General features: G+C 57.7%; 100 protein-coding genes and 4 pseudogenes (1 of these 104 only partly in view). 32 read left to right on the plus strand and 72 right to left on the minus strand.

What is annotated here, in order from left to right; all coding sequences use genetic code 11:
* Positions 1–122: 122 nt before the first annotated feature.
* Positions 123–503 carry a RidA family protein gene (locus KVG85_RS05815; protein WP_024013136.1) on the minus strand — a complete coding sequence of 127 codons (381 nt, stop codon included), beginning with the start codon at positions 501–503 and terminating at the stop codon, positions 123–125.
* 72 nt (positions 504–575) lie between these two features.
* Positions 576–1,187 (minus strand): glutathione transferase GstA, encoded by a 612-nt coding sequence (gstA, locus tag KVG85_RS05820; protein WP_217863238.1) that lies wholly within the window; start codon positions 1,185–1,187, stop codon positions 576–578.
* Between the two features lie 108 nt (positions 1,188–1,295).
* On the opposite strand from gstA, the gene KVG85_RS05825 reads away from it, so the two are divergent.
* Together KVG85_RS05825 and KVG85_RS05830 are read left to right on the plus strand one after the other, a co-directional pair.
* Positions 1,296–2,189, plus strand: coding sequence for a transcriptional regulator GcvA (locus KVG85_RS05825; RefSeq protein WP_217863239.1), 894 nt, complete (start codon positions 1,296–1,298; stop codon positions 2,187–2,189).
* Positions 2,190–2,312: 123 nt separating this feature from the next.
* A complete protein-coding gene (locus KVG85_RS05830; RefSeq protein WP_016774943.1) occupies positions 2,313–2,726 on the plus strand; it encodes a cupin domain-containing protein in 414 nt (137 codons plus the stop codon).
* 12 nt (positions 2,727–2,738) lie between these two features.
* Here the strand turns inward: KVG85_RS05830 and KVG85_RS05835 are convergent, their stop codons facing one another.
* The 5 genes from KVG85_RS05835 to KVG85_RS05855 all read right to left on the minus strand — a co-directional run bounded on the left by KVG85_RS05835 (position 2,739) and on the right by KVG85_RS05855 (position 5,099).
* Positions 2,739–2,990: a hypothetical protein gene (locus KVG85_RS05835; protein ID WP_071172612.1), complete on the minus strand. Its 252-nt coding sequence runs from the start codon at positions 2,988–2,990 to the stop codon at positions 2,739–2,741.
* Positions 2,987–3,244, minus strand: a complete 258-nt coding sequence (locus KVG85_RS05840; RefSeq protein WP_016774941.1) for a DUF6555 family protein — start codon at positions 3,242–3,244, stop codon at positions 2,987–2,989. Before KVG85_RS05840 ends, KVG85_RS05835 begins: the two co-directional genes overlap by 4 nt.
* A 209-nt stretch (positions 3,245–3,453) precedes the next feature.
* Positions 3,454–4,005: an ATP-dependent Clp protease proteolytic subunit gene (locus KVG85_RS05845; RefSeq protein ID WP_217863240.1), complete on the minus strand. Its 552-nt coding sequence runs from the start codon at positions 4,003–4,005 to the stop codon at positions 3,454–3,456.
* A 97-nt stretch (positions 4,006–4,102) separates the two neighbouring features.
* On the minus strand, positions 4,103–4,453 hold the full coding sequence (locus tag KVG85_RS05850; protein ID WP_217864937.1) for a con-10 family general stress protein: 351 nt from the start codon (positions 4,451–4,453) through the stop codon (positions 4,103–4,105).
* A gap of 469 nt (positions 4,454–4,922) precedes the next feature.
* Complete coding sequence (locus tag KVG85_RS05855) at positions 4,923–5,099, minus strand: con-10 family general stress protein (protein WP_016774938.1); 177 nt, start codon at positions 5,097–5,099, stop codon at positions 4,923–4,925.
* Positions 5,100–5,427: 328 nt separating this feature from the next.
* Here KVG85_RS05855 and KVG85_RS05860 point away from each other — a divergent pair, with 328 nt between their 5' ends.
* Positions 5,428–5,595, plus strand: coding sequence for a con-10 family general stress protein (locus KVG85_RS05860; RefSeq protein WP_110645428.1), 168 nt, complete (start codon positions 5,428–5,430; stop codon positions 5,593–5,595).
* A gap of 67 nt (positions 5,596–5,662) precedes the next feature.
* Here KVG85_RS05860 and KVG85_RS05865 read toward each other — a convergent pair whose 3' ends face one another.
* The 7 genes from KVG85_RS05865 to KVG85_RS05895 form a co-directional block, all read right to left on the minus strand.
* The gene (locus KVG85_RS05865; protein ID WP_016774936.1) at positions 5,663–5,893 is read right to left on the minus strand and encodes a hypothetical protein; all 231 of its coding nucleotides are present in this window, start codon (positions 5,891–5,893) and stop codon (positions 5,663–5,665) included.
* Positions 5,894–6,047: 154 nt separating this feature from the next.
* Complete coding sequence (locus KVG85_RS05870) at positions 6,048–7,085, minus strand: DNA topoisomerase IB (protein ID WP_217863241.1); 1,038 nt, start codon at positions 7,083–7,085, stop codon at positions 6,048–6,050.
* A 71-nt stretch (positions 7,086–7,156) separates the two neighbouring features.
* A complete protein-coding gene (modC, locus tag KVG85_RS05875; protein ID WP_217863242.1) occupies positions 7,157–8,236 on the minus strand; it encodes a molybdenum ABC transporter ATP-binding protein in 1,080 nt (359 codons plus the stop codon).
* 3 nt (positions 8,237–8,239) lie between these two features.
* Positions 8,240–8,920, minus strand: coding sequence for a molybdate ABC transporter permease subunit (gene modB / locus KVG85_RS05880; protein ID WP_122611386.1), 681 nt, complete (start codon positions 8,918–8,920; stop codon positions 8,240–8,242).
* The gene (modA, locus tag KVG85_RS05885; protein WP_225926748.1) at positions 8,921–9,625 is read right to left on the minus strand and encodes a molybdate ABC transporter substrate-binding protein; all 705 of its coding nucleotides are present in this window, start codon (positions 9,623–9,625) and stop codon (positions 8,921–8,923) included. It lies immediately after the preceding gene.
* Between the two features lie 196 nt (positions 9,626–9,821).
* Entirely contained in the window at positions 9,822–10,886 is a 1,065-nt protein-coding gene (locus tag KVG85_RS05890; RefSeq protein WP_217863244.1) for an NAD(P)H-dependent flavin oxidoreductase, read from the minus strand.
* A gap of 105 nt (positions 10,887–10,991) precedes the next feature.
* The gene (locus KVG85_RS05895; RefSeq protein ID WP_217863245.1) at positions 10,992–13,436 is read right to left on the minus strand and encodes an autotransporter; all 2,445 of its coding nucleotides are present in this window, start codon (positions 13,434–13,436) and stop codon (positions 10,992–10,994) included.
* Between the two features lie 186 nt (positions 13,437–13,622).
* On the opposite strand from KVG85_RS05895, the gene acuI reads away from it, so the two are divergent.
* On the plus strand, positions 13,623–14,606 hold the full coding sequence (gene acuI, locus KVG85_RS05900) for an acrylyl-CoA reductase (NADPH) (protein ID WP_122692475.1): 984 nt from the start codon (positions 13,623–13,625) through the stop codon (positions 14,604–14,606).
* Here acuI and ada read toward each other — a convergent pair.
* The 4 genes from ada to KVG85_RS05920 form a co-directional block, all read right to left on the minus strand.
* Positions 14,596–15,657, minus strand: a complete 1,062-nt coding sequence (gene ada, locus KVG85_RS05905; RefSeq protein WP_122506791.1) for a bifunctional DNA-binding transcriptional regulator/O6-methylguanine-DNA methyltransferase Ada — start codon at positions 15,655–15,657, stop codon at positions 14,596–14,598. The genes acuI and ada overlap by 11 nt on opposite strands.
* Before the next feature lie 80 nt (positions 15,658–15,737).
* Complete coding sequence (gene alkB / locus KVG85_RS05910) at positions 15,738–16,409, minus strand: DNA oxidative demethylase AlkB (protein ID WP_122506792.1); 672 nt, start codon at positions 16,407–16,409, stop codon at positions 15,738–15,740.
* Positions 16,410–16,416: 7 nt separating this feature from the next.
* The gene (locus KVG85_RS05915) at positions 16,417–16,587 is read right to left on the minus strand and encodes a hypothetical protein (RefSeq protein WP_016774926.1); all 171 of its coding nucleotides are present in this window, start codon (positions 16,585–16,587) and stop codon (positions 16,417–16,419) included.
* Between the two features lie 28 nt (positions 16,588–16,615).
* Positions 16,616–16,918, minus strand: a complete 303-nt coding sequence (locus KVG85_RS05920) for a DUF1883 domain-containing protein (protein WP_007912251.1) — start codon at positions 16,916–16,918, stop codon at positions 16,616–16,618.
* 211 nt (positions 16,919–17,129) lie between these two features.
* Between KVG85_RS05920 and KVG85_RS05925 the strand changes: the two genes are divergently transcribed.
* Positions 17,130–17,486 carry a hypothetical protein gene (locus tag KVG85_RS05925; protein ID WP_016774925.1) on the plus strand — a complete coding sequence of 119 codons (357 nt, stop codon included), beginning with the start codon at positions 17,130–17,132 and terminating at the stop codon, positions 17,484–17,486.
* Positions 17,487–17,558: 72 nt separating this feature from the next.
* The gene (locus KVG85_RS05930) at positions 17,559–17,789 is read left to right on the plus strand and encodes a hypothetical protein (RefSeq protein WP_016774924.1); all 231 of its coding nucleotides are present in this window, start codon (positions 17,559–17,561) and stop codon (positions 17,787–17,789) included.
* A gap of 3 nt (positions 17,790–17,792) precedes the next feature.
* Here the strand turns inward: KVG85_RS05930 and KVG85_RS05935 are convergent, their stop codons facing one another.
* Both KVG85_RS05935 and KVG85_RS05940 read right to left on the minus strand, forming a co-directional pair.
* Complete coding sequence (locus tag KVG85_RS05935; protein ID WP_071172599.1) at positions 17,793–18,080, minus strand: hypothetical protein; 288 nt, start codon at positions 18,078–18,080, stop codon at positions 17,793–17,795.
* A 140-nt stretch (positions 18,081–18,220) separates the two neighbouring features.
* Entirely contained in the window at positions 18,221–18,406 is a 186-nt protein-coding gene (locus tag KVG85_RS05940) for a hypothetical protein (RefSeq protein WP_016774922.1), read from the minus strand.
* A gap of 258 nt (positions 18,407–18,664) precedes the next feature.
* Between KVG85_RS05940 and galU the strand changes: the two genes are divergently transcribed.
* Both galU and gorA read left to right on the plus strand, forming a co-directional pair.
* Positions 18,665–19,504, plus strand: a complete 840-nt coding sequence (gene galU, locus KVG85_RS05945; protein ID WP_024013124.1) for a UTP--glucose-1-phosphate uridylyltransferase GalU — start codon at positions 18,665–18,667, stop codon at positions 19,502–19,504.
* 129 nt (positions 19,505–19,633) lie between these two features.
* A complete protein-coding gene (gorA, locus tag KVG85_RS05950; protein ID WP_217863246.1) occupies positions 19,634–20,992 on the plus strand; it encodes a glutathione-disulfide reductase in 1,359 nt (452 codons plus the stop codon).
* Here the strand turns inward: gorA and KVG85_RS05955 are convergent.
* Complete coding sequence (locus tag KVG85_RS05955; protein WP_217863247.1) at positions 20,989–22,005, minus strand: DNA-binding protein; 1,017 nt, start codon at positions 22,003–22,005, stop codon at positions 20,989–20,991. The genes gorA and KVG85_RS05955 overlap by 4 nt on opposite strands.
* A 177-nt stretch (positions 22,006–22,182) precedes the next feature.
* Between KVG85_RS05955 and KVG85_RS05960 the strand changes: the two genes are divergently transcribed.
* From KVG85_RS05960 to ahpF, 3 genes are all read left to right on the plus strand, one after another.
* A complete protein-coding gene (locus KVG85_RS05960) occupies positions 22,183–23,121 on the plus strand; it encodes a site-specific integrase (RefSeq protein ID WP_016774917.1) in 939 nt (312 codons plus the stop codon).
* Between the two features lie 137 nt (positions 23,122–23,258).
* Complete coding sequence (gene ahpC / locus KVG85_RS05965; RefSeq protein ID WP_016774916.1) at positions 23,259–23,822, plus strand: alkyl hydroperoxide reductase subunit C; 564 nt, start codon at positions 23,259–23,261, stop codon at positions 23,820–23,822.
* A 124-nt stretch (positions 23,823–23,946) separates the two neighbouring features.
* Positions 23,947–25,509: an alkyl hydroperoxide reductase subunit F gene (gene ahpF / locus KVG85_RS05970; protein WP_217863248.1), complete on the plus strand. Its 1,563-nt coding sequence runs from the start codon at positions 23,947–23,949 to the stop codon at positions 25,507–25,509.
* A gap of 252 nt (positions 25,510–25,761) precedes the next feature.
* Here the strand turns inward: ahpF and gloA are convergent, their stop codons facing one another.
* Entirely contained in the window at positions 25,762–26,283 is a 522-nt protein-coding gene (gene gloA, locus KVG85_RS05975) for a lactoylglutathione lyase (protein WP_217863249.1), read from the minus strand.
* Positions 26,284–26,420: 137 nt separating this feature from the next.
* Here gloA and KVG85_RS05980 point away from each other — a divergent pair, with 137 nt between their 5' ends.
* Positions 26,421–26,939 (plus strand): DUF4946 domain-containing protein, encoded by a 519-nt coding sequence (locus KVG85_RS05980; RefSeq protein WP_217863250.1) that lies wholly within the window; start codon positions 26,421–26,423, stop codon positions 26,937–26,939.
* 215 nt (positions 26,940–27,154) lie between these two features.
* On the opposite strand, the gene KVG85_RS05985 is transcribed toward KVG85_RS05980, so the two are convergent.
* A complete protein-coding gene (locus KVG85_RS05985; protein WP_217863251.1) occupies positions 27,155–27,520 on the minus strand; it encodes a histone-like nucleoid-structuring protein, MvaT/MvaU family in 366 nt (121 codons plus the stop codon).
* Positions 27,521–27,747: 227 nt separating this feature from the next.
* On the minus strand, positions 27,748–29,283 hold the full coding sequence (locus KVG85_RS05990; protein ID WP_217863252.1) for an EAL domain-containing protein: 1,536 nt from the start codon (positions 29,281–29,283) through the stop codon (positions 27,748–27,750).
* A gap of 351 nt (positions 29,284–29,634) precedes the next feature.
* Between KVG85_RS05990 and hppD the strand changes: the two genes are divergently transcribed.
* Positions 29,635–30,711, plus strand: a complete 1,077-nt coding sequence (gene hppD / locus KVG85_RS05995) for a 4-hydroxyphenylpyruvate dioxygenase (protein WP_217863253.1) — start codon at positions 29,635–29,637, stop codon at positions 30,709–30,711.
* 138 nt (positions 30,712–30,849) lie between these two features.
* Here hppD and rarD read toward each other — a convergent pair whose 3' ends face one another.
* From rarD to KVG85_RS06010, 4 genes and pseudogenes are all read right to left on the minus strand, one after another.
* Positions 30,850–31,731, minus strand: coding sequence for an EamA family transporter RarD (rarD, locus tag KVG85_RS06000; protein WP_217863254.1), 882 nt, complete (start codon positions 31,729–31,731; stop codon positions 30,850–30,852).
* A gap of 165 nt (positions 31,732–31,896) precedes the next feature.
* Complete coding sequence (locus KVG85_RS06005; protein WP_217863255.1) at positions 31,897–34,020, minus strand: acyltransferase family protein; 2,124 nt, start codon at positions 34,018–34,020, stop codon at positions 31,897–31,899.
* Between the two features lie 229 nt (positions 34,021–34,249).
* A pseudogene (locus KVG85_RS25920) lies at positions 34,250–34,377 on the minus strand (aldo/keto reductase); the annotation flags it as partial.
* 125 nt (positions 34,378–34,502) lie between these two features.
* The gene (locus tag KVG85_RS06010) at positions 34,503–35,813 is read right to left on the minus strand and encodes an MFS transporter (RefSeq protein ID WP_217863256.1); all 1,311 of its coding nucleotides are present in this window, start codon (positions 35,811–35,813) and stop codon (positions 34,503–34,505) included.
* Between the two features lie 171 nt (positions 35,814–35,984).
* Here KVG85_RS06010 and KVG85_RS06015 point away from each other — a divergent pair, with 171 nt between their 5' ends.
* The 4 genes from KVG85_RS06015 to KVG85_RS06030 all read left to right on the plus strand — a co-directional run bounded on the left by KVG85_RS06015 (position 35,985) and on the right by KVG85_RS06030 (position 41,543).
* The gene (locus tag KVG85_RS06015) at positions 35,985–37,103 is read left to right on the plus strand and encodes a sugar diacid recognition domain-containing protein (RefSeq protein WP_217863257.1); all 1,119 of its coding nucleotides are present in this window, start codon (positions 35,985–35,987) and stop codon (positions 37,101–37,103) included.
* A 215-nt stretch (positions 37,104–37,318) separates the two neighbouring features.
* Positions 37,319–38,458, plus strand: a complete 1,140-nt coding sequence (locus KVG85_RS06020) for a glycerate kinase (protein WP_217863258.1) — start codon at positions 37,319–37,321, stop codon at positions 38,456–38,458.
* A 230-nt stretch (positions 38,459–38,688) separates the two neighbouring features.
* Positions 38,689–40,314 (plus strand): methyl-accepting chemotaxis protein, encoded by a 1,626-nt coding sequence (locus tag KVG85_RS06025; protein WP_217863259.1) that lies wholly within the window; start codon positions 38,689–38,691, stop codon positions 40,312–40,314.
* Positions 40,315–40,355: 41 nt separating this feature from the next.
* Positions 40,356–41,543 carry a pyridoxal phosphate-dependent aminotransferase gene (locus tag KVG85_RS06030; RefSeq protein WP_217863260.1) on the plus strand — a complete coding sequence of 396 codons (1,188 nt, stop codon included), beginning with the start codon at positions 40,356–40,358 and terminating at the stop codon, positions 41,541–41,543.
* Between the two features lie 167 nt (positions 41,544–41,710).
* On the opposite strand, the gene KVG85_RS06035 is transcribed toward KVG85_RS06030, so the two are convergent.
* The 5 genes from KVG85_RS06035 to KVG85_RS06055 form a co-directional block, all read right to left on the minus strand.
* The gene (locus tag KVG85_RS06035; RefSeq protein WP_217863261.1) at positions 41,711–42,679 is read right to left on the minus strand and encodes a 2-hydroxyacid dehydrogenase; all 969 of its coding nucleotides are present in this window, start codon (positions 42,677–42,679) and stop codon (positions 41,711–41,713) included.
* Between the two features lie 13 nt (positions 42,680–42,692).
* Positions 42,693–43,991 (minus strand): MFS transporter, encoded by a 1,299-nt coding sequence (locus KVG85_RS06040; protein ID WP_217863262.1) that lies wholly within the window; start codon positions 43,989–43,991, stop codon positions 42,693–42,695.
* Between the two features lie 56 nt (positions 43,992–44,047).
* Positions 44,048–45,067, minus strand: coding sequence for a sugar kinase (locus KVG85_RS06045; RefSeq protein WP_217863263.1), 1,020 nt, complete (start codon positions 45,065–45,067; stop codon positions 44,048–44,050).
* Positions 45,060–45,842, minus strand: a complete 783-nt coding sequence (locus KVG85_RS06050; protein WP_217863264.1) for a sugar phosphate isomerase/epimerase family protein — start codon at positions 45,840–45,842, stop codon at positions 45,060–45,062. Before KVG85_RS06050 ends, KVG85_RS06045 begins: the two co-directional genes overlap by 8 nt.
* 151 nt (positions 45,843–45,993) lie before the next feature.
* Positions 45,994–47,022: a LacI family DNA-binding transcriptional regulator gene (locus tag KVG85_RS06055; protein WP_302471443.1), complete on the minus strand. Its 1,029-nt coding sequence runs from the start codon at positions 47,020–47,022 to the stop codon at positions 45,994–45,996.
* 237 nt (positions 47,023–47,259) lie between these two features.
* On the opposite strand from KVG85_RS06055, the gene KVG85_RS06060 reads away from it, so the two are divergent.
* From KVG85_RS06060 to KVG85_RS06070, 3 genes are all read left to right on the plus strand, one after another.
* Positions 47,260–48,105: a hypothetical protein gene (locus KVG85_RS06060; protein WP_217863265.1), complete on the plus strand. Its 846-nt coding sequence runs from the start codon at positions 47,260–47,262 to the stop codon at positions 48,103–48,105.
* A gap of 105 nt (positions 48,106–48,210) precedes the next feature.
* Positions 48,211–50,295, plus strand: a complete 2,085-nt coding sequence (locus KVG85_RS06065; protein WP_217863266.1) for a hypothetical protein — start codon at positions 48,211–48,213, stop codon at positions 50,293–50,295.
* A gap of 249 nt (positions 50,296–50,544) precedes the next feature.
* On the plus strand, positions 50,545–52,983 hold the full coding sequence (locus tag KVG85_RS06070; protein ID WP_217863267.1) for an autotransporter outer membrane beta-barrel domain-containing protein: 2,439 nt from the start codon (positions 50,545–50,547) through the stop codon (positions 52,981–52,983).
* A 50-nt stretch (positions 52,984–53,033) separates the two neighbouring features.
* Here KVG85_RS06070 and KVG85_RS06075 read toward each other — a convergent pair whose 3' ends face one another.
* The 4 genes from KVG85_RS06075 to KVG85_RS06090 all read right to left on the minus strand — a co-directional run bounded on the left by KVG85_RS06075 (position 53,034) and on the right by KVG85_RS06090 (position 58,764).
* Positions 53,034–53,543 (minus strand): hypothetical protein, encoded by a 510-nt coding sequence (locus KVG85_RS06075; RefSeq protein WP_122506813.1) that lies wholly within the window; start codon positions 53,541–53,543, stop codon positions 53,034–53,036.
* 167 nt (positions 53,544–53,710) lie between these two features.
* Positions 53,711–54,352, minus strand: coding sequence for a DUF1345 domain-containing protein (locus KVG85_RS06080; RefSeq protein ID WP_073476620.1), 642 nt, complete (start codon positions 54,350–54,352; stop codon positions 53,711–53,713).
* Positions 54,353–54,498: 146 nt separating this feature from the next.
* Positions 54,499–57,591, minus strand: a complete 3,093-nt coding sequence (locus KVG85_RS06085) for a multidrug efflux RND transporter permease subunit (RefSeq protein ID WP_217863268.1) — start codon at positions 57,589–57,591, stop codon at positions 54,499–54,501.
* Between the two features lie 15 nt (positions 57,592–57,606).
* Positions 57,607–58,764, minus strand: coding sequence for an efflux RND transporter periplasmic adaptor subunit (locus KVG85_RS06090; RefSeq protein ID WP_217863269.1), 1,158 nt, complete (start codon positions 58,762–58,764; stop codon positions 57,607–57,609).
* A gap of 253 nt (positions 58,765–59,017) precedes the next feature.
* Between KVG85_RS06090 and KVG85_RS06095 the strand changes: the two genes are divergently transcribed.
* Positions 59,018–59,719: a response regulator gene (locus tag KVG85_RS06095; protein WP_016774890.1), complete on the plus strand. Its 702-nt coding sequence runs from the start codon at positions 59,018–59,020 to the stop codon at positions 59,717–59,719.
* 4 nt (positions 59,720–59,723) lie between these two features.
* The gene (locus KVG85_RS06100) at positions 59,724–61,025 is read left to right on the plus strand and encodes an ATP-binding protein (RefSeq protein WP_217863270.1); all 1,302 of its coding nucleotides are present in this window, start codon (positions 59,724–59,726) and stop codon (positions 61,023–61,025) included.
* A 15-nt stretch (positions 61,026–61,040) separates the two neighbouring features.
* On the opposite strand, the gene KVG85_RS06105 is transcribed toward KVG85_RS06100, so the two are convergent.
* Together KVG85_RS06105 and KVG85_RS06110 are read right to left on the minus strand one after the other, a co-directional pair.
* Positions 61,041–61,217 (minus strand): hypothetical protein, encoded by a 177-nt coding sequence (locus KVG85_RS06105; RefSeq protein ID WP_217863271.1) that lies wholly within the window; start codon positions 61,215–61,217, stop codon positions 61,041–61,043.
* A gap of 68 nt (positions 61,218–61,285) precedes the next feature.
* The gene (locus tag KVG85_RS06110; protein WP_217864939.1) at positions 61,286–61,642 is read right to left on the minus strand and encodes a DUF2834 domain-containing protein; all 357 of its coding nucleotides are present in this window, start codon (positions 61,640–61,642) and stop codon (positions 61,286–61,288) included.
* A gap of 250 nt (positions 61,643–61,892) precedes the next feature.
* Between KVG85_RS06110 and ilvA the strand changes: the two are divergent.
* Positions 61,893–62,882: pseudogene (gene ilvA, locus KVG85_RS06115) on the plus strand (threonine ammonia-lyase, biosynthetic); the annotation flags it as partial.
* A gap of 36 nt (positions 62,883–62,918) precedes the next feature.
* Here ilvA and eco read toward each other — a convergent pair.
* Complete coding sequence (gene eco / locus KVG85_RS06120; RefSeq protein ID WP_217863273.1) at positions 62,919–63,404, minus strand: serine protease inhibitor ecotin; 486 nt, start codon at positions 63,402–63,404, stop codon at positions 62,919–62,921.
* Between the two features lie 370 nt (positions 63,405–63,774).
* Between eco and KVG85_RS06125 the strand changes: the two genes are divergently transcribed.
* On the plus strand, positions 63,775–64,044 hold the full coding sequence (locus KVG85_RS06125; protein ID WP_016774885.1) for a DUF1652 domain-containing protein: 270 nt from the start codon (positions 63,775–63,777) through the stop codon (positions 64,042–64,044).
* Here the strand turns inward: KVG85_RS06125 and KVG85_RS06130 are convergent.
* The 27 genes and pseudogenes from KVG85_RS06130 to KVG85_RS06255 form a co-directional block, all read right to left on the minus strand.
* Positions 64,041–64,439 carry a hypothetical protein gene (locus KVG85_RS06130; protein ID WP_217863274.1) on the minus strand — a complete coding sequence of 133 codons (399 nt, stop codon included), beginning with the start codon at positions 64,437–64,439 and terminating at the stop codon, positions 64,041–64,043. The two genes, KVG85_RS06125 and KVG85_RS06130, sit on opposite strands and share 4 nt — an antisense overlap.
* A 90-nt stretch (positions 64,440–64,529) precedes the next feature.
* On the minus strand, positions 64,530–64,799 hold the full coding sequence (locus tag KVG85_RS06135; RefSeq protein WP_217863275.1) for a DUF2790 domain-containing protein: 270 nt from the start codon (positions 64,797–64,799) through the stop codon (positions 64,530–64,532).
* Positions 64,800–65,090: 291 nt separating this feature from the next.
* The gene (locus tag KVG85_RS06140; protein WP_217864940.1) at positions 65,091–66,059 is read right to left on the minus strand and encodes a tetratricopeptide repeat protein; all 969 of its coding nucleotides are present in this window, start codon (positions 66,057–66,059) and stop codon (positions 65,091–65,093) included.
* 171 nt (positions 66,060–66,230) lie between these two features.
* Entirely contained in the window at positions 66,231–67,304 is a 1,074-nt protein-coding gene (locus KVG85_RS06145; RefSeq protein ID WP_225926636.1) for a tetratricopeptide repeat protein, read from the minus strand.
* Between the two features lie 272 nt (positions 67,305–67,576).
* A pseudogene (locus KVG85_RS25925) lies at positions 67,577–67,801 on the minus strand (bacteriophage T4 gp5 trimerization domain-containing protein); the annotation flags it as partial.
* Between the two features lie 149 nt (positions 67,802–67,950).
* On the minus strand, positions 67,951–68,703 hold the full coding sequence (locus KVG85_RS06150; RefSeq protein ID WP_217863276.1) for a hypothetical protein: 753 nt from the start codon (positions 68,701–68,703) through the stop codon (positions 67,951–67,953).
* Positions 68,704–68,750: 47 nt separating this feature from the next.
* Positions 68,751–69,770 (minus strand): hypothetical protein, encoded by a 1,020-nt coding sequence (locus tag KVG85_RS06155; RefSeq protein WP_217863277.1) that lies wholly within the window; start codon positions 69,768–69,770, stop codon positions 68,751–68,753.
* Positions 69,767–70,243, minus strand: a complete 477-nt coding sequence (locus KVG85_RS06160; RefSeq protein WP_217863278.1) for a DUF3304 domain-containing protein — start codon at positions 70,241–70,243, stop codon at positions 69,767–69,769. Before KVG85_RS06160 ends, KVG85_RS06155 begins: the two co-directional genes overlap by 4 nt.
* A gap of 51 nt (positions 70,244–70,294) precedes the next feature.
* Complete coding sequence (locus KVG85_RS06165) at positions 70,295–71,134, minus strand: DUF4123 domain-containing protein (protein WP_217863279.1); 840 nt, start codon at positions 71,132–71,134, stop codon at positions 70,295–70,297.
* Positions 71,134–72,921 (minus strand): annotated as a pseudogene (locus tag KVG85_RS06170) (type VI secretion system Vgr family protein); the annotation flags it as partial. The pseudogene KVG85_RS06170 and the gene KVG85_RS06165, both read right to left, overlap by 1 nt.
* A gap of 20 nt (positions 72,922–72,941) precedes the next feature.
* Positions 72,942–73,907 (minus strand): tetratricopeptide repeat protein, encoded by a 966-nt coding sequence (locus KVG85_RS06175; protein WP_217863280.1) that lies wholly within the window; start codon positions 73,905–73,907, stop codon positions 72,942–72,944.
* Positions 73,904–76,993, minus strand: a complete 3,090-nt coding sequence (locus tag KVG85_RS06180) for a hypothetical protein (protein ID WP_217863281.1) — start codon at positions 76,991–76,993, stop codon at positions 73,904–73,906. Before KVG85_RS06180 ends, KVG85_RS06175 begins: the two co-directional genes overlap by 4 nt.
* A 5-nt stretch (positions 76,994–76,998) precedes the next feature.
* A complete protein-coding gene (locus tag KVG85_RS06185) occupies positions 76,999–77,841 on the minus strand; it encodes a DUF4123 domain-containing protein (RefSeq protein ID WP_217863282.1) in 843 nt (280 codons plus the stop codon).
* Entirely contained in the window at positions 77,832–79,901 is a 2,070-nt protein-coding gene (locus tag KVG85_RS06190; RefSeq protein WP_217863283.1) for a type VI secretion system Vgr family protein, read from the minus strand. The genes KVG85_RS06185 and KVG85_RS06190 overlap by 10 nt, the downstream gene beginning before the upstream one ends.
* 275 nt (positions 79,902–80,176) lie before the next feature.
* Positions 80,177–80,797, minus strand: coding sequence for a transglycosylase SLT domain-containing protein (locus KVG85_RS06195; protein ID WP_217863284.1), 621 nt, complete (start codon positions 80,795–80,797; stop codon positions 80,177–80,179).
* Between the two features lie 44 nt (positions 80,798–80,841).
* The gene (locus tag KVG85_RS06200; protein ID WP_217864941.1) at positions 80,842–81,780 is read right to left on the minus strand and encodes a carbohydrate kinase family protein; all 939 of its coding nucleotides are present in this window, start codon (positions 81,778–81,780) and stop codon (positions 80,842–80,844) included.
* A 13-nt stretch (positions 81,781–81,793) separates the two neighbouring features.
* Positions 81,794–83,290, minus strand: coding sequence for a xylulokinase (gene xylB / locus KVG85_RS06205; protein ID WP_217863285.1), 1,497 nt, complete (start codon positions 83,288–83,290; stop codon positions 81,794–81,796).
* 204 nt (positions 83,291–83,494) lie between these two features.
* A complete protein-coding gene (locus KVG85_RS06210) occupies positions 83,495–84,967 on the minus strand; it encodes a mannitol dehydrogenase family protein (protein ID WP_217863286.1) in 1,473 nt (490 codons plus the stop codon).
* Between the two features lie 15 nt (positions 84,968–84,982).
* Complete coding sequence (locus KVG85_RS06215) at positions 84,983–86,086, minus strand: ABC transporter ATP-binding protein (RefSeq protein WP_217863287.1); 1,104 nt, start codon at positions 86,084–86,086, stop codon at positions 84,983–84,985.
* A gap of 130 nt (positions 86,087–86,216) precedes the next feature.
* On the minus strand, positions 86,217–87,047 hold the full coding sequence (locus KVG85_RS06220) for a carbohydrate ABC transporter permease (protein ID WP_217863288.1): 831 nt from the start codon (positions 87,045–87,047) through the stop codon (positions 86,217–86,219).
* Positions 87,048–87,055: 8 nt separating this feature from the next.
* Positions 87,056–87,982, minus strand: coding sequence for a carbohydrate ABC transporter permease (locus tag KVG85_RS06225; RefSeq protein ID WP_041480415.1), 927 nt, complete (start codon positions 87,980–87,982; stop codon positions 87,056–87,058).
* A gap of 156 nt (positions 87,983–88,138) precedes the next feature.
* Positions 88,139–89,449, minus strand: coding sequence for an ABC transporter substrate-binding protein (locus KVG85_RS06230; protein ID WP_217863289.1), 1,311 nt, complete (start codon positions 89,447–89,449; stop codon positions 88,139–88,141).
* 342 nt (positions 89,450–89,791) lie between these two features.
* Complete coding sequence (locus KVG85_RS06235) at positions 89,792–90,697, minus strand: AraC family transcriptional regulator (RefSeq protein WP_217863290.1); 906 nt, start codon at positions 90,695–90,697, stop codon at positions 89,792–89,794.
* 88 nt (positions 90,698–90,785) lie between these two features.
* A complete protein-coding gene (locus KVG85_RS06240; RefSeq protein WP_217863291.1) occupies positions 90,786–91,649 on the minus strand; it encodes a PI-PLC domain-containing protein in 864 nt (287 codons plus the stop codon).
* 113 nt (positions 91,650–91,762) lie between these two features.
* On the minus strand, positions 91,763–93,061 hold the full coding sequence (locus KVG85_RS06245; RefSeq protein ID WP_217863292.1) for a glycosyltransferase: 1,299 nt from the start codon (positions 93,059–93,061) through the stop codon (positions 91,763–91,765).
* Between the two features lie 96 nt (positions 93,062–93,157).
* Positions 93,158–96,646, minus strand: coding sequence for a M35 family metalloendopeptidase (locus KVG85_RS06250; protein ID WP_225926637.1), 3,489 nt, complete (start codon positions 96,644–96,646; stop codon positions 93,158–93,160).
* A 607-nt stretch (positions 96,647–97,253) separates the two neighbouring features.
* Positions 97,254–97,613 (minus strand): response regulator, encoded by a 360-nt coding sequence (locus tag KVG85_RS06255; RefSeq protein WP_217863294.1) that lies wholly within the window; start codon positions 97,611–97,613, stop codon positions 97,254–97,256.
* A 265-nt stretch (positions 97,614–97,878) separates the two neighbouring features.
* On the opposite strand from KVG85_RS06255, the gene KVG85_RS06260 reads away from it, so the two are divergent.
* The 5 genes from KVG85_RS06260 to KVG85_RS06280 are packed head-to-tail and all read left to right on the plus strand — an operon-like array spanning position 97,879 to position 104,405.
* Positions 97,879–101,352, plus strand: coding sequence for a response regulator (locus KVG85_RS06260; RefSeq protein WP_217863295.1), 3,474 nt, complete (start codon positions 97,879–97,881; stop codon positions 101,350–101,352).
* Entirely contained in the window at positions 101,352–102,185 is an 834-nt protein-coding gene (locus KVG85_RS06265) for a CheR family methyltransferase (protein WP_016774863.1), read from the plus strand. Before KVG85_RS06260 ends, KVG85_RS06265 begins: the two co-directional genes overlap by 1 nt.
* Complete coding sequence (locus tag KVG85_RS06270; RefSeq protein WP_206422098.1) at positions 102,182–102,775, plus strand: chemotaxis protein CheB; 594 nt, start codon at positions 102,182–102,184, stop codon at positions 102,773–102,775. Before KVG85_RS06265 ends, KVG85_RS06270 begins: the two co-directional genes overlap by 4 nt.
* Positions 102,769–103,983 (plus strand): hybrid sensor histidine kinase/response regulator, encoded by a 1,215-nt coding sequence (locus tag KVG85_RS06275; RefSeq protein WP_217863296.1) that lies wholly within the window; start codon positions 102,769–102,771, stop codon positions 103,981–103,983. Before KVG85_RS06270 ends, KVG85_RS06275 begins: the two co-directional genes overlap by 7 nt.
* A gap of 44 nt (positions 103,984–104,027) precedes the next feature.
* Positions 104,028–104,405 (plus strand): response regulator, encoded by a 378-nt coding sequence (locus tag KVG85_RS06280; protein WP_217863297.1) that lies wholly within the window; start codon positions 104,028–104,030, stop codon positions 104,403–104,405.
* Positions 104,406–104,448: 43 nt separating this feature from the next.
* On the opposite strand, the gene KVG85_RS06285 is transcribed toward KVG85_RS06280, so the two are convergent.
* From KVG85_RS06285 to KVG85_RS06295, 3 genes are all read right to left on the minus strand, one after another.
* The gene (locus KVG85_RS06285) at positions 104,449–106,119 is read right to left on the minus strand and encodes an ATP-binding protein (protein ID WP_130909876.1); all 1,671 of its coding nucleotides are present in this window, start codon (positions 106,117–106,119) and stop codon (positions 104,449–104,451) included.
* Positions 106,116–107,618 carry an ATPase domain-containing protein gene (locus KVG85_RS06290; protein WP_024013082.1) on the minus strand — a complete coding sequence of 501 codons (1,503 nt, stop codon included), beginning with the start codon at positions 107,616–107,618 and terminating at the stop codon, positions 106,116–106,118. The genes KVG85_RS06285 and KVG85_RS06290 overlap by 4 nt, the downstream gene beginning before the upstream one ends.
* Positions 107,619–107,751: 133 nt before the next feature.
* On the minus strand, positions 107,752–108,807 hold the full coding sequence (locus KVG85_RS06295) for a tetratricopeptide repeat protein (protein WP_217863298.1): 1,056 nt from the start codon (positions 108,805–108,807) through the stop codon (positions 107,752–107,754).
* 170 nt (positions 108,808–108,977) lie between these two features.
* On the opposite strand from KVG85_RS06295, the gene KVG85_RS06300 reads away from it, so the two are divergent.
* Genes KVG85_RS06300 through KVG85_RS06310 form a run of 3 tightly spaced genes read left to right on the plus strand, consistent with a single transcriptional unit; the run spans position 108,978 to position 112,258 of the window.
* Positions 108,978–111,113: an FUSC family protein gene (locus KVG85_RS06300; protein ID WP_217863299.1), complete on the plus strand. Its 2,136-nt coding sequence runs from the start codon at positions 108,978–108,980 to the stop codon at positions 111,111–111,113.
* Positions 111,103–111,303 (plus strand): DUF1656 domain-containing protein, encoded by a 201-nt coding sequence (locus KVG85_RS06305; protein WP_016774855.1) that lies wholly within the window; start codon positions 111,103–111,105, stop codon positions 111,301–111,303. Before KVG85_RS06300 ends, KVG85_RS06305 begins: the two co-directional genes overlap by 11 nt.
* Before the next feature lie 25 nt (positions 111,304–111,328).
* On the plus strand, positions 111,329–112,258 hold the full coding sequence (locus KVG85_RS06310) for an HlyD family secretion protein (RefSeq protein ID WP_374190759.1): 930 nt from the start codon (positions 111,329–111,331) through the stop codon (positions 112,256–112,258).
* A 201-nt stretch (positions 112,259–112,459) separates the two neighbouring features.
* On the opposite strand, the gene KVG85_RS06315 is transcribed toward KVG85_RS06310, so the two are convergent.
* The gene (locus KVG85_RS06315) at positions 112,460–113,881 is read right to left on the minus strand and encodes an efflux transporter outer membrane subunit (protein ID WP_217863300.1); all 1,422 of its coding nucleotides are present in this window, start codon (positions 113,879–113,881) and stop codon (positions 112,460–112,462) included.
* Positions 113,878–115,343: the end of an efflux RND transporter permease subunit gene (locus KVG85_RS06320; RefSeq protein WP_024013078.1), read on the minus strand. 1,726 nt of this gene lie beyond the right edge of the window; only the last 1,466 of its 3,192 coding nucleotides appear in the window; its start codon lies beyond the right edge, outside the window; the stop codon is at positions 113,878–113,880. Before KVG85_RS06320 ends, KVG85_RS06315 begins: the two co-directional genes overlap by 4 nt.

Raw genomic sequence — 115,343 nt, forward strand, 5'->3', positions numbered from 1 at the left:
TCGCGAGCAGGCTCGCTCCCACAGGGTTAGCTCCGGGCCGGAATACATCCACTGTGGCAGCGAGCCTGCTCGCGAAAGCGGTGTGTCATCCGAAAATCATTGAGTGACATCCGCAAATTCGATCAGCCCTTGGCGGCCATCGCCGTCACTTCCACACGCATCCCTTCAACCGCCAGCGAGGCCACGCCTACCGCCGCCCGCACCGGCCAAGGCTTGGCGAAATAGCGTTTGTACACTTCATTGAAAGCCCCGCGATCCCCCATGTCGGTCAGGTAAATGGTCAGGTGCAGCACCCGGTCCATTGAACTGCCGGCACGTTCCAGTGCGACTTTCAGCGCTTGCAGGGTGCACTCGCTTTGCTCAGTGATGCCGCCGAGTTCCAGGCTGCCATCGGCGCGGGTTGGAATCTGTGTGGAAACCATGATGCCGCCGAAGGTGGCAACGTCGGAAGAAATCGAATCAGTGTCGGGATCCGGCGTGAAAATGATGTCTTGATTGGCCATGGGCATCTCTTGTTTGAGTGAATGAAGATTGCGGCAGTTTACAGATTCCCTTCGGCCATGGCCCGCACGGGTTCAGACTGGCAAAGTCGCTTCTTCTGCGGCAATTGCCGCAAGCACACTGGGTCGCGCGCCGATGCGTTGCATATAGGTGGCCAGAGCTGGCCATTCGCTGATGTCGATGCTGAACGTCGGTAGCCAGTTCAGGACCGTGAACAGGTAGGCATCGGCAACGCCGAAGCCGCCCGTCAGATAGTCCCGATCCGTCAGGGTGCCCTCAAGGTAATCCAGCCGTTTGAACAGTTTTTGCCGAAAAATCGCTTTGACCGGTTCGGGGATTTCTACGCTGAACAATGGCGCGCTGGCGGCATGAATCTCTGAGCTGATGAAGTTCAGGTGTTCCTGCAAATGTGCGCGCTGCCACGTTCCTGCGGCAGGTGCCAAGTCGTTCCCGGGGACTTGATCTGCAAGAAACTGCAGGATCGCCGGGCCTTCAGTGAGCACTTCGCCGTTATCCAGTTGCAGCGCGGCCACGTAGCCTTTCGGATTGATCTCGCGGAAGTCACGGCCGTCAGCGGTGCGCTTGGTCTGGTTGTTGACGCGGATCATTTGGAACGGCAAGCCGAGTTCGCGCAGGACGATATGCGGGGAGAGCGAACAGGTCATCGGTGCAAAGTACAGTTTCATGGCATGTCCCTTGAAAGTGGAGGCGCCACGATCCCCTGCGGGCAAAACTTCCGCAAAGGTCATTTGCAGTGCTAGCGTATGACAAACTCTCATGCGCTCCTTAGCCTTATGACTACCAGACTTCCTTCCCTCAACGGCCTGCGCGCGTTTGAAGCGGCGGCTCGGCATATGAGCTTTACCACCGCTGCGACCGAGTTGAACGTCACGCAGACAGCAATCAGTCACCAAATCAGGCGCCTCGAAGCCGAGTTGGGCGTGGCATTGTTCCTGCGCCTCAAGGATGGCCTGGCGCTTAGCGAAGACGGGCAGGCCTACCTGCCGGGAGTGCGTTCTGCATTTCAAGCGTTGCGCCATTCGACGCAACAATTACTCGAGTCGCGCGGGTCCAGCGTATTGACCATCAGCACGCTGGTCTCGGTTGCGTCGAAATGGCTTTTGCCGCGCCTTCCGGCATTTCAGCAGGCGTTCCCGGACATCGATGTGCGCATCAGCGCCACTACCGATCTGGTGGATTTTCGCCGAGGAGGCATCGACGCGGCGATTCGCTACGGACGGGGCGACTGGAAAGGTTTGCGCGCGGACTTTCTCATGGCCGATGAGGTATTTCCCGTGTGCAGTCCGGAAGTGGCGACGACATTGCACACTCCGGAAAATCTGGCTAGTCACACGCTTGTACAAGTTAGCGGCCTCACCGCCAGCGACTGGCAGGCCTGGCTCAGCGCCGCCGGCCAGCCTGCGCAGTTGGCCGACGGCGCGAAGCTGACCTTCGATCTGGCGATGATGGCGGTGCAGGCGGCAATTGACGGGCAGGGCGTTTGCATCGGTCGTTCGACTTACGTAAACGACGATTTGCGTGCGGGCCGATTGGTTGCACCGTTCGACCTGCGCCTGCAGGATGATCTCGGTTTCTATTTGGTTACACCCCATGAAACCGCTGAATCGCCAAAGATCAGCGCTTTCAGAGAGTGGCTTGTGGCGGTGGCCAGCAACACGTTTGTATAAGCATGTATCAACCCCCAGCCGATACACACGGCAACACCAAACTGCGCCTTCGAGACACATCCGCCCTACATGCCGAGCCCAAAGTAGCCCTCACACCAACACTACGCTCAAGAGGGCATCACCATGTACCGTCCACTGTTTCTGGCTTCTGCCGTTGTCTTCGCCTCCCTGACCGGCTTCGCCCATGCGGCGGATGCGCCGGCAACGAGCTGGCAGAAAGGTCTGAGCCGCACCGATCTGGTTCGTCAGGATCTCGGCGCTGACAATCGCGAAGTGATTCAGGCGCGTATCGATTTCGACGCTGGCGTCACCTCGCCTCGGCATGCGCATCCCGGCGTGGAAGTCGCCTATGTCATCAGCGGCACGTTCGAGTATCAGCTCGAAGGGCGGGCGCCGGTGATACTCAAGGCCGGGGATTCGTTGTTCATTCCGGCAGGCGTCGCGCATGTGGCCAAAAACGTCGGCAACGAGAAAGGCGTCGAACTGGCCACTTACGTTGTCCCGAAAGGCGAGCCCCTGCTTATCCTCAAGCCATGAGGCGCCAGTCCGCTATTTCGAGCGCGGCTTGCTCATCGCGCGCTTGATGCGCATCCAGTCCTGATAGGCCGCCGTTCGTTTGGCGTCGGCCATAGCCTTGGCTTCGCTGAAACGGGCCCAGGCTTCAGGATTGTCCGTGTCGTTCTCGATGATCCTGTAAGCCGCTTCTTCGAGCAGATCGGCCTCGCGGAACATCGCGGCATTCTCCGCCATCTCGTCGTCCCACGAGCGGCCGAAACCGTATTTCAATGTGCGTTCTGTCATTTCACGTGATCCTCCTCCCAGACCAAAGGTACTGATTCTCGCCATTGCACCTCGGTCACGCCAAAGCGTTCCGCCATTGGTTTGGAAAAACGTTTCAACGGAGGTCGGCCGGGGCGGGGGATGGGCGCGATACCCGCGTCACAACTTGCCCATTGCCACGCTTCAGCATTGTTCATGGTTTTTGTGCGAATGACGAATGACCTGGGCTTCCCGTGAAGCAGGTAATCAATCACGTACAAATCCTCTCCGCTCATACATTTCCTCCGGCTGTTAAAAAGAGGGATATCTGGCGAAATGAATAATTCAGAGAAATTGAAACGGGCGTGATGACCGGCTGATTGGGCGATTTGTAAATCTGTACGGCAGATCGATTCTGTACAAATTCGTCTGGAATTTTTGGCTGAACTTGCCGGCTGATAAGACAGGAACGCGCCCGCTACGACGCGTTATCAAGTGGGACGAGTCAGGAGTAGATGCACGAGCAGACAAAGTCCGCGTGAACCTCGGTGTCTTCAATCGCCGTAATAAGGCCTGAATGCATGGCTTCTTCAGGATTGATGATGCGCGGCGCTGCTGTCAGATATTTCTCTGTCTCGAGCGCATTTCTTCCGTTGCTCGTACGCTCGGCGACAATCTGGGCGTAGAGATGCAAGTCGTAATCCAGGCTCATGGCGTATTCCGACATGCGCGAGTGATCGACCGAACCTTGCAGGTGCCAATGAAATGGGTGAAACAGAAACTTGCTGTGGGTACAGGCGGTGCGGCGCTGGCCGGCCAGAAAGACAATGTTGCCCATCGATTCGACTGTTCCCAAATTGTGGGTGTGTACCGGAATAGGCAGGGCCAACAGGAAGTTGTACATCGTGAAACCGTAACTGCATTCGCCGCCCATGGTGGCGATGTTGACGATCAGTCGCGGTGCATCTTCCTTTACGGCGAGCGAGGCTTTATCGATCAATTGGCCGCACGTCGAGGCATTGATCGGGCCGGTGAAGTTGATGACATGAACAGGCATGGCGATTCCCTCGGCTGGTCAGGACTCCTAAGCAATAGCTGTAATTTCTCTTGAATGAAAGTGGGCAGGGGAGCTGTGCTCCCCTGCACTCGACGCATCAACTGTTGCGCCCGCCACCATGGCTGTTTTGACCACCTTTGTGTCCAGCTTCAGAGGCTTTTTCCCGATCGTTGGCAAAGTTGCCGCCGCTGCTCTGGCCGCCCTTGCTGCCAGCTTCGGACGCTCTGTCCCGATCGTTGGCAAAATTGCCACCGCTGTTCTGGCCACCTTTGCTCCCGGCTTCGGAGGCGCGCTCAGGATCATTCTTGAAGTTGCCGCCACTGTTCTGGCCGCCTTTACTGCCGATTTCCTGATAGAACTCTTTATCGTGCGAAGCCGAAGTGGCATCACCACCTTTCTTGCCTGCTTCGTTAGCCGACATGCTGCCTTGTTGTTTATCTTGTGCCATTTCAAACTTCCTCATTTTCTCTATACAGGTACTCGGCGAATCAAGGATGCACACACTACGTGCCGTCGTTGTTCGCGAATGCTCATAAAGTTTACTGATGTCGTTTGCTTTAGTTGGTCTGGCTAGTCTTGTAACTACAAGTTGGACCTTTGCGCTAAGAGGAGCGCTCATAAGTCGGCGTTGTATCCGGTGTCCGGGAGTTTTCAGAATTTACTGCAAGTTCCCGGCGTTCATAACATTCCTGCTGAACACTTTCCCGGTGCCTTGGACTGATTTGCTGTCGTTCGACACAAGGTGACACCGACGGACTGTCCGACCTGGTCACGTGCGAACTGCGCGCTGCTTCGGGATACACTTCCGCTCCCTTGTTTCGTTGCACTTCGCCTCGTGCAAAAGCCGGTACCGTTCTCATGATTACGCTCCATCAGCTGATTTCAAAGGGCAGCGAGGCTGCCCTTGTACCGCTTACTCAGGACTTGCGACCGCCGCCGTGGCTGTTCTGCCCGCCTTTGCGGCCAGCCTCGGATGCTTTTTCACGGTCGTTGGCGAAGTTGCCGCCGGACGACTGACCGCCTTTCTTGCCGGCTTCAGATGCCTTTTCACGATCGTTTGCGAAGTTACCTGGATTTTTATTTCCTGTGGTCATGATAGCTCTCCGATATCAATTAACGTTTCGCTAGTTATGTCCGTTGTCGCACCGGACATCTACTCCGATTACGAGCCGGCGAAAAATGTTTTGAAAATTTTTCGTCAGGCCGATGAACGGTAAGTTTGTGATGAAACTTATACAGGCTGTTGGTTTCTGCGCCGCTTCGTATAACTTTTCAAGTTGCTGGTTGATGTGCAAGAGAGGTTGAAGCTTGTTACCGCTTCGCTTCGGATTTCTGACCATTTGTCGGTGCGAAGTTGAACTGTAATCGGCTGAAACTAGAGTCTGTTAAGTGTATGTATATAATTATTCTGAGGACATTGAGATGACCAATCATCACAAGGATCAACCGTTCGCTGAAGACCCACAGAAAATCAAGGAAGCCGGCAAGAAAGGCGAGAGTCCAGTCAACGTGAAAGTTGATCGGGCCGAGAAGGCACGCGTCGGCGGGCAGCACAGCCATGGAGGCGGCCGTACGGGCAAGGGCGACTGAGTCGGTCGGAAAAGTACCAATCGGCGTCCTCTCTGCGCCGATGCAGAGAGGACCTCTACGCTGAGGCCTATCTGAACCGTGGCAACGGCCGGTCGATCGGTTTGAGCGTCGAGAGCGTATCGCGAATCAGCGGCGCATCTTTTTCGATGTCGTGCAGCCGGTCGCGAATGCGCAAAGCCGTCGGATGCCCGCCCTGATGATCGACCCAGTCGGCAATCTCTTTGCAGGCGGCTGCGAGGCGCGCCTGGCGGGCGTCGAGCAGGGTGAGGAGGGTGGTGATGGACTCTTTTTCGGACATGGAACACCTCCGTTCGCTGAAACGGCTGAGTTGCAACAAAAAGTCCGCGTGGCGCGAACCTTCAGATCAACTATAGAAGACCTGTGTGATCGTGCAAAAAATACCCAGTTCAACTCGTCGGCGAAACCCGTGTAGGAGTGCGTTACGCTGGAGATCAAGACGCCTCGCTTACCTCACACATGCGTTCGAGAAACATGGCCAAAGCCACTTCCTCGGCGCGCAGGCCTTTGCGCACTCGCGGGCGGGGCAGTTCGGCGAGGGCGCCGAGCATGAAATGTTCGACCACGGCGGGGTGGATGTAGCACTTGCGGCAAACCGCCGGCGTGTTGCCCAGCTGTTTGGCGACGTTCTTCACGGCTTCGACCACATGGCGCTTGGCTTCGGTTTCCGACTCATGCTGCAACTCGCGCAGCACCGATAATGCCAGGGCGCTGCCCGCCCAGGTGCGGTAATCCTTGGCGGTGAAGGCCGCGCCGGTGAGCTTTTGCAGATAAGCATTTACATCGGAAGAAGTGACGGTGTGCCGTTCGCCATTTTCATCAAGATACTGAAACAGATTCTGCCCGGGAATTTCCAGGCAGCGCTTGATGATTCGCGCCAGGCGGCGATCCTTGACGGTGATCTGATGCTCGATGCCGCTCTTGCCACGGAACTGGAACAGGATCGCGCTGCCGTTGACCTCGACATGCCGACTGCGCAACGTGGTCAAACCGTAAGAGCGATTGTCCCGTGCGTATTGGGTATTGCCGACGCGGATCAGCGTGGCGTCGAGCAAGGTAATCACCGTGGCCATGACTTTGTCGCGGCTGAAGCCCGGCTCATCGAGCAGTGCCTCGAGCTTGCGCCGCAGTTTGGGCAGGGCCAGGCCGAACTCGCGTAGACGTGAATATTTGTCGGCGTCGCGCACTTCGCGCCAGCGTGCGTGATAACGGTACTGTTTACGCCCGCGCGCATCGCGGCCGGTGGCCTGCAAATGGCCGCACGGGTCGGCGCAGATCCATACATCGGTGTAGGCCGGTGGTACCGCGAGAGCATTGATGCGTTTGATTTCGTCTGGGTCGGTGATGCGCTCGCCCGACGGTTCGAAATAGACGAACTTGCCGCGCAGTTTTTTCCGGGTGATACCAGGCTGAGTGTCATCGACGTAATGCAGATCGGCGGGCAGAGCATCTGTCAGCACGGTATCGGGCATGGCGGTTTCCTTCGGTCATACGGCAGTCTGTAACTAATTGACCGCAGGCGCTGGCCGTCGTGCCGAATGTTTTACGCGAGCACCGCCACTGCCTTGATATGTGCCCACAGCCGCTGGCCCGGATGCACGCTCAGTTGATCACGCGAGAAGCGGGTGATCCGCGCCAGCAGCGGCGTGCCGCCGGCATCGAGGCGGATCATTACATGGGCACTGTTGTCAGCAGCCTGTTCGCTGATCACCGTAACGGGCAGACGATTGAGAATGCTGCTGGCTGCGTCATTGTTCAGCGCCAGGCTGATGTCGCGCGCGTGCACCTTGCAGCGCAGGGCCTGGCCCACGGCCATCGGCGCATGAGTGACGCGAATGTTCATTTCAGTGGCGGGCAGTTGCAGGCTGAGCAATTGATAGGTGGCGTCGTAGGCGCTGACCTGGCCTTCGATGATGACCCCGGCGTCATCACCCATTGCCAAGGGCAGATCCAGGCGTGCGAGGGTCTCGCCGATCGGGCCGCTGGCGAGGGCTTTGCCATCACGGAGCAATACCAAATGATCGGCCAGACGCGCGACTTCGTCCTGGGCATGGCTAACGTACAGCAGCGGAATATCCAGTTCGTCGTGCAGGCGTTGCAGGTACGGCAAGATTTCGCTTTTGCGCCGGCTGTCGAGAGCCGCCAGTGGTTCGTCCATCAGCAACAGTTTCGGGCTGGTCAGCAGAGCGCGGGCGATGCCGACGCGCTGCCGCTCGCCGCCGGACAGATGCTGCGGATGGCGCTCGAGCAAATGGCCGATGCCGAGCAGTTCGGTCGCTTGGTTCATATCGACCCGGCGTTGCGACTTGGCGATGCGTTTGAGACCAAACTCCAGATTGGCCAGCACCGACAGATGCGGGAACAGGCTGGCTTCCTGAAACACATAGCCAAGCGCACGTTTATGCGGCGGGACGAAGATGCCCTTGGCACTGTCCTGCCAGACCTCGTCGTTGATCTGCACAAAACCCTGCTCGGCGCGCTCCAGCCCGGCGATGCAGCGCAGGCAAGTGGTTTTGCCCGAGCCGGAATCACCAAACAGCGCGGTGACGCCGCGGCCCGGCACTTGCAGATCAACATCCAGTTCGAACCCCGGATAAGTGCGTTTCAGGCGTAAATCAATCATTGATCAGCTCCAGCCTGCGCGGGTCTTGCGGCTGGAATACAGCGCCAGCAACACCAGAAACGAAAACACCAGCATCGCCGCGGACAGCCAGTGCGCCTGGGCATATTCCAGCGCTTCGACATGGTCGTAAATCTGCACCGAGACCACGCGGGTCTTGTCGGGAATGTTGCCGCCGATCATCAGCACCACGCCGAATTCACCCACGGTGTGGGCGAAGCCGAGGATCGCTGCAGTGATGAATCCGGGGCGCGCCAGCGGCAGGATCACGCTGAAGAACGTGTCCCACGGATTGGCGCGCAAGGTCGCGGCGACTTCGAGCGGGCGGGTGCCAATCGCCGAGAAAGCGTTTTGCAGTGGTTGCACCACAAACGGCATGGAGTAGATCACCGAGCCGATGACCAGCCCGGTGAAGCTGAACGTCAACGTGCCCAGCCCCAGCCATTGAGTGAACTGGCCGAGAAAACCGTGCGGCCCCAGCGCCAGTAGCAGGTAAAAGCCGATCACCGTCGGCGGCAGCACCAGCGGCAGGGCGACGATGGCGCCGATCGGCCCGCGCAACCACGACGAGGTGCGCGACAGCCATAACGCGATCGGTGTGCCGATCACCAGCAGGATCACGGTGGTCAGTGACGCCAGTTTCAGGGTCAGCCAGATCGCGGCGAAGTCGGCACTGGTCAGCGACATTTACAGTTCATATCCGAAGGATTTGATCACCGCAGCGGCTTTTGGCCCCTTGAGGTAATCGATCAGGGCCTTGGCAGCAGCGCTGTCCTTGCCTTTGTTCAAAATCACCGCGTCCTGTTTGATCGGATCATGCAGGGTGGCCGGAACAATCCATGCCGAGCCGCTGCTCACCTTGCCGTTCTTGTAGATTTGCGACAGCGCTACAAAGCCCAGTTCGGCGTTGCCGGTGGAGACGAACTGGTAGGCCTGCGTGATGTTCTGGCCTTCGACGATTTTGCTTTTCGTGGCTTCGCTCAACTGGAGTTTTTCCAGCACCTGGGTAGCGGCCAGGCCGTACGGCGCGGCTTTCGGGTTGGCGATGGACAAGTGCTGGTATTGGTTGGTTTTCAGCACTTCACCCTGTGCATCGACATAACCTTCTTTTGCCGACCACAGCGCCAGGGTGCCGATGGCGTAGGTGAAGCGCGACCCTTTGACGGTTTCGCCTTCCTGTTCGAGTTTTGCCGGGGTGCTGTCGTCAGCTGCGAGGAACACTTGGAACGGCGCGCCGTTTTTGATCTGGGTGTAGAACTGGCCGGTGGCGCCGTAAGCGGCGACCAGTTTGTGGCCGGTGTCTTTTTCGAAGTCGGCAGCGATGGCCTGGATTGGCGCGGTGAAGTTGGCGGCGACCGCCACTTGCACTTCATCAGCCTGCGCGGTGCCCATGCTGAATATTGCAAGGAGTGAAGCGAAGCAGGCGGGGGCGAAGCGTGTGGCAGCAAGCGTCATGTAAAGGCTCCGTGATCGGCGGTAATTGCTTTGTTTGGGATAACGCCGATACACGGGCGCAATCGCTGTATACAGAAATATATAGCGATACGCCGCCAAGTGGCGAGGGATTAAATCAGCTCGCCGCGTAAATTCAATGGCGGTTGAGTTTCGCCAGCGCGCCCTCGGCCAGTTGCCGGGTGAGTTCAGCGCTGCCGATGTCCTTGCCCAGCGTCAACGCCTGACCGGCCCAGAGGTTGGCAAAGTCGGCGTCATCCTTGGCCCGCAGCGGCATCAGCGCACCGCCAGCCAAGGGGAAGGCCGGCGCCTGCGCTGACATCGGGCCGAGTTCACGCATCGCCCGATTGACAATGCCCCGTGCCGGGCGTCCGGTAAAAATGTTGGTGATGGCGGTCTGGCTTTCCTTGGCGGTGCGCAGGGCCTTGTGGTGTGAGGCGCTGACTTTGGCTTCCGGCGTGAACAGGTACGCCGTGCCGACTTGCACCGCCGAGGCGCCGAGCATTAACGCCGCTGTAACACCCCGCGCATCGCTGATCGCGCCCGCCGCGATCACCGGCACTTTCACCGCGTCGACCACCTGCGGCACCAGCGCGAAGGTGCCGACCTGGGTGCTCAGATCATCGCTGAGAAACATCCCGCGATGGCCACCGGCCTCATAACCCATGGCGATGATCGCATCGCAGCCGTGTTGCTCCAGCCAGATCGCTTCTTCGACCGTAGTCGCAGACGAAAGGATTTTCGCCCCGGTCGCCTTGACCCGATTAAGCAGGGTTTTATCCGGTAGCCCGAAATGGAAACTCACCACCTCGGGTCGGAACTCTTCGAGCACGGCACACGCTGCTTCGTCGAACGGAGCGCGGTTGGAAACCGGCGTTGGCGCGTCGAAATCGGCACCCAATTCGCGGTAGTAAGGTTCGAGCAGGTTTTTCCAGTCACGTGCCCGCTGTTCATCAGGCGCCGGTGGCTGGTGGCAGAAGAAATTGACGTTGAACGGCTTGGTGGTGTGCTGGCGAATCGTCTTCAACTCATCGCGCAGTTGCTCGCTGCTCAGCATCGCTGCCGGCATTGAACCGAGGCCGCCGGCATTACACACGGCAATCACCATCGAAGAGTTGGTCGCACCGGCCATCGGGCCCTGGATGATCGGCAGTTCGATACCGAGAAGATCAAGGATGCGGGTGTCTGGCCACTGGCTCATAAAGCAATTCTCCGAACGATGAAACGGGCAGGGACGGCAAGCGGTTTTTAACAGCAAACCCGGATGCGGGGCCAGTCTGAAATTCTGAACATTACGTGCAGTTTTTCAGCGTCGGTGCAATCCGCCGCCACCGCCAAACGAACGGTTCATCATTTGTGAAGAATGGTTGAAGTTGTGCGTGCGCTGATTGCCGAGACTGCGTGCGGCGGATTCGCGGTTGAGATTCTGCAATTGCGAATTGTTGTTCGCGGGTCTGGTGCGGTTGGCACCGCTGCCGGCCACGGACTGCCAGCCGTTGTCGGTTTTCTTGTAGACGTTGCCGTCACGCCCGGCATAAACGTGATCACCGACCCGCGCGGCGCCGCCGTTGCGGCCATGGATACCGCCGTATTGCGTGGTGTTGCCGGTATTGGCGTTGTAAACGGCGCCGCGATTGGCACTGACGTGAGTGCCGCTGCGAACGTTGCCGGCAGTAACTCGTTCGCCGGCGATGGCGCCGCCGTTCGGGCCGACTGCCACGCCGCTGCGCCCGGCAGCGTAGTTGCCGGTGTAGGCGTTGTGCACCGCGCCACGTTGCCCGGCGGCGGCAATGCCGGTACGCGAGTTGTACGAGGCGCCAACCTGACCGGCCCAGCGATTGCCGGTCCAGGCGTTGTAGCCGGCGCCATAACGGCTGACCGTCGCGCGATCACCCCACTGATGATAAAGATTGCCGGTGGTTCCAGCCCAGCCACCCGGACCCCAGGCCACCGCGCCGCCGCGATAACCGTAGGCTGCGCCACCCCAGGCCAGCGGCGCCGGGTACAGACGCGGACCCCACGCGTAGCCCCAGCCGTAATTTCCCCACCACGGATAGGCGCCCCAACCCCAGCCCATGGCGACGGTGTTGCCGCCCCAGCTCCAGCCGAATCCAAAGCCGAAGGTCCAGCCAGTCCACGGCGTGTAACGAATCGCGACGCCGAAACCATAGGTCACCGGCGGCCCGTACCAGACACTGCCGACCCACGGCGTATACGGATAACCGGTGCCGTACACCACAACGCCAGTCGCCGGGTCCAGCGTCGAGCCTTGATAGCCTGGCGTATAGCCGACCACCACGGTATCGCCGCTGGATTGGTAAACCTTCACGTACGTGAGGTAGTGCATCGGCGAGCTGGGCGGAATCGAATAAATCACCGCTGGCACTGAAGTGGCCACGATCCACGGCCCGTTCAGCGAGGTGGCGCTGAACCAGATGCCGTTCTCCACCGCCCACCAAGTGTCGTTGTCGACGCGAATAATCGGAGTGGCGCTGTTGACCACGTATTGCAGCGGCGTATTGCTGATCGCTTTGAGCTGCGGCTCACCGTCAAATTGCGGTGTCGTCATCCTCACCGCGCTCTTGTTGATCGCCGACGTCTGCGGGATGGCCGCCGCAATGGCCGCCTCCTGTGCCTGTGGCGTGCCGGCTACCGAGGCCTTGACGTTCTCTTTGGCGCTGTCGTCAGGAATATTGGCAAAGTCGGCCGGCAGTTTGTCTGCCGGGACAAAGGTCCATGGCCCGCTCATGTCGCTGGCGCGGAACCAGCGTCCGGAGATCAGTACGTAACTGTTCTGGTCGCCGATTTCCTTGAAGATGTGCCCGGTGGTGTTGCTCACGTACAACAGGCTGGTGCCCTGAATCGGTTGCCATTGCGCGGCGCCGTCGGTCACCAACAGTTCCGTTGGCGTGGTGGCTATGAAGATTTTCGGCTGCGGCGGCTTGGCCAGGCTGGGAATCTTGTCCTTCGGGTCACTTTGCCCGGTGAGCAGGTCCACCTGGCGACTCTTGATCGCCGCCTGTTTGGCTTTTTCCAGACTGGCCGGTGGTGCAGCGAGGCGCGTGTAATCACCGGCCAATTGATCGGCAACCATCCAGCCGTCAAATACATGCAGGTAGTGTTTGCCTTCGGCGTCCTTGAGCAGAAGTGGGCGCGTGTTGATCACCCGTTGCAGCTCCGTTCCTTCCACCGGCCGATAAGCCGCCTCGCCGTCGATGTATACGAGAATTGCCGGGCTGTCGGAGCTGATGATGGTCGGCGGCGTGTTTTCCAAGGGCGCACTGTCGGCTTTCTGTTCGGCGTTGAGCACACCAACCGCCGCTTCCAGTTGATCGAGGGAGATGGTTTTCTTGCGGCTCTCGGCATCTTTTTTCAGGATGGCGAGCCACGTGTCGGCCTGTTTCGCATCGGCGGGGAAATCGGCTTTGATGATTTTGTACTGATCAAGCGCGACCCAGCGGGTGGTCTTGTCGACGAGGGTGTGAGCGCTGAACTGGACGATGCCGTAGGTGGACTTGCCATCGGCAGCCGTGGCTTCGACCGCCGCGCGGGCATTGAGCGTATAGCCGTCCCAACTGTCGAGCTGCGGTTGATACACCGTCAGCTTGCTCTTGCCGCTGCTGATCACCTGCGGCCATGTCGGCTCGCTTGGCGCCGCGTTCGGCTTTGCCGCTGGGGCGGCTGCCCAGGCAGTGCCAAGTGTCAGCAGGCATAACATCAGCAGCGAGGGTAAAGCGCTCAGGAAAGGCATCGTCAGCTCCATCGACACACCGGTTTGCAAGGCGCAACCGGGAAAACACAACCGTCGAAAAAGCATAGCCGCCTGCCGTGGATTTACCCGGCTGATCGAGCCGTTAGCGCAAAGTCGAGTGTGGCAATGTGTTGCGATGTGCTATTTCAAGGCATGCTTGTTTCAAATCATTTTCGAGAGGCCGTCATGTTCAACGCTATTCTGATCGACAAAGACGACAGCGGTTATCGCGCCAATCTTCAGCAAATCGATGAGCAGCAACTGCCCGAAGGCAATGTCAGCGTGAACGTCGCGTACAGCACCCTGAATTTCAAAGACGGCCTGGCAATCACCGGCAGCAGCCCGGTAGTACGCAAGTTTCCCATGGTGGCGGGGATCGATCTGGCGGGGACTGTCGAGTCCAGTTCGCATGCGGATTTCAAGGCGGGCGATCGGGTGCTGCTCAACGGTTGGGGCGTCGGTGAAAACCACTGGGGCGGGCTGGCGCAAAAGGCTCGGCTCAACGGTGACTGGCTGATTCCACTGCCCGAAGCTTTCACCCCGGCGCAAGCCATGGCCATCGGCACCGCCGGCTACACGGCGATGCTGTGCATTTTGGCGCTGGAGCGCCATGGCGTAACGCCGGATCACGGCGAAGTGCTGGTCACTGGCGCCAACGGCGGGGTCGGCAGCTTTGCCATCGCCTTGCTCAGCAAGTTGGGATACCGCGTGGTGGCATCCACCGGCCGCGTGTCCGAGCATGAATACCTGGAGCAATTGGGCGCTGCCGAAATTATCGATCGAGCCACCTTGTCCGAACCGGGCAAGCCGTTGGCGAAGGAGCGTTGGGCGGCGGTGGTCGATTCGGTCGGCAGCCATACATTGGCCAACGCTTGCGCCAGCACTCGCTCGGAAGGCGTGGTCGCGGCATGCGGGTTGGCGCAAGGCATGGACTTTCCCGCCTCGGTAGCGCCGTTCATTCTGCGCGGCGTGACGCTGGCTGGAATCAACAGCGTGACCCAGCCCAAGGCGCGCCGTATCGAGGCCTGGGGCCGGCTGGCCAAGGATCTGGATATCTCATTACTGCAATTGATCAGTCAGGAAATCAGTTTGAGTGAAGCCCTTGAGGCTGCGCCCAAACTGCTCGCCGGGCAACTGCGGGGCAGGGTGGTGGTCGACGTCAATCGTTGAGTTCGCGCTCAAGCAGTTGGCGTTTGCGCTCGACGCCCCAGCGGTAGCCGGAAAGGTTGCCATCGCTGCGCACCACGCGGTGGCAGGGAATCGCCACCGCCAGGCGGTTGGCCCCGCAGGCCTGGGCCACGGCACGCATCGAAGTCGGCGCGCCAATGCGTTGCGCGATTTCGGCATAACTGGCGGTGCGGCCTGCGGGAATCTCCCGCAGCGCCTGCCAGACGCGCTCCTGAAACGCTGTGCCGCGTATATCCAGCGGCAAGTTCAGGCTTTTCGCCGGTGCTTCGACAAAGCCGACGACGCTGGCGATCACCTGTTCAAATTCGTGGTCGGCGCCGATCAGGTTGGCGTTGCGAAACTGATCCTGCAGGTTGCAGACCAGTTGATGCGGATCGTCGCCGAGCAGAATCGCGCAGATCCCACGTTCGCTTTGCGCCACCAGAATCGCCCCCAGCGAGCATTGGCCAACGGCAAAGCGAATGTCGTTGTTCTGCCCGGCGGCGCGGTAATCGGTGGGCTTCATGCCCAGCAATTGATCGGCTGATTCGTAGAAACGGCTGTTGGAATTGAAACCGGCGTCATACAGCGCGTCGGTCACCGAGCCGCCGTCCGCCAGGCGCGCACGCAGTTTGCGTGAGCGATGCGCCGTGGCGTAAGCCTTGGGCGTCAGGCCGGTCGCGGCTTTGAATACTCGATGAAAATGGAAAGGGCTAAGGCCTGCGCCGGCGGCGAGGCTGTCGAGCGAGGGCAACGTCTCGGACGCTTCGATTTGCCGGCAGGCCGCTGCGATGATCGCCGCGTGCTGCGCGTCATTCTGGTCCTTGCTGGCGCGTTTGCTCGGCCGATATCCGGCAGCTTCGGCCAGTTCGGCAGTGTCGAAAAATTCGACGTTCTGCGGTTTCGGCAAACGCGCAAGGCTGCTCGGTCGGCAATAAACGCCGGTGGTTTTTACTGCGTAGACAAACTGCCCGTCCGCACGCGGATCGCGCGCTACCACGGCGGCCCAGCGTGGATCGTCTTCAGTTCTGATCGTCTTCGAAAGCGTGTCCATGAGAGGGAATCCGTTGACCTGTTTGAGTCAGGTTAACCAGCATCGTAACCCGCGACACTCCGCGCCTTGCGGTCAAACTTTTACTGATCGCCAGCAACGCGGAAGGTGATGTTGATGCGCCGTTCGCCCAAGAGCGGGTGATGGCCGGGTTTGATTGGCAGCACGCCGTGATAGCGCAGACGGTCCACGCCGCCCCAGACCACCATGTCGCCATGCAGCAGCGGGATGCGCCGGGTTTTATCGCTGCGTTCGAAGCCGCCAAACAGAAACATCGCCGGCAACCCCAGCGACAACGAAACGATGGGCGCGGCATAGCCCTTTTCGTCCTTGTCCTGATGCAGCGACATCTTGGCGCCGGGGACGTATTGGTTGATCAGGCAGGAGTCGGCCTGAAAACCCGGGAAGCCTGCGCGTTCCGCCGCCTCGTGGGCCAAATCGGCAAACACCGCCGGCATTGATGGCCACGGCAAGCCGCTGAGTGGATCGACGCTGGAATAGCGGTAACCGCTGCGATCAGTGATCCAGCCCAGCTGCCCGCAACTGCTGGTGCCGACCGACATGCTGAAACCGCCGGGCGTGACCATGTGGCGTAGCGGGGCGGCGACAAGAATCGCTTCAAGTTCGGTCAGCAGTTGCTCGACCTGCGGCAAGGCGAATCCGCGCAGCACCCACGATTGTTCGCCGATCTGCTCGGCGCGGGCTTGCTGTACGGGTTCGTTGTCGGCGAACAGGTCAAACGTGGTCGGTTGCATGATTCGGTTACAGCGCTTTGCTGACCTTGATGTCACTGAGTTCTTCGTCAGCGTGCATTTTCTTCAGCGCCGCTTTCGCTTCTTCGTCAGTGCCGGTTTCCAGTTCAGCGAATTCGAAACGCTGTTCACCGTCCAGTTTGTACTTGATCACGTATTTGGTTTTTTGCGCCACGGTCATGTTTCCCTTTCAGAATAGGCTGTGCGTCTCAGCTCAGTTTAGTGCTGGAGCGACGGATGATCTTGATCGAATGGGTCAGCGTCGGCTTGCGCGTGACGCTGATTGCGCGGCGGTTGACGGTGTCGATGGTGATGTTCCAGAAGCCGGTGCTCGGTGCGGTGATACGCGCCGGGAAAGTGTCGAACGCGCCGCCGTGGTAGGTGTGACGGCCGCCGTTTTTGAAGCTGCGGAAGTTGGCGTCGTTCATCAAACGGATGTTGCACATCTGCGAGCATTGAATGACGACGATGTCGTCTTCGTTGAGGTGCTCGCGCTGGTGAATGAATTTCATGGGCGCCTCCAGAAGGGCTTTTTCTACTAAATCAAAACGATAGCTTGTCGATGGGCGCAGTTTATCAGCCCGCACGGGTTATTATCTGGCCGTCGGGCGTTGCTTTGACAAATTTTGAACAGAACTTCGCCAGGGCAGGCGGGTTAAATGCACAAGGCCCCGGAGAAAAGCGGCATTTGTGCTGTCGGACGGTCTTTAACGGAGGATTGATATGAAGTGGGGTGTGGTGTGTGTGCCGTTGATTCTGGCGATGGCCGGTTGTGCAAATGTTTCCGAAATCAATGAAACGCTGCCAACCATGAGCGTGATCTCCGGCAAAAAGCCCCAGGAGTATGCGCAGTGTCTGACCGACAAGCTCGCTGACAGTCGTGGTGCGTTGCAAGTCCAGCCGCAGAAGGACGGTGTACGAGTCATCGTTCCCGGCAAACTTTCGTCAGGCCCGGCAGCCGTGTTTGATATCGAAGATCGCGCTGGCGGCAGCAGCATCAAGCTGCATGAGCGCATGTCCAACGTGCCGGTTCGCCCTCGCGATGTACAGAAAGCCGCGAACGCCTGTATTTCCGGCTGATAGACTACCGAACATCAGCACCCGATGCCGTCACAGTCCTGCTGTGGCGGCATTTTCATATATGGAGTCGCAATGAAGCGAGAGCACGTGCGGGAGCGCCACGCAGAGGGCCTTATCTCTGCCACCCATGTCATCCAGAACCCGGCAAATCCCGGTGAATGGATCGTGTTTTTCAAGAAGAGTGCAGGGCGCAGCTACTTTTTGGTGGATGACAATGATGAAGTCGAGTCCTTCAATCGGCTCGACGATCTCATCGAGGTCGTCCGTGGCCTCGGGATCAAATTCGCCGAAATCCACATGTAAGGCTTATTTGCAGACGACCACGACGTTGCGCGTCTTGTAGTTGCCAACGTCAACGCCCAGGGTTTTGTCATCTTCCTTGGGCGCCGGTGTGCCATCAGTGCCGACGATGCGATAACCGGTGCCGGCGCAGGATGCATCGGCCTTTTCGTAGCACATGGCCCAGGAGTTGGCTTCGCCGGAACAATCGATGCTCAGGCCCTGTTCGCCATTATTCAGATAGGTTGGCTGCGAAGTGGCACAGCCGCTCAATACCAATACCGCGAGAAGCGGCTGCAGTTTGTTCAGGTTCATGGTTACGTGATCTTCAGGTGGGGGACTGGATGCTCTGACAGCGCCGCGATGAAAAGGTTATAGCGATTGGCCACTTGTTTGCCAACAAGGCACAAAAAAGCCCTGCATGCTGGCAGGGCTTGGCGCAAGTGCGGGCAGGATCAGTCCTGATCTTTACCACGGCGCTTGGAAGAAGCAGGCGTATCGGTGAACACCGAGGCCACATCCGTCGCCATCTGCTCGCTGTCAAAAGGCCCGGCGATATGTTCGCCGTTGGTGGTGGTCAGCGTCCACTTGCCGTCTTTCTTGTCGATCACATACCCGTTGATGATTTTTACCGCAGCCATCTGGTCTTTCTCGTTCGCTGGTTCAAAGGCGCCATGATAGCGGCAAATGCTCGCATTGGGGGCTGATAAGCGTATGGTGATCCAGTTTACCCGGATCTTGAGCTACGCTGAGTTCGCCGCTGAAAAAACCGCAAGGAACTATCCGCGCGAATATTTCTCTATGTTGGCATCGGTTAGCCAGCGCGGGGCATTGTAAGGCGCACGCCGCCTGATTAGACTGCCCCGAAACTCGTACACACAGCCTTTTCAAGGACTTATATGATCAAGAAATGCTTGTTTCCAGCAGCCGGTTACGGCACTCGCTTCCTCCCAGCGACCAAAGCCATGCCTAAAGAAATGCTGCCGGTGGTAAACAAGCCACTGATCCAGTACGGCGTTGAAGAAGCACTGGACGCGGGCCTGACTGAGATTTCCATCGTCACCGGCCGTGGCAAGCGTGCTCTGGAAGACCACTTCGACATCAGTTACGAGCTGGAAAACCAGATCAAGGGCACCGACAAGGAAAAGTACTTGGTCGGCATCCGCAAGCTGTTGGACGAGTGCTCGTTCTCCTACACCCGTCAGACCGAAATGAAAGGTCTGGGCCACGCGATCCTGACTGGCCGCCCACTGATCGGTGACGAACCGTTCGCCGTGGTCCTGGCGGACGACCTGTGCGTCAACATCGATGGCGACGGCGTGCTGACCCAGATGGTCAAGCTGTACAAGCAGTTCCGTTGCTCGATCGTCGCCATTCAGGAAGTCGATCCGCAGGAAACCAACAAGTACGGCGTAATCGCTGGCGAAATGATCCGCGACGACATCTACCGCGTACACAGCATGGTCGAGAAGCCAAAGCCGGAAGACGCGCCGTCGAACCTGGCGATCATCGGTCGCTACATCCTGACCCCGGATATCTTCGACCTGATCGAACAGACCGAGCCAGGCAAGGGCGGTGAAATCCAGATCACCGACGCCCTGATGAAGCAGGCCCAGAACGGCTGCGTCATGGCCTACAAGTTCAAGGGCAAGCGTTTCGACTGCGGTGGTGCTGAAGGCTACATCGACGCGACCAACTTCTGCTTCGAAAACTTCTACAAGACTGGCAAGGCTTACTAATAGCATCTGCCTCGTCTGCAAAAGAAAGCCACCTTCGGGTGGCTTTTTCATTTTCCGCCCTTATATGGATGGCAGTGCTTGCCCAATGGATGTCTGCGGGTATGCTGATGGCCTGCCGAGGAGATAGAAATGGCCTACGATTTTGACCTTTATGTGATTGGTGCCGGTTCCGGCGGTGTGCGGGCTGCGCGGTTTGCCGCAGGCTTCGGGGCGAAAGTGGCGGTGGCCGAAAGCCGTTACCTGGGCGGCACGTGCGTCAACGTCGGCTGCGTGCCGAAAAAGCTGCTGGTCTACGGCGCGCACTTTGCCGAGGACTTCGAGCAGGCGTCCGGTTTCGGCTGGAACCTGGGCGAAGCCAACTTCGACTGGGCCACGCTGATCGCTAACAAGGATCGCGAGATCAATCGCCTCAACGGCATTTATCGCAATCTGCTGGTCAACAGCGGTGTGATCCTGCACGAGGCGCACGCGAAAATCGTCGGGCCGCACGAGGTTGAGGTCAACGGCGAACGCTACACCGCCAAGAATATCCTGATCGCGACTGGCGGCTGGCCGCAGATTCCCGAAATTCCGGGGCACGAGCACGCGATCGGTTCGAACGAGGCGTTCTTCCTCAAAGAGCTGCCCAAGCGTGTGCTGGTGGTTGGCGGCGGTTATATCGCCGTCGAGTTCGCCGGGATTTTCCATGGCCTCGGTGCCAACACCACGCTGTTGTATCGCGGCGATTTGTTCCTGCGTGGTTTCGATGGGTCGGTGCGCAAGCACTTGCAAGAAGAATTGACCAAGCGCGGCCTCGACCTGCAATTCAATGCCGACATCGCACGCATCGACAAACAGGCCGACGGTAGCTTGAAGGCGACACTCAAGGATGGTCGCGTACTCGAAGCCGACTGCGTGTTCTACGCCACCGGCCGGCGTCCGATGCTTGACAATCTGGGTCTGGAAAACACCGATGTGCAACTGGACGACAAGGGCTTCATCAAAGTCGACGACGAGTATCAAACCACCGAGCCGTCGATTCTGGCGCTGGGCGACGTCATTGGTCGCGTGCAACTGACCCCGGTCGCTCTGGCCGAAGGTATGGCTGTGGCGCGGCGTCTGTTCAAGCCGGAGCAATACCGCCCGGTGGACTACAAGATGATCCCGACCGCCGTGTTCAGCCTGCCGAACATCGGCACAGTCGGTTTGAGCGAAGAAGAAGCACGCGAATGCGGCCATGAGGTGGTGATTTTCGAGAGTCGCTTCCGCCCGATGAAGCTGACCCTGACTGACTGTCAGGAGAAAACCCTGATGAAGCTGGTGGTCGACGCCAAGACCGACAAGGTGCTTGGCTGCCACATGGTCGGCCCGGACGCTGGCGAGATCGTGCAAGGTCTGGCGATCGCCTTGAAGGCCGGCGCGACCAAGCGCGACTTCGACGACACCATCGGGGTGCACCCGACGGCCGCCGAAGAGTTCGTCACCATGCGCACGCCGGTCAGCGCTTAAGCATCCTTCGCTTTAGTCGAGTCTGGCGCTGCCGCAACGGTAGCCGCCAGACGCTGGCTGTCCTCAAGGCTCGCCTGGGCCTTGAGCAATTCCTTTTCCAATGACTGATTGAGTTGCGTCTGTTCGTCGACGCTCTGCTTGAACGCCTGGCTTTCCAGCGTCGCCACGCGCAAGCGTTCCTGGAGGAGGGTGCGCTCGCTGTCCATGCGCGTCGCCTGCTCGAGCAATTGATCCTGCCGCTGATTGCTCTGCTTGAGCTGATCCTGCAACAAGTTCAGCTCGCGCTGGGTGCCACGGTTTTCGGTAAGCAGGCGTTCGTTGTCGCGGTGCAACTGCGTGATCTCATCCTGACGCACCAGCGCGCTCTGCTGGGCTTGGCGTAGCTCGGCCTGGATCTGCTGGATTTGCCCTTCGTGACGGGCCTGCTCCTGCTCGCGCTGTTCCTTGGTGGCGTTACGGTAATGCTCCAGCGCATCGCGTGCGTGCAGGTGCTTTTCTTCCAGTGAGCGGATCTGCTCGTCCTTGTCCTGCAAGCGCAATTCAAAATCGGCCAAAGCCTGGTTGAGGCCGGCGTTGCGCGTCTGTTCGGTTTGCAGCATCGAGCGGGTGTTACTCAGCGCTTCGGATTCGCGTTGCAGCGCGGCGCCTTGAATGTCGTGGTCGTGCTCGAGTTTTTCCAGCGCCTGGCGCGTCTGATTCAGCTCGGCTTCCAGTGCTTGGCGTTGCTCCTCGAACTGTTCGCGGGCTTGCTCGATGGGTTCCTGTGCTTGTTCTTTCAGGCGCTGGGCGAGGCGAGAGACGAGGGCGGTCAGCTCGTCATCGATCGGTTCCGCTGACGCTTCGGTCGGCTGCGCGCCGTCATCCAACTCTTTCAGGTAGCGATGGATCGTGGTTTTCGAGCCGGTGTTGCCCATTTCGATGCGTACTGCATCGATGCTCGGGTGTTCGCCGCGAGCCAGAATCGCGGTGCGCGCGATTTGCACCAGCGCTTTGGTTATGCCGCCACGGGCCATGTGAACTCCTACGGTTACGTACTGTGGTACATGCCACTGAATAACGCAGTGTACCATGCTGAGGATATGGGTAAATCCTTGAAATAAAACAGGCGGGATATACTGGTATTACCCAATGTCAGGCGGCAAAATGCGCCTCTGTATGTCTGAACCCGTACGCCAGCGAGAAAACTGCCCATGAGCGACATTGATCGATACCTGCAAGCCGCCACCCGGGACAACACCCGCCGTAGCTATCGCATGGCCATTGAGCATTTCGAGGTGACGTGGGGCGGATTTCTGCCGGCCACCGCCGACAGCGTTGCGCGCTATCTGGTGGAGCACGCCGGAGTTCTGTCGATCAACACGCTGAAATTGCGTCTGTCCGCGCTGGCGCAGTGGCACAACAGTCAGGGCTTTGCCGATCCGACCAAGGCGCCAGTGGTGCGCAAGGTGTTCAAGGGCATTCGCGCCTTGCATCCGGCGCAGGAAAAACAGGCTGAGCCGTTGCAACTGCAGGATTTGCAACGAGTGATCGATTGCTTGGAGCAGGAGGCGCAAACCGCCCGCCAGGATCAGGACCGCCCGACCTTGCTCAAGGCTTATCGGGATCGCGCGCTGATTCTGTTGGGCTTCTGGCGTGGCTTTCGCAGCGACGAGTTGTGCCGCCTGCAGATCGAGCATGTGCAGGCGAGCGCTGGCAAGGGCATCACTTTGTATCTGCCGCGCAGCAAGGGCGACCGGGAAAACCTCGGGCAGACTTATCAGGCCCCGGCGCTGCTCAAGCTATGCCCAGTGCAGGCCTATATCGATTGGATTACAGAGGCTGCGCTGGTACGCGGCGCGGTGTTCCGCAGCATTGATCGCTGGGGCAATCTGAGCGAGGAGGGCTTGCACGCCAACAGCATCATTCCGCTGCTGCGCCAGGCGTTGCAGCGCGCCGGGATTGCCGCCGCCAACTACACCAGCCATTCACTGCGGCGTGGCTTTGCCACATGGGCGCATCAAAGCGGCTGGGACCTTAAATCGCTGATGAGTTACGTCGGCTGGAAGGACATGAAATCCGCCATGCGCTATGTTGAGGTCAGCCCATTCCAGGGAATGGCTCGGATTATGGATAAGCCGGATCAACCGTAGAGATCGTTTTCTTCTATTAATACAGTCAGCTAATAGCGAAAACAAATCAGCAGTATCAGGTTTGCCAATGAGCCTTCCGTCGAGTGAGTGGGTAGGATTCACCCATCAACTTCATAACCCCTGACGGAGAGTCATCGATGCCTATCATCAACAGCCAAGTAAAACCGTTCAAAGCTACCGCGTTCAAAAACGGCGACTTCGTTCAAGTCTCGGATGCTGACTTGAAAGGCAAGTGGTCCGTAGTGTTCTTCTACCCAGCCGACTTCACCTTCGTTTGCCCAACCGAGCTGGAAGACCTGGCCGACAACTACGCTGAGTTCAAGAAGCTGGGCGTGGAAATCTACAGCGTTTCGACCGACACCCACTTTGCTCACGCTGCCTGGCACAACACTTCGCCAGCCATCGGCAAAATCGAATACACCATGATCGGCGACCCGACCCACGTTATCTCGCGCAACTTCGACGTGCTGATCGAAGAAGCTGGTCTGGCTGACCGTGGCACCTTCGTGATCAACCCTGAAGGCCAGATCAAAATCGTTGAACTGAACGATGGCGGCGTTGGCCGTGACGCTTCCGAGCTGCTGCGCAAAATCAAGGCTGCTCAGTACGTCGCTGCACACCCAGGCGAAGTTTGCCCGGCCAAGTGGAAAGAAGGCGAGGCCACTCTGGCTCCGTCGCTGGACCTGGTCGGCAAGATCTAAGTCTGTGACATGCAACGCAGGGCGGCACGCCGCACCTTCTTAAGTTAGCTGCACCGCCCAATAAAAATGCCCGGGCGAGATTCGCTCGGGCTTTTTTTCGCCTCAAATAAAGGAAATCGCCCGTATGTTGGACGCCAATCTTAAAGCCCAGTTGAAATCGTACCTGGAACGGGTCACCCAACCGATCGAGATCGTTGCATCTCTTGACGACGGTGCGAAATCCCGTGAAATGCTGGACCTGCTGAAAGACGTTGCCAGTCTTTCGAGCCAAATTACTCTGATCGACAGCGGTGACGATGCCCGCAAGCCATCGTTCTCGATCAATCGCCCCGGAGCCGACATCAGCCTGCGTTTCGCCGGTATTCCGATGGGGCACGAATTCACCTCGCTGGTGCTGGCCCTGCTGCAAGTCGGTGGCCACCCGTCGAAGGCCAGCGTTGAAGTCATCGAGCAGATCCGCTCGCTCAAAGGCGAGTTCAGCTTCGAGACTTACTTCTCGCTGTCTTGCCAGAACTGTCCGGACGTGGTCCAGGCGCTGAACCTGATGGCCGTGCTCAACCCGAACATCCGCCACGTCGCCATCGACGGCGCGCTGTTCCAGGACGAAGTCAATGATCGCAAGATCATGGCCGTGCCGAGCATCTACCTCAACGGCGAGAACTTCGGCCAGGGCCGTATGGGCCTTGAGGAAATCCTCGCCAAGCTCGACACCGGTGCGATTGAGCGTCAGGCCGAGAAGATCAGCGCCAAAGAGGCCTTTGATGTGCTGGTTGTTGGTGGTGGCCCCGCTGGTGCTTCGGCGGCTATTTATGCCGCACGTAAAGGTATCCGCACCGGTGTCGCGGCTGAGCGTTTCGGCGGTCAGGTGCTCGACACCATGGCCATCGAGAACTTCATTTCCGTGCAGGAAACCGAAGGGCCGAAACTGGCCACGGCGCTGGAAGAACACGTCAAGCAGTACGACGTCGACATCATGAACCTGCAACGTGCCGACAAGTTGATCCCGGGCAAGAATGGCGAGTTGCACGAAGTCCGCTTCGCCAGTGGCGCAACTCTGAAAGCCAAAAGCGTAATCCTGGCGACCGGCGCGCGCTGGCGCGAAATGAACGTCCCCGGCGAGCAGGAATACCGCAACAAGGGCGTGGCTTACTGTCCGCACTGCGACGGCCCGTTGTTCAAAGGCAAGCGCGTGGCGGTGATCGGCGGCGGTAACTCCGGCGTTGAAGCAGCCATCGATCTGGCCGGTATCGTGTCGCACGTAACGTTGCTGGAATTCGACGTACAACTGCGGGCCGATGCCGTGCTGCAACGCAAGCTGCACAGCCTGCCGAACGTCACCGTGATCACCAGTGCGCAAACCACTGAAGTCACCGGCAATGGTGAGAAGGTCAACGGTCTGCGTTACAAGGATCGCACCACAGATGAGCTGCGCACGGTTGAGCTGGAAGGCATCTTCGTGCAGATCGGTCTGCTACCGAACACCGATTGGCTGAAGGGCACCATCGAGCTGTCGCCGCGTGGCGAAATCATTGTCGATAATCGTGGCGAGACTTCGATTCCGGGGATCTTTGCTGCGGGCGACGTGACGACTGTGCCGTACAAGCAGATCGTGATCGCAGTGGGCGAGGGCGCCAAGGCTTCGCTGAGTGCATTCGATCACTTGATCCGGACTTCGGCCCCGGCGTAACTGCCAGGTCGAAAAAGAAAAAACCCATGAGCGATCATGGGTTTTTTATTGCGCGTGGAAAGCCACCCCTCACCCCAGCCCTCTCCCGAGGGAGAGGGAGCCGACCGAGGTGTCTGAAGTCATCCATCGACCTGAGAGAGCCGGTCGATTATGGATTCACCGCCGATCGTTCAAGTCGGCGTAATTCTCCAACATCCCGCAATCAGTCCCCTCTCCCTCTGGGAGAGGGCTAGGGTGAGGGGCTTTCAGCTTTTACAGCGGCGCAGGCTGAATGATTTCAACCCAGTAACCATCCGGATCCTTGATAAATGCCAGGCTCTTCATCCGGCCATCGGTCAGACGCTTCTGGAAATCGCAACCCAGCTCTTCAAAGCGTGCACACGCTGCGACGATGTCCGGCACCGAAATGCAGATGTGGCCAAAGCCACGCGGATCGGTGTTGCCGTCGTGATAGGCGAAATCGGCATCGTTTTCGGTGCCGTGATTGTGGGTCAGTTCGAGAATGCCCGGGATCGACTTCATCCATTCGGTACGCGCGGCGGCGTCGGTCGGGATCTGCGCTTTGTCGACCAGCGCGAGGAAGTACAGGCTGAACTCGGCTTCCGGGAAATCACGCTTCTCGACCAGCGAGAAACCCAGTACGCGGGTGTAGAAATCCAGCGACTTGGTGATGTCCTTCACGCGCAGCATGGTGTGGTTGAACACGAAGTTACGGGTTGCGCTGTCTGGCGTGGCAGTCACGCCGGGAAAAGTGTTCAGTTCGTTGAGGCTCATGGGCCCTCCAATAACAATGGGCGAGTGAATGGGCGCAATGATACGCATGCCGGCCGGCATCGCCAAATGCAAGGCGGGCTTGCCCTGCGCGAAGGCGGGGCTCAGACTTTGCTTTCTATCCATGAGTGCGTCCGGCAATGATCCGACTGTTGAAATCCGTGTTTGTTTTTTTTGCTTTGTCGTCGGCTGTGGTTTTACCCGCGATGGCCGAACCAGGTATCACTTGGCCGATGGGCTGGGAGGTTGAAGCATTGCCGGAAACCGCGCCGCCAGTCTCGCGGCAACGGGCGGTGAAGCTCGACGCCGACGGCAATCAGGTGATGGTGATGGAGTTGACCATGACGCAAGTCGAGGCGGGGCATCAGGTCAATCTGCAAGGCGTGCTGCTGGAGATGCGCAAATCGATTCAGAAGGATTTCTTCCGTAGTGGCTATCAGAGTGTCTGCAACCGGATTCATCCGGCAGCACTCGGTTCGTTGAGCGGGCTGGAGACGACCTGCACGGTCACCGAGAACGGTCGACACGTATTATCACAAACGTTGGTGGCAGCTGTGGAAACAGACAAGGCTTACGTACTTTCATATGCCGGTCAGGCCGACGTTTATAAGGCGAGCGCCGACGATATAGACGCGGCGCGCAACAGCCTGAAATTATAAACGTTCGTACTAACTCGCAGCAGTTCGCTTGCCGGAAAGGATTAAGCACATTGTTTGATCAAGCGCTCGATGTAACATCGCGCAGCAAAATGTTTAGCATGTTGATTCAGAAGCGTTACACAAATTTCCAACTTGTTCGATGAAAATCATTTCATTTGTTAGATATTGTCAATAAAAAAGCCCTGCAACAGGCAGGGCTTTTTGTTGGCGTCAGATTAACCACGCAACCATGAATCAACGGTGGCTGCACCGTACTGTTCTTTCCAGGCCTTCAGGCCGCGATGGTTGCCGCCCTTGGTTTCGATCAGCTCGCCAGTGTGCGGGTTCTGGTAAACCTTGACCACGCGGGCGCGGCGGGTCTTTGGCGCTGCGGAGGTCTGCAGGCCGGACTTTGCCGGGTTAGGATGGAGGATTGCGATGATGTCTTTCAGGCCTTTGCCATAGGTTTTCATCAGTCCCTGGAGCTTTTCTTCGAATTCGATTTCTTTCTTCAGTCCGGCATCGTTCTTCAGCGATTCCAGCTGTTTGAGCTGTTCCTGAAGGGCCTTTTCAGCTGCGCGAAATTCAGCGAGTCTGGACAATATCTTTACTCCAATAGTGTGTTTGGCTGATACCAACCGCAAACAAAGCTATAAGCCAAGAGCCTGGAAGCGACTCGGTGATAATTGGCTCACCTGCCAGTCTGGCTCAGGTTGAAAAAATTGTAGTAGTTAATGCGACAAGAGTAAATCCTGATGTTGTCGCCATGTAACAACAATGACCTTTTGTATCAATTTGGTGCGGTTGTTCGGCGAGCAGTGTCGGCGATTTAATGATGAGTTAATGCTTCGAGGAAATCAGCGCCAGGCATCGGTCTACCGTACAAATAGCCCTGCAAAAAGTTAACGTTATGCTCGGTCAGGTAATCAGCCTGGGCCTGAGTTTCGACACCTTCGGCAACAATGCCCAAGTCCAGTTTGGCCGACAGTTCTATGATGGAGTCGAGAATATGCCTCGATAACGCGTCTACGCCGATCATGGCCACGAAGCTCTGATCGATTTTTAGAAAGTCGACGTTGAAGGTGCGCAGATAACCAAGGCTTGAGTGTCCGGTACCAAAGTCGTCGATCGCGATTTTTACTCCCAGTGCATGCAATTGCTCAAACAGCTGAAGCGTGACGTCGCTCGGCTCGATCAGTTCGCGCTCCGTCAATTCCAGTACCAGTTCGACGCTGCCGGGCGCAAATGCCGCCACGAGGTCACGACAATCTTCGACCAGCTCCAGATCCTGGCAATGGCTGGCGCTGATGTTGATGCCAATATGGAAAGGCTTGGCGAAAGCCGCAGACTGCGGTCCCAGCAGGGCCGCAGTCTGTTGCATCAGCGCGCGGGTCATCGGCACGATCAGGCCTGAGTGCTCGGCAAATGGAATGAACAGATCCGGGCGTACCAGCCCCTCTTTCGGGTGATTCCAGCGCATCAGCACTTCGGCACCCGACCATCGCTTGCTGTCGCCGTGAACCACGGGCTGGAAGTACGGAATGAATTCCCCGGCCTCGAGTGCGCGCATCATTTCGTGGCTGGGCGAGGTCGATCGCTTCTGAACGAAGTGGCCAATGGCACCGGAGATTGCACCGAAGAAAATCAACAGACTGAACAGCGGAGGATATTCAGCCGCCATGTAACGCCGGACTTCGCCCTGGGGGAAACCCGCCGACACTTTGAAACCGTAACGCTCGGATTCCAGCAGGCTGTTCGCGACCGGCGGGGCAGGCAGTGATCCCTGATGGACTTTGCCGTCGGCGGACAGCCAGTTATCGCCCACTTGCAACATCAGTAATGTCTGGCGGCCGATCAGGCGCAGGATGTTGCTCAAGTGATAGCCATCCAGTGTGGTCAGCGCGCCACCACGACCGTCGCTGAGACGGTAGATCAATAATGCCGTATCAGGCGTCACCGGATTGCCGTTCATCAACCACAGTTTGCCTTGATGATAGTCCCCGGCATTAACGGCTTCATGGAACGCCCCGAAGAGTGAGCTGCAGTAGAGATTGTTGTCCCAGACCAGATTGGTCGAGCGCACGAAAGGGCGGCGGGTCACCTGTTCGCGCAGGGCCAGTTTCACCTCTTCGCAATTTTTCCCGGCAAGCGGCAGCAGGACCCGGGCAGCTTCTGCGGTGTTATCGAGCATCAAGTCGAACTGTCGCAACGCTTGTTCGGCCGTTTCTCTGGCACTTTGCTGCAGAGTGCGTTCTGCCTGCATATAGAGAATCACACTGCCCAGCACGATTGGCAGCAGGCTGCTGAGCAAAGTCACAACGTTGCGGGTGCTGCGTTTGCGGCGGGGTCTGCGGGTCAGCGGCATGGACACATCCTGTGGAGTCGAAGTCCGGCCCGATAGACAATTGAGCCAGAGGGGAGAATAGATCGCAGATGGCTCTTGCGCCGTACGAAAAAAAGCGGATTTTATACAGAGGGCAGACAGGTCCCGTTACGCTGTGTAGAATCGATTTACGCATACAATAATAATCGTCTTCTGGCAGCAGAAGCCTCGCCCGCAGGAGCCTTGGGTCGACAATGAAGATATTCGGGTTCCAACTGATCTACGGAGACTTCCTCGCGCGCAGCGTGCGTGGCATCTCCTGTGCGCCTCCCTCTACATCACTTTCCTGACAAATAACCCTGGTTAATTGATAAGAAATGATGAGGCGTCACCATGGCAGATTTATACGAAAACCCAATGGGCCTGATGGGCTTTGAGTTCATCGAGTTCGCAGCGCCGACTCCCGGCACGCTGGAGCCGATCTTCGAGATCATGGGCTTCACCAAAGTCGCGACCCACCGTTCCAAGAACGTGCACCTCTACCGTCAGGGCGCGATCAATCTGATCCTCAATAACGAACCCAACAGCGTCGCCTCGTACTTCGCCGCCGAACACGGCCCGTCCGTTTGCGGCATGGCGTTTCGCGTCAAGGATTCGCAGAAAGCCTATTCCCGCGCACTCGAACTCGGCGCTCAGCCGATCCACATTGAAACCGGTCCGATGGAGCTTAACCTGCCGGCGATCAAAGGCATCGGCGGCGCGCCGCTGTATCTGATCGACCGTTTCGGCGAAGGCAGCTCGATCTACGACATCGACTTCGTGTTTATCGAAGGTGTTGATCGCAACCCGGTTGGCGCTGGCCTGAAGATCATCGATCACCTGACCCACAACGTTTATCGCGGTCGCATGGCCTACTGGGCGAACTTCTACGAGAAGCTGTTCAACTTCCGTGAAATCCGTTACTTCGACATCAAGGGCGAGTACACCGGTCTGACTTCGAAAGCCATGACCGCACCGGATGGCATGATCCGCATCCCGCTCAACGAAGAGTCATCCAAGGGCGCCGGGCAGATCGAAGAGTTCCTGATGCAGTTCAACGGCGAGGGCATCCAGCACGTTGCATTCCTCACCGACGATCTGATCAAGACCTGGGATCAGTTGAAGAAAATCGGCATGCGCTTCATGACCGCGCCGCCGGACACCTACTACGAAATGCTTGAAGGTCGCCTGCCGAATCATGGCGAGCCGGTCGATGAGCTGCAATCACGCGGCATCCTGCTCGACGGTGCCTCTGAGCAGGGCGACAAGCGCCTGCTGCTGCAGATCTTCTCGGAAACCCTGATGGGGCCGGTGTTCTTCGAATTCATCCAGCGCAAGGGTGACGACGGTTTTGGCGAGGGCAACTTCAAGGCCCTGTTCGAATCGATCGAGCGTGACCAGGTGCGTCGTGGTGTGCTGACCACTGAGTAATCCGAAATGAAAAAATCCCGGCCTGCAGAGATGCAGCGCCGGGATATTTTAAGATCAAAAGATCGCAGCCTTCGGCAGCTCCTACATTTGGAATGCATTTTTCCTGTAGGAGCTGCCGAAGGCTGCGATCTTTTGCTTTTAAGAGCGGCGTTGGCGCGTCAAATGTTTGAAGCCTTCGAACACCAGCACCACAACCGCCAGCCAGATCGGGATGTAAGTCAGCCACTCGCCCGACTTGATGCTTTCCCCCAGCAACAACGCCACCGCGAGCAACAACACCGGTTCCACATAACTCAACAAACCAAACAGACTGAACGGCAGCAGGCGACTGGCGATGATGTACACCACCAGTGCGGACGCACTGATCAGACCGAGCAGCGGAATCAGCCACATCAGCCCCGGATACTGATCGAAAACGGCCAGGCCCTGTTCGCCGCCCTGCACAAACCAGTAGGCGACCGGCAGCATCAGGGTCATGTCGACCCAAAGGCCACCGAGGTTGTCGGTTTTCAGGTATTTGCGCAGTACGAAGTACAGCGGATAACCGACCACAACCACCAGCGTCGCCCAGGAAAATCCGCCAACCTGGTACAGCTCGTTCAACACGCCAAGGCTGGCGAAAAACACCGCGATTTTCTGCAGGTAAGACAGGCTCTCGCCATAGGCAATCCGCCCGGTCAGCACCATCGCCAGTGGCAACAGGAAATAACCCAGCGATACATCCAGGCTGTAGTCATTGAGCGGTGCCCACATGAACAGCCACAGCTGAACCCCGAGCAGGGCGGAAGAAATCACCAGTCCGGCAATCAGCTTCGGCCTGGCCGCGATCAATCGGAGCAGCTCCAGCACCCGCCGCCATTCCCCGGAAACCAGCATGAACACGGTCATGCACGGCACGGTCAGGAGCATGCGCCAGCCGAAGATTTCCACGCCGCTCAGAGGTGTCAGCAGCGACGTGTAGTAATACATGACGGCAAACAGCACCGAGGCTGAGACCGATAAAGCGATACCTTTAGACAAACTGTCCTCGCGACGTGATGGTTGAACGGGCCGCGCAGGATACGTGGTTTCTGTGCTGAATATTGAGCGGATGCTCATTATTCGAAACATATCGCGTCCATCCGCTCATGCCAGCCTCGTCAAAAGAGGCTGGCAGATGGAGCATAGATGGCAAATGGACCAGCGTTAAGGGGCGCCGTCTGGACTGCTCTTGAATGGATTGCCGAAGTGCTTGAGGTACAGCTCACCAAATTTGTACGAGGCATAATCGGACACATGACCAATGTCGCGGTACACCGGCACGTCATCGACGCTGGTCATGCAGGTACCGTCCTTGCATTGCACTTTTTTTGGATCAAGGACGATCAGTTGCGGATATTCCGCCTGCAATTGCGCGAACAGTGTGGCCATGAAGGGATCTTCAAGCCCCGACCACGGCACCGCCGCACACAGACGGCTTTGTTCAGCACTGCCGAGCATGCCGCGTAACTTGATCTGTCTGAGCAGACACTCGTTGATTCTGGCGGGCATGGGTAGAGTGTTCATCAGCAAGATCGGCGTGGCGCCTGATTCGACGACGATGTCGAGTGCCTGCCGAACCGCCACCCCGAGGCGTTCCTGCGACAGTGCGAGACTGCGTGGGTCATCGAGTTTGGTGACGATCGCGTCGGTGAGGTAGGCCTCCCAGAACTGCCCGATGATCACATATTGAAAATGGCTGCTTGCGATGAGGTCGTAATAACGCTCAGCGGCGTTATGGCATTTTTCATAGAGCGCATTTCTGGCCTTGTACCAGTCGTACAGATAGATTCCGGGTAACGCCAGGCAGGCTGGATAACCCTGGGCAAGAACCGACAGGCCGGCATCCTTGGCCAACGTCTCGATAAATCCCCAATAGTGATTCGAATAGGAGTCTCCGATCAGCAAAGCTTGCGGCTTGGCTAACGGCGCGCCCATGACGCAATCAGGCTCAACCCTGTCGCTGTTCCCCAGGCAATCCTCACGATTGGTCGGTACGTACGCCTTCAAGGTGCTGAACATGGCGATGGAGTCTTCACCAAAACGGTTCGGCCATCCGTCATGATTTTTGCCGGCGGAGTGAAGCAGTGACAGGCCGATGGCGGGCAGCAGCATCAACAGCAGTAGGGTCTTGCCGAAACCGGCCCGTACTTTGCGAAACCTGTTTTCGATGAGCCCGAAGGACAGGTAGCCCATTACGAACGTGACGGCGAAAAAACCAGTTGTCACTGCGGGCGTCAGGTCGACACCCAGGTAGGCCAGCACCGCCAGAATCGGCCAATGCCACAGATACAACGAGTAGGAAAGGGTGCCAATGAACACCAGCGGTTTGAATGCAAGGACATCCGAGGTGATGCTCACATTACCTATGCCGCGAACCAGCAGCAGGGCCGTGGCGACGCATACCGCGACCGCGTGATAGTTGGGGAATCCGCTGAGGATATCGTCCTGGATCGCACAATAGGCGATCGTGACCAGCGCAACCGCGCAAATGAGCGAAGCGCTGACACGACTCAGGCGAAATCTGTCCGCGCTGAAAATGACGGCGCACGAACCAATCATCAACTCGAAGATGCGCGCGGTAAAAAAGTAATAGTTCAGATCGGGAGCGACTCGCGACAGATACAGCGCCAGCGCGGTGGCGGCAAGGGTCAAGCCCATTACCACGCCGCTCAAGGCCCGTTTCGCCACATAGCGATGCAGTAGCCAGATACCCAACGGTAGCAGCAGGTACCACTGCCATTCGATCGCCAATGACCAAGTGTGCAACAGCGGAAGGCTGGCGGCATCGGGCGTGGCGTAGCCGGAAGTCACCTTGGAGAAATACTGGTTGGAGATCAGTAATGAGGTGTACTTCTCGCTTTTCAGGAAGTCGATGTAGTCATCGGGCAAATACAGCAGCGTGGTGATCAGCAAGGTCACAGCCAACAGCGCGACAACGGCCGGTTGCAAGCGCCAGATGCGACTGCTGTAGAAACCCGTGAAGCTGAACGTGCCGTTGTCCAGCGACTTCATGATGATTGAGGTGGTCAGATACCCGGAAATCACGAAGAAGATATCCACGCCGATAAAGCCGGAGGGAAATAACGTCAGCCCTGCGTGAAATATCAGCACGAGCAGGACAGCGATAGCCCGCAGCCCATCAATGTCTGCGCGGTATTCAAGGCCAGCGCTGTGCGATTTACCGGTAGCCGCTACGGGCGGGGATGTATCGAATGCCTCTTTGTTATCGAAAACATTGAACATCGCGCGCAATGGCTTGCGGGCAAACTCGAGGGGCCGATTGAGCATTGACTATCCTGGCAGACTTTTCGAGCGGGCAACCGTAGGTTTGGCTGCATGAAGCTCGGTTCCATAAAGTGGCCAAGTATATAGGTTTTGTTACAAAAGCCTTGATGGGTTTCGAGCGGCCGTCTTTTTCGGAAGAGGGCGCAGGTTAATGTCAGGATCGAATGTGTTTGCGTCCTTACACAAATGGCTCACATCGTTGTCTCGTCTGCTGCCGTGATCTTCACCGCCTGCGCCGGTGTGTAGGCCTGTTGGCGTACGGCGTCACATCGGGTGCGTACTTGCCGTTGAGAGCCAAGGTACTCCACGGCATCACGCCAAGACCGTACTTTTGCGCGGGGTGATCTGCTCGATCTCGGCCGGCGGTCTAAAATCCTTTTTGCCGGTGGGTGGGGAGTCAATCAAATACCAGAAGCCTCAAAGTCCGAAAGGTGAACCCGAATGAAAAACGGCCCGAAAGGGCCGTTTTGGTCATGCCCGAGAGCTCAAGCCCGCAACGTCCGCGTCATCCGCAACGCCAGCAGACTCCCGCCAACGATCACCGCCGCCAGCAGATACAACGCCGCATCCGTCGAGCCAGTGCTGTCCTTGACCCAACCCACCAGGTACGGGCTGAGGAACCCGGCCATCTGCCCCATCGAGTTGATCAACGCCAGCCCACCAGCCGCCGCGCCTGCGCTCAGCATCGCCGTCGGCACCGGCCAGAACATCGGCAGACCAGTCAGTGCGCCCATGGTCGCGATGGTCAGGCCGAGAATCGCAATCGCCGGATTGGCCGCAAAGTTCACTGCGATCACCAGCCCGATCGCGCCCATCAGCATCGGCACCACCAAGTGCCAGCGGCGCTCCTTGCGCAAGTCCGCCGAGCGGCCGACGACCAGCATGAACACCGCCGCGAGCAGATACGGAATCGCACTCAGCCAGCCGATCACCAGGTTGTCGCTGAAGCCGAGGTTCTTGATGATCGACGGCAGCCAGAAGTTGATCGCGTACACGCCGCTCTGGATGCAGAAATAGATCAGGCCGAAGGCCCAGATCGCAGGATTCTTGAACACCGCAAGCAATGAGTCGGTGGCGGTTTTCGGTTTGTTGGCGAGGTCGTCGGCGTGGTCGGCTTCGAGCACCGAACGTTCGTGGGCGGTCAGCCATTTGGCGTTGGCAAAGCTGTCGCTCAACAGGAAATACGCCAGTGCGCCGAGGAACACGGTCGGAATGCCTTGCAGCAGGAACATCCACTGCCAACCGGCCAGGCCACCTTGGCCGGCGGCGAAGTGGTTAAGGATCCAGCCGGAAAACGGGCTGCCGAGCAGACCGGAGACGGGGATTGCCGACATGAACAGCGCCATGATTCGGCCCCGGCGGAACGTCGGGAACCACTGCGAGAGATACAGCACGACGCCCGGGAAGAAACCCGCCTCAGCCGCACCGGTGAAAAAGCGCAGGGTGTAGAACTCGGTCGGGGTGGTGACGAACAACAGGCAGGTCGACAGCGTGCCCCAGGTGATCATCATCAAGGCAATCCAGCGCCGAGGACCGAAGTGGGTCAGTGCCAGGTTGCTCGGCACGCCGCACAGCACGTAACCGATGAAGAAGATGCCGGCGCCGAGGCCATATACGGTTTCGCTGAATTTCAGTGCGTCGAGCATCTGCAATTTGGCGAAGCCGACGTTGACCCGGTCGAGGTAGTTGAACAGGTAGCAGATGAAAATGAAGGGAATCAAACGCAGGGTGATGCGTTTGTAGACGGCGTTTTTACCGTCGTCGATGGTCTGGGTAGCTGCGGCGCTCTGCGACATAGCGGCTCTCTCTTTATTATGATTTTTTGCGATGCAAAGGGTAACGTTGATCGCCCTGAGAGTCTCGGCCACCTTTGGCCGGATTGTCTTTGTGCCTGAGCACAGGGTTTGCCGCCAGACCCTGTGCGGCTGAACAACCGTCCGTGCCTGAAATGAAGGATTGCCGCCGCTATGTTCGAACTCGATCACGACCTTGCCCAGGACATCGTCGACCGGGCCATGGCCATTTTGCCGTACAACGTCAATGTCATGGACAGTCAGGGCCTGATCCTCGGCAGCGGTGAACCGGAGCGCATCAACACCCGGCATGAAGGTGCGCAACTGGTGCTGGCCAACGGGCGCGTGGTGGAAATCGATGCGCAGACGGCGGTGCACCTCAAAGGCGTGCAACCGGGGATCAACCTGCCGCTGTTGCTCGATCAGCGCTTGATCGGCGTGCTCGGCATTACCGGCGAGCCTGAGCAATTGCGCACTTACGCCGAACTGGTGCGCATGACCGCTGAAATGCTCGTCGGCCAGCGCAATCAGCAGGCCGAGCAGCAATGGCGACGGCAGCGTTGCGATGATCTGCTGGCGCTGCTGTTGAGCGAGGCGGGGGATTCGCCACGTCTGGTCGATGAGGCGCAGCAGCTCGGGCTCAAACCGCAACTGACGCGGGTGCCGTACCTGTTCGAATTGGGTCTGGAACACGGGCCGGGGCAAACCGTCGAGGCATTGAGTGCATGGCTGACCTCGCGTTATCCCGACAGTTGGTGTGTTAGTTCAGCCAAGTCTTCGCTGTTGTGGTGTCGCCCGGCCAGCCAGAACGTCGAGCACGATCGACTGCTGGAAAAACTCGATGGCCTCGGCTGGAAGATTCTGCGCATCGCCGTCGGCGGGCAGGCGGATGGCCTGGCCGGGTTGCGCCGCTGTTATCGACGGGTCGGCGACCTGCTGGCGTATGGTCGTGACGTGCTGCCGAACTCGCGGCTGCTGACGCTCAATCGTTATCGCTTGCCGGTCATGCTGTGGCGTCATCGCAACGACGATGCGCTGGACGAACTGCTCAAGCCGCTGCGCCAGGTCATCGCCAAGGACAGCAACGGCCAGTTGCTGGCGACCCTGCGCAGTTGGTGCGAGCACGACGGGCAGAGCCAGGCCTGCGCCGAGGCGTTGGGCATTCATCGCAACAGCCTGCGCTATCGCATGGAACGGATTGCCGAGTTGAGCGGGGTTGATCCGTTGAAGCTGGACGGGATGCTGGCGTTGTACCTGGGGGTGCAGCTGTTGCCGCAGACTGATCCGAATTGATCGGTGTATTTCGGGGCCCCTTCGCGAGCAGGCTCGCTCCCATAGTGGCATGCATTTCAAATGTGGGAGCGAGCCTGCTCGCGAAGAGGCCGGAACATCCAACGCAAGTCTTTTGTGGAAATGAACAATAAACGCCGACGCCACTTGTGCACCCGACCGGCGTCAAGGCGCAGGCCGACTGGCAGCATGAATGCCACTGCAACCGGAGAATTCCCATGAAGATCGTCATCGCCCCCGACTCGTTCAAGGACAGCCTGAGTGCCCAAGGCGTTGCCGAAGCCATTGCCCTCGGATTGGCGCAGGTCTGGCCGCAGGCGACGCTGATCAAATGCCCGATGGCCGATGGCGGCGAAGGTACGGTCGAGTCGATTCTTGCAGCCTGCGAAGGTGAGTTACGCCGCACCCGCGTGCGCGGTCCACTGGGCGCGCCGGTCGACGCTGCTTGGGGCTGGCTACCGCACAACCACACCGCGATCATCGAAATGGCCGAGGCGAGCGGTCTGCAACTGGTCCCGCCGGGACAGCGCGATGCCTGCATCAGCAGCACGTTTGGCACGGGTGAACTGATTCGTGCAGCGCTGGATGCCGGCGCGCAACGGGTGATTCTGGCGATTGGCGGCAGCGCGACCAATGACGGCGGTGCCGGGGCGATGCAGGCATTGGGTGTGAAGTTGCTGGATGCGCAGAATCAGTCGCTGGTGCCCGGCGGCCTGGCCTTGGCGCAACTGGCGCGACTCGATCTGAGTGGGCTTGATCGACGTCTGGCCGATGTGCGTTTCGACATCGCCGCCGACGTCAATAATCCGCTCTGCGGCCCCCACGGCGCCTCGGCCATTTTCGGCCCGCAGAAGGGCGCATCGCCTGCGCAGGTTGAGCAGCTCGATCAGGCGCTGGGGCACTTCGCCGAGCTTTGCGCGCAAGTATTGGGCAAGGACGTGCGTGATGAACCGGGCAGCGGCGCGGCGGGTGGTCTGGGGTTTGCCGCCAAGGCTTTTCTCGGCGCGCAGTTTCAGGCGGGCGTCGAGGTGGTGGCGGAACTGGTCGGGCTCGCTGACGCGGTCAAAGGTGCGGATCTGGTCTTCACCGGAGAGGGCCGCTTCGATGCGCAAACCCTGCGCGGCAAAACGCCGTTCGGTGTCGCGCGAGTTGCCAAGCAATACGCTGTGCCGGTGATCGTGATTGCCGGGACCTTGGGCGAGGGCTATCAGGAACTCTATCAACACGGCATCGACGCCGCGTTCGCCGTGACCAGCGGACCGATGACTCTGGAACAGGCCTGCGCCGAAGCCCCGCGCCTGCTGCGTGAACGCGCCACCGACATCGCCCGGGTCTGGCAACTCGCCACCCAACGCTGAACCGCTTGCCTTTGGTAGGAGCTGTCGAGTGCAAAGGCAGCGGAGCAGTGTTTCATTGTTGTAACGTCCGAAAAAATATTTACTGCGGACCCGAAACCTTCCTCAAGCCTGGCCGATACAACGGTCAGGCGCACACAAAACCAAAACCCAGTGACGCCGGACTGTCGCCCGCTATGGGCCAGTGCTCACGGCATGGATGCTCGTAGTTTCTTTCTTTCGAGAGTCCGACCATGTCCCTGCGTAATCTGAATATCGCGCCCCGTGCTTTCCTCGGTTTTGCCTTCATCGCCTTGCTGGTGATTGTCCTCGGCGTGTTCGCCGTAAGCCGCATGACGGTCATTCGTCAGGCGTCGGTCGACATGGACACCAACCAGTTGCCCAGCGTGACCCACCTCAGCGTGGTTACGGAAAACGTCCTGCGTATGCGCATCCTCTCGTTCCGCGTGCTGGTCAATCGCGAACCGGCCAGCCTGCAAGAGGCAGAAACCCGCATCGCGGTGCTGGTCGACAAGGTGCGCAAAGCCCAGGCCAGCTACGCTGCGTTGCCGGCAGGCCCTGAAGAGCGCGCGGTCTTCCAGACGTTTTCGACGACGCTCGATAATTACCTGCAAGCGCAGAATCAGATGATTGAGCTATCGCGCAAGGGCGATCTGGAAGCGATGCGCGCGTTGATCAACACGCGCATCAAGGAAGGCACCGATCAGATGGGCGAGCAGCTCAACAAGCTGATCGGCATGAATACCGCCGGGGCCAGGGCGGCGGCCACCAAGGCCGGTGAAAACTATGACAGCGCCATCACCGGGATCATCGTCGTCGCGGTGATCGCAGCGCTGGCCACCGTGTTGCTGGCCTGGTTGCTGACCCGTAGCATCGTCACGCCGCTCAACCGCGCGGTGCTTGCTGCGCAAACCATTGCCAACGGCGACCTCAGCAAAGCCATTGAAGACGACGGCAAGGATGAACCGGCGCGCCTGCTCGAAGCCCTGGCCGCGATGCAGACCAACCTGCGCAAAACCATCGAGCAGATCGCCGGCTCCGCCACGCAACTGGGCGCCGCGGCCGAAGAACTCAGCGCCGTTACCGAAGAAGCGTCGCGCGGACTACAACAGCAGAACAACGAAATCGAACAGGCCGCCACTGCCGTCAACGAGATGACCGCTGCGGTGGAAGAGGTGGCGCGCAACGCCGTTTCGACTTCCGAAGCTTCCAATCAGTCGACCCACGCCGCCCGCGAAGGTCGCGATCAGGTGGTGAAAACCGTCGACGCGATCCAGACCATGACTCACGACGTGCAGAACACCGCGCAGATGATCGAAGGCCTCGCCGCGCAAGGTCGTGACATTGGCAAGGTGCTGGACGTGATTCGGGCGATCGCCGAGCAGACCAACCTCTTGGCGCTCAACGCTGCAATTGAAGCGGCGCGTGCCGGCGAGGCTGGCCGTGGTTTTGCCGTGGTGGCTGACGAAGTGCGCGCCTTGGCCCATCGCACCGCACAATCGACTCAGGAAATCGAAAAAATGGTCGCCGGCATCCAGAACGGCACCGGTGAAGCGGTTTCGTCGATGCAGCAAAGCAATCAGCGCACTCAGTCCACGCTGGAAATGGCCCGCGCGGCCGGTGTGGCGCTGGAGCAGATCACGCAATCGATTCACCAGATCAACGAACGCAACCTGGTTATCGCCAGCGCTTCGGAAGAGCAGGCGCAAGTCTCCCGCGAAGTCGATCGCAACCTGGTCAACATTCGCGACCTCGCCACGCAATCGGCCGCCGGTGCCAACCAGACCAGCGCCGCGACTCACGAATTGTCGCGACTGGCAGTGGATTTGAACGCCATGGTGGCGCGTTTCGTGATTTGAGATACGGTGAAGGCTGGAAACCGCGCTAACAGGAGACGTACATGCGCTATTCAGCCTTGACCCAACGAATCGCCGGGGAGGGTGCCGCTGCCTGGCAGATTCACGACCGAGCGCTGGAACTGCGCGCCGAGGGCGTCGATGTTTTGTTGTTGAGCGTCGGCGATCCGGATTTCGATACGCCGTTGCCGATCGTCCATGGCGCGATCGATAGCCTGTTGGCCGGCGATACCCATTACGCCGACGTGCGTGGTCGGTTCGAGCTGCGCAGGCTGATTGCCGAGCGTCATCGCCAGCGCAGTGGCCAACGGGTTGATCCAGACCAGGTGATTGTCCTGCCCGGCGCGCAATGCGCGGTGTACTCGGTGGCGCAATGTCTGCTTGATCCGGGTGATGAGGTGATCGTCGCCGAGCCGATGTACGTCACCTACGAAGGTGTGTTTGGCGCCTGCGGTGCCAAGGTGATTGCGGTGCCGGTGCGCCCGGAAAACGGTTTTCGTGTCGACCCGGCCGATGTCGCCGCGCGCATCACCCCGCGAACTCGCGCCATGCTGCTCAACAGCCCGAACAATCCCAGTGGCGCCAGTTTGTCCCTGCTGATCTGGCAGGAATTGGCGGCGCTGTGCATTCGCCATGACCTGTGGCTGATCAGCGATGAGGTGTACAGCGAGCTGTTATATGAAGGCGAGCACATCAGCCCGGCGAGCCTGCCGGGCATGGCCGAGCGCACCGCGACGATCAACAGCCTGTCGAAATCCCATGCGATGACCGGTTGGCGCATCGGCTGGATGATCGGCCCGATACCTTTGGCCGAGCATCTGGTGAATCTGTCGCTGAGCATGCTGTTCGGTCTGCCGGATTTCGTACAGAAGGCCGCGCAAGTGGCGCTGCAAAGTGATCTGCCGGAAGTCACGCAGATGCGCGAAGAATATCGCTTGCGCCGCGATCTGGTCTGCGAACGTTTGTACGGTTGCCCTGGGTTGCAGCCGATTTGCCCGGATGGCGGCATGTTCGTGATGGTCGATGTGCGCCAGACCGGCCTCGGCGCTCAGGCGTTTGCCGAGCGATTGCTGGAAGGTTACGGCGTGTCGGTGCTGGCCGGCGAAGCGTTCGGGCCGAGCGCGGCGGGGCATATTCGCATCGGGCTGGTGGTGGATCGGGTCAAACTGGCGGATGCCTGCGCGCGGATTGCGTTGTGTGCGGTGCAGCTGTTGCAGGCGCGCAGTGCCTGAGGGTCTTGCATTGCCTGCCCCGGCGCCTTGCTGATCGTTCCCACGCTCCGCGTGGGAATGCCTCTAGGGACGCTCCGCGTTCCAGCTTTCGGAAGGGACGCGGAGCGTCCCGGGCTGCATTCCCACGCTGAGCGTGGGAACGATCAGTACGCAGAGCGTGGGAACGATCAGTTTAGAGGATTCACCAGATTCGCCGGCCGCTGCCCATTCAGCGCCGCCAGCAGATTCTCCACCGCACACCGCGCCATTGCTTCCCGGGTTTCATGGGTCGCCGAGCCCATGTGCGGCGTGGCCACAACATTGCTCAACTGCAACAACGGCGAATCATGATTCAACGGCTCGCGCTCGAACACATCCAGCCCCGCCGCGCGAATACGCTTGTTGCGCAACGCCTCGATCATCGACGCCTCATCGACCACCTTGCCGCGCGAGATATTGATGAAGATGCTCTCCGGCCGCATCAGCGCAAATTGTTCCGCGCCGATCAAACGTTCGGTCTGCGCCGTCAGAGGCAAGGTCAGGCAAATGAAGTCGGCCTGCTGGAGCAACTCTTCGAGGCTGCGATATTGCGCAGCGAACCGCTCCTCGACCGCCGGTTTGCGCGACTGGCTGTGGTAGATCACCGGCATGCCGAAACCGAAATGTCCGCGCTGGGCCAAGGCCTCGCCGATGCGGCCCATGCCGATGATGCCCAGCGTCTTGCCATGCACATCGGTGCCGAAATGCGCCGGGCCGATATTGCGGCTCCACTGCCCGCCACGGACCATGTTCGCCAGTTCGACCACACGCCGCGCGGCAGCGAGGATCAGGGCGAAACCGGTGTCGGCGGTGGTTTCGGTGAGCACGTCGGGGGTGTTGGTCAGCAGAATCTTGCGCCGATTCAGATACTCGATGTCGTAGTTGTCGACACCCACCGAGACGCTGGCAATCGCCTCCAGTTGCGGCGCCAGATCGAGCAGCGCGGCATCGAGTTTCAGGCTGGCACCGAGCAAACCGTGGGCGCGGGGCAGGGCATCGCGCAACTGCATGAGGCCATCGGCGTCGAGGCTTTCGATCAGCGTCACGTCAAACTGCTCTTGCAGGCGCGCCATCAGCGCGGGCGAAAGTTTCTTGTACAGCACGACCTGTTTTTTCATGGCAAAAGTTCCTTCAGGAATGCGCCGGCACACGCGGTGTGGCGGCGGCTTTGGCGACGACGCGATCACTGGCGCCGGGCTTGAGGAAAATTGTCAGCACCACCGACAGCAGCAACGCGCCGCTCATCAACAGATACGACGCGCCGGGCGAGCCGGTGGAGCTGTTCAGATAACCGACCAAGTACGAGCCGCCGAAGGAGCCGAGCGCGCCCATGCTGTTGATCAGCGCCATGGCACCACCGGCAACGTTGGCCGGCAGGATCTCCGGAACGATGGCGAAAAACGGCCCATACGGCGCGTACATGCAGGCGCCGGCAATCACCAGCAGCGTGTACGACCACCAGAAATGTTCGGCGCCCAAGGCATACGAGCCATAAAACGCAATCGAAGCGATCAGCAGCGGCGGCCAGACGAAGCGTTTGCGCTTCTGCAATTTGTCCGAACCCCACGACACCGCGAGCATGCCCAGCACCGCCGCCAGATAGGGCAGCGACGAGAGCCAGCCAGCCTCGATCATGTCCATTTGCGCGCCTGCCTTGAGGATCGATGGCAGCCACAAAACGAATCCGTAGACGCCGATGCTCCAGCAGAAAAACTGCAGCGCCAGGATGATCACCTTCGGCGAACGGAACGCCTCGGCGTAGTTCTTCACAGCTTTGATTCCGACCTGCTCTGCGGCGAGGGCGCTTTCCAGATCCTGCTTTTCCTGGTCGTTGAGCCACTTGGCCTGGGCCGGACGATCATCGGCCAGACGCCACCAGATAAACGCCCACAACACCGCCGGCAGACCTTCGATGATGAACATCCAGCGCCAGCTGAAATGCTGCACCAGATAGCCCGACACCACCGACATCCACAGCATGGTCACCGGGTTGCCGAGGATCAGAAAAGTGTTGGCCCGCGAGCGTTCGGCGCGGGTGAACCAGTGGCAGAGATAGACCAGCATCGCCGGCATCACCGCCGCTTCGACCACGCCGAGCATGAAGCGAATGACGATCAGCCAATAGGCATTGGAGACCACGCCCGTCAGCGTGGCGAGCCCGCCCCAGAGAATCAGGCTGACGAAAATCAGCTTCTTCACGCTGTGCTTTTGCGCGTAGATCGCGCCGGGTACCTGGAAGAAAAAGTAGCCGAGAAAGAACAGCGCGCCGAGCAGCGAGGACAGGCCCGGTGTGATCATCAGGTCTTCGGCCATGCCCGACGCGGCGGCGAAGCCGTAGTTGGCGCGATCGAGATAGGCCAGGCTGTAAGTGATGAACACGATCGGCATGATGTACCACCAGCGGCGGGTGGCGAGGGTAGCGGTTTTCATCGGTGTGACTCCTGAGCTTGTTGTTTTTGTCGCAGCAGGTTCATTGATTTGCGGGATCAGGCGGGCCTCTTCGCGAGCAGGCTCACTCCCACAGGCGATTGCATTCCAAATGTGGGAGCGAGCCTGCTCGCGAAGGCGGATTCAAATTCAACCGATAACTCTTGGCGGGTCGGCAACCCCTCCATGTCGCCACGACTCTGCACCGCGCGACTGCCAATCCAGTTCGCTCGCTGCACAGCCTCGGCAAAACTCTGATGTTCGAGCAGGGCGCTGATCATCCCCACCGCAAAGCCATCTCCGGCGCCTACGGTATCGACCACCTTGGTCACCGGCACGCCAGCGACAAAACCCTGATCCAGCTGCGTGCGGTAATAAGCGCCTTCAGGCCCGAGCTTGATCGCCACCGCCTCCGCACCTTGATCCAGATAAAACGCAGCAATGTCCGCCGGGTCGTCGAAACCGCTGAGCAAGCGGCCCTCGCTTAACCCCGGCAGCACCCAGTGGGCGAGGGCGGCGAGGCGGTTGATCTGGCGGATCATCTCGGCCTCGCTGGCCCACAGGCTTGGGCGCAGATTCGGGTCGAATGAAACGCTGCGTCCGGCGGCGCGCATGCGGGTCATCAGCTCGAGGGACATTTCCCGCGCCGAGGCGGAGAGCGCCGGTGGGATACCGGTGGCGTGCAAATGGCGGGCGCTGAGCAGGTTGTCGTTGATGGAGTGCGGCGACAGATGACTGGCCGCCGAACCACGGCGGAAATACTCCACCTGCGGGTCGCTGCCGTCGTCGTTACGCGATTTGAACTGGAATCCGGTCGGATGGTTTTTATCGACTTCGACGTGGCTGCAATCCAGACCTTCCTTGATCAGCGTTTCCACCACAAAGCGTCCGAGCGAATCGTTACCGACCCGGCTCAGCCACGCGACGTTGAAACCCAAGCGCGACAAGCCAATCGCGACGTTGCTGTCGGCCCCGGCAATCCGTTTGTGAAACTGCTCGACCTTGGCCAGATCGCCGGTCTGCTCGGCGACCAGCATTGCCATGGTTTCTCCGAAAGAAAGGATATCGATCTCAGACATGAGCAGGCTCCAGGCGCGATTGACCGAGGCGGGCGAGGGCGGCGACGTGTTCGCGGGTCAGTTGCACCAGGTCATCGCCTTGCAGCGGGTATTCGGCGGCGCGCATAACGCCTTGGTCCATGTGCCGCAGCAGTTGTTCCCACAGATGCAGGTCGCTGATGGCGGGTGGTACGGCAACCAGTTTGCCGTCGGCGCGCCGCGCAACGGCTTTGCAATGCACGTAACCGACGTGACGGCCGAGCGCGCGTGCGGCGCTGGCGGCGGACTGGTCCTGCCAATGCCAATTGCCAATGTCGAAGGTCATCTTGATCGGCAGGTTGTGTTGCTCGACGGCGGTAAAGAAACGCTGAAACGGCTCGATACGTCCGCCGTGCAAGGTCTGGTCGTTCTCCACCAGCAGTTGCACCGGGCTTTGCTTGAGTCGCTCGGCCAGTGCCTGCAAATCAGAGTTGTCGGTGAAATAACCGAGGGACACTTTCAGCCATTTCGAGCCGAATGCCTGGGCCTGTTGCAGCGCGGTAATCAGTTCGGGATTCGGCTGCGCTTGCCCTGCGAGCCAGAGTTCGGTGGGTGAGGAATAAATACTTTGCAGGCCCTGCGCCTGGGTAGCCTGAGCGATTTGCGCCGGGTCTTCCCGGGTCAGCAACTCTTCACGCCACTCGATGCGATTGGCGCCGGAGGCCGCGAGGATCTCAATAAAGGAATCCTGCCCACGCTGGCGCACAAGCTCGGCACCGTAGCTGGACAGACTGATGGAAACGGCTGGTTTATTCATTGTTATTGACCTCTGAAACCGGTTTCATTTTTGTTCAAAAAAATATCAGATGGTTCTGTGGTGTCCTTCCGGGCGCCTTCGCGAGCAGGCTCGCTCCCACACCTGGAACGCGGTCACCTGTGGGAGCGAGCCTGCTCGCGAAAGCGTCAGATCAGACGCCGCCAATCCCTCGGGTCGAACCCCGTTCAATCAGCGCCGGCGCAAAATCCACCACCCGCGCCATCGCATCATCTCCGCGCAAGCGCTTGAGCAAACACTCAAACGCCCGCGCGCCTATCTCTTGCGTTGGCTGTGCCAGCGCGGTGATCCCGCTGCCCACCAGCGGATACCAGTCCAGATCATCCAGAGCAATCAATCCGACGTCTTTAAACAAACGCACACCCAGCATGCGCAACGCATGAGTCGCCGCCAGCGCCGCGACGCCATTGGCGCAAAACAGCGCTTTCGGGCCATCACCGGGTGTGTTTAAAAAGCTTTGAAGTCGCGCGTTCAGATCATCAACGGTTTCCAGCACCGCCCCAGTCAGGGTTGAGCGCTGAGCAATCTGCGCCTCAAAACTGCTGACCCGCTCAATCCGCGAGCTGGTGCCGTCATACGGTTCAGTCACCAGCAAAAGATCCCGATATCCGCGTTGCTCGAGATGCGCGAGCGCCATCTCTACTGCTTGCGAGTTGTTCAACCCGACCATGTCGCTGTCGAGCCCGTCGACCTTGCGATCCACCAGCACCAGCGGCATCTCGCGGCGCAGTTCGTGCAGTTCGTCCCGGTGATGGCCCAGCGTGTTCACGATCAGCCCTTCGATGTTGTACGAGCGCAGGAGCGCCAGATGCTGGCGCTCCTGCTCGTCATCGCGGTCGGTGTTGCAAACCACCAGGCTGTAGCCGTGCGCCCGGCAGGCGGTTTCCACCCCGTGCATCACGGCAATCGAATAGGGGTTACGGATATCGGCGACAAGCATGCCGATCAGGCGCGTACGCCCGCGTTTCAGGCCACGGGCCATTTGGTTGGGGCGGTAGCCGAGTTCATCAATCGCCTGCTCGATGCGCCGGGCTATGGCATCGGAGAGCAGGGCGCGGTCATCGCCGATGAAACGTGAGACGCTGGCCTTGGACACGCCGGCGCGCTCGGCGACATCGAGCATGGTCACGCGGCTGCGCTGTGCGGCGGAGAAGTCATTCAATGGGTTAGACCTTGTTTTTGAATATAGCGGTCTGACGGCACCAATACCGCTGAAACCGGTTTCAGAAGACACCATCTGACCTCAAGCCGTCAACCTCCAAATGCAGCAGAAGTCGTCACGGCAAAAATTGGTTTCCGACAAACGGTCGGATTACCTGTCAGATCTGACAGTAGGAATCTTTCCAATACCAGCGCTTAATTTCTTTCAGGCCAAGATGACCCGCCAGTGAGAAATTCCATGCCTATCGAAACGCCAATAACTTCCAGCAATCCCTTGAATCCCGGTGTGCTTCTGAGCTTGCCTAGAGTGGAAGGCGTCGATCCGCTTGACCCCGCCGGAACATTGCCGCCGGACGCAAAACAGGTAGGCATCGTTTGTATTATTGACCGCTGGCCGAACTTTCCTGTTTCAGGCGTGAATAAAGATCGTGTTGAAATTTTCATCGTTGGTAATCCCGATTTCGTCGCCTTTGGCGAGTATGGGGCCGCGGACGATGCACCGGAGTTTCGTATTTCAGTAGTTCCCGAGAAACTTCCGGATGTGGCTACGTTTGAGCTTTTGTACACAGTACGTTCGATCAACCCTACTACGTCACCTTCACGACGCCTGACTTTTGCGATAGTTAAGCCGCCGCAACTTTTGAAGGAGGTTACTTTTCCCGATGCGGATGCCTGGGGATATATCGGATGTTACAAGAACCATCCCGACGATCCGGAAGCCTTGTTTATCTGGGAAGGGGTACGTATCGAAATTCCTTTCGATGACTTGTTTCAGATTACGGATGTCCTCAGCCTGGATTGGCAGGCATGGGATTCTTTAAACGGGTCGGGAAACCCTTTGACGCAGGTGTTTAACTTTACTGAGGTTGTGACAGATGTTGTGACCAAGGAGCCAGTCAAGATCGTAATCAGACCATTTGCTTCACATATAGAACCCATGGAGGAAAACGATTCGGCCTTAGTTAATTACCAACTATTGCGCGACGGTGTACCTATCTTTCGCTCGTTTACCGGGCTGGTGAAGGTAGACAGGAAAATTCCGGGAGAAAGCAAGTATTGCTCGGATGCAAGTTGGATGAAGTGATCAGGCCGCAACAGTAGCAGCGATATTACGACTGCAGTTGGCGACATTCGCCATTGTCGAAGATGCATGGATCAAAAAACATTTTCTACGCAATGGAGAAGGCACATGACAAGTATTCAAACTGCGGAGTCAGGCACACCCTTGGGCGTTCTGGTCGCACCTACCCCCGAATTGCCAGACGGGCGCGGTACAAACAAGGACATTATTCCGATAGCTGCGATACCTGTGGGCGGCCCGCTGACACTTATGGTCAAGACCAATGTGTGGTCGAATCCTAACAACAGAGATCAGATCGCCCTTGAAGTTACGCGAACCGAGCCTCCTGCCAATCCGCTGCCGACAGACTTCACGCGGTTAAACAGGGTAAACCTCGGCGACTTGGCCAGCCGTCCTGTAGATTTCCCGATCACTGTGCCTACGGAATATCTGGGCGAGGATGCAACTCCGGTGGGGCCGACGCCGATCTGGGTGCGTAGCGTGCTGTATCAGGGGGGGCTCAACCCGCTGACCGGTCCTGTCATGAAGTTTTTTATCGACCGTACTGGTGCCTGGCAAGCGAAACCTGCACAAACAGGTACAAATCCAGGACAGGTCCCAGGCGCCAGAACAATGCCGCCAGCCACGTTTCCAAATGCCCCCGGGGATCTGGATGACACATGGGCGGGTCAGCCAGGCAACGAAGGGGGATTGCAGGTACAAATTGATACAGGCTACGCCAACGTTCAGCCGGATGACACGTTGACCCTGTACGTGGCAGATACACGTACCAATCCTCCGCAGGTGCCCCCTTTTTTCAACGGACCGATGCCCACCGATGGCAAGCTGTCCATCCCGACCGCAGAGCTACGCAAGGTAACGAGCGGCCGGGCCTTCATCTGGTTCATCATTACTGACGCTGCTGGCAACCAGAGCGCATGGGGCGTGTATTTCAAAAACGTGCGTTTTCTGCCGCTTCCCAAACTGGGCGTCATTACCGTCCCGGCAAACGAAGATGGTCTGATCGATTTAAAAGATGCGCGTGCAGGTGTGAAGGTAAAAGTCAGCCGGTTGGTAGATACAATCGGCACCGACGTAGTGAGCCTGACATACGGCGCTCAACCAGCCCAGGATCTGCCATTCAACGCACTCACGGAGCTGGAGTTCACCATTCCTTGGTCGAGTCTGAGCAAACAATACTTTGATAACCAGACGGGTACGAATTTCGAATTGGACGTGGTCGTCAAAGCTGACTTGATGCGTGGCGGCTTATCCATCGACGATGGAACAACAACTGTAAAAACAGATTTCTCGACGCATCCGCCTTATACCGTCGACCCGACGACCCCGCCCCCTGAGGTTAATCCCGAATTCCGGAAACTGATCGTCCGCGGACAGGCACCTGTCACGGATAACGTACTGGGCCCTCATGATGTCGACCAGACAGCCAAGGCTCACATCGATGTCTCGCCTGTCACCGCCGGGCCGACGTTTCCCGATCCCGAACCGGGCGATCTGGTTACTCTGAAGTATCTCGGGGACCAAGGCGAAATTATCGTTAATTCCATTCAAATGACTACGTCGAATATCAATACAATCATTCAGATAGATTTGCCATATACCGTTGTCGGGCCGGGTGGTATCGGACTTAAAGAGGCTTGGTGGACATATGAAAACCCCGCTCGGAATAATACTCAGGATTCGGCAAAAGAGACGGTTACTGTCAATACTGTAGTCATTGTTCTCGATAAGCCGGAATTCCAGCGTCCACCGACCGATGGCACCGAAGACCCATACATTATTTGCGAGAGCTTGACGGGGGATGATCACGTTGCGACGTTCAAGATCAAACCTAATGATCATTTCACCGATGGAATGGACATCACATTCAATTGGCAAGGCTGGCATGACGACAAATACACCATAGACGCACCGTCGGATACGGTTTTTTCCCGTACTCGTGCGATCACTTTGCTTGAGCTAACGGAGGGGATGCTTTGGGAAGTGCCATACGCACCTTTTATTCGTAATCTTCCTCGTCCACCTGCTACCACGCCTGATCCGACTGACTTTTACGCGGGTTATGTAAAAATCTGGTACTCGACGCCAATTGTAACGTCGTCAGAAGTTCAGGAAATGGTTGTCTACTTGCTCAATGCTGACTTCTTGTACTGCGAGACGGAACCGGGCTGGGATCCTGCGCCTGGTTCATAAACTGCATTCGCGATCATTGCATTGCCGGAGAGCCAGCCTCTTCAGGCAATGCAATTTAATTGGGGAAGCAAGAAACATCTCGAAATGTCGCGAGTGGGCGATTAAGCCCACCTACTAAGAGGATTAGTCCTACAGAGAAAGTCCGGACTAGCAGGTATTCTCCGGCGTCGCCTACAAAGGTCGTCTGATGGAATATGTACGCCTGAACCGTCCTTCTTCCGTCCCGATAAACCTCAACGAGAAGTGTATATGACGTTTGAAAATAGCTTGGGACCGACAGTTTTGAAACTCACTGGCACGCTCTCTTGTGCAGCATTACTGATCGCAATATCCGAGACGGCCTTTTCCCGAAATCTCAATTCTGGTGAAGTCGAAACCGTATCCGTCGGTGCTACGCCAGAAGCCTGGTTTATCCCTGCCACTGCCACGCTTAACCTCAATGGTGGTGACGCGCTTAACATTGTGGTCGGCGGTGGAACGTTGAACGCGATTTCCGCCAACACGGCACAGATTGAAGCCTCAAATGCCCTCGTAACTCTGGACGGGGCGAGTGTGACCGGTAGCAATTTCGACACTGCGCTGAGCTTGACCGACAGCTCGGCAGTGGTATCCGGAAGTACGCTGTCCAGCGATGGCAGAGCAATGTCGCTTACGCGCGACCTGAACGTACCTGTTGGCTCAACCGCGACCGTCAGTGGCAGTACGCTGACAGGAGGTTTCTCGGGCGCAGCGGTAACATCCCTCAGTACCTTGAATCTGGTGGACAGCCGGGTTGAAGGGACCGACGCAGACGGTGTTGGCCTCGAACTTTACGGCGGCAACGCCAACATCAGTGCAGCCAGCGAGGTCATCGGAGAACTGGATGGGATCATCTTTGGCGAGGATACTGTCCTGAACCCGAGCGATGTCACCGCACAGAGTGTACTGAAGATTGATGGGGCAACCGTGCAGGGCCGCACCGGTGCAGCGATCAAAGTCGATTTTGCGACTCCAGACGATCAACCGGTATTGATCGAGATAGCTAACCGTTCGAATCTGGTCGGCGGCAACGGTAATATCCTCGAAGTCATCGATGGAGCAGCGGCGCGCTTTCAAATCGACGACAGCCAGTTGACCGGCAATGTAGAGGTTGCTGAAGGCGGGAGCGCCGCAGTTTTCTTGCAAAACAATGCCAGCCTTGAAGGCGATTTGACCAACGTCGATTCTGTTTCGCTCGATACCCGAAGCATACTCACCGGTAACATTCAGGGCTCCGGGTCTGGCGTCGTGATGCTGGACAATGACTCGATCCTGCACGGTTCGGTTACTGGCGTCAGCGCTATGTCCATCGGGCGTGGCGCTGAATGGAACCTGGTTGGCAGCAATTCGATATCGAATCTCGAAATGCAGGGCGGGAATGTGAGATTCGGCACGCCCGCCGAGTTCGTCCGCCTGGACGTTGCCAACTTGTCAGGCAACGGCCGGTTTTTTTTGGATGCTGACGTGTCCACCGGTGAAACGGACTTTCTCAATGTCACGGAATCAGCCAGTGGCCGGCACGAGCTGGTAGTCGGTGCAAGCGCCAGCGAACCTGTCACCGGTGCACCGGTTCAAGTGGCTAACATCGCTGGCGGGGATGCTCAGTTCGATCTGAGAAACGGTCAGGTTGATCGTGGTGCTTTGGCGTACAAACTGGTGCGAGAGGGCGAAGGTATATTCCTGCGGACTGATGGGACAACGCCGAGCACAGGTTCACAAACAGCATTGGCTATTGCCGGTACCGCTCCTACGGTTATCTATTCGGAAATGACCACTCTCAATACTCGCCTCGGCGACCGTCGCATGGCCGGCACTCAGCCGCGATCGCGATCGATTGCGGCACTGGACTCAGATAATCAGAACGCGACCACCGGCCTGTGGATACGCACTCATGCCAATCAGTACAACGTCAAGAATGCCTACGGTGATGGTTATAAACAGAATCAGACTGGCGTCTCATTGGGGGTGGACACGCCACTACCGATAGGTGATGGCCAATGGTTGATCGGGGTTTTTGGTGGCTACAGCACCACTCGCCTTGACCTGGCCCGCAGCAGCGCCGGCACGATCAATAGCACCTATGGCGGGATGTATCTGTCCTGGTATGACGAAACGACCGGGTATTACGTGGATACCGTTGGCAAAATCAACCGTTTCAGTAATGACGTCAAAGTCACCTTGAGCGATGACACTCGAACAAAGGGTGACTTCGATAATCTCGGCATCAGTGGAACCGTCGAAGTGGGTAAGCATATAGTCTTTAACCGAGGTTACTTCATCGAGCCCTCTGCTCAGGTTGGTGTTGCGACGGTAAAAGGCAAGGACTACAAGTTGGACAACGGACTGCAGGTAGACAGCAACGAGACCCGCTCATTGCTCGGCAAGGTCGGAATGACAGTTGGCCGCGAGGTGGTGCTGAACAATGGCGGAAAATTGCAACCCAGGCTGCACGCGGCGTTAAGTCATGAATTCGTCAACAATAATCGTGTCAGCGTGAATGACACTGGATTCAACAACGATTTGTCCAGCACCAGCCTCGAGCTGACCGGGGGCCTCAATTGGGTGCCGGCCAATAACAAATGGCAGCTGTATGGCGAGATAGGGACCAGCAGGGGCAGCAAAGCTGACCAGGAGCTAGGAGGGAGTGTCGGGCTGAGCTTCAGTTTCTGATTGCATCAGCATTAAAAAAAGGAAGCCTCGCAGCTTCCTTTTTGTCGTAGTCAGTAAGCGTTTTTTCTCTTGCTCAAGTCTGCGTTAGCGACAAACTCCCCAGTGATCGGAAACTCTTCGTTGCCGTTCTCTCCACCATGGTCATATGTGCCGGACCAAGTGCCACTCAGGGTTTTTTCAATGTCGTCATATTTCAATGTCAGGCTCCCGCTCACAGAGACGTGCAGATCACCCGTCGCAGGATTGGAATAGTAGGTACTTCTGACATCATCGCTATCTTTGGACAGGTCATAGGTCAACGATTGGGGTTTAAAAGGGAACACAAACTCAAGCGTACGCGTCACACCATCCTTAGTGTGTCCAGCTGTCAGGACGTAACGCAGGCCTTCCGGGTAGGGCTTCGGCCCGAAGGAAGGCACAGAGGTAGATCGAAACTCCATGAATTGAGGGATTTTGACAAACCTGTAGAGTGGGTTGGCATCGCCGTTGATCGTGGCTGACAGATAGGTCGGCGCTAAAACCGGAAAGATCGTCGTGTAGGCTCGGGCTGCATAGCTCATGAGTTTTATTTCCATACAATATGGTTGGGGACATCCAAAGACTTACCCGTCCTACTTCTGGATGTTGTATGGAAGCGTGAATACAGTACGCCTGTAAACTGTCAGTGTTGACAGTTTACAGGCGTACGTTTTTGTGAGCTTTGAACTGCAAGAACAAGCCGTGTTTTTCAGCCGAACAACCCTGCTGCAATGTTGATCGAGAACCCGAGGATCGCCGTATTGAACACAAAACCGATCAGCGACTGCGCCAGCACAATCTTTCGAATATCCCGCGTTGCAACACCCACATCCGAAGTCTGCACAGCCACGCCGATGGTGAACGAGAAGTACAGAAAATCCCAATAATTGGGGGTGGTCAGTCCTTCAGCAAAATGCAGTGCCGGCTCCTTGCCGTTCCAAGTGTAAAACAACCTCGCGTAGTGCACGCAAAAGATCACCCCAATCAGCAGCCATGAGCCGATCACCGTCAGCGCTGTGAAGCCGTAGTGCATCAATTTGTGTGTGTTATCCAGATCTTTGCTGCCCGCCAGTTCAAATGTGATGGTGGCCAGGCTTGCCAGCGCGGCGATGCACACGACGAAAAGCACCAGTCCGGCGTTTTCATCCTCGATCTCGGCGATGCGACGCACATCCGGGGCCTTGGCGCGTATGGTCAGCCAGAACATCAGAACCAGGTAAGTCCAGACACCGACGTTCCAGCCAATGAGGATTTTGCTGACGATGGAATCGGCCGGGACCAGCAGACCCGTTGCGAGGCCGAACAGGGCGGCGCCGGAAAGGCGAGGGTGCGTACGGGCGAGGAAGCGCATGGTGACTCACGTTGGTGAACTGTCAGCGCACCATAGCGCAGGCGATCCGGCTTTTGTAAGAGCTGCCGAAGGCTGCGATCTTTTGATCTTCTAAAAGCAAAGTCAAAAGATCGCAGCCTTCGGCAGCTCCTACAATTAGATCAGTGTCATTTGGTGAATCGTTGTACTAGCTTCATGACGACGACGAAGAACACGGGGACGAAGATGACTGCCAGCGTAGCGGTGATCATCCCGCCGATCACGCCAGTGCCGATCGCCTGCTGACTTGCCGAACTGGCACCAGTGGCGATGGCCAACGGCACCACACCGAGAATGAACGCCAGCGATGTCATCACGATCGGCCGCAGACGCAAACGCGCGGCCTGCAACGTCGCATCGATCAGATCGTGACCTTCGTCATACAAGCTCTTGGCGAACTCGATGATCAGGATCGCGTTCTTCGCCGACAGACCAATGATGGTGATCAGTCCAACCTTGAAGAACACATCATTGGGCATCCCGCGCAACGTCACCGCCAGCACCGCGCCGAGCACACCCAGCGGTACCACCAGCAACACCGAAGTCGGGATCGACCAGCTCTCGTACAGCGCCGCCAGGCACAGGAACACCACCAGCAGCGACAAGCCGAGCAGGATCGGCGCCTGATTGCCTGACAAACGTTCCTGCAACGAGAGACCAGTCCATTCCTGGCCCAGACCCTTCGGCCCCTGCGCGACCAGACGCTCGACTTCCGCCATGGCTTCGCCGGTGCTATGACCCGGTGACGGTTCGCCTGAAATCGCGATCGCTGGATAACCGTTGTACCGTGTCAACTGCGCAGGACCTTGAATCCAGTTCGCCTGGACGAATGCCGACAGCGGCACCATGTTCCCGGCGTTGTTGCGCACGTGCATTTTCAGCAAGTCGTCCACTTGGCTGCGCTGGTCGCCTTCGGCTTGCACGACGACGCGCTGCATGCGGCCCTGATTCGGGAAATCGTTGATGTAGCTGGAACCCACCGCAGTGGACAGCACGCTGCCGATTTCGGCAAACGATACACCCAGGGCATTGGCCTTCTTGCGGTCTACAACCAACTGCACTTGCGGCGCTTCGGCCAGAGCACTTTCGCGCACGTTCATAAGCACCGGACTTTTCTCGGCGGCGGCCAGAAGTTCGGTGCGCGCCTGCATCAGCGTCGCGTGACCGAGGCCTGCGCGATCCTGCAATCGGAACTCGAAACCGCTGGAAGTACCGAGGCCATCCACCGGCGGCGGCAGCACCGAGAACGCCATGGCATCCTTTATCTGGCTCAGGGCAACGTTGGCGCGGTCGGCGATGGAACTGGCGGAATCGTCTCCGCCACGTTCAGACCAATCCTTGAGCGTCGAAAACGCCAGCGCCGCATTCTGGCCGCTACCGGAGAAGCTGAAACCCAGGATCACTACGCTGTCACTGATCCCCGGCTCACCGGCGTTGTGCGCTTCGAGCTGTTCGGCCACTTGTACAGTACGGTTCTTCGTCGCGCCGGGCGGCAATTGAATATCGGTGATGGTGTAACCCTGATCCTCGGTCGGCAGAAACGAGGAGGGCAGGCGCGCAAAACAGAACCCAAGTCCAATCAACAGGACGACGTAGATCATCAGGTAGCGACCGGTGCGCTTCAGCGCATAGCCGACCCAACCCTGATAGCGATCGGTCAGTTGCTCGAAACGACGATTGAACCAGCCAAAGAAGCCAGACTTCTCGTGATGCTCGCCCTTGGCAACAGGCTTGAGCAAGGTCGCGCACAACGCCGGCGTCAACGTCAGGGCGAGAAACGCCGAGAACAGAATCGACGTCGCCATGGACAGCGAGAACTGTTGGTAGATCACGCCGACCGAGCCCTGCATGAACGCCATCGGAATAAACACCGCGACCAGCACCAGAGTGATGCCGATAATCGCGCCGGTAATCTGCGTCATCGCCTTGCGCGTGGCTTCCTTGGGCGACAGGCCCTCGGTGGCCATGATCCGTTCGACGTTTTCCACCACCACGATCGCGTCATCCACCAGAATGCCGATGGCCAGCACCATGCCGAACATGGTCAGCACGTTGATCGAGAAGCCCAGCGCCAGCATGGTCGCGAACGTGCCCATCAGCGCCACCGGCACCACCAGCGTCGGGATCAGCGTGTAGCGCACGTTCTGCAGGAACAGGAACATCACCGCAAACACCAGCAGCATCGCTTCGCCGAGTGTGTAGATCACTTTGGTGATCGAGACTTTGACGAAGGGCGAGGTGTCGTACGGAATCTTGTACTCCACGCCGGCCGGGAAGTAGCGCGCCAGTTCATCCATCTTCGCCCGCACCAGCGTCGCGGTGTTCAGTGCGTTCGCGCCGGGAGAGAGCTGCACGCCGACGGCGGTGGACGGCTTGCCGTTCAGGCGAGTGCCGAACTGATATTCCTGACTGCCGATCTCCACTCGCGCGACATCACCGATGCGTACCGTGGAGCCATCGCGATTGGCCTTGAGCACGATGTCGGCGAATTCCTGCGGCGTCGACAACTGGCCCTTGACGAGAATCGTCGCAGTGATTTCCTGAGTTGAAGGCGACGGTAGATCACCGATGCTACCGGCGGAAACCTGGGCGTTCTGCGCAACGATGGCCTCGTTGACATCAGCCGGCGTCAGGTTGAAGGCGATGAGCTTCTGCGGATCGATCCAGATGCGCATGGCCCGCTCGGCGCCGTACAACTGCGCCTTGCCGACGCCGTCCAGGCGCTTGATCTCGTTCATCACATTGCGCGCCAGATAATCGCTGAGCGCCACGTCATCGAGCTTGCCGTCGCTGGAAGTCAAAGTGATAAGCAAGAGGAAACCGGAAGAGACCTTCTCCACCTGCAAACCCTGCTGATTGACCGCTTGCGGCAGGCGCGACTCGACCACCTTCAGGCGGTTTTGTACATCGACCTGCGCCAGCTCCGGGTTGGTGCCCGGCTGGAACGTCGCCTTGATCGTCGCGCTGCCCAGGCTGCTTTGCGATTCGAAGTAGAGCAGGTGATCGGCACCGTTGAGTTCTTCCTCGATCAGGCTGACCACGCTCTCATCGACGGTCTGCGCCGAGGCGCCTGGGTAGACGGCATAAATTTCGATCTGCGGCGGTGCGACGTCCGGGTATTGCGCGACCGGCAACTGCGGAATGGCCAGCGCACCAGCCAACAGGATGAACAGGGCGACCACCCAGGCGAACACCGGGCGATCGATAAAGAACTGCGGCATATAAGAGCGTCCTGCTTACTGACCAGTGGTCTGGGCAAGTGGAAGAGGGGTTTCGTCGATCTGCACTGTTTCCCCGGGACGGGCGTGTTGCAGGCCTTCGATGACAATGCGGTCGCCGGGCTTCAGGCCGCCGGTGACGATCCAGCGATTGTTCTGCACCGCACCCAGTTGCACCGGTTGCTGCGCCACGCGCATCTGCTCATCAACGGTCAGCACCTGGGCAATGCCGGCACTGTCACGCTGCACCGCGCGTTGCGGCACGGTAATGCCGTTCTGAATGGTTGCCTGCTCAAGGCGTACGCGGATGAAACTGCCCGGCAGCAGGTCGAGATCCGGGTTGGGAAATTCGCTGCGCAGGATGATCTGACCAGTACCCGGATCGACGGTAATGTCGCTGAACAGCAGCTTGCCAGGCAATGGATACAGGCTGCCGTCATCCTGAATCAGTGTGGCCTTGACCTGATCCTGACCGACTTCCTGCAACTGCCCGGAACGGAATGCCCGGCGCAGTTCATTAAGTTCGCGAGTCGACTGGGTGAGGTCGGCATGGATCGGGTTGAGCTGCTGAATCAGCGCCAGCGGCGTGGTTTCGTTCTGCCCGACCAGCGCACCTTCGGTGACCAGCGCGCGGCCGATACGGCCGGAGATCGGCGCGGTGACGGTGGCATAACCGAGGTTGAGTTTCGCCCGTTCCAGCGCTGCCTTGCTGGCGGCGACATCGGCGGCAGTTTGCCGGGCAGCGGCGCGGGCGTTGTCGTAGTCCTGACCGCTGATGGCCTGGTCCTCGATCAATTGCGCATAGCGTTGTTCTTGCAGTTTCGCCTGAAAGGCGTTGGCCTCGGCTTTGCGCAGCGCGGCTTCGGCACTGTCCAGATCGGCCTTGAACGGCGCCGGGTCAATGCGGAACAGCACATCGCCTTTTTTCACGTCACTGCCTTCGCGGTAGGTGCGTTGCAAAACTACGCCGGCCACTCGCGCACGCACTTCGGCAATCCGTGGCGCGGCGATGCGGCCGCTCAGTTCGCTGCTGATCGACAGGGGCTCGGTTTTAATGGTCTCGACGCGCACCGTGGCCGGCGGCGTCTGCTCTTCGGCGTTCGAGGATGAATCACAAGCGCTCAGCGTCAGCGCCAATGCGATCAGGCCGAGCCCGGCCAGCAGTTTTCCAGACATGTACAACCCCCAATATTGAAGGCCGCATCCTACGGCCAGACGGGGAGGTTAGCGGTGAAGCTTTGTAGCTGCTGTGTGAAATTGTGTAAGGGTTTTGCTCAGTAGCGGGTGAGGGCGTATATCCTGCAGGCCTTGAAATTTATTGCGACAGTTCGATCGCTTTCGCGAGCAGGCTCGCTCCCACAGGAGATCGCATTTCAATGTGCGAGCGAATGAGCCCCGACTGTCGCCCCAGCATTTTCTGGAACACCCCATGCCCAACATCCTCCTGGTCGAAGACGACACCGCCCTCGCCGAACTGATTTCCAGCTACCTGGAGCGCAACGGTTATTCCGTCAGCGTCATCGGCCGTGGCGACCATGTGCGCGAACGGGCGCGGATCAGTCCGCCGGATCTGGTGATCCTCGATCTGATGCTGCCAGGTCTCGACGGTTTACAAGTGTGCCGCTTGCTGCGCGCCGATTCAGCGACCTTGCCGATCCTCATGCTCACAGCCCGCGATGACAGCCATGATCAAGTGCTGGGCCTGGAAATGGGCGCAGACGATTACGTCACCAAACCCTGCGAGCCACGGGTGCTGTTGGCTCGGGTGCGTACCTTGTTGCGCCGCAGCAGCCTGGGCGAGCCGTTGGCCGTCAATGACCGGATCGTCATGGGCAATCTGTGCATTGACCTGTCCGAACGCACCGTGACCTGGCGTGATCAAGCGGTTGAGCTGTCCAGCGGCGAATACAATTTGCTGGTGGTGCTGGCCCGGCACGCCGGCGAAGTGCTGAGTCGCGATCAGATTCTTCAGCGGCTGCGCGGTATTGAATTCAATGGCACTGACCGCTCGGTGGACGTGGCGATTTCCAAGCTGCGACGCAAATTCGATGATCACGCCGGCGAGGCGCGCAAGATCAAGACCGTGTGGGGCAAGGGCTATCTGTTCAGCCGCTCCGAGTGGGAATGCTGAGCTGATGTTTCGCATTCTGTTTCGCCTGTATCTGGTGACGATCGTCTCCTATAGTGCGGCGATCTATCTGGTGCCGGATCTGGTGGTCATGGCCTTCCGGGATCGCTTCGTCACCTACAACCTGGACTTTTCCCGAGGTCTGCAATCGCTGATCACCAAGCAGTTTCATGCTGCGCCGCAAGAGCAGTGGCCGGCGATTGCGGCGGAGATGGACAAGGAATTCCAGCCGCTGCACATCGTCCTGACGCCAATCGACGACCCGGTGTTCACCCCCATCGAGCAGGAACGTCTGCATCGTGGTGAAAACGTGGTGCGCATCGGCGACTGGGGCTGGCGAACGTTGGCGGTGACTCCGCTGAATGCGGACATGGCGGTGCGCATGGTCGTGCCGCCGGATCCGGTCGACGTCGACCTGCTGTACTGGAGCATCAACGTGCTGATCGGCGCGATGTTGCTCGGCTGTCTGTTGCTTTGGCTGCGTCCACACTGGCGAGATCTTGAACGGCTGAAAGGCACTGCTGAACGCTTCGGCAAAGGCCATCTGAGCGAGCGAACCAAGATCGCCCCGAGTTCGAACATCGGCAGCCTCGCCAACGTGTTCGACACCATGGCCGGCGATATCGAGAACCTGCTCAACCAGCAACGTGATCTGCTTAACGCCGTTTCCCATGAACTGCGTACGCCGTTGACGCGTCTGGATTTCGGCCTGGCATTGGCCTTGTCGGAAGACTTGCCGGCCGCCAGCCGCGAGCGCTTGCAGAGCCTGGTCGCACACATCCGTGAACTGGATGAACTGGTACTGGAATTGCTCTCCTACAGCCGCTTACAGAATCCGGCGCAATTGCCCGAGCGCATCGAGGTGTCGCTGGACGAGTTCATCGACAGCATTCTGGGCAGCGTCGACGAGGAACTGGAATCGCCGGAAATTGTGATCGACGTCCTGCTGCACGGACAGCTCGAACGCTTTGCGCTGGACCCGCGCCTTACCGCTCGGGCCATCCAGAACCTGTTGCGCAATGCCATGCGCTATTGCGAAAAGCGCATTCAGATTGGCGTGCAGGTCATTGGGGGCGGATGTGAGATCTGGGTTGACGACGATGGCATTGGCATTCCCGACGACGAGCGCGAGCGGATCTTTGAACCGTTCTATCGGCTCGACCGCAGCCGTGATCGCGCGACCGGCGGATTCGGCCTCGGTTTGGCGATCAGCCGCCGAGCGCTCGAAGCGCAGGGCGGCACTTTGACGGTTGAAAGTTCGCCGCTGGGTGGCGCGCGATTCAGGCTGTGGTTGCCGGCCACGGCCTGAACCGTATGACGGATATCAGGGCTGCGTGCCGCTGGTCTGCAGCACACATTGCTGGGTTTTACTGTCCCAGACCTGGCCTTTCGGGCACTCGGGTTTCTTGACGGCGTCGCTTTCATCGACGGCGAAAACAGCAGGGCTGGACAGGGCGGCGACCAGCAGCGGGACGGCGAACAGTGCTTGGCGGATATTCATGGTCAATCTACACTTTCATCGGCTCGGAGCGGAAGTTGTTGTTCTCCTTTGCAGTGACTGTTCAGTTCTCAGGAAGATTCAAATTTGTGCGGCTGGACCGGCGCCGTCGCGCCCGAATTGCGCCGCTCCCGGATCCCGCGAACCACCAGATACAACAACGGCCCTATTGAAACGAACACTGCCGTCAGCAGCAAATAAGGCGCTACCGATAAGACCGAGCGGCCGCGAGCCCGGGCGTCCTTGACCATCCATACCCCGGCCAGTGTCGCCAGCAGGTACAGATCGATGACTACCTGCGCGGTGTCTGGTCGTGACATGAGGCTGATGCCGAAGTCGATCAGTGACTGTTCAGCCTGGAGCATTAGCGAAACTGTGTACCCACTGAACGCGAGCAAAGCGGTGAGAGGCAGGGCGATGGGCATCATGCTTTCCTTCCTTGGTGTGATGAGCAGAATCGCCAGCCTACCGGCGCGACGCACAATTGACCATTGACTTGTCATCTGCCGGCAGGCTAATTTCCAGCCCATGACTTTCACCGTATCGCGCTGCCAGCCAAGCATTATTACCGCCATTCCTCATTTGGCGGGCTAGCTCACGACTGCAGCACCCAACCCGCCCTAGAGGCGGGTTTTTACTTTCTGTCTCCGGGGTTCTGCAAAATGTCAGGAGACGACCATGCCACACAGCACCGACCAGCAAGCCCTGCTCGAGCAGTACGTGAAAAAGATCCTGGCCGCGCCGGTGTACGACATTGCGGTGCGCACGCCGTTGCAGTCGGCGCCAGCGTTGTCGGAAGCATTGGGCAATCGGGTCCTGCTCAAGCGCGAAGATCTGCAACCGACGTTCTCTTTCAAGATCCGTGGCGCCTACAACAAACTCGTGCAACTGAGCGATGAGCAGAAAGCGCGAGGTGTGATCACTGCATCGGCGGGCAATCACGCGCAAGGTGTAGCGCTGGCGGCAAGGGAACTGGGCATCGCAGCAACCATCGTGATGCCGTCTACCACCCCTGAGCTCAAAGTGCTGGGCGTGCGCAGTCGCGGTGCTGAAGCACTGCTGCATGGCGAGAGTTTCCCGTTTGCTCTCGCTCATGCGCTGCAATTGGCCGAGCAGAGCGGAAGCACGTTCGTTTCGCCCTTCGACGACCCAGACGTAATCGCCGGCCAAGGCACCGTGGCCATGGAGATCCTGCGCCAGCATCAAGGCGCGCTGGATGCGATCTTTATCCCGGTCGGCGGCGGAGGGTTGATCGCTGGCATCGCGGCCTACGTCAAATACCTGCGTCCGGAAGTAAGGATCGTTGGCGTCGAGTCCGAACATTCGGCGTGCCTGCAAGCGGCTTTAGGTGCGGACGAGCGGGTAGTTCTGCCCAGCGTCGGCACCTTCGCCGATGGCGTGGCGGTGGCGCAGATCGGCGCGTATGGCTTCGAGGTTTGCCGCTGCTGCGTAGATGAAGTGATCACGGTCAGCAATGACGAGCTCTGCGCCGCGATCAAGAATATCTACGACGATACCCGTTCGATCACAGAGCCTTCAGGCGCGTTGGCCGTGGCGGGGATCAAGCAGTACGTGGCGCGCAGCGGCGTTCGCGCTCAGACATTCGTCGCCATCGACTCCGGGGCCAACATCAACTTCGACAGCCTGCGCCATGTCGCCGAGCGCGCCGCTGCTTGCGGCGTGCCGGCGTAACAAGCGCTCGGGTTATTCCTGCAGGGCGGTGCCGACTTTTTCCGACGCCGACCAGATGCGATAGCGCACTTCGACGTCCGACGGCGCGTACACCACGACTGGCAACTTGCTGTTGTAGCGCAACATGAAGCCATCACCGACGACCGGAACGAAAGCGCGCTTTTTCTGGCTGCCGGGCGGGCAGGCCATCATCGTGCTCATCGGGCCGATGACCTTTTCCAGGCGATAGAAGGGATAGCCCCAGCCTTGCAGATTTTTTTCATCGAGGACGCCGCCCAAGCGCTGGCGGTTGCAGTCCACTTCCAGGGTTTTGCCAGCGAGAATTTCAACCTGGAAATTCTCTTCCTGCTCTTGCTTGGGCAGATGGATGACCTGACGGGTAAACCCGGCTTCGGCTTTGGGATACGGCGCCACGTCTTCGAGCTTGGCGGCGTGGGCGAGGGTGGAAAGATTGGCGATTAACAGGCCGGTGATCGCGCCAATGCGTAAGGAATTCATGGAAGCCTCCGTGCGGGTTGAATTGCAATGGGAGACATTCTTGCCGTCATGGTCTTCGAAAGCAAATTCAAGCCGGAGATTGCAGATTGCAGTGGACCGGCGGTCGGTTCATGCATTTTGCAAATAGCAGGATACTGGCCATCTTTCCAAGTGCTTGATTTTGAAGGGCGCCAAACGAACCGATCAAAGGCACGTTTTATGCGTTCTTCCGGTGAGGCGCACCGGATTTGGGCGCCTACACTCCAATGGGCATTTCGCAGTACCACCATTTGCCGCACCAAGGAAACAGCGGGGGCACACCCGTGAAGGCGCAGCAAAGGGTCAGCGTGAATACTTGATTGGCAATCGCACAGAAAGGAGAGGGTTCGCCATGTTTTTATCTGCCTTGGAATTACGCAATATCATTGAAAGCAGCTTCCTGCCGAAACGCTGCCAGTGCACGCTGTCACCCGACTTGTCGATGTCCGTCAAAGTATTTGGCGACCATCGGACCGACCAGGCCGATCTCTACGTCAGTGGAATCGACGCCAGCCGCCTGAACAGCTGCCGTGAAATCAACAACCTGGTCGCTGGCCTGCGTTCCGACCTCGCGCAACAAACCACGACACATCAAACCAGCGCTCGTTCTCGAGCCGTTTAACCCACCGTTTCACCCAGTTCGACCGTCACGCGCCGGGCCTGCACGAAACCCAGGCCCAGCGCGAACTCGACCAGCACCGCGAGCAAAATCCCGGGGCCGGCATGACCATTGAGCCATTCGCCAAAACCCAACCCCGCCAAACCGAAACAGCCGACGATAAAACCATTGCTCAGTGCACTGCGTGCCGCTGACGGCGGAGCATTGCGCAGCAAATAAAACATCACCCCCAACGCCGCAAACAGCACCGCGCTGCGCCTTGCGACTACGCCGGTGCCTTCCGAATAGCCAATACTCCAGATCGCCAGCAACACCTCCGGAAAAAATCCCCAGACCAGCGCCAGTAAAAAACACAGGATGGAAGTGAAGCTCGACAACGTGCGGAACGACAACTGCATGGCCAGTCCTTGCGGCAGTAGGGAAGGCCCCGAGCATACCCGCCGAAACCACCCCACGCCTATGGCGAACCGGAAAATCAGAAGCGTCTGTCAGTTCTGCTGACGGCATGCGTCTGATAATTTCCTGTAACTGATTTGTGCGGGCTTGCCGGTGTTGTCGATATATTTCATGTCGGCGGTGATGACTTTGCATTCCAGGGTCGGCGGCTCGGTTAGCGAAAGCACCTTCGCCACGTGTAGTGGCATGCCGTATTGGTAGGGCAAGGCATCGGAAGTGGCGGAGGTATCAGTGGCTTGGGCCAACCCGGCGAAAGCGGCGCAGGCGAGGGTGGCGGAGAGCAGGAAGGGACGGATGTTCATGAGAAGACTCCAGCGTAACGGATAGGCGCCCGGCACGAAGCCTGACGACCCTGCTGCAGTCGATTTCAGCGAGATGCCTGAGCAGAACAGTACTGTAGAGTCTTTGATTTGAGAATTAAGGGAGGGTTAATTGGACTAATTAGGCTGAATAGATCGGGGATCATACGGCAAGCACATTTAACCAAAGATATTTGCATTGAAGCGATTGCCGATCAGCCATAACCAGGAGCGATGATCCTGATCATGGCTCTCAAGTAGTACGCGTCCTAACTCATTATTGATTAAAGTGAATTAACGACTCAGTTTTTCAGGAAAAAAAGACAGCGGAGGATGTGTAGCGGCCCATTTCTTTGTTTGCTCGCGCGCTTCGGAAATTTGTGCGGGTGTCAACTTGGCTGCAATGAGAGGGAGTTTGTATTCAACATTTTCTTGCATTCCACCCCCGCCGTTCAGAATACTTAAGGATGAAACTAGTGAATAGCCTTTAACGGGGTCATATGGAAATCCATATGTGTCGGGCTCATGAGCAAGATATGAGCCATATCCATACACTGATTCCGCATAACCTGCTATTGCTGCTTGCTCATTCCAGTGGCGAAATCCCTCTATATCGCCGCGCTCATACAATATCGCAGCGTATTCCATCATTGACTTTGGGTAGCCGCCTTCAGCAGATAGCTTAAACCACTTTTCAACTGCTTCGCTTCGTTTCCAAGGCATGAGAAAACCATCACCTTGTTTGAGGGATACCGCCATCCAGTATTGCGCAAATGCATTTCCCGCAGAGGCGGATTTTTCCAACCACGCATCATCTAGCGTGATTTCATACATTATGCACATTGCCTCCGCATCACCAGCCTCGGCTTTTTCTTGAGCTATTTTTTTTGCCTGATTTAACCATTCTATTGGTTGCTTGTGAGAAGGAGGGCAGTCGTTGGATATTTTACATATATCATGCTCAATGCGGCCCAATTGGATCATGGCATAGAGATCGCTCTGGTCTGCTGACGCTTCATACCATTTCTTGGCCTCCTCGTTCATGTAATGATTTTTCTTACGAAGAACTTCTCCTAAATAATATTGAGCTTCGTGGTCTCCCGCTTCTGCCGCTGTTGTTAAAAACGGGATTGCAGAAGTCGCTCTGTATTGATTGTATAGCTCAATGCCCTTGATTTTTGCCCGAGATTGTTCGTTCGTAAGCGCGAATGACTGGGTCGACGCTAGCGTTAATAAAATAAGCGTAGTGGGGATCACCTTCATCAGTGTAAGTGCTGAGTTGTTTCTCGATTGCAGTTGTTTCGCTGGTATATCGGTCTTTGCAAAACTTTTGAAAACGATACGGCGGAGCGCGATCGACAAGGCTGTCGATTGTTCTAATTCGGGAAGATTAGCCTCGTACCGGTTATTTCTTGCATTCTGCTTCATTACTAATTAAAAACCTAATTTCCTTGGAAAGAAAGAAAGGGGCGGGTGGGTGGCCTTCCACTCAATTGCATATTTTTCCGCTTCCTCAATCTGGTTCGATGTCATTTTTGCAGCAATTTTAGGAAGCTTCCCTTCCACATAGACTTGAACGTTTCCACCGCCATCCAATTCTTTAAGCAAAGAGACCAGTGCGTAGCCCTTGATCAAATCGACGGGGTAGCCAACTTTGTCGGGCGTGTGGGAAAGATATGCACCATAGGTTGCGACGGCATTTTGATAACCGGTTTTCGCCGCTTCTTCCCACCAATGCCGAACACCTGCCAGATCATTTCGCTGGGAAAGAATCGAAATATATTCGATCATTGCAGGAGGGTAACCTCCTTCCGAAGCAGCCTTTAGCAACTCCTCCTCGGCACTCTTTCTTTTCCAAGGTAGCAAAAATGTGCCTTCCCCCTCGGCGTAACGATTAGCGAGCAACCACTGTGACGGCGCATATCCAGCCGCTGCTGATTTCTGCAACCAATCCAACTCTGCAGTCGCGTTGTAAAGCACAGCCATCGCTTCGCCGTCGCCACCCAAAGCGCGAGGCGTAGCAGTTTTTATCAATAAATCTAGCCAGTCACTTGGTTTTTTACTACTAGCAGGACATTGGTTGACAACCGAGCACAGGTCTTCCGATACGGTGGCGAGTTTAAACATCGCATAATAATCACCCTGTGATGCTGATGCCTCGTACCATTTTTGCGCTTCGACAGTCATTCCTTGTTTTTTTTGACGAAGCTCGTCAGCTAAATAGAATTGTGCTTCCGCATCGCCCGCTTCGGCTGCTATGCGAAGTTCCAGTTCTGCTGGTTTGTATTGATTGAAAAGCATTATCCCACGAGTTTTTGCGGCCTGCTGAGTTGGTGTAAGCTCGGCAAGTACATTGTTTGATAAGAGGGTTGCAATTGCGGTTGCTATATATATAAGTGTGCGCAACATTTTTTTATCCCTTGATGTATTTAGCTGGAGGGACATATTTTGCTTTTCCGCCAGGAACAAAAGTTTGTCCGTAGTATCGGGTTCTGTGACAAAAGCCATCTAGGTTCGCGCCTAAAAGGTTCACGTGCGCTTTATACCGGGCACGCATTTCGTCGTTCGCATCGTCGTGCAGTCGCAGAATTGCTTCTGACATGAAATTGTCCATATGCAGTCGATTCTCGCAATATAGCTGTTCTGCTTCGTCTGCGGCTTTGGTTCCGAACCGATTCATGCTCATGCATGCTTCTTCAAATTGTGCTTGGGCAAGGGTTATTGTTCCTTGCTTTTCCGCTTGGCGGACAATCAATCCTAGTATGCGCTCAACAGCCTGCTGCTGAAGCAGACGACACTGGACCCACCTTCACATACTGCGTGACGCCCACAATCAGGTGATCATCCGTGCGTATTTCACTGATGGGTTCCAGATTGGGAATCCGTTGTTCTTCAACCTTGGACTCACTCAATAAATTGGCTTCAACGGTGTCGTGGCGTTCGTTGCCGACGCGGATTTTCTGGTTGTGTTCGATGTTTTCCTCCCCGTCGCGCTGGGCGTGGATCGCATAACTAAGCCGCCAGGCCGTTTACCGCGAGAGCTATTTATTTCCGTCGCGAATTCTGTTTTTTTGGCATTCGTCCTCCGCAATATCCGTCAATAGAATGGAATCCAAATCAAAAGATTCATTCTCAGACCTTGAGTCTCATGCTTTTAGGTCGATGCACCTGAAGAGTCTGCGGGCGTTTTTCGCATCATCTGTTCCATAAAGTCGGGGGCCATCCCTTTTGTTTTATTTAGGTCAGGAATGTCAAATTCTCTGACTAAAAAATACTTGGTCGAGCTTGGTGATTGTGACATTTGGCTTACCATGAATTTGTCATTTACATAGAATTCCAGCAGGTCCTCAATATCGAAGCTGAGACTCTTCGACTCCTTCACAAACCATTCGTCCAGCAATGCTTTTTCTGCTTTAGTTGCGAGTCCGATGCTCAGGCGTTTGGCTTCCCTATCAACGTCCTCTAACCAGCCAAGCTCGCTGCGAAGTACATCTTTACTTTTGCGAGTTTGTTCCAGAGCCGCGTCGCGCTTACTAGCTTGAACTTCTGTTTCACTGCCCATTCCCAGCAAGCGTTTTAATGTTCCGGAGTCACCCAATAATGGGCGTTTCAAGCGATCTTCTTGTTCGCTATAAGCACGGTGTTGTCCACTATACAATTCCCAAAGTCCACGAAGTCTTTGGATGTATAAGCGGCGATGAGCTAGAAAAGCGTCGGCAGACACTTTTTTATTGCCAGCTAGGCTCGTGTATCGTTTGCTCGCCTCAATAGCGCCGGTGCCATTGATGTGATCATGAAATTCGAAGAAGCTAGCCACGTATCTATCTTTTTCTTGAAGTTTCGCCATAGAGGGGAAGGGGACTCCAGCACTATAGGCGGCACGATACATTTCGTGCAAAGCCACCATGTGCAGCTCTCGGCTGTGCGAGGCACTTTTTTTCGCCAATCCGCCCCCTACGTCAGAGCTCGTGCCCGGAACCAACCGTTCTTCCCATCGGGGGTAAGCGATCCGGTGCCGATTAGACGTGCACGCCTGTCACCTCTACACTCATGAGCAGCAACTAGGTGAAGTGCCGACTTGACTGGACCTGGCAAGCACTCTCCATCATCCACTGAATTGGAAATTGGCAGTAAAAAATCTCGAACCACCGATGCTTCCATGCTTCGATCTACCGCATCGAACAGCCCAGCGAAAACCACTTCCAGCTTTGCACCTTTGTAGACGGTAGTACCAGGGTCGCACGCCTCAAATAATTTATGAGCGAAGGCTCGCGCAAGCGTAGCGCCATAATCGAAACCGAACACCGATACTGAAATTTTTTTGATCGAGATCGAGTTCGATTTTTTGACGTCCTCTACAAGCTTTTCAAAACGATTACTTGCGGCCTCTAGGCGAGTGTCTACACCAGTTTTAAGTAAACTGAAAACTATTTCTTGGTCACGGACGGGAGAAATACCTTCGACCGAAGCCTTGGCTGCTGTAGTAGCAATAGCGGAAATAAGATTCCTGGGTTTTAGGTTGTTTGTAAAGTTGTCCCACCAGTTTTTCCCGGCTAATACGTCTTTGCCTACGTCAACAACAGCTTCCGTGGAATTATCTTTCGGTAGTTTGGAAACGTCGTCTTTGATTTTGCTGATTGCGCCGTTGAGGTTGGCTGCGCTAGTAGTCGAGTTCGTGCCTAAGGTAGCGTCAAACGATGTGGCAAGCCCAGATATATAGAATTTATGATGCTGACTGGCCGGATCGGATGGTGCAGAGTTCTCCTCGTGTGGATACGCGAGAAAAAGGCTGCCAATATTGGTAACTCTTTCTTCCTTTAAGTCGTCTTCTAGGTTTCTACTAACTCCATCGAAAAAAAATCCAACATGTAATGTTGCTTCACATGGTAGCGTTGAACTCTTTTTTAATCCTGTGGACGAACTTAAGCGCGAGCTAATGGCTTGTGCATCGCATAAGTTTTTTGGTTCGCTCATGGATGACTCCCTTGTCCATTGGTTTCTTTAGTCTTATTTTCGCGGAATGAGTTTTTATCAAGCGTAGTTGCAGACCACGTGAGCTCTATTTTATTACCGGGAAGAAAGTAAACATGCAGCGTGTCGTCCCCAGCCTTGCGCTTTGGCATAGGCATTAGTTCTTCATGTCTTTCTATTTTCATTCCTTGATCCTCCTGAGCTTTCGACATGCTCAGGATCCAAACTACCTTCGCAGTGTCGCCGGACATCTTCCAGCAACAGGTCACGCCACCATTTCCTCCCCAGTTGTCATTTACCCAAAAGCTACCTATTGGTCTGTTCATATAATTGTGGGAGGTGAGAGCAGCGCCGGATATTCGGGTTTTGGTGTAAATATAAAATCCCACGAAAAATACCGCGAGAATCAGAATTACGATCGCTGAAGATCGGCGTTTCCATCGTCGTTCATTCGAGCTATTCATGGTCAGCGACATCAATGTTTCCCGTGTCATTTTACAAAGCGATGTTATATAGAAATTGAAGGTTCAGTCAGACAGCTGCTGTATAACGATTCCAAGCGGCAGTTTTTCTCTAAATGTTCGCTCCTTAGCTTGAGTCCACATCGGCCAGTTCTCTGGAAACTTAGGGTTCATCAACCGCAGGGTGGCAAATAGAGTGACGTCTTCCGCGTCCGTTAAACCTTCACTGCGGCCAGCGTCCAGCGCTTCTTTCACTTGTTTCAAACGGGCGCCGTGACAGGTGCTGGCAAACACTTCAGGCGCTTCTTTTTCCAGTTCAGTGGTGAGGCTGTAGGGTAGAGGATCGATCTCCATGTCCGTCCACAGCTTTCCGTCAAGAAAGATAGGCTCGTATCTTCCGGGCTTTTCAAGGTTGAGTCCCTTCAGACAGTGCCATTGATCTTCTTCTGCTGGCACCCACCACTCCTGCAGCGGTCCAAACAGCCACGCATGCCAAGACAGATCATCGCGTGCGTGCAGCATTGGCACGACTTCTGGCGCGTAGCTACGGATCATCAAGACTTCGCCTGCTTCATTCTTTGCCAGCAACGCATCACTAAGGTGAGCGGCGAGCTTGTCGGTTGAGCAGTTGGTACGAATCCAACTGGCCATTGCGGTGCAGCCGGTGAAGTGTTCGTGAGCGAGAAAGGCTTCGAAATCCATGTGGCTAACGTCGACCAGCCACGGGCCGTAGTTGCGCAGTTCGGCGAATTCCGGTTGCACCATCAACGGCCGTCGTGACGGGTCAGCTCTGACGAACTGCAATCGAGAGGGTTCTGGCAACAGGCCGATCTCAACGATCGCGAATATCGACTGAGCGTTCTTTTGCGCTTCGCCCCATGCTTTCGCTGCGTCACTCTTTGTCATCAATTGGCCCCCGATTGCAGGGCGAGTTTTTCACGCATGGCTTTTTTCAGGCATTCGACGCAGATGCCGGTAGGTGCTTTGAGTTTCGGCGTCACGGCGAGGGACTCCGCCTGCATCATCTGGTTAGCGCGGGTTTGCATCAGGCGTCCGGCGTTATCAAAGGCTGCGAGTCCCGGAATGAATGGGGCGAGGATCTGAATGCCGGTACCGGCTCCCGGACCACCACCCGAATTCACCTTCACTTCCGTGCCGCTAATCGTGACACCACCCGCATCAACCTTCACAAAACTCCCGCCAGCCTTGGCCGTGAGCTCCATGCCACCCTCAATCACCACTTTCTCACCAGCGTGATAGTGAATCTCGGTTCCAGCCTCGACAAACTGCGCCGTGCCGACCTTCACATGCTGCGTCACACCCACCGTCAGGTGATCATCCGCGCGCATTTCGCTGATGCGGTCCAGATGGGTGATCCGGTGCTCTTCGACCTTGAACTCGCTCAACACATTCGCTTCAACGGTGTCGTGGCGTTCGTTGCCGACGCGGATTTTCTGGTCGTGTTCGATGTTTTCGTCCCAGTCGCGCTGGGCGTGGATGTAGATCTGTTCGGCGCCTTTTTTGTCTTCGATGCGGAATTCGTTGTAGCCCTTGCCGCCCGGGGAGCTGAGGGTTTTGAAGGTGCTGCGGGTCTTGTTGGCGGGCAGGTCGTAGGGGACGACGTTTTCCTTGTGGTACAGGCAGCCGGTGACGAGGGGCTGGTCGGGGTCGCCTTCGAGGAAGGTGACGAGGACTTCCATGCCGATGCGCGGGATGGCGATGCCGCCGTAGGCGCTGCCTGCCCAGCCGCTGGCGACGCGCATCCAGCAGGTGGTTTTGTCGTCGGACTGGCCGTCGCGGTCCCAGTGGAATTGCACCTTGATGCGGCCGTACTGGTCGCAGTGGATCTCTTCACCGGCAGGACCCGTAACGACGGCGGTCTGGCTGCCGAGGACTTTCGGTTTCGGGTGTTCGAGGGCAGGGCGGTAGTGCGCGTGCCATGGGGTGGCGAGGAAGCTGTTGCGGTAGCCCTGGTGGAAATCGCTTTTGTTGTCGGTGACGTCGCTGGTGACGTTTTCGCCGAGCACTTGCGGCTGTTTGCCTTCGTGGAAGACTTCCAGCAGCAGCCAGAGGTCGTTCCACTCGGCGCGCGGGTGTTCGGCGAGCGTGAGGAAATGGCCGCTGGTCAGCGTCGGTTCATCACCTTTGCCTTCGGCGAGTTTGTAGTCACTGCGATGGCGTTCGAGGGCGCGGGTTGAGAGGAACTTGCCGCGCTCGCGAGTCGTGAAGCGGCCGGGGTAGTCGTAGTCTTCCAGGTCCGGGGCGAATTCGGATTTGACCGCGCCTTCGGGCAGCAGCTTGGGTTTTTCGAAATCGTAGTCGCGGCGGCTGACGCGGGTGGTGCGAGTTTCCAACCGCAGGTTGAAGCGCTTGATCACCGGTTTCTCCGCAGCCATGCCGGAGTCCTGCTGGTAGCTGACCGGCTTCAGTTTGCGGAACACCGTCTGATCGTCGCCGAACACCAGTTTGTGGCCGCTGCTGCTGTGCTGGAAGTGGAAGTGGATGCCTTCCTCTTCGCACAGGCGCTGGATGAAATGCAGGTCGGACTCGTCGTATTGCACGCAATATTCGCGTTCCGGGTACTCGGCGTTGAGCTGGAAGCTGTAGGCGTCAGAGAGAATGCCGCGATCTTCCAGCACCTGGGCGATGATTTTCGGCACCGTCAGTTGCTGGAAGATCTGCTGATCATGGTTTGTACTGTTTTTTTCAAAACTTAGAAGCCAAATTCAGGTGCAAAATAGGAAAGAGGGGGGTGGGAAGATTTCCAGTCCTGAGCAATTTTTTTTGCTTTTTTGATTTCGTCGCTCGACATGCTGCTAGCTAGGATCGAAGTCTGCTTTTGTGCTAAGTCACCAGGGCTGCTGTCTCCCAGTTCAGAAAGCAGACTGAATAGGGCGTAAGATTTTGCCTTGTCCAGCACTATTTCATATTTTTTGCTGTGATCCTCAGAAGATAGAGCTGCCGCGTACTCAAATACAGCGTCTACATATCCAGTTTCTGCGGAACTTATCAGCGCATTTTTAGCTGCTTCCGCGCTCCCTTCTTTCGCTAACTCTAAGGCCCATTCGAGCATGGCTGGCGGATATCCTGCATCAGACGAAGCCTTCGCCCATTTCATAACAGCTTGTTGGCGTTGAGAAGGAAGTAAAAACCATCCCTCACCCTCCTCAAAACGATGCGCAAGAAGATTTTGCGCGAGAGGATCGCCGGCTTCTGCAGATTTTTTAAGCCACTCAATTTCTGCTGTGGCGTTGTACATCATGAGTAGGCACTTTTTTTGACCGGAGTCCGCGCATTCCTTTGTTATTTTACGCGCAGTATTTATCCAATACGTTTCATCTTGCTTGCATTCCTCAGTGAGGGTGCAAAGCTCTCTGTTCTCACTGAGCCTTAACATTGCATATACGTGACCTTTGGCCGCAGCCTCCTCGTACCAATGCTGCGCTTCCTTCGTCATAAACATTTTTTGGTGGCGTAGGGTTTCTGCCAAAAAATACTGCGATTCAGTATCACCCGCTTCGGCTGAAATCTTCAGATATGGTTCTAATTTAAACCATTGATTTTGATTGTAAAGTTCGATGCCTTTGCGTTTGGCTTGCGACTGCTCTTGTGTGAGTGCGCCGAACGAAAGCCCAGGTATTAATGTAAAAAAAAGCAAAGCTGCGGTTAAGGGCTTCATTTTTGTCCTGAGTAAACTGTAGTGGTTTTATTGTAAGCGTCTGAGATAAAGCCGAGCGGACTGGTCTCAACTTGAGTGCTGCACAGATGATTTATGTGTTGGCCCAAGATGGAAATGTTGTTTCTATACTCTGAGCGCCGGAATTCAATAGCTGTTCTTTCAGCGCCTAATTTTCCTGTTTGCTCTTCCATAAACTTATTCAGGCGATAAAGATTTTTGCAAAAATCAAGTTTTGGTTCCTCGGACGTTACTCCGTGCGGGTTCATACGTGAAACCGCCTCCTCAAACTGCCGTTGAGCTTCATTTGGCTGGGTTTTATTGAAGGCTTGTTTGACTGGGGACTGAGCGATCCACTCGATGCAAAATCCGATAGCCTGTTGTTGATACACAATTGCCTGAGTTGAATCGAAGCTCTTAGCGGTTGCAGTTTCAGAGGAGTCTGCTGCCTTAAATGGCCGCGGCGAGCTACAAAGTGTGTGAAGAAGTGGGCCAATTGCTTCAGGCTGGAGGCCCGCAAACCACTCTTTATAGCCCATTTTGTCTGGAAAACTGGCAATGCTATAGCCGATCAGGCTTGCCCGATTTCCATTTGTCATAGAGTCGTAAAGCTGATTGACTCTTGCTTCAGTCTGCGCGGCATAGAAAGCGATATCCCCCATCGTGACGATGCCCAGAAACGATAACTTGCTTAAGTAGCTAAATGCACTTTCATCAATCCATTCTAGTCGGTGCATGTCATTTTCAATAAGCGCGGTTCTGATCATTCTCAACCAATCGCTTACACTTTTAGCGTCAATTTCAAAACTAACAGAACCTGATGCACCTAATCCAAAAAATAACGAGGCCTTAGCGTTCAATCTCAAACGACCATCTTTCATACTTATTGAGAAAGCACCATGCAACGAGGCTCCAGCGCCGCCAGCTACGCTAACTTCGAGTTTTGCGAGTGTATTCCAGGCATTTGTACGTGCGTAACCTGGAACTGGAGGCGCCGGGCGGATATTAGTAGGGGGCTTCCATTTTAATTGTCCGGTTATTTGGCAGCCGACTTGAGCTCCAAAAAAAAGTTTTACATCTGGCTCGGTTTCTTTAGGCTTCGCGGGGTCTACACTTGCGTCTTTCACTGTTTCTGTAGTTTTTTCGATGGCGTCATCGGATCCGCTAATTCCCAGTTTGCCATGCTCGGAACTGACCTTCAGGTCTCGAGCAAGAATCAAACTGGCGCCAACAAAGCCCCATGCTTTGGCGTTTATTTCTAGATAATATTCGCCAAGTTCTAAAACCTTTGGTTCGCCCTTGTAAGAGATATAGTCAAGGGTTATTGGCTTTATATTTGCGGGGTCAGGGAGTTTTAGGTCGAGTATATCTACTTCACCACGAGCTAGAGAAACTTCCATTCCGAGTTCTATGCCGGCTAGCTTCTTGTCCTTAAGCTTCGGGCCGCTGACTTCTGCTCTACCATGTATCGCGGGTACTATTCCCACGCCCAGCATTCTTACAAACATTGCAGGATAGCTATTATCGAACAGGGCCAGTTGGCGCAATGTATCATCTTCGAAAATCATCGCTTGCAAATTTTCTCCCCACGGTTTTTGGCTCGAGGGGGATTGGATGCTTTTGACTTTGAAGTGTTCCTGGTCAAGGAATTTGAAAAGTTTTTCAGGCTGAAATAAGCCTTTTTCAAACCATTCAGTGTTGATTTCTAATGATTTACATCCCTTTTCTACCAGATAGCTGGTGAAAGCTGCATCTTCATCTGCTTTCGCAATACCTTTAATTTTGGTGTTTTTTAATAATTCATACATTCCCTTATTCGCATATGAGCGTAAATCCATCAGGCTGAAGTGAGAAAGTGGTTTATTAGAAGAGGCCATACTGACCTCCCGAAGCGGAATACTAGCTTTGACTAGTGAGTCAACTGGCTTAGGTGTGTATGCTTTCGGATCCCAGAGCAGCAATCTGTAAGGCTTTACAGTAATTAAGTTTTTTTCTGCCTGCTGCCGCATCAATCGAGACTTTTCTTGGGTTTCTAGATACTTATTTTGGTTCTTAATAAATACCGACGAAGGAGGTGTTGCCCTATCTCCGGTAGCGGCGCACCACTTGTCGAACTCAGTAATAATACTCTTGGCTGTAGAGTCTAACTCTTTGTCCAGTTGCATGTAGTCATGAAAGCACAATGTTCCTGCGCGTTGGCTTTCAGGGTTGAGCGCGAATTCTGGAGTGGCGATCCCTAGATCCGCTAAGTCGAGAATGACTTTTGTATATTCTGCGAGAACGCTTTCTAAGTGTTCAATTCGCTTAGTGATATCTTCCTTTAATAAGCCATCGACTTTTTTCTCTTTTTCTGTACGTTCGAGAAGTTTTTCATAATGAGTAAGCAATTCCCAGATGGGCGCTTCACGCTTTAGGAAAAAGTCATTTTCTGTGAATGCTTTCTTTTTTGAGGCTTCCCGGTATTTGCAGTAGATACCTATAAGTCCACTGATTTTTATTTCGCGCGGGCTGTATAAGCGACCATTTTCCTCGATGTATCCTTTCGCTAATGCTTCTTTTCGTCCTTTCTCTTCAAGTTGCTTTCGTTCCTCTGCAAGAGAAAGAATATCGCTGCGAAGAGATTCGTTTGCAGAGTTTTCTGCTTCATAAATATCAATGCGGCGACGAGTTGCATCGCTTTGCGCGCTAGCCGATTCTAATGTTTTTTTGTTGGAGGTTTCAATCTTAGTAATTCGGTCGTCAAGTTCATCGAAACGTAACTTGTCTTCATCTCTCAGGAAGGAAGAAAGTGCTGGTGAAGCGAAACATGCCATTAAGCCTGCTTTGTCAAGTTGCTGCATTCTCTCAAGGCGATCCGTAACAGCTACGCGCTTTGACATTAGTGCAGCGCTTTCATCCAGTTGTTCTGTTACCTCTTTGGTGATAAGCCAGAACTTCCTTTGTGCTGTAACATAAATAATGTCTTCATATTCTTTAGAGCATCCGGTACCAATCCTTTCTCCAAATTTTTCAGCACTTTTTGCTTTTACATCTGTTTCCGGCTCTAATGCCACCGGTGGCTGCTTAGGTTGTTCGGTTGAAACCGTCATGGCTGTCATCCCTTAGCCAGTGATTCGAGTAATGAAATCTTCTCGTGCGCCTTTATTTTTCTATCCAAGATCTCTTTTACTTCAGGCATGAGAGTGAATTCAGGATTATTAAAAATCTGTGGAAGCAACGACTGTAGGTGAGCGCCTTGGTTGATTCCCGATTTAACTAATTCGTCAAACTGTTTGATAGCTTTTGAAAGGTCCTGGTCAGTTGCGTCCAGATTTTGATTAAAAGCCTGCTCGTAAATCCAATAATGCCAGTGTAGCGTTTCGCTCATCTCAAAAAATATATCTGGAATATCTAAGGGTGAATCCGGCACTAGAGGGCTTGCTTGGATCTTGGGGTTGTCCCAGCGCCCCCATTTAAATTCATTGGTGGTGCTGCTTGGTAAAAGAGTCCAAACATGTTTGATTGGTCCGTATAACTTTGATTTGAAAGTATCGTTTAAAGAGCGGTGTAGGCATGACCAATTTATAGGGTCGTAATATCTAGAATATACTAAGCCATGGGGGCGGCAAGTTTTTGTAAAAAGATACTGCAGGTGTTCACGAATGGGTAAGTCGGCAGCCAACAAAATGCCGCAGCGGTCTGACTGAAGTTTTAGTCTTACATTGTCGGGCAATAGGCCTTCCTTCAACTTCACGAGAATTGGGCTTGCATTTCCTAAATGGCCGTGTGGTGAGCCGGCGAGAAGTGAGCTTACTTCTACATCACTTTGCTTGTATATCTCTTGTAGAATTTCTGGAGATCGTACCCGATCAGCTAACAACCATAGAGTCGTGCCGGACTGTACTCTGGGATGATCTGTAGGCGCTAGTTCCTCAGACGGCTTCAACACTAAATGCATGTACAGTCCTCCCGTGTGCAGATCCCATTGGACTGCTTGCCGCATACAGGAATAACCTGCGCTCCTGCTACGCTTGCTTGTTTGAAGTTAATTAACGCCGTCAATGGTATTTTTGGTACGGGCGATATAGGAACGCCAAAAGGCAAGTTAGGTGGCAGGATTCCAATCCCAGTTCCTACACCCGACGCACCACCGGTATTAATCTTCACCTCAGCCCCGCTGATGGTCACACCACCCGCATCAACCTTCACAAAACTCCCACCAGCCTTGGCGGTCAGCTCCATGCCACCCTCAACCACCACCTTGTCACCCGCGTGATAGTGAATCTCCGTCCCGGCCTCAACAAACTGCCCAGTCCCCACCTTCACATGCTGCGTCACACCCACCGTCAGGTGATCATCTGCGCGCATCTCACTGATGCGGTCCAGATGGGTGATCCGGTGTTCTTCGACCTTGAACTCGCTCAGCACATTGGCTTCAACGGTGTCGTGGCGTTCGTTGCCGACGCGGATTCTCTGGTCGTGTTCGATGTTTTCGTCCCAGTCGCGCTGGGCGTGGATGTAGATCTGTTCGGCGCCTTTCTTGTCTTCGATGCGGAATTCGTTGTAGCCCTTGCCGCCCGGGGAGCTGAGGGTTTTGAAGGTGCTGCGGGTCTTGTTGGCCGGCAGGTCGTAGGGGACGACGTTTTCCTTGTGGTACAGGCAGCCGGTGACGAGGGGCTGGTCGGGGTCGCCTTCGAGGAAGGTGACGAGGACTTCCATGCCGATGCGCGGGATGGCGATGCCGCCGTAGGCGCTGCCTGCCCAGCCGCTGGCGACGCGCATCCAGCAGGTGGTTTTGTCGTCGGACTGGCCGTCGCGGTCCCAGTGGAATTGCACTTTGATGCGGCCGTACTGGTCGCAGTGGATTTCTTCACCGGCAGGACCCGTGACGACGGCGGTCTGGCTGCCGAGGACTTTCGGTTTCGGGTGTTCGAGGGCAGGGCGGTAGTGCGCGTCCCACGGGGTGGCGAGGAAGCTGTTGCGGTAGCCCTGGTGGAAATCGCTCTTGTTGTCGGTGACGTCGCTGGTGACGTTTTCGCCGAGCACTTGCGGTTGTTTGCCTTCGTGGAAGACTTCCAGCAGCAGCCACAGATCGTTCCACTCGGCGCGCGGGTGTTCGGCGAGCGTGAGGAAATGGCCGCTGGTGAGGGTAGGATCATCACCTTTGCCTTCGGCGAGTTTGTAGTCGCTGCGATGGCGTTCGAGGGCGCGGGTCGAGAGGAACTTGCCGCGCTCGCGAGTCGTGAAGCGGCCGGGGTAGTCGTAGTCTTCCAGGTCCGGGGCGAATTCGGATTTGACCGCGCCTTCGGGCAGCAGCTTGGGTTTTTCGAAATCGTAGTCGCGACGGCTGACGCGGGTGGTGCGAGTTTCCAACCGCAGGTTGAAGCGCTTGATCACCGGTTTCTCCGCAGCCATGCCGGAGTCCTGCTGGTAGCTGACCGGCTTCAGTTTGCGGAACACGGTCTGGTCGTCGCCGAACACCAGTTTGTGGCCGCTGCTGCTGTGCTGGAAGTGGAAGTGGATGCCTTCCTCTTCGCACAGGCGCTGGATGAAATGCAGGTCGGACTCGTCGTATTGCACGCAATACTCGCGTTCCGGGTACTCGGCGCCGAGCTGGAAGCTGTAGGCGTCGGAGAGAATGCCGCGATCTTCCAGCACCTGGGCGATGATTTTCGGCACCGTCAGTTGCTGGAAGATCTGCTGATCATGGTTGTGCTGCAGATAGGCCAGTTGCGGCATCAGGCTGATGCTGTAGCGGGTCAGGGTCTTGCCGGAGTCGCCCTGCTCGATGCGATAGACCTGGCCGTGAATCTTGCCTTCGCCGGTGGCGCCGAACGTCAGGCAGGCGCGCTTGTGCAGCAGCTCTTCGAGCTTCAGGTCGGGGCGGGCGCTGACCAGTTCGAGGTCGAAACGGAACGGTTCATTGAGGGCTTCGCGACCGGTGAAGCTGAGGACTTGCAGGTCGGCGTTGGCGTCTTCGATCGAGAGGGTGATGTGGGTTGCATTGGCGTCCAGCATGCCTTGAATTCCGTCCGTTGAATAAGCAGGTGATGGATGTTGCAGGATTAGACGGCCTCATTCAAGGCGCAAATGGCGTAGGTGTGGGGCCTTGATGCCATAGGGAAAACCCTTAGGAGGGCGGTTTGGGTCAGTGAAATCGGGCCTTTCATAGACTTTGATGGTGTTTGAGAGATTGCCATCGCGGGCAAGCCCGCTCCCACAGGTTTCTCGGGTGTAGACAAAATCGGCGTTCACTAAGGTCCTGTGGGAGCGAGCCTGCTCGCGAAGGGCTTCTACAACCAATGCCAGAACCGGCTCCAGAACCCGCGATTGAGGTCTTCCTTGCAGCCGGCATATTGCTGCGCATACAGATCCGAACGGTTCTGCACCTTGCGCGCGGTCGGCGGTAGCCAGGTTTTGCTCGCGTAGGTCTTGTTGCGAAAGCCGCCCCAACCTTCGTGGTAGTTCAGGTACTGGTTATAGGCGTCGTATTTGTACACGCCGTTGATCGAGGTGGTCTTGTCCATGTACCAGCCGACGAAGTCGATGGCGTCGTCGAAGTCTTCGCGATCGGCCCAGTTGCGGCCGGTGCTTTTCTGGTAGTCGGCCCAGACTTCATCCTTGGCTTGCGCATAGCCGGAAGCGGTGGAGATGCGGCCCCACGGAATTACCCAGAGCAGGTATTTGCGTGGTGTCTTGGCGTCGTAGCGGTAGCCGGATTCCTGATACATGATCGCGAAAGGCACCTGGATCGGCACGCCCCAGCGTTTCTGGGTGACTTGCGCAGCGTCGTACCAGTCGCTTTTCTCGCGGAAGATTGCGCAGATGTCCTCCGGCGAGCGGGGCGGCGAGGTGCCGCAACCGCTCAGCAGGGTGGCCAGGGTCAGAAGAGCGAGGGTGTGCCTGTGATTCAAAAGCTTGTTTCCGTCGTGCGCAAAAAGGCCGACAGTCTACGCGCTCAGCTCAATTGATGACGATAGGGCAGATCCGGACCGGTTTTGCTGCAGGTCAGCGCGGCGGCTTGTACGGCGAACCTGAGCATGCCGTCGATTTGCTCGCGACTGAGCTGCTGCACGCCTGCGACCGAGTCCAGCGAGTGCTCGGTCAGCCAAGTGATCAGCGCGGCCTGGAAGGTGTCGCCAGCGCCTACCGTATCGGCAATCTTCACCGGATTCGCCGGTACCGACCACGAGCCATGGGCGCGACTGAACACCGTTGCGCCGTCGCCTCCGCGCGTCAGGAAGACGATCTGGCAGCGATGTTCGAGCCAGCCTTCAATCACGTTTTGCGGATCCTGCTCGGGATAGAGCAGGCTCAGATCCTCGTCGCTGACTTTGATCAGATCGGCCAGGCGCACCAGCATGGCGATGCGCTCGCGCCATAGATTGATGTTCGGCTCGGGATTGAGGCGCACGTTGGGATCGAGGCTGATCAGGCGTTTGCCGCTTTCACGCTGAACCAGCTTAAGCAAGGTGTCGCCAATCGGCTGCACCACCAGCGAAAACGAGCCGATGTGCAGGCCGCGCACCTCGTCGCCAAGTGTCGGCAAATGCGCCTCGCTCAATTGCCGGTCGGCGCAGCCTTCGCCACGGAAGCTGTAATGCGGCGAACCGTTGGTGCCCACGGCGACCATCGCCAGAGTGGTCGGCGCGGCGAAATCCACCAGATAGTCCGGACGCACGCCTTCCTCCTGCAGGACTTGCTGCAAACGCCGGCCGAGGTAGTCGGTGGACAGGCCGCCGAACAACGCCGAGTCCACGCCCAAGCGGCGCAAACCGACGGCGACGTTGAACGGCGAGCCGCCGGCAATCGCCTTGAAATTGACTTTCGAGGCCAGACCACTGGCATCGTTTTCGCTGAAGAAATCAAACAGGGCTTCGCCACACACCAGATACATAGTTGTTTGCTCGTTATAGGGTTGCGACATGCTGTTGATAGCGTTCGTACGCCTGCTGGAACGCCGCGACATTGGCGGCGATCGGCAGGGTTTCGCTGCCTGCGTCGAGTTTCACGCAGCGCTCGCACAGATCGGCCAGGGAAACATCATCGCCGTTAGAGCGCGACGCGCACCACGCCGCTTGAATCGCCGCACCCAGTGCGGCGGCTTCGCTTTGTTCAGTGCAGATGACCGGAGCGTTCATGATGTCGGCGACGATCTGCCGCCACACCGCGCTCTTCGAGCCGCCGCCGATCAGGCAAATGCGCAGGCTTTGTAAACCATTCTGGCGGAGCAAATCCAGCCCGTAGCGCAAACCGAAGGTGGTGCCTTCGACAGCGGCGCGGCACAGATTGGCCTGGGTCAGGTTGTCCATGGTCAGGCCATGCAGGCTGCCGGTGGCGTGGGGCAGGGCGGGGACGCGCTCACCGTTGAGGAACGGCAACATGCTCACGCCTTCGGCACCGATCGGCGATTGCGCGACCAGTTGGTTGAACGTCGGCAGATCGAGCTTGAACAGTTCGCGAATTGCACCGGTGGCGTTGGTCAAATTCATGGTGCAGATCAACGGCAGCCAGCCGCCGCTGGAGGAACAGAACGTGGCAACCGAGGCATCGGCGCTGACACTCGGCTCCTCCGAATAGGCGTAGACCGTGCCGGACGAACCGAGGCTCATGGTGATCGCGCCGGGCTGGATATTGCCGGTACCGATCGCGCCCATCATGTTGTCGCCGCCGCCGCTCGAGACCACGGCGTTGGGGTTGATGCCGAGTTGCTCGGCGATTGCCGGCAGGAGAGTGCCGACTGCGGCGTGCGCGTCGATCAGCTCCGGCAGCGCGGTTTGCAAACGGCCGCTGGCATCGATGTCGCGCAGGATCTGCACATCCCACTGCCGCGTGCGCACGTTGAAATAGCCGGTGCCGGAGGCATCGCCGTATTCGCTGCAGGCGCGGCCGGTGAGCCAGTAATTGAGGTAGTCGTGGGGCAACAGAATGCGTGCGATGCGTGAGAACACGTCGGGATGCTGCTCTTTGGTCCAGAGCAGTTTCGACACCGTGTAGCCCGGCGCAATGACCACGCCGAGGCGTTCCAGCGAGCCTTCCTCGCCGCCCAGTTGCGCGAGCAAGCGCTCGTTTTCCGGCGTGGTTTCGGTGTCGCACCAGAGCTTGGCCGGGCGCAGCACTGCGCCTTGCTCATCGAGCAGGACCAGGCCGTGTTGCTGGCCGGAGACGCCGACACCGAGGATCGCCTGGCCGTCGACGTTGGCCTCTTGCAAGGCCTGGCGGGTGGCGCTGACGAATGCGTCGAGCCACTGTTGAACGTCTTGTTCGCGACGGCCATTGGCGCCGCTGATCATCGTGTGCGGCGCTGCGCCCAGACCGAGCACCTGCCCGCTGTCGGCATCGAGGATGATCGCTTTGGTGCCTTGGGTGCCGCAGTCGATACCCAGGAAGAGCTTTGTTGTTGTCATGTATGGGCCCGTCAGATTGCGCTGAAGATCAAGAGCTACCCCCTCACCCCAGCCCTCTCCCCCAGGGGGGAGAGGGGGAAAGGGAGCAGTTTTTCATGCTTTTCAAACTCTGTATTCGACTCGGAGTTTCAGGTCGATGAATGACGGAAGAACGCCGCGGTCGGTCCCCTCTCCCTCTGGGAGAGGGCTAGGGTGAGGGGCTTTTCAGCCGAGCACCCGTTCCAGAGTCCGCGAAACCCCAACCTCGCGCAAACTCTGGCAGCACCACTCGAACGCTGCAACAAACTCCGCCGACTTCGGTATCGCCGTGCCGAAAATCTCTTCCACGCCCAACAGGCGCTCGGTGATCAACCCATCGTCCGCCACCAATCCCTGACAGAACGCCGCTCGCGGGTCCGGAATCGAATACGTATCGCCATTCTCATCCACGCCCTTCAAATACAGCGCCCACGCCGCCACGACCAGCGCTGCACGCTTGGTCTCGCGGCAATCGGCGATCAGCCGATTGATCGTCGGCACGGTGAACTTGGGAAACTTCGACGAGCCATCCGAACACACACGCTCCAGTTGATCGGCAATCGCCTGATTGGAAAACCGCGCCACCAGCGTGTCCTTGTATTCGCTCAGATCAATGCCCGGTACCGGCGCCAGTTGCGGCGTGACATCCAGGTCCATATAAGCGCGCATGTAACGCACGAACAGCGGATCGTTCATGGTCTCGTGGACGAAGCGATAACCCTTGAGAAAGCCCAGATAGGTGAGCGCCAGGTGACTGCCGTTGAGCAGTTTGATTTTCATCTCTTCGTACGGCGACACATCGTCGGTGAACTGCACGCCGACCTTTTCCCACGCCGGGCGGCCGTTGACGAATTTGTCCTCCAGCACCCACTGTACAAACGGTTCGCAGACCACCGGCCAGGCATCGTCGACGCCGTGTTTGTCGGCCAGTTGCAGGCGATGTGCGGTGCTGGTCATCGGCGTGATGCGGTCGACCATGGCGTTGGGGAAACTGACGTTCTGGTCGATCCAGTCGCGCAATTGTGGATCACGCAGCGCGGCGAAGGCCAGCAGCGCTTTGCGCGCGACGGCGCCGTTGTGCGGCAGGTTATCGCAGGACATCACAGTGAATGCCGGAACGCCCGCCGTACGGCGTTTGGCCAATGCGGCGCAAAGGAAGCCGAACACGGTGCCCGGCGTTTCGGGATGGGCGAGGTCGTGTTGAATCTGCGGCAGATGCGCCATGAATTCGCCGCTGCTGTCGTCGATGCAGTAACCGCCCTCGGTGATGGTCAGCGAGACGATACGGATCTGCGGTTCGGCGAGTTTGTCGATCAGCGTTTGCGCGCCATCTTCGGCCAGCAGCATGTCGCGGATCGCGCCGATGACGCGCACTTCGGTGTCGTCGCTGTCACCCAGTTCGAACAGGGTGAACAGGTAATCTTGCTCGCGCAGATCATCGCGGGCACGGCGATCTTCCGGGCGCAGGCCGACGCCGCAGATTGCCCAGTCCAGCGCTTCGCCAGTGTTCATCAAGGCATCGGTGTAATACGCCTGATGTGCGCGGTGGAAACCGCCGACGCCAATGTGGGCGATGCCCTGGCGTGTGTCGCTCAGGTTGTAACCCGGCAGTTGCACTTCGGCGGCGAGGCGGTTGAGGTTCTGTTGGTTGAGTTTCATCGGATAGTCTCGAAATCAGGCGGCAGCGCGCAGTGGGCGGGTCAGCGCCACACCTTCAGCGTCGAACAGGTGGCAGTGAGTCGGGTCCAGACGCAGGCTCAATTGCTCGCCATAACGGCTGGCCAGATCGCCGCGCACCCGCATGGTCAGGGCTTCACCGGCGCTGGTGGTGACGTGGCAGAAGGTGTCGCTGCCAAGGCGTTCGCTGACATCGGCAGTCACCTGCAACGTGCAGTCGCCAGGTTGCGCCAGCTCCAGGTGTTCGGGGCGAATGCCCAACGTGACTGCGCTGCCGACACTGAGGTTGGCGGCGTTGAACGGCAGGGTGATGCGTGTGCCGGCGTCCAGCGAAACTTCGCAACTGGCGCCGTCGATGCGGGCAATCTTGCCTTTGAGGAAACCCATTTTCGGCGTGCCGAGAAAGCCCGCGACAAACAGGTTGGCCGGGTTGTGATAGAGGTCCAGCGGCGAGCCGACCTGCTCAATCCTGCCGCCATTGAGCACCACGACTTTGTCGGCCATGGTCATCGCTTCGACCTGATCGTGGGTCACATAAATCATCGTCGCTTGCAGGTCTTTATGCAGGCGCAGCAGTTCCAGACGCATCTGCACGCGCAACGCCGCGTCGAGGTTCGACAGCGGCTCATCGAAGAGGAAAATCTTCGGGTTGCGCACGATGGCACGGCCGATCGCCACGCGCTGGCGCTGGCCGCCGGAGAGCTGTTTCGGCTTGCGCTCGAGCATCGGCCCGAGCTCGAGAATCCGCGCCGCTTCGCCAACCTTGCGCTCGACCTCGGTTTTCGGCACGCCGGCCAGATCGAGGGCGAACGACATGTTCTTTTTTACGGTCATGTGCGGGTACAGCGCGTAGGTCTGGAACACCATCGCCAGATCACGCTTGGCCGGGCTGACTTCAGTGATGTCGCGGCCATCGAGTTCGATGGTGCCGCCGCTGACCTCTTCCAGCCCGGCGATCAGGCGCAGCAGGGTGGACTTGCCGCAGCCCGACGGGCCGACGAAGACCACGAATTCCTTGTCGTTCACTTCCAGGTCAATGCCCTTGATGATGGAAAAGCCTTCGAAGCCTTTTTGCAGATTCTTGATTTTCAGGTTGGCCATGAGATGGGCCTCCGCATTGTTATTTTTAAGATCAAAAGATCGCAGCCTGCGGCAGCTCCTACAGGAGATTTATACCGATTCGACATTCCATGTAGGAGCTGCCGTAGGCTGCGATCTTTTGCTTTTCAGTTCATTTCACGGCACCAAACGACAGGCCGCGCACCAGTTGCTTCTGGCTGATCCAGCCAAAGATCAGAATCGGCGCACACGCCAGGGTCGAGACCGCCGACAACTTGGCCCAGAACAATCCTTCGGGACTTGAATACGAGGCGATCAACGCGGTCAGTGGTGCGGCATTCGAAGAGGTCAGGTTCAGCGACCAGAACGCCTCGTTCCAGCACAGGATCAGCGACAGCAGCACGGTCGAGGCGAGGCCGCCCTTGGCGATCGGCAGCAGCACGCGAACCATTTCCTGCCACAACGTCGCACCGTCGAGGCGGGCGGCTTCGAGGATGTCTTTGGGGATGTCCTTGAAGTAGGTGTAAACCATCCAGACCACGATCGGCAGGTTGATCAGCGTGTAGATCACGATCAGCGCAATGCGCGTATCGAGCAGGCCGAAACTCTTGGCCAGCAGGTAGATCGGCATCAGGACGCCCACCGGCGGCAGCATCTTGGTCGAGAGCATCCACAGCAGCGTGCCTTTGGTGCGCTGGGTTTCGTAGAACGCCATCGAGTACGCCGCCGGCACCGCGATCAACAGGCACAGGGCAGTGGCGCTGAACGAGATCACCACCGAGTTCCAGGCGAAGCTGAAGTAATCGCTGCGGTCGTTGATGTGCAGGTAGTTCTCCAGCGTTGGCGTGAAGATGAACTGCGGCGGCGTGGCGAAGGCGTCGATTTCGCTCTTGAAACTGGTCATCACCATCCAGAAGATCGGGAAGAAAATCACGATCGCGATGGCCCAGGCCAAGGCGCCGAGCAGCAGGCTTTGCAGGCGGCGGGATTGTTGGAGGGTCATGGCAGGCCTCACGCTTTGTCAGTCAGGTTTTTGCCGATCATCCGCACCAGAATGATCGCGGCGATGTTGGCGATGACCACGGCAATCAAGCCGCCCGCCGAGGCCATGCCGACATCGAACTGGACCAGCGCCTGGTTGTAGATCAGGTAGGCGAGGTTGGTCGAGGCGTAGCCGGGGCCACCGTTGGTGGTGGTGAAGATTTCGGCGAACACCGAGAGCAGGAAGATCGTTTCAATCATCACCACCACGGCGATCGGCCGCGCCAGATGCGGCAGGGTCAGGTGCCAGAAAATCGCGATCGGGCCGGCACCGTCCAGGCGTGCAGCCTCTTTCTGTTCCTGATCCAGCGACTGCATGGCGGTCATCAGAATCAGGATCGCGAAGGGCAGCCATTGCCACGAAACAATGATGATGATCGACAGCAGCGGGTAGTGCGCCAGCCAGTCCACCGGTTGCGCACCGAACAGCTTCCAGATGTAGGCGAGGATCCCCGAGACCGGGTGGAAAATCAGGTTTTTCCAGATCAACGCGCCGACGGTGGGCATGATGAAGAACGGCGAGATCAGCATCACCCGCACCAGGCCGCGACCAAGGAATTCGCTGGCCTCCAGCAACGCGCTGATCAACACACCGAAGACCACACTGATCAGCAGCACGCTGCCGACCAGCAACAACGTATTGGTCGCGCCGGGCATGAAGCCCGAATCGGTGAGGAAGTAAGTGAAGTTCTCAAGCCCGACGAATTCGTTTTCGCCGGGGTAGAGCAGGTTGTAGCGGATCATCGAGAAGTACAGGGTCATGCCCAGCGGCACGATCATCCACAGCAGCAACAGCGCCACCGAGGGGCTGACCAGAAACCAGCCGGGATTGCGCACCCGCAGCTTGCGCTGCGGTGGCGACAGGTCGATGTGGGCTTTGGCAGTTGAAGTATTCATGGCATTCACAACCGAGTCATACAGACCTATGGAGATCCCCATGTGGGAGCGAGCCTGCTCGCGAAAGCGCCGGATCAGTGTCATGTGTGTTGGCTGACACGACGCCTTCGCGAGCAGGCTCGCTCCCACAAGAGACAGGAGCAAGTCGTTCAGCGCTTACTTGGGATAACCCGCGCGCTTCATCTCGCGTTCCGTGGTCTGCTGCGCCGCCGCCAGCGCCTGATCCACCGTGGTCTGGCCGATCAGTGCTGCCGAGAACAGCTTGCCGACCTGGGTGCCGACTGCCTGGAATTCAGGAATGGTCACCAGTTGAATGCCGATGTACGGCACCGGTTTCAGCGTCGGCTTGCTCGGGTCAGCGGCCTTGAGTGATTCCAGCGTCACCTTGGCAAACGGCGCGGCGCTCATGTACGCATCGCTGTAGGTCGAAGCGCGGGTGCCCGGCGGCACGTTGGCGATGCCATCGGTCTTGGCAACCAGTTCGCCGTACTCTTTGGACGTGGCCCAGGCGCTGAAGGTTTTTGCTGCGTCCTTGGCCTTGGAGCTGGTCGGAATCGCCAGCGCCCACGAATACAGCCACGCCGAACCTTTGTCGGTGACCTGATGCGGGGCGAAGGTAAAACCGACGTGATCGGCGACCTTGCTCTGGGTCTTGTCGGTGACGAACGAGCCGGCGACGCTGGCATCGACCCAGATCGCGCATTTGCCGCTGTTGAACAGGGCGAGGTTTTCGTTAAAGCCGTTGCTCGACGCCCCCGGCGGGCCGGATTTCTTCATGGTGTTGACGTAGAAATTCAGCGCGTTTTTCCATTCCGGTCCGCTGAATTCCGGTTTCCATTGCTCATCGAACCAGCGCGCGCCGTAAGCATTGGCGACCGTGGTCACCAGCGCCATGTTCTCGCCCCAGCCGGCCTTGCCGCGCAGGCAGATGCCGTATTGCTCTTTGTCTTTCTGGGTGAGCTTTTCCGCAAACCCGGCGATCTCTTCCCAGGTCGGCCGCTCCGGCATGGTCAGCCCGGCTGCCTTGAACAGGTCGGTGCGGTAATAGGTGATCGAACTCTCTGCGTAGAACGGCAGCGCATACAACGAACCCTTGACCGACAGGCCTTCACGCACCGAAGGGAACACATCGTCGAGGGCATAATTGGCCGGCAGATCCTTCATCGGCTCCAGCCAACCCTTGCCGCCCCAGAGTGCGGCTTCGTACATGCCGATGGTCAATACGTCGAACTGGCCGCCCTGTGTGGCAATGTCGGTGGTCAGGCGCTGACGCAGGACGTTTTCTTCCAGCACCACCCAATTGAGCTTGATGTCCGGATGCTCGCTCTCGAAGGTTTTCGAGAGTTTCTGCATGCGGATCATGTCGCTGTTGTTGACGGTGGCGATGGTCAGGGTCTGGGCGCCAAGGCTGACGCTGCTGAGGGTCATGCAGGTGAGAGCGAGCAGAGCTTTTGCAGTGGGTTGCATCGTGCACTCCTTTTCTGACACCCGACGGGGCAGAAGGACAGTTATTGTTTTTGTGTCTTCCGAATGCAGGAAGAATCTGCGCTGATTACAGCCTTCCACGGCGGGGCTGACAAATCATCCCTAGCACTTTTGTTGATACTTTTTTGCACTGGGGTTTGGTTGGGTGAACGCAGGGAAGGGGTTTTGCGCGAGGTGCCGTTAACGAATGCGTACAGATTTCGCCAGCCGGGGCACGGTTTTTTGTGGGAGCGAGCCTGCTCGCGAAGATGGTGTGTCAGCCACAGGATTTTTCACCGACAGACCGCTTTCGCGAGCAGGCTCGCTCCCACAGGTGGCGTGTCTTCAGAGATGGTTCTGTTCAGTCAGGCGCTGCACCGCCAGCCGCCGATAGTGCGACGGCGTCATGCCCTTGAGTTGCTGAAAGCGCCGATTGAAGTTGGAAATATTGTTGAAGCCAGACTCGAAGCACACCTCGGTCACCGGTTTGTCGCCGTCGGCCAGCAACTCACAGGATTTGCTGATGCGCAGGCGATTGACGAATTCGATGAAGTTGCGTCCGGTGGCCTGTTTGAACACTCGGCTGAAGTAAGTCGGCGTCATGCCCAGATGCTCGGCGACTTCCTCCAGTGAAATGTCCCGGGCGTAATGGCTGAAGATGTAATCGACCGCGCGGTTGGTGCGGTCGATGTTGTGTTCGTCGGCCAGTTGCGGGGTGGTAGCACCGGACAACAACTGGTAATCCTCACTCGCAGCGAGCAATTCCATCAGGATGAAAAAATGCCCGAGGCGGGTGATGCCGGTGCTGTCGGAGATCCGCTGCATAAGCGTCATGGCCTGACGAATCGTGCGCTTGCAGCGAAATTCGATGCCGTACTGCGCGCGATCAAGCAGTGGCGCCAGGGATTTCAGTTCAGCGAAAACCTGATGCCCGCTCTCGAACAATTCGTCGGTGAAGTTAACCAGCATGTCGCGCTTCTCCACCACTTCATCTTCAGCGACCTGGCTGATCCAGTTGTGCGGCAGGTTGGGACCGGTCAGAAACAGGGTTTCCGGATAGAAGTTGCCGATGTAATCGCCGATGAACACCTTGCCCGAGCTGGCGACGATCAGGTGCAGTTCGTATTCCTTGTGAAAATGCCAGCGCACCAGCGGGCAGGGGAAGCCGTGCTGGCGGTAGATGATGGACAAACCGTTATGGTCGTCCATCAACTCGTAGGAAGGGTCGGTCACGCGAGCGGTTCGGGTCATGACGGGGCACTTTTTTATTATCGCTGCGCGATCATGCCTCGTTTTTGGCCATTTGTGCCACTTCCGACCGGCCGTCCGTGGTTACCGCTCAGCTGAGCTTGTCGCGCGCCTTTTGCAGGTTGGCCATTTGGCAGAAACGCACGATGTTCGAATTCTTGATGAAGTCGAAATTGATGATGTTGCACTTGCGCGCCCAGTCGGATTTTTCCGGGTCGAACCACTCGTCAAGACTGTCGAGGATTCGCTGTGGCCCGCCCAGTGTGTAACTGGTTGCCGACAGCGACCACGGGCGGAGCGTATTAACCGCCGTGCTCAGTACATTGCTGATATAGCCATGAAGATCCGAGGTACTGACCTGCGTTTTGCCGATCCACTTGTGATTGATTTGTCTGTAGAAACGGAAGTCTTCGCTTTCCCAGGTCATCGGCGCAGCCACCATAATGCGCTGCAATGGATTGATGGCTTTGAGTTGGCCAATCGTCAGATGAAGATTGTCGGCGGGAATGATCCGTTCCCCAAGGTGCTCCAGCAAAGCTGTTTTGAATTCCTCATGGTTGAATGGATCTGTAGCGTTGGAAAGTTCATGGAAGTCCAGAACGATAAACTCGTTCGGGCTTCTTTCATAAAACCCCTTAACATCCCTGATCAGGTCCTCAAGCGTTCGCGAAGAGTTGAATCCATTGTGGTGGAAACGAAATTTCGCCAGTTGTTTCGCATTGCTGTTGTAAACAAGGCGTACGTCAAGTGCGCGTGCGCCGCGATTCAACTGCGAATAAAACGAAACGTCCTGACAGGCCAGCCAGTTTTTACCGGGAAACAGGGCGTAAGACGCTTCCCAGTCACAACCGGCGTTATGCGCGCCGGGCAGGGTCATTTCGAATAACGTAAGAGTATCGATTTGTGGTGAATCTGCCATCCATTGATGGCTTGGTATATCGTCGAAATTTTCCATGTTGCATATCCTGCGAAGTGGTTAATAAGTTGCGTGCAGGATGTTTATAGGCAAGTTCGTGCTGTTGTGAAAGTTCGCTTTTAATGCAAGTCATGTAATTGATGTAATCAACGCTATGTTGGGTTCAACTGGTTTTTCGCTTCTATCCATTGAGCCATGTATTGAGTGCTTTTGAGTGTGTGATGTCGCAACATGGCGCCGGTAAAGTTGTCATTTCTAAGTTGTGCCAAGTGTTGTCGGCAATCAGTGATCCGGTTGATCAGACGCGGGCCATGTACGCTGCGCTGATAACGTTGCTGCAAAAGTGCAGAAGCCTGAATCTGCGCCTGCTGCCAGCGCGCCGGATCTTCGTAGAGTTGCACGGCCTGTTCGGCGAAGGTATTCGCGTCCAGGGCAACGGCTCCCGGCCAAGGAGCATCGCCGTGCATGGCTTCGGCGCCGATCGGTGTCGTCACGCTTGGCGTGCCGCAGAGCATGGCATCGACCAGTTTGCCCTTGATTCCCGCGCCAAAGCGCAATGGCGCGAGGCAAACTCGCGCTGCAGACATCACCTCAAGCGCATCTTCGGCCCAGTCCATGATGTGAAAGCCTTGACCCGGGTTGTGCAGTGCGGTGGCTTTGGGCGGCGTATAGGCGCCATAGATATGCAGTTGCGCGCGCGGCATGCGCGCGCGGATCAGCGGCCAGAGGGTGGTCTTCATCCAGAGCACGGCATCCCAGTTTGGCGCATGGCGGAAGTTGCCAATGCTGAGGAAATGCGCGCGCTCTTCGAAACCTGGCGGGGCGGTGTCCGGAAGATCAATCATCAACGGACACCAATGCAGGATTTGCCGAGGCAGGCCGAATTCCTCCACCAGCAGGTCGATCTCGACTTCGGAAATCATCAGGTTCAAATCACACCGGTACAGCGCAGCGATTTCCCGTTTGGCCAGATCGGTGCCGGCCATCAGTTGGAATTCTTCGTGCAATGCCGGTGCGAACAGTTCGGTGAAATCAGTTTGCTCGTCGTCGCTTTTCAGCCGGTCTTTCAGGCGCTGATGACGCGCATGCCGCAGGCTTTGCAGGTCGGAGGTTTCCAGGATGCGCAGGGCGTCCGGACAGTGTTTCTCCACCCGCCAGCCAAACTGTTCCTCCATCATGAACTGATCGAACAGCACGATATCCGGCGCCAGCTCGTTGATGAACGTGTCGAAACTGCTGTTGTTGAGCTCGATCGATACTTCGCGAATGCCCAGCGCCGTCAGATCAGCCTTGTGTTCACCCGGGCCGGCCGGGCTGCTGAAAGTGATGTCCCATCCCTGATCGAGAAATGTCTCGAGGATCTGCATGACATGCCCGCTGGCCGCCGATGAGCGCGGTTCTGGCCAGACGTAGCCGATGACCAGAACTTTGGTGGTACGCGAATGGCTCACGACTGATCCTCTGACCCATGGACGAAAAAAGGGCGCAATTAAACCACAGCGAAGTGATTGAAATGCACCCTGTTCACCGGCAGACCGCTTCAGCGCTTAAGTGACCGGCTTGGCGAGATTGAGCAGCAGCGGCCCTTGCAGAAACTTGCCGGCAGCGGTTTTGCGCACGGCATCGTCGATAGTCTTCACATTGAAGCTCAATATGGCCGGACGTGTTTGCGCTTGATCGAGCAGGGACACCGCAAGCATGTACGACTCAGCGTTGGCCAGCGCCGGATGGTCCTGGACCAGTTTCGGCAGACTGGCTTTTACCTGATTGAACTCGATGAATCCCGGTCGGTGTGCCAAAGCGTGGTGTGGATTGATCAGGTTGTCCGGATGCGCCTTGCGCGCGTCCCGCGCCAGCTCCAACAGTCCGACCGCGTCGAATTCCGCGTGATGCAACTCCGGGTAGACCTTGCCGTAGTACAGGTCGAGGGTATCCGGGCCTCCGTGGGACATTTCGTGAATCAGCACGTCGGCGACGCTGCCCTCGTCGTAGCGCGACAACTTGTAAAATTCATCGAGATTGTCCGGATAGATCGACAGAAACCGGCCTGCGGATTCATCGATCTTTTCGCCAGTGCGCAGCGCTGTCTGCCAACGCTTATAGGCCGGCGGCGAAAGCGAGGCGATTACGCCGGGTTGATGCGGGCGGAACGTCACATTGCTGAAGCTGATCGCTTCAAGATCCCTGCGCATCGCGCTGAGATGTTTTGACACGTGCTGTGCCACTTCGTCGGAATCGTTACCGAACACATGCTTGAGCACCGCGCGAATGTCGTCGTTGGAAGACGGTTGCGACAGCGCGTTGATGGAGTTGTCCAGCTTGGTCCGGGCGTGGGGAATGGCTTTTTTCAGATAACCGCGGGTGTAACTGAATGGCTTGAAGCGGCCGAACAGCCGCTTCAACGGGGCGAAGTTACCCAGGTCGAGCAGTTTCAGGCGCGGGCCCCAGGCACCGCCGGTGCGGATGCTCAGCGCGTGCCAATCCTGGTTGCGTTCGAGCACTGCGATGTCGATCGCCTCGCCAAGCGCGTCGGCGCCTCGCCAGGTCGCCTGACGCACATCGCCGGTGTGGGAGAGCCTGAGCCAGTCCCGACTCTCGACGCCATGCATCAACCTTTTCAATTGCACGCTGGCGGTGTGCGCGGCGTCGAGGGCGGTTTCACCGGCAAATACCACGCCGCGTTTGACCAGACGAAAACCTTTGCGGGCGAGGGTGGGCAAACCGTCTAGCGGGTTGATCAGCGACACGGCCGCTCGGGCCACGGCTTTGGCGACTTTCAGTAGTTTGAGGGTGGTCGACCCGGTCTTGGCGATGATGCTCGCTGCCGACGCGCCAAGACCGACCAGCAGGCCGATGACCGACAGGCCGTCCAGAATGCAGCCACCAATGCCTTCGGCGACACGGTCAGTGCGTCCGGAACGAATGTCTTCAATACACTGCTTGAACGGCACGATGACGTTGATTGCCAGGTTCTCGACGATTTCCCTGGTGTCGCGCCATTCTTCCAGGCCGTTGCGCACATCCAGTGCGGCATACAACTCTTCGCGGCGGGCGACAGGATGATTGTCCAGCACGCATTGGGCGATCTCATCCAGTTGCGCAGAAAAGAACAGCGGAACCGCGCGCACATCAGTCTCTCCCAGTTGCAACTGCCAGAGTTTCTCCACCACCACTTTGGAAGTCATGCCCTGGCGTGGTTCGCTGCCCTCGCGATAGGCGGCGTAATCGAGGGGCCACTCGCTGGCTTTGTTCTTGTCCTGAAAATCGTACTTGCTGCCGGTGTATGAAAGGGTCGGCCGTTGATGAATGAGGCCGGTGTCTTGCAGCTTGAGCGCCAGATCCGGACGCTCGTAGCAGACGCCGCGCAGCGTGAACAGTTCGTAAGCACGCAGCTGATCGCCGTTGTCGCAGCAAAGAATGATCCCGTAACGCCCGTTGGCCTCATCTCGCTGGATTTGCGTTTCTTGCTGCGGATTCAGTGGATTGACTTCTTTCCTGACGGTGTAGAAGGTCATTTTGCCGCTGGTCAAAGCCTGACGATCATGCTCTGGCATCTGCGTGATCGCCATTTTGATCAGGGACGATAGACCCTCGCGCACGTTCCGGTAGTAACGATCAAACGCCTGATCAAACAGTTGCGCCGGCGATTGCAGTTCGGCCAGGCGGGTGAAGGCATCGGCCGGGGGATGGAAGTTGTCGCGGGTCTTGAATTTGTCCGAAAGTTGTCCGTCTTCAACCAGATCGCCGGAAAGATACAGATCGAGGATCGACAGGCGTAGGCGCAACAGGCCGTTGATCGCGTATTGATTGTTGTCAGTGGCGCTGGCAAGGAAATTCCAGAACTCGGTGAGAATCCCCGCCGGATGCGCAGCCTTCAACCCTTCCAGCCAGCTACGTTCGCCGAAGCTGTCCAGGTACTTTATTTCGAAGGCCTGTTGTTCGAGATAGGCGCCGGCGGGCATCACTTGCTCCAGCGCACGCAAAGCGATTTTGCGCCGGTCTGGTGGCGCGGTGGACAAGCCGGTTTCAGACTGAGCCAGAGCCTCCATGTAACGCGAGAAATACGCGCTGGCCTTGATCATCGCGGCCTTGTCGTAGTCTTTGTCGCTGCGGTAAGGGATGACTCCGTTGAGTCCCGCCCAGTCCACCACCGCCGGCATCGCCGCCGCTTCGTACAACTTGTCGAGTTCAGCGGAAACCGGGGTCAGCTCGGAAAACGCCTTGAGTTGTGCAAACGTCATTACACGCGAGCTGCCAGGTGCGGCGTGCTCGACCACGGCAGCGCTCTGGCGGGCGGTTACCCAGCCTGGCTTGTCCAGCGTGAGCCCGGGCGGGATCTGGTCGATGAGCAACTCCGGGGCTGCACCTGCCATCAACAGATGCGCTGCCAGTGGCGCGTTGTGCGCTTCGCTCAGGCCCAGGTCAACCAGATGCTGTTCGAACAGGATGCGTACATCGGCCGCGCCGAGTGCGGCATTCGCCGGTTGATAGAAGTCATAGCCGGCGACAAGGGGCTGATCGGAGCGCAATTGCATGTCGATGATCAGCGCAGCAATGACCAACTCGTTGAGCTGGCGATCGCGCACTTCCGGGTTATTGGCTTCCAGATGCCAGCCAAGCCGTGCATGCAGAGTTTCTCCCAGGGCGCGAGCGGTTTTTCGCTTCAGGAAGTTGTGCAGGAACTTGTCCGCGTTGTCGCGTATGTCCTGTGCGGGAATCAGGTTGAAGTTGGCGAACGCCAGTACCTGCAACAGGCTTGTCGCACCTTGGGTCAGCTCATGCACTATCTGGGTTATGGCTTTGCGGTCCGCTATCGATAGATGAAACGGTGACGACTCATCGGCGTGGAGCAATTCGTGGTAGTCGCCCAAGGCGGGTGGCTCGGGCAGTTCGAAGGCCAGCCATTCAATCAGTGCTCGGGTTTCGCCAATGTTCGTCGGCAGGTCATACCCGTTGAACTTTAACCATTGCACCACGCCAACCACTTGGCCTGAGTAAACGACGCCGCCGAGGGTCTTTGCCAAATCGGCGAGCATGTCGAGTTCTTCGGAAAACCCCGAAACTTCAGCATTATCCAGTGCAATGCTGAGGCGATGGGATTCGAACTCTGAGTCATAAATAACGAGAACTCCGGCGTTGGTATCCACTGCCAGTTGAATATCAGCTGAAAAAGAATGGTTGCGTAAGAGCTGCGCAAACTCCGGGGTTGCAATTAAATTTTTCAGGACATTGCGTGGTGGTTCACAGCGTTCGTCAAAGCTGCTGCCGATGACCCGGGGGATGAAGCGATTTTGGACATTGAATACAGTGGCGACTGGCAGCGAGGCGCTTGCCGAGTAACTGCCGGCCGAGACTTCAAACTCACTCGCCTTAAGGGCTTCGGCAAGTAACTGAACAATAAGCGCGCGTTCCTGTTTGTCGGAAGCGGAGCAATCGACGGCGGCAGGCACGTCTGAAGAAATGAACTGCATGGGCTCTATCCTGAATGAGTATCGAAAGTTCCCTGGCTGTATTTTCGTTATTTATTAACGCGACCAAAGATTATTCAGGATAGAGCTGGCAGGTTAAGCAATGGCAGCGTTAGTTAGTTGCTGATTATTTTTGGATGTGACAAGTTGCATCCGCGACGGATAGTTATCAGGTTTATTTCAGAATGCTTTTAACTTTGTCGCGCAATTGGTCAATTGAGAAGGGCTTGCCGATGACATGCATGTCACTGGGCACATCAATAGTCTCGGCATAACCGCTGGCGAACAGGACGGGCAGAGCAGGGCGCAGCTCCCGCGCCTTTTCAGAGAGTTCGCGGCCATCCATGCCAGGCAGGCCGTGGTCGGTCATCATCAAATCGATGGCTTTGCCAGTATTCGCAAGAATCTCGAGTGCCGCGTTGCCGTCATCAGCCTCCAATACCGTGTATTCCAGCTCCTCCAGCACATCCACGATGAGCATGCGCACGATGTCGTCATCTTCTACGACAAGGATAGTGGAGGCATTGGCAGACATGGCAGGACTCTCAAAAATTGAAATCGGGGGATACCGGGCAAGCGAATTTTGCCGGACTCTTGCATGAGTAAGTGGCGCATAGCCACAAGTTCCCGAGCTGATACAAAAAAGAACAGGTCAGTGCGGTGCGGCAAGGATACCCGTTGGCGTCGTCCAATGCGCAGGTGTGCGTAGGAAAATGCCATCATTTGTGTGAGAAAAATGGATCCATGGCGGGGTTTTGGGGCAAACTCTCGGGTTTTCAACAGTTCGACAAGGCTGCCCCATGTCCTCTCCGTCCTCGGTTGATGAACAACGGTTCCGCAAACTTCTGAGTCGCAACGTCAGCCTGCCGCTGGGCGTCGGCGTGCTCAGCGCCGTGTTCTTCGTCTCACTGATCACTTATTTGCTGTCGGTCATCCAATGGGTCGAGCACACCGACCGGGTGATCAATAACGCCAATGAAGCGGTGAAGCTCACCGTTGATCTGGAAACCGGCATGCGCGGCTATCTGCTCAGCGGTGACGAGCACTTTCTCGACCCGTACGAAGTTGCCAAGCCGCGTATCGAGGTCGCTCTCAATACGTTGCTGGAGCTGACCGCTGATAATCCGGTGCAGACCGATCGCTTGCGCCGTTTGCAAGCCTTGCAGGTGGAATGGGCCAACTACGCGCAATCGATGATCGATCTGCAGCGCAGCAGCGGTGATTATCGCGGCGCGGTCAAGGCCGGGCGGGGCAAGCGCCTGACCGATGAAATCCGCAAGCAATTCGAGGACGTCATCGAGACCGAGCAGGTGCTGCGCGCCACGCGCAACGAGGATGTGCGCCGCACCACCATCTGGAGCATCACTCTTTATCTGATCTTCATCGTCGGGATCAGCGGTTTGCTGGCCTACATCGGCCGCCGTGATCTGCTCAACCTGTCGACCAACTACAGCGCCAACCTCGCCGCGCAGCTGGCCAGCGCTGAACGCCTCGAGAAGCAGGCGTGGCTGCGCAACGGCCAGACACAATTGGCCGAGCAGGTATTGGGGCAACTGACGCTGAACCTGCTGGGGCGCAACATTCTGCAATTCTGTGCGCAATACCTTGGTACTGCCGTCGCCGCGCTTTATGTGCGCGAAGAACATGGCGGCCTCAAGCGCGTGGCGACTTATGGTTTCTCCCGCGAGCAGGAAGAGCTCAATCAAACGATCTACAGCGGCGAAGGCATCGTCGGCCAAGTGGCAGAACAGGCACGGCTGATCCGTCTCGACGCGGTCCCGGGCGACTATTTCAAAGTCAGCTCCGGTCTCGGTGCAGGTCTGCCGCACAGTGTGCTGGTGGTGCCGACCAGCGATGACGACCGGGTCAACGGGGTAATCGAGCTGGGCTTCCTGCGTCCGCTGTCCGAGCGCGACATCGAACTGCTGGAGCTGATTGCCGGCAATATCGGTACCTCGATCGAGGCGGCGCGTTACCGCCAGCGCTTGCAGGAAGTGCTCGCCGAAACCCAGCAGCTCAACGAAGAACTGCAAGTGCAGCAGGAAGAGCTGAAGACTGCCAACGAAGAGCTGGAAGAACAGTCGCGGATTCTCAAGGAATCCCAGGCGCATCTGGAAACCCAGCAGGTGGAGCTGGAGCAGACCAACGAGCAGCTCGCCGAACAACGCGATGCGATGGACAAGAAAAACACCGAGCTGAATCAGGCGCAGATCCAACTCGAAGAGCGCGCCGAAGAACTGCAACGTTCGAGCAAGTACAAGTCCGAATTCCTCGCCAACATGTCCCACGAACTGCGCACGCCGCTCAACAGTTCGCTGATTCTGGCCAAGTTGCTGGCGGAAAACCCGCAGCAGAATCTGTCGGCCGAACAGGTCAAGTTTGCCGAATCGATCTATTCGGCCGGCAACGATCTGCTCAACCTGATCAACGACATCCTCGACATTTCCAAGGTCGAGGCCGGCAAGCTTGAAGTGATTGCCGAAAACACCCGCGTCGATCGTCTGGTCGATGGCTTGCGCTCGATGTTCGAACCGTTGGCGGCGGACAAGAAACTGGCCTTCAGCGTCGAGGTTCAGCCGGACGCACCGGGCTTGCTGTTCACCGACCGTCAGCGTCTGGAGCAGGTCATCAAGAACCTGCTGTCCAACGCGATCAAGTTCACCGAGCACGGCGCCGTGAGCCTGACCATCACCGCGCAGCCGAATGATCACATCGCCTTCAGCGTCAAGGATTCCGGGATCGGTATCGCTGCCGATCAGCAAGAAAGTATCTTCGAGGCGTTCCGTCAGGCGGATGGCACCACCAATCGCAAATACGGCGGCACTGGCCTTGGCCTGTCGATCTCGCGGGATCTGGCGACGTTGCTGGGCGGTTCGATCAGCGTCGACAGCGTACCGGGGCAGGGCAGCACGTTCACCCTGGTGTTGCCACGTCAGTACCACGAGTTCGGCGAAACACCGGCCGCGCCGCTGACCTTCCACCCGGCACCTGCGATGCCTGCGCCAGTTGCTGTTGCGGCTCCGCTGGCATCGGCGATTCCTGCAGTCATCCCGCGCTTTGCCGACGATCGCGACAAGGCGCCATTCGCCACCCGCTGCATTCTGGTGGTGGAGGACGAGCCCAACTTCGCTCGCATCCTCTATGACCTTGCCCATGAGTTGGGTTACATGTGTCTGGTCGCCCACGGCGCCGACGAAGGCTACGACCTGGCCCGCGAATTCGTCCCGGATGCGATCCTGCTCGACATGCGCCTGCCGGATCATTCCGGTCTGACCGTGCTGCAACGCCTGAAAGAACGCGCCGAAACCCGGCACATTCCGGTGCACGTGATTTCCGTGGAAGACCGCGTCGAAGCCGCCATGCACATGGGCGCGATCGGCTACGCAGTGAAGCCGACCACCCGCGAAGAGCTCAAGGACGTCTTCGCCCGCCTCGAGGCCAAGCTGACGCAGAAGGTCAAACGCGTGCTGCTGGTCGAAGACGACGATCTGCAACGCGAAAGCATCGCGCGGCTGATCGGCGACGAAGACATTGAAATCACTGCCGTCGGCCTGGCCCAGGACGCGCTGGAATTGCTGCGCACGACCATCTACGACTGCATGGTCATCGACCTCAAGCTGCCGGACATGCTCGGCAACGATCTGCTCAAGCGCATGTCCACCGAGGACATCTGCTCGTTCCCGCCGGTCATCGTTTACACCGGACGCAACCTGACCCGCGATGAAGAGGCTGAACTGCGCAAGTATTCGCGCTCGATCATCATCAAGGGTGCACGCTCGCCAGAGCGTTTGCTCGACGAGGTCACACTCTTTCTGCACAAAGTCGAATCGCAGCTGTCCCATGAACGGCAGAAGATGCTCAAGACCGCGCGCAGCCGCGACAAGGTCTTTGAAGGTCGCAAAGTGCTGCTGGTGGACGACGATGTGCGCAACATCTTCGCCCTGACCAGCGCGCTGGAACACAAAGGCGCAGTCGTGGTGATCGGCCGTAATGGCCGCGAAGCGATTGAGAAACTTCATGAAGTCGAGGACATCGACCTGGTGCTGATGGACGTGATGATGCCGGAAATGGATGGCTTCGAAGCCACCATGGAAATCCGCAAGGATCCGCGCTGGCGCAAGCTGCCGATCATCGCGGTGACGGCCAAGGCCATGAAGGACGATCAGGAGCGCTGCCTGCAAGCGGGCGCCAACGATTACCTGGCCAAGCCCATCGACCTTGATCGTCTGTTCTCGCTGATACGTGTGTGGTTACCGAAAATGGAACGCATCTAGTGGAACGCAGCAGTTCAGCCGAGCGCAACAGCGAAATCGAATTACGCTTGTTGATCGAGGCGATTTACCTGAAATACAGCTATGACTTTCGCGACTACTCCGGCGCTTCGATCAAGCGCCGGGTGCAGCACGCGCTGAGTCAGTTCGAGTGCGCGACCATCTCGGCCCTGCAAGAAAAAGTCCTGCACGACCCGACCGCGTTCATGCAGCTGCTGCAACTGCTGACGATCCCGGTCAGCGAGATGTTCCGCGATCCGTCGCACTTCCTGGCCATCCGCAACGAAGTGGTGCCGCTGCTGCGTACCTATCCGTCGCTGAAGATCTGGATTGCCGGCTGCAGCACGGGCGAGGAGGTCTACTCGATGGCGATCCTGTTGCGCGAAGAAGGCCTGCTCGACCGCACGATCATCTACGCCACCGACATCAACCCGCGCTCGCTGGAGAAAGCCAAGCAAGGGATTTTCTCCATGGAAAATGTCCGCGCCTACACTGCCAACTATCAGCAGGCCGGCGGTCAGCGTTCGTTTGCCGATTACTACACGGCAGCCTACGGCTACGCGATTTTCGACAAGAGCCTGTGCGAGAACGTGACATTCGCCGACCACAGCCTGGCCACCGACAGCGTGTTCTCCGAAACCCAGTTGATTTCCTGCCGCAACGTGCTGATCTATTTCAACAAGAAGTTGCAGGACCGGGCGTTCGGGCTGTTCCATGAATCGTTGTCGCATCGCGGCTTTCTGGTGCTGGGCAGCAAGGAAACCCTGGATTTTTCCAACTATTCGAACCAGTTCGAGGCGTTGGTCAAACAAGAACGGATCTACCGCAAATCATGAACGACACCCCGAGCCTGCCTCGCATCGAGGCCGTCGTGATCGGCGCCTCCGCAGGCGGTGTCGAGGCGTTGCTGACACTGCTCGGGCCATTGCGCAAAGGCTATGTACTGCCGATCATCATCGTTCTGCATCTGCCGGAAGAACGCCGCAGTCATCTGGCCGAAGTGTTCTCCCGCCGTGTGGCGATGCCGGTCAAGGAAGCCGAAGACAAGCAGGACATTGAAGCCGGCACGGTGTATTTCGCCACGCCCGGTTACCACTTGTCGGTCGAAGCGGATCGCAGCCTGTCGCTGAGCCTGGAGGACCGCGTGCACCATTCGCGGCCTTCGATCGATTACCTGTTTGAATCGGCCGCTGACGTTTACGGCGAGACACTCGCCGCCGTGCTGCTGACCGGCGCCAATCAGGACGGCGCGCGCGGGCTGGCCTGCGTCAAGCGCTGCGGCGGCCTGACCATTGTTCAAGACCCCGATGATGCACAAGTCGCCACCATGCCTCAGGCTGCACTGAACGTTCTGCAGCCGGATCATGTCCTACCCATTCACGGCATCGGCCGTCTGCTAGTCGAGCTGGAACGAATCGCATGCTGAGTAATATCCAAGCCAAACTGTTGATCGTTGACGATCTGCCAGAAAACCTGCTGGCGCTGGAAGCGCTGATCAAGCGCGAGGATCGCACGGTCTACAAGGCTCTGTCGGCGGACGAAGCACTGTCGCTGTTGCTGCAACACGAATTCGCCATGGCCATTCTCGACGTGCAGATGCCGGGCATGAATGGCTTCGAACTGGCTGAGTTGATGCGCGGCACCGAGAAGACCAAGAACATTCCGATCATTTTCGTCAGCGCCGCTGGCCGTGAACTCAACTACGCGTTCAAAGGCTACGAAAGCGGTGCGGTGGACTTCCTGCACAAGCCGCTGGACATTCATGCGGTGAAGAGCAAGGTCAACGTTTTCGTCGATCTGTATCGCCAGAGCAAGGCCATGAAACAGCAGGTCGAGGCGCTGGAGCAGGCCCGCCGTGAGCAGGAAGCGCTGCTGCAACAGCTGCAAAGCACGCAGCTTGAGCTGGAACAAGCGGTGCGCATGCGCGATGACTTCATGTCCATCGTTGCCCACGAGGTGCGTACACCGCTCAATGGCCTGATCCTCGAAACCCAGCTGCGCAAGATGCACCTGGCCCGGGACAATGCCTCGGCATTCACCCTCGACAAGATGCAGGCAATGGTCGACCGCGATGAGCGGCAGATCAAAAGCCTGATTCGCCTGATCGAAGACATGCTCGATGTCTCGCGGATCCGCACCGGCAAACTGTCGATCCGCCCGAGTCGTTTCAATCTGGTGCAACTGGTCAGCAATCTGCTGCAGAATTTTGCCCCGCAAATGGAAGCGGCAGAAACCAGTGTTTCCTTTGAGGCGTCCGAGCCGGTCGAAGGTTGCTGGGACGAGTTCCGCATCGAGCAGGTGGTGTCCAATCTGCTGACCAACGCCTTGCGCTACGGGGGGCGCAGCCCGATTCAGGTGCGCGTCTATCGCGAAGGCGAGGAGGCGCGGGTCGAAGTTCAGGACCACGGCATCGGCATCAGCGCCGAGAACCAGAAGCGTATTTTTCAGCAGTTCGAACGGGTGTCCGCCAAGACGGTGGTGGCCGGGCTCGGGCTGGGTCTGTTCATTTCCGAGCAGATCGTCGCCGCCCATGGCGGCTCCATCGTCGTCGAGAGTGAAATCAACGAAGGCGCCCTGTTTCGCGTTTGTCTGCCGATCCAGGAAAACGGCATATCCGACGCAACCTCTGAGTGACCACACGGTCGTATCAGCAGCTATTGACCGAACAAAGGCTTCCCATGAGCGTAGATGCGCAAGATGTAGTACTCGTCGTCGAAGACGAACCGGTTATCTTGATGGTCCTGACGGATTACCTGTCAGGGCAGGGCTATCGCGTGCTGCAAGCGGAAAATGGCGAGCAGGCTTTCGAGATACTCGCCAGCAAACCTCACCTGGACATGCTGATTACCGATTTCCGCCTGCCGGGCGGGATCTCCGGCGTGCAGATTGCCGAGCCAGCGGTGAAATTGCGACCGGACCTCAAAGTGATTTTCATCAGCGGCTACCCGCAGGAAATCCGTGAAACCGGCAGCCTGATCACCAGCAAGGCACCGATCCTGGAAAAACCGTTCGATCTGGATGTGCTGCAGGAAAAGATTCAGGAATTGCTGGCCTGATTCTCATGCAGGAGCTGCCGAGCCTTCGGCAGCTCCTGTAGATTCAGCTATTGATCATCTCGCGCACCTTGGCGGTGAGCAGATCAAAGGTGAAGGGCTTGGTGATCATCTGCATTCCCGAGTCGAGGAAGCCACCGCGCACCGCCGCGTGCTCGGCATAACCGGTGATGAACAACACTTTCAGACCTGGCCGATATTGCCGACCAACCTCCGCCAGTTGACGACCGTTCATCCCCGGCAGGCCAACGTCGCTGATCAGCAGGTCGATGCGTTGCGTCGAGTTGAGAATCGGCATGGCGCCGTCGGCATCACCGGCCTCCACGAACGCGTAACCCAACTCACTGAGCACGGCACTGACCAACACACGCACTGCCGGATCGTCTTCGACGATGAGTACGGTTTCGCCATCCATCGCATACGGAGCCTGCTGCGAATCCGAGACGGGAATTTCCACTTCTTCACCACGGAAACGCGGCAGGTAGAGTTTTACCGTGGTGCCTTGATCGACTTCACTGTCGATCGACACATGCCCGCGCGACTGCTTGCTGAAGCCATAGATCATCGACAGTCCGAGGCCGGTGCCCTGGCCGATCGGCTTGGTGGTGAAAAACGGATCGAACGCACGGCTGACCACGCTCTGCGGCATGCCGCTGCCGTTGTCGGTGACGCTCAGCATCACGTAATCGCCCGGCTCCAGATTGCTGTAAGCCGCGGTGAAATCTCGATGCAGCACCTGGTTGCTGGTTTCCACCACCAGTTTGCCGCCCTCGGGCATCGCATCGCGGGCGTTGATTACCAAGTTGAGCAGGGCGCTTTCGAGTTGATTGGGATCGGCCTCGGCAACCCAGAGGTTGTCGTCCAGGCGCATCTCCAGATGAATGCTCTCATTGAGGCTGCGTTGCAGCAGCTCGCCCATCGACAGCACCAGCGTGTTCATTTGCACGGCTTTTGGGTCGAGGGATTGCCGGCGGGAGAACGCCAACAAGCGGTGAGTCAGGCCGGCGGCGCGGTTGGCGGAGGTCACGCCTAGATCGATCAGACTGTCGAGGTCTTCGGTGCGGCCCCGGGCCAGACGCCGGCGCAGCAGTTCCAGGCTACCGATGATGCCGGTGAGCATATTGTTGAAGTCGTGAGCAATGCCGCCAGTAAGTTGGCCGACCGCTTCCATTTTCTGCGATTGGCGCAGCGCTTCTTCGTTGTGGCGAAGTTGTGCGGTGCGCTCTTCAACCTGTTGCTCGAGGGTTTCCAGAGTCGATTGCAGGCGTCGTTCGCTTTCACTCAGGTCGATCAGCCGATCGCGCGCTTCATATTGTCGTCGCCGCCCACGCAGGGCGGCGGAGACCAGACTGACCAGTGTCGCGGGATGGAAGGGGCGCTCGAGAAAAGTCACGTTGCCGAGCAGGGTGCTGAGACGCGACGGCGGCCCTTGTTCATCGCCGCCATGATGAGTCAGCAGCACGATGGGCATGTCCGACCACGCGGGCTGCTGGTCAAGGTAGGCGATAAGCCCTTCCAGTTCCGGTCCGCGCAACGCCTCAGCAGCAATCAGCAGCAATCCGGCGCCGACCTCCAGTTCGGTGCACAGAGCGCCGAGATTCGGCGCCACCATGCCGCCGTAACCGGCTTCGTTGAGAATCATCAACGCGATCTGGCTGTCGCGACCCATGGGCGCCAGCACCAGCACCCGCTCGGCCAACGGCGTGTTGACCGTCACAAGCTTTCATCCTCAAGCAATGGATTGCTCGCTCCCATGTAGGTCGGCACGCCACGCAGCACGCCCTGGAAGGATTCCAGCGGTTGGCCGATGGTCATGCCACGCGAGGAGATCCGGTATTCACGGATGGTCGACTCGTGGTTGCCGGTACGTTTCTTGATAATCGAGATCGCCCGGCGGACTTTGCCGAGGGCTTCGAAGTAGCGCAACAGAATCACCGTGTCGGCCAGGTAAGTGATATCGACCGGCGCCTGCATATCGCCCACCAGACCGTGCTGGGCGACCGTCATGAAGGTGGCCGCGCCTTTGCGGTTAAGGTACAGCAGCAGCTCGTGCATGTGCAGCACCAGCGCGTTTTCTTCCGGCATCGCCGCTTGATAGCCGTTAATGCTGTCGATCACCACGGTTTTGATACCCAGCTCATCGACGCAACGCCGCACGCGATGGGACAACTCACCGGGAGACAATTCGGCGGCGTCTACTTGTTCGATCAGCAGATTACCGGTGGCCTGCAAGGCTTTGAGGTCGATGCCCAGATGACGCATGCGTTCGAACAGCAGGCCCAGTTCTTCATCGAAAATGAACAGCGCGGCTTTTTCGCCTCGGGCCACCGCTGCGGCGGCGAAGATCATCGAAATCATCGATTTGCCGGTACCGGCCGGGCCGAGAATCAGCGTGCTGGATCCGGTCTCGATGCCGCCGCCGAGCAGGGCGTCCATTTGCGGGATGCCGCTGGACAGCTGCAGACGTGGGTAGTCGCCGCGATGTTCCGCCGCTACCAGGCGTGGGAAAACATGGACGCCGTCGCCCATGATGGTGAAATCATGGAAACCGCCACGGTATTTCTGCCCGCGATATTTGACCACTCGTACGCGACGACGCTCGGCGCCGTAGCTTGGCGTCAGCTCTTCAAGGCGAATCACGCCGTGGGCGACACTGTGCACAGTCTTGTCGAGGGATTCGGTGGTCAGGTCATCGAGCAGCAGGACGGTGGCGTCGTAGCGCACAAAGTAGTGCTTGATCGCCAGAATCTGCCGACGATAGCGCAACGAGCTCTGCGCCAGTAGACGGATCTCCGAAAGGCTGTCGAGCACTACGCGGGTCGGTTTGAAGCGTTCGACCACTTCGAAAATCTGCCTGGTCGCCTCGCCCAGTTCAAGGTCCGAGGAATACAGCAGACTTTGCTGGTGTTCGGCATTGAGCAGGCTTTCCGGCGGTGTCAGCTCGAAGATCTTGATGTTTTCGTTCAGCTCCCAGCCGTGGGAGAGCGCACCTTGACGCAGTTCTTTCTCGGTTTCCGAGAGAGTGATGTACAAGCAGCGTTCCCCGGCCAGCGCACCGGCGCGGAGGAAATGCAAAGCCACGGTGGTTTTGCCGGTTCCGGGTTCCCCCTCGAGCAAAAACACATGGCCGCGAGACAGGCCACCGGCAAGGATGTCATCCAGACCTACAATGCCGACGGCGGCCTTTGCACTGATCAACTCGTTTGATGTAGTCAAAAAACGCCCTCTTATGACTAGGGTAATCCGGCGGCTGGCTTAAGTGAGCCGCCTGAATTACTTGACCTCAGGGCATGTTCACGGTTCCGCTTTTTCTTTCGACAGGTGGTTGATTGCACCCGCTGTACCTTGATCAAAGACCCTGTTGCAGGGCCGGGTCGTCCGGATTCAACTGCTCCAGTTGCGCCAGCAGGATCTGCACATTCTGCAATTGGCCGCTTTCCTTCCAATAGTTGATCAACAGCACTCGCGCCTTGCGGTTGGCGGGGTGGCGCTGGACGATTTCCTGCAATTGTTTCTGCGCCGCTTCCAGTTCTTCCGCGCTGTGCAGGGTGGTGGCGAGGTCGTAGCGATAATCCTTATTGTCCGGTTCCAGCTCGACCGCTTTGGACAGGCCGAGCAGGGCATATTCGCGCTGGCCGTGGTGCAGCAGCCACAGGCCGAGGGCATGTTGCAGATAGGCCGAATCCGGCTGCGCCTTGAGCTGGCGGGCGAGCAACTGGCGAGCGGCATCGCTCTGGCCCTGGCGGTCGAGCACATCTATCTGCATGACCAGCGCCGCCAGGTTGCCCGGTTCCAGGCGCAAGGTATTGTCCAAAGCCTGTTGGGCCTGTTTGTATTCGGCGTTGTGAATATAGAGACGGGCCAGTTGCGCATAGTTGGCGGCGCTTTCCGGCTGGCTTTCCAAGGTCTGTTGCCAGCCGTCGATGGCCTGCTGTAGCGGTGCGAAATACAGGCCGAGCTCGTCCGGGGCCAGGCCGAGCAGGGCATTGATCGCGGCGAAACGGACAGTTTGTTCTTCATCATCAAGCAACGGTCCTAGCAGCAGACTGCGCTGCCCGCCGGGCACCAGACCGACGATGCTTTTGATCGCTGCGACGCGCACTTGCGGCGCTTCGTGATGCAAGTCGATGTCCGCCAGCTTCAACGCCTGCGGACTGGGGTAATTGGGCAGTTCGCCATGCAGCCAGACCCGGCGCTTGACCGAGATGTCCGGGCGGCCCAATTGCTGGTACAACTGGCGCGCCGCTCCGGGTTCACCTGTGCGCGCGGCGTTCAGCGCTTCGCTGTAGCCATGTTTGATAGCATCGGGGATGGTCGGAGTGTTGCTGCGCCAGGACAGCCAGACGACGCCGAGGATCAGTACGAGGCCTAGGCCGATCAGCAGGTTGCGGCGGGACTGAGTCATGCGGGTTTCCGAAAGCTTCGAACTTGAGCAGAGCGGCAAGCTTCGTTCAGCTTGGCGCGTGAGTCAAACCGTTGCCGGCGAATCGTCCTACAACACGTGTCGACTGTGAAATCCGTCAGGCTTTTGCTGCAATGTCTACGCTTGCAGAAGTCGTTTTAAAGAGTGTTCCCATGCCAGCGTTGTTCGCTTATTTCAAGGCTCTGATCCATCCCGGTCAGGCTGTTCTGCTGTTTGCCCTGCGGACCATCGCCGCCGGGCTGTTGACCCTTTATCTGGCGTTTATCTTCGATCTCGAACAGCCGAAGTGGTCAATCATGGCCGTGGTGATCGTCAGCCAGCCACTGGCAGGGATGGCACTGGCGCGCAGTTTCGGCCAGGTGATAGGCACCACGGTGGGGGCGGCGGTGGCGGTGCTGATCATGGCGATTTTTCCTCAGGCGCCGCTGCCGTTCATCACGACATTGGCGTTGTGGCTGGCGCTGTGCACGGCGGGCGGCACCTTGTTGCGCTACACCAGCTCCCAGGCGTTCGTGCTCAGTGGTTACACCGCTGTGGTCGTAGCTTTACTGGCGATTCCGGATCAGGACGGCACCTTTCTGCTGGCGGTCACCCGCGTCACCGAAACCCTGTTGGCGGTTGCCTGTGTCTGTGTGGTCAGTTTGCTCACGGCACGCCCTGAAGCCGTCGCCAAGGGCTATTTCGCCAAAATCGATCAGGTCATCAAACTGGCGGCCAGCCACGCTGCCGAGGTGCTTCGTACGGAAGAAAGCGAAGCCGATTTCCAGCGTCGGCAGATGCAGCTGCTCGGTGAGATCAGTGCACTGGAAGGTTTGCGCCGTCATTTGTATTTCGATGCCCCACGTTTGCGCAGTGCCGACAACCTGGTGTTGCTGCTCGGCAATCAACTGATGCTGCTGACGTCGCGACTGACCGCGCTGCGTCATCAGCGCGAATTGCTCATCGAACGCTGGGAGGGCGATCTGCCGCTGGAGGTCCAGCAGTTGCGTGCCGAGGAACTGGCGTTACTTGAGCAACTGGCGCAGCAGGGCCGCGGGCTGTCTGGCGCCGATCGGCAGCGTTTCGTCACCTTGCAGCAACAGTTCGAAGCATTGGCGTACAAGGCCGAGCAGCAGACCGAGAACATGAGCGCGACCCTGCGTTCATTGGCTTGGGCGCTGCGTTGGGAGCAGGCGCGCCTGTTGCAGCAACTTGAGCAGATCCTCGAACTGAGCGACGCGATTCAGGAAGGGCGCCCGGCGAGTTGTCTCTATCGCGGCCAGAGCAGTCCGTTGCATCTGGATTTCACCTTGGCTTCGATGAATGCGATCCGTGCCTTTACCGCGCTGTTGGTCAGCGGGTTGATCTGGATCGAAACGGCGTGGGATGGCGCGCGCGGCGGGATGATTCTGGTGGGGATTCTCTGCTCGCTGATGGCGACTTTTCCGCGTCCGCTGATGGCTGCGCAAAGCTATGCGCGAGGCTTGGGTCTGGCACTGGTGGTGTCGGCGTTCTATCAATTCATGCTGGTGCCGGCGATCAGTGATTTCGAGCTGCTGGCCTTGCTGCTGGCGCCGCTGCTATATGCCATTGCCGTGGGAATTTCCAGTCCGGCCACCGCCGGTATCGGCATGGGCCTTGGCCTCTCCAGTTTCCTCATGCTCGGGCCGCAAAACACCGGCATTGGGCAGAATACGGCAATCCAATGGTTCGAATTCGCCGGCGCCTACGTCAGCGCAGCGATGCTGGCCCTGATCGTTTATGCGCTGATCTTCCCGTTCCGCCCGGGCTTGCGCATCCGCCGCCTGTACGGCGAAGCGCGGGAGCAGGTGTATCAACTGAGCAAAATGCCGGCGACCGATGAACAACAATTCGCCTTCGAGAGTCGGATGACCGATCGCCTGACCAGCATGCTCGGCCTGCTGCCAGCGGCGAACGATCGTGCCATGCAGCGCTTGTACGAAATCAGCCTGGCTTGCGTAGCCTTGGGGGTGGCGATGCATCAGCTGCGGCAGCAGGCGCAGAACAATGGGTTGCTCACCGATGCGTTCGGCCAACGCCTGGCGTCGGCGTTGCGCAAGACCGGTCGTTTGGTTGCCGGTCGCGACGATGTCCAGCTTGCGGCGCTGCTGGCCACGTTGCACCAACTCGGAGATGAGCTGGACGAGCTGCACGCCGCCAGTCATGAACATCTATGGTCGGTGTTTCGCATGCGTGTGGCGCTGCTGATTGTGGTGTCGTTCCTCGAGCGGCACGGTGAACATTTGCAACCTCAAGCACTGGAAGGAGAACCGCAACTTGCCCATTGATTTTGAGATTGGCGGGGTTTATCTGCCGCCGATTGCCCAGGCACTGTTACTGGCGATTCCGATTTTCATGTTGCTGGACTGGTGTCTGCGGCGCCTCGGCGTACTGCGCCTGGTGTGGCATGAAGCACTGTTCGAAGGCGCGCTGTATGCCTGTGTCTGCGCCACGCTGATTCTGTTGATGGGAGCCTGATGACTTGAAAGCACTAGTTGCACGAATGATGACCGTGGCAGTGGTGATCCTGGCGATCGTCCTCGGCTGGTTCGCCTGGGAGTATTACACCCGCGCGCCGTGGACACGGGATGCTCGGGTGAGGGCGGATGTGGTGACGCTGTCGGCGGATGTTTCGGGGCGAATCGTCAAACTGGCAGTGCAGGACAACCAGCATGTCGACAAGGGCCAATTGTTGCTGGAGATCGATCCGGCGCGCTATCAACTGGCGGTCGAGCATGCCCGGCGTTCGGTGGAAGTATCCAAGGCGTCGCTGGGGCAATCGCAAGCGGCAATCGTCGCCAGTGAAGCGTTGCTTAAACAACGTCAGAGCGAGGAGCGCCGCCGCCGTACGCTGAAGCAGGGCTTCGCGATTTCTGGTGAAGAATGGGAGAAGGCCAGTACCGACGTAGCGGTTGCCCAGGCGGATCTGTTGCGCAATCAGGCCAACCTCGGGCTGGCCGAAGCCAATGTGCAACTGGCAATTGCCGCACTGACCCAGGCCGAACTGGACTTGCAGCGCACCCGCGTTGAATCGCCAGTGAGCGGCTATGTCACCAACCTGCTGACCCGCCAAGGTGATTACGCACAGGCGGGCGGGGCACTGCTGGCGCTGGTCGACAGCGATTCTTTTTATGTCAGCGGTTACTTCGAGGAAACCAAGTTGCCGCGAATCGAGGAGGGTGATCGGGTACGCATTCAATTGATGAGCGGTGAGCGTTTCGGCGGCACGGTAGAAAGCATCGCCTTTGCCATCGCTGATCGCGAAAACGCGCCGGGCAGTCGTCTGCTGGCAAACATCAACCCGAGTTACACCTGGGTGAAACTGGCGCAACGGGTGCCGGTGCGCATTGGCATTGATGGTGACTTTGCCGGCAAGCATCGCCTGCGCGCCGGTACCACCGCCACCGTCACCGTCCTGGAGGATCACCGCTGATCCCCTGTGGGAGCGAGCCTGCTCGCGAAGGCGGAGTATCAGCCACCGCTGATATGTCTGACCTGGCGCTTTCGCGAGCAGGCTCGCTCCCACAAGAAACCCAATGCTGAAAATAGGCATAAAAAAACCCCGCGACCGAATGATACGCGGGGCAAAGAAATTGGTTGGTTGCGGCCAACCAAAGGAGCTCTTTAACAATCTTTACTTGCTGGCAACTGTCTCCGGTTGCCAGCCACCGCCGAGGGCCTTGTAGATCGCGACGATGCCGCGATACAGCTCGACTTCGGCCTGGGCCTGAGTGTCTTCGGCGTTCAGTCGCTCACGCTGGGCGTCGAGCAGGACGAGGAAATCGGTGGTGCCTTCGCGGTAGCGGATTTCCGCCAGGTCAGCAGCCTTGCGACTCGATTCGCTCTGACGGATCAGCGAGATCAGACGTTGCTGACGCTTGCCGTAATCGCTGAAGGCGTTTTCCGATTCTTCCAGCGCCAGCAGCACCTGTTGCTCGTAGTTGGCCAGTGCGCCTTCGGCGTCAGCGTCGGCGCCGCGCAAACGAGCGCGGACGCTGCCGAGGTCAAACGCAGCCCAGGTGATGCTCGGGCCGAGTGCCCAGGCGTTGGCTGCCGAGGAACCGATCTGCGAGCCACGTCCGGCCGTCCAGCCGAGGAAGCCGCTGAGGCTGACCCGTGGGAACAGATCGGCCTTGGCCACGCCGATGCGCGCAGTGGCCGAAGCCAATTGCCGCTCGGCGCTGAGGATGTCCGGACGACGTTGCAGCAGCTCACCTGGATCACCGATCGGCAGCGCCTTGGCGATGGCCGGCAGATCTTTCGGGCTCAGGTCGACGGTAAGCTTGTCCGGGCGCTCACCGAGCAGGGTGGCGATACGGTTTTTCTGCCGAACCTGTTCCGCCTGCAACTGCGGCACGGTGGCTTCGACGTTGGCCAGACGCGCATCGGCGCGCTCGACATCAAGCTGATCACCGACACCGGCGTCACGCAGGCTGATGGTGATCTTGCGCGACTCCTGCTGGTTGTTCAGGTTGGCCACGGCGATTTTTTCCCGCAGCTGGGCGCCGCGCAGTTGACCGTAGGCGTCGACCAGTTCGGCAATCATGGTGACTTGCAGCTGATACAGATCGGCTTCGGCGGCCTGCTGGTCGGCATCGCTGGCTTCCAGATTGCGCTGGATGCGGCCGAACAGGTCGAGCTCCCAGGCCATGTCCAGACCGAGGTCATAGCGCTCGCTATTGACCCGGTCGGTAGTCTGGCCGGGAATCTGGCCCTTGCCCAGGTCACTGCTGGCGCGGCTGGTGATGGTCGGCATCGCGTCATTGCTGGCGTCGTCGCGGATCGCCCGGGCGGCTTTCCAGCGGGCGAACGCCACGCGCAGTTCACGGTTGCCTTGCAGCGACTGGCTCACCAACTGGTTGAGGGTCGGATCGTCGAATTGCTGCCACCAGATGCCTTCGAATTTCGAGCGGTCGAAGTTCTTTTGTCCGGCGGCGCCGTCGGTGGCGGTCGTGATGTTGGCCGCCTCCGTGGTTGGGGTCTTGTAGTCGGGGCCGACGGCGCAGGCGCTGAGGGCCAGCACCAGCAGACTCGGCAGAAAGACTTTCAGACTCATTGTTGCGCCTCCAGTGGCTTTTGAAGAGTGTGCGCCTTGGCTGCTTTGCGCTGCTCGCCGCGTTCGACAAAGTTACGGATCAGTACGTAGAACACGGGCGTCAGCAGCAGACCGAAGAAGGTCACCCCGAGCATCCCGGAGAACACTGCCACACCCATGGCGTGACGCATCTCGGCACCGGCACCGCTGGAGAACACGAGTGGCACCACACCCATGATGAACGCGAAGGAGGTCATCAGGATCGGCCGCAGACGCAGGCGGCAGGCTTCCAGCACCGCAGCGAGCGGGTCGAGGCCTTCTTCCTGTTTATCCTTGGCGAACTCGACGATCAGAATCGCGTTCTTACAGGCAAGTCCCACCAGTACGATCAAGCCGATCTGGGTGAAGATGTTGTTGTCACCGCCGGAGATGATCACACCGGTAATGGCCGACAGCAGGGTCATCGGTACGATCAGGATCACCGCCAGTGGCAGGCTCCAGCTTTCGTATTGTGCGGCGAGCACCAGGAACGCCAGCAGTACGCAAAGCGGGAACACGAACAGCGCGGTGTTGCCGGACAGAATCTGCTGGTAGGTCAGGTCGGTCCACTCGTAGGTCATGCCGTTCGGAAGTTCTTCCTTGAGCAGTTTCTCGATGGCTTTTTCCGCCTGGCCAGAGCTGTAGCCCGGGGCTGCGGCACCGTTGATTTCAGCGGTGATGAAGCCGTTGTAGTGCATCACGCGATCCGGTCCCGAGGTGTCGCTGACCTTGATGAAGGTCGCCAGCGGGATCATCTCGCCTTTGTTGTTGCGTACTTTCAACTGACCGATCTGATCGGATTCAAGACGGAACTGCTGTTCGGCCTGAACGTTGACCTGATAGGTGCGCCCGAAGCGGTTGAAGTCGTTGGCATACAGCGAGCCCAGGTAGATCTGCAGGGTGTCGAAGATGTCGCTGACGGCCACGCCGTGGGTCTTGGCTTTTTCACGGTCGATGGCAGCATCGACCTGCGGCACGTTCACCGTGTAGCTGGTGAACAGGCCGGCCAGTTCCGGCACGTTGTGGCTCTTGTTGATGATGTTCATGGTTTCTTTGTACAGCTCGTCGTAGCCGAGGTTGCCCCGGTCTTCGATCTGCAGGCGGAAACCGCCAATGGTGCCCAGGCCTTGTACCGGTGGTGGCGGGAAGATCGCCATGTACGCTTCCTGAATGTTCGCGTACTGGCCGTTCAAGGCTCCGGCAATCGCGCCGGCGGACATGCTCGGGTCTTTACGCTCGTCGAACGGTTTCAGCGTCACGAAGACGATGCCAGCGTTCGGGCTGTTGGTGAAGCCGTTGATCGACAGGCCCGGGAACGCTACGGCGCTTTCCACGCCCGGCTGTTTCAGCGCGAGGTCGGACATGCGCTTGATCACGTCTTCGGTACGATCCAGGCTCGCGGCATCCGGCAATTGCGCGAAGGCCACCAGGTATTGCTTGTCCT

The organism is Pseudomonas triticicola (genome assembly GCF_019145375.1).
In the GTDB taxonomy this organism is placed as follows: Bacteria; Pseudomonadota; Gammaproteobacteria; order Pseudomonadales; family Pseudomonadaceae; genus Aquipseudomonas; species Aquipseudomonas triticicola.

Coding starts and splice junctions, on each gene's coding strand:
- KVG85_RS05815 (WP_024013136.1), bottom strand. CDS start 503: ATGGCCAATCAAGACATCATTTTCACGCCGGATCCCGACACTGATTCG.
- gstA (WP_217863238.1), bottom strand. CDS start 1,187: ATGAAACTGTACTTTGCACCGATGACCTGTTCGCTCTCCCCGCATATC.
- KVG85_RS05825 (WP_217863239.1), top strand. CDS start 1,296: ATGACTACCAGACTTCCTTCCCTCAACGGCCTGCGCGCGTTTGAAGCG.
- KVG85_RS05830 (WP_016774943.1), top strand. CDS start 2,313: ATGTACCGTCCACTGTTTCTGGCTTCTGCCGTTGTCTTCGCCTCCCTG.
- KVG85_RS05835 (WP_071172612.1), bottom strand. CDS start 2,990: ATGACAGAACGCACATTGAAATACGGTTTCGGCCGCTCGTGGGACGAC.
- KVG85_RS05840 (WP_016774941.1), bottom strand. CDS start 3,244: ATGAGCGGAGAGGATTTGTACGTGATTGATTACCTGCTTCACGGGAAG.
- KVG85_RS05845 (WP_217863240.1), bottom strand. CDS start 4,005: ATGCCTGTTCATGTCATCAACTTCACCGGCCCGATCAATGCCTCGACG.
- KVG85_RS05850 (WP_217864937.1), bottom strand. CDS start 4,453: ATGGCACAAGATAAACAACAAGGCAGCATGTCGGCTAACGAAGCAGGC.
- KVG85_RS05855 (WP_016774938.1), bottom strand. CDS start 5,099: ATGACCACAGGAAATAAAAATCCAGGTAACTTCGCAAACGATCGTGAA.
- KVG85_RS05860 (WP_110645428.1), top strand. CDS start 5,428: ATGACCAATCATCACAAGGATCAACCGTTCGCTGAAGACCCACAGAAA.
- KVG85_RS05865 (WP_016774936.1), bottom strand. CDS start 5,893: ATGTCCGAAAAAGAGTCCATCACCACCCTCCTCACCCTGCTCGACGCC.
- KVG85_RS05870 (WP_217863241.1), bottom strand. CDS start 7,085: ATGCCCGATACCGTGCTGACAGATGCTCTGCCCGCCGATCTGCATTAC.
- modC (WP_217863242.1), bottom strand. CDS start 8,236: ATGATTGATTTACGCCTGAAACGCACTTATCCGGGGTTCGAACTGGAT.
- modB (WP_122611386.1), bottom strand. CDS start 8,920: ATGTCGCTGACCAGTGCCGACTTCGCCGCGATCTGGCTGACCCTGAAA.
- modA (WP_225926748.1), bottom strand. CDS start 9,625: ATGGGCACCGCGCAGGCTGATGAAGTGCAAGTGGCGGTCGCCGCCAAC.
- KVG85_RS05890 (WP_217863244.1), bottom strand. CDS start 10,886: ATGAGCCAGTGGCCAGACACCCGCATCCTTGATCTTCTCGGTATCGAA.
- KVG85_RS05895 (WP_217863245.1), bottom strand. CDS start 13,436: ATGCCTTTCCTGAGCGCTTTACCCTCGCTGCTGATGTTATGCCTGCTG.
- acuI (WP_122692475.1), top strand. CDS start 13,623: ATGTTCAACGCTATTCTGATCGACAAAGACGACAGCGGTTATCGCGCC.
- ada (WP_122506791.1), bottom strand. CDS start 15,657: ATGGACACGCTTTCGAAGACGATCAGAACTGAAGACGATCCACGCTGG.
- alkB (WP_122506792.1), bottom strand. CDS start 16,409: ATGCAACCGACCACGTTTGACCTGTTCGCCGACAACGAACCCGTACAG.
- KVG85_RS05915 (WP_016774926.1), bottom strand. CDS start 16,587: ATGACCGTGGCGCAAAAAACCAAATACGTGATCAAGTACAAACTGGAC.
- KVG85_RS05920 (WP_007912251.1), bottom strand. CDS start 16,918: ATGAAATTCATTCACCAGCGCGAGCACCTCAACGAAGACGACATCGTC.
- KVG85_RS05925 (WP_016774925.1), top strand. CDS start 17,130: ATGAAGTGGGGTGTGGTGTGTGTGCCGTTGATTCTGGCGATGGCCGGT.
- KVG85_RS05930 (WP_016774924.1), top strand. CDS start 17,559: ATGAAGCGAGAGCACGTGCGGGAGCGCCACGCAGAGGGCCTTATCTCT.
- KVG85_RS05935 (WP_071172599.1), bottom strand. CDS start 18,080: ATGAACCTGAACAAACTGCAGCCGCTTCTCGCGGTATTGGTATTGAGC.
- KVG85_RS05940 (WP_016774922.1), bottom strand. CDS start 18,406: ATGGCTGCGGTAAAAATCATCAACGGGTATGTGATCGACAAGAAAGAC.
- galU (WP_024013124.1), top strand. CDS start 18,665: ATGATCAAGAAATGCTTGTTTCCAGCAGCCGGTTACGGCACTCGCTTC.
- gorA (WP_217863246.1), top strand. CDS start 19,634: ATGGCCTACGATTTTGACCTTTATGTGATTGGTGCCGGTTCCGGCGGT.
- KVG85_RS05955 (WP_217863247.1), bottom strand. CDS start 22,005: ATGGCCCGTGGCGGCATAACCAAAGCGCTGGTGCAAATCGCGCGCACC.
- KVG85_RS05960 (WP_016774917.1), top strand. CDS start 22,183: ATGAGCGACATTGATCGATACCTGCAAGCCGCCACCCGGGACAACACC.
- ahpC (WP_016774916.1), top strand. CDS start 23,259: ATGCCTATCATCAACAGCCAAGTAAAACCGTTCAAAGCTACCGCGTTC.
- ahpF (WP_217863248.1), top strand. CDS start 23,947: ATGTTGGACGCCAATCTTAAAGCCCAGTTGAAATCGTACCTGGAACGG.
- gloA (WP_217863249.1), bottom strand. CDS start 26,283: ATGAGCCTCAACGAACTGAACACTTTTCCCGGCGTGACTGCCACGCCA.
- KVG85_RS05980 (WP_217863250.1), top strand. CDS start 26,421: ATGATCCGACTGTTGAAATCCGTGTTTGTTTTTTTTGCTTTGTCGTCG.
- KVG85_RS05990 (WP_217863252.1), bottom strand. CDS start 29,283: ATGCCGCTGACCCGCAGACCCCGCCGCAAACGCAGCACCCGCAACGTT.
- hppD (WP_217863253.1), top strand. CDS start 29,635: ATGGCAGATTTATACGAAAACCCAATGGGCCTGATGGGCTTTGAGTTC.
- KVG85_RS06005 (WP_217863255.1), bottom strand. CDS start 34,020: ATGCTCAATCGGCCCCTCGAGTTTGCCCGCAAGCCATTGCGCGCGATG.
- KVG85_RS06010 (WP_217863256.1), bottom strand. CDS start 35,813: ATGTCGCAGAGCGCCGCAGCTACCCAGACCATCGACGACGGTAAAAAC.
- KVG85_RS06015 (WP_217863257.1), top strand. CDS start 35,985: ATGTTCGAACTCGATCACGACCTTGCCCAGGACATCGTCGACCGGGCC.
- KVG85_RS06020 (WP_217863258.1), top strand. CDS start 37,319: ATGAAGATCGTCATCGCCCCCGACTCGTTCAAGGACAGCCTGAGTGCC.
- KVG85_RS06025 (WP_217863259.1), top strand. CDS start 38,689: ATGTCCCTGCGTAATCTGAATATCGCGCCCCGTGCTTTCCTCGGTTTT.
- KVG85_RS06030 (WP_217863260.1), top strand. CDS start 40,356: ATGCGCTATTCAGCCTTGACCCAACGAATCGCCGGGGAGGGTGCCGCT.
- KVG85_RS06035 (WP_217863261.1), bottom strand. CDS start 42,679: ATGAAAAAACAGGTCGTGCTGTACAAGAAACTTTCGCCCGCGCTGATG.
- KVG85_RS06040 (WP_217863262.1), bottom strand. CDS start 43,991: ATGAAAACCGCTACCCTCGCCACCCGCCGCTGGTGGTACATCATGCCG.
- KVG85_RS06045 (WP_217863263.1), bottom strand. CDS start 45,067: ATGTCTGAGATCGATATCCTTTCTTTCGGAGAAACCATGGCAATGCTG.
- KVG85_RS06050 (WP_217863264.1), bottom strand. CDS start 45,842: ATGAATAAACCAGCCGTTTCCATCAGTCTGTCCAGCTACGGTGCCGAG.
- KVG85_RS06060 (WP_217863265.1), top strand. CDS start 47,260: ATGCCTATCGAAACGCCAATAACTTCCAGCAATCCCTTGAATCCCGGT.
- KVG85_RS06065 (WP_217863266.1), top strand. CDS start 48,211: ATGACAAGTATTCAAACTGCGGAGTCAGGCACACCCTTGGGCGTTCTG.
- KVG85_RS06070 (WP_217863267.1), top strand. CDS start 50,545: ATGACGTTTGAAAATAGCTTGGGACCGACAGTTTTGAAACTCACTGGC.
- KVG85_RS06075 (WP_122506813.1), bottom strand. CDS start 53,543: ATGAGCTATGCAGCCCGAGCCTACACGACGATCTTTCCGGTTTTAGCG.
- KVG85_RS06080 (WP_073476620.1), bottom strand. CDS start 54,352: ATGCGCTTCCTCGCCCGTACGCACCCTCGCCTTTCCGGCGCCGCCCTG.
- KVG85_RS06085 (WP_217863268.1), bottom strand. CDS start 57,591: ATGCCGCAGTTCTTTATCGATCGCCCGGTGTTCGCCTGGGTGGTCGCC.
- KVG85_RS06090 (WP_217863269.1), bottom strand. CDS start 58,764: ATGTCTGGAAAACTGCTGGCCGGGCTCGGCCTGATCGCATTGGCGCTG.
- KVG85_RS06095 (WP_016774890.1), top strand. CDS start 59,018: ATGCCCAACATCCTCCTGGTCGAAGACGACACCGCCCTCGCCGAACTG.
- KVG85_RS06100 (WP_217863270.1), top strand. CDS start 59,724: ATGTTTCGCATTCTGTTTCGCCTGTATCTGGTGACGATCGTCTCCTAT.
- KVG85_RS06105 (WP_217863271.1), bottom strand. CDS start 61,217: ATGAATATCCGCCAAGCACTGTTCGCCGTCCCGCTGCTGGTCGCCGCC.
- KVG85_RS06110 (WP_217864939.1), bottom strand. CDS start 61,642: ATGATGCCCATCGCCCTGCCTCTCACCGCTTTGCTCGCGTTCAGTGGG.
- eco (WP_217863273.1), bottom strand. CDS start 63,404: ATGAATTCCTTACGCATTGGCGCGATCACCGGCCTGTTAATCGCCAAT.
- KVG85_RS06125 (WP_016774885.1), top strand. CDS start 63,775: ATGTTTTTATCTGCCTTGGAATTACGCAATATCATTGAAAGCAGCTTC.
- KVG85_RS06130 (WP_217863274.1), bottom strand. CDS start 64,439: ATGCAGTTGTCGTTCCGCACGTTGTCGAGCTTCACTTCCATCCTGTGT.
- KVG85_RS06135 (WP_217863275.1), bottom strand. CDS start 64,799: ATGAACATCCGTCCCTTCCTGCTCTCCGCCACCCTCGCCTGCGCCGCT.
- KVG85_RS06140 (WP_217864940.1), bottom strand. CDS start 66,059: ATGAAGGTGATCCCCACTACGCTTATTTTATTAACGCTAGCGTCGACC.
- KVG85_RS06145 (WP_225926636.1), bottom strand. CDS start 67,304: ATGGCTTTTGTCACAGAACCCGATACTACGGACAAACTTTTGTTCCTG.
- KVG85_RS06150 (WP_217863276.1), bottom strand. CDS start 68,703: ATGGTGGCTTTGCACGAAATGTATCGTGCCGCCTATAGTGCTGGAGTC.
- KVG85_RS06155 (WP_217863277.1), bottom strand. CDS start 69,770: ATGAGCGAACCAAAAAACTTATGCGATGCACAAGCCATTAGCTCGCGC.
- KVG85_RS06160 (WP_217863278.1), bottom strand. CDS start 70,243: ATGTCGCTGACCATGAATAGCTCGAATGAACGACGATGGAAACGCCGA.
- KVG85_RS06165 (WP_217863279.1), bottom strand. CDS start 71,134: ATGACAAAGAGTGACGCAGCGAAAGCATGGGGCGAAGCGCAAAAGAAC.
- KVG85_RS06175 (WP_217863280.1), bottom strand. CDS start 73,907: ATGAAGCCCTTAACCGCAGCTTTGCTTTTTTTTACATTAATACCTGGG.
- KVG85_RS06180 (WP_217863281.1), bottom strand. CDS start 76,993: ATGACGGTTTCAACCGAACAACCTAAGCAGCCACCGGTGGCATTAGAG.
- KVG85_RS06185 (WP_217863282.1), bottom strand. CDS start 77,841: ATGCATTTAGTGTTGAAGCCGTCTGAGGAACTAGCGCCTACAGATCAT.
- KVG85_RS06190 (WP_217863283.1), bottom strand. CDS start 79,901: ATGCTGGACGCCAATGCAACCCACATCACCCTCTCGATCGAAGACGCC.
- KVG85_RS06200 (WP_217864941.1), bottom strand. CDS start 81,780: ATGTATCTGGTGTGTGGCGAAGCCCTGTTTGATTTCTTCAGCGAAAAC.
- xylB (WP_217863285.1), bottom strand. CDS start 83,290: ATGACAACAACAAAGCTCTTCCTGGGTATCGACTGCGGCACCCAAGGC.
- KVG85_RS06210 (WP_217863286.1), bottom strand. CDS start 84,967: ATGAAACTCAACCAACAGAACCTCAACCGCCTCGCCGCCGAAGTGCAA.
- KVG85_RS06215 (WP_217863287.1), bottom strand. CDS start 86,086: ATGGCCAACCTGAAAATCAAGAATCTGCAAAAAGGCTTCGAAGGCTTT.
- KVG85_RS06220 (WP_217863288.1), bottom strand. CDS start 87,047: ATGACCCTCCAACAATCCCGCCGCCTGCAAAGCCTGCTGCTCGGCGCC.
- KVG85_RS06225 (WP_041480415.1), bottom strand. CDS start 87,982: ATGAATACTTCAACTGCCAAAGCCCACATCGACCTGTCGCCACCGCAG.
- KVG85_RS06230 (WP_217863289.1), bottom strand. CDS start 89,449: ATGCAACCCACTGCAAAAGCTCTGCTCGCTCTCACCTGCATGACCCTC.
- KVG85_RS06235 (WP_217863290.1), bottom strand. CDS start 90,697: ATGACCCGAACCGCTCGCGTGACCGACCCTTCCTACGAGTTGATGGAC.
- KVG85_RS06240 (WP_217863291.1), bottom strand. CDS start 91,649: ATGGAAAATTTCGACGATATACCAAGCCATCAATGGATGGCAGATTCA.
- KVG85_RS06250 (WP_225926637.1), bottom strand. CDS start 96,646: ATGCTCGCCGATTTGGCAAAGACCCTCGGCGGCGTCGTTTACTCAGGC.
- KVG85_RS06255 (WP_217863294.1), bottom strand. CDS start 97,613: ATGTCTGCCAATGCCTCCACTATCCTTGTCGTAGAAGATGACGACATC.
- KVG85_RS06260 (WP_217863295.1), top strand. CDS start 97,879: ATGTCCTCTCCGTCCTCGGTTGATGAACAACGGTTCCGCAAACTTCTG.
- KVG85_RS06270 (WP_206422098.1), top strand. CDS start 102,182: ATGAACGACACCCCGAGCCTGCCTCGCATCGAGGCCGTCGTGATCGGC.
- KVG85_RS06275 (WP_217863296.1), top strand. CDS start 102,769: ATGCTGAGTAATATCCAAGCCAAACTGTTGATCGTTGACGATCTGCCA.
- KVG85_RS06280 (WP_217863297.1), top strand. CDS start 104,028: ATGAGCGTAGATGCGCAAGATGTAGTACTCGTCGTCGAAGACGAACCG.
- KVG85_RS06295 (WP_217863298.1), bottom strand. CDS start 108,807: ATGACTCAGTCCCGCCGCAACCTGCTGATCGGCCTAGGCCTCGTACTG.
- KVG85_RS06300 (WP_217863299.1), top strand. CDS start 108,978: ATGCCAGCGTTGTTCGCTTATTTCAAGGCTCTGATCCATCCCGGTCAG.
- KVG85_RS06310 (WP_374190759.1), top strand. CDS start 111,329: ATGATGACCGTGGCAGTGGTGATCCTGGCGATCGTCCTCGGCTGGTTC.
- KVG85_RS06315 (WP_217863300.1), bottom strand. CDS start 113,881: ATGAGTCTGAAAGTCTTTCTGCCGAGTCTGCTGGTGCTGGCCCTCAGC.